General features: G+C 66.7%; 98 protein-coding genes, 1 tRNA gene and 5 pseudogenes (2 of these 104 running past the window's edge). 64 read left to right on the forward strand and 40 right to left on the reverse strand.

Going from position 1 to position 113,416, the window contains the following annotated elements; genetic code table 11:
• Together SI859A1_RS08805 and SI859A1_RS08810 are read right to left on the reverse strand one after the other, a co-directional pair.
• Nucleotides 1-1,026, reverse strand: partial view of an FAD-dependent monooxygenase gene (locus SI859A1_RS08805; protein ID WP_338024750.1) — the 5' portion only. The gene continues 132 nt to the left of window position 1, outside the view; 1,026 of the gene's 1,158 nt are visible here — the first part of the coding sequence; it begins with the start codon at nt 1,024-1,026; the stop codon falls past the left edge of the window.
• Nucleotide 1,027: 1 nt separating this feature from the next.
• On the reverse strand, nt 1,028-1,273 hold the full coding sequence (locus SI859A1_RS08810; protein ID WP_024350562.1) for a zinc-finger domain-containing protein: 246 nt from the start codon (nt 1,271-1,273) through the stop codon (nt 1,028-1,030).
• Between the two features lie 140 nt (nt 1,274-1,413).
• Here SI859A1_RS08810 and SI859A1_RS08815 point away from each other — a divergent pair, with 140 nt between their 5' ends.
• The 4 genes from SI859A1_RS08815 (at nt 1,414) to SI859A1_RS08830 (ending at nt 4,291) form a co-directional block, all read left to right on the forward strand.
• Nucleotides 1,414-2,172, forward strand: coding sequence for an alpha/beta fold hydrolase (locus SI859A1_RS08815; RefSeq protein ID WP_040326413.1), 759 nt, complete (start codon nt 1,414-1,416; stop codon nt 2,170-2,172).
• On the forward strand, nt 2,169-3,044 hold the full coding sequence (locus tag SI859A1_RS08820) for an alpha/beta fold hydrolase (protein ID WP_244400954.1): 876 nt from the start codon (nt 2,169-2,171) through the stop codon (nt 3,042-3,044). The genes SI859A1_RS08815 and SI859A1_RS08820 overlap by 4 nt, the downstream gene beginning before the upstream one ends.
• Before the next feature lie 141 nt (nt 3,045-3,185).
• A complete protein-coding gene (cysE, locus tag SI859A1_RS08825; RefSeq protein ID WP_009209446.1) occupies nt 3,186-4,010 on the forward strand; it encodes a serine O-acetyltransferase in 825 nt (274 codons plus the stop codon).
• Nucleotides 4,011-4,081: 71 nt separating this feature from the next.
• A complete protein-coding gene (locus tag SI859A1_RS08830) occupies nt 4,082-4,291 on the forward strand; it encodes a DUF3126 family protein (RefSeq protein ID WP_024350566.1) in 210 nt (69 codons plus the stop codon).
• A 92-nt stretch (nt 4,292-4,383) separates the two neighbouring features.
• Here SI859A1_RS08830 and SI859A1_RS08835 read toward each other — a convergent pair whose 3' ends face one another.
• From SI859A1_RS08835 to SI859A1_RS08845, 3 genes and pseudogenes are all read right to left on the reverse strand, one after another.
• A complete protein-coding gene (locus SI859A1_RS08835; protein ID WP_009209447.1) occupies nt 4,384-4,986 on the reverse strand; it encodes a transglutaminase-like cysteine peptidase in 603 nt (200 codons plus the stop codon).
• A gap of 611 nt (nt 4,987-5,597) precedes the next feature.
• Nucleotides 5,598-6,275: pseudogene (locus tag SI859A1_RS22085) on the reverse strand (apolipoprotein A-IV repeat region-like domain-containing protein); the annotation flags it as partial.
• 878 nt (nt 6,276-7,153) lie between these two features.
• Nucleotides 7,154-13,630, reverse strand: a pseudogene (locus tag SI859A1_RS08845) (apolipoprotein A-IV repeat region-like domain-containing protein); the annotation flags it as partial.
• Between the two features lie 417 nt (nt 13,631-14,047).
• On the opposite strand from SI859A1_RS08845, the gene SI859A1_RS08850 reads away from it, so the two are divergent.
• Together SI859A1_RS08850 and SI859A1_RS08855 are read left to right on the forward strand one after the other, a co-directional pair.
• Nucleotides 14,048-14,431: an Hpt domain-containing protein gene (locus tag SI859A1_RS08850; RefSeq protein ID WP_040325602.1), complete on the forward strand. Its 384-nt coding sequence runs from the start codon at nt 14,048-14,050 to the stop codon at nt 14,429-14,431.
• Between the two features lie 168 nt (nt 14,432-14,599).
• The gene (locus tag SI859A1_RS08855; protein ID WP_009209451.1) at nt 14,600-14,920 is read left to right on the forward strand and encodes a 2Fe-2S iron-sulfur cluster-binding protein; all 321 of its coding nucleotides are present in this window, start codon (nt 14,600-14,602) and stop codon (nt 14,918-14,920) included.
• Between the two features lie 135 nt (nt 14,921-15,055).
• Here SI859A1_RS08855 and SI859A1_RS08860 read toward each other — a convergent pair whose 3' ends face one another.
• A complete protein-coding gene (locus tag SI859A1_RS08860; protein WP_040325603.1) occupies nt 15,056-15,661 on the reverse strand; it encodes a DUF922 domain-containing Zn-dependent protease in 606 nt (201 codons plus the stop codon).
• A gap of 424 nt (nt 15,662-16,085) precedes the next feature.
• Between SI859A1_RS08860 and dnaE the strand changes: the two genes are divergently transcribed.
• Nucleotides 16,086-19,547 (forward strand): DNA polymerase III subunit alpha, encoded by a 3,462-nt coding sequence (gene dnaE / locus SI859A1_RS08865; protein WP_009209453.1) that lies wholly within the window; start codon nt 16,086-16,088, stop codon nt 19,545-19,547.
• A gap of 151 nt (nt 19,548-19,698) precedes the next feature.
• On the opposite strand, the gene SI859A1_RS08870 is transcribed toward dnaE, so the two are convergent.
• Together SI859A1_RS08870 and SI859A1_RS08875 are read right to left on the reverse strand one after the other, a co-directional pair.
• Complete coding sequence (locus SI859A1_RS08870) at nt 19,699-20,361, reverse strand: hypothetical protein (RefSeq protein WP_050767489.1); 663 nt, start codon at nt 20,359-20,361, stop codon at nt 19,699-19,701.
• Complete coding sequence (locus SI859A1_RS08875) at nt 20,358-20,633, reverse strand: DUF3572 domain-containing protein (protein ID WP_040325604.1); 276 nt, start codon at nt 20,631-20,633, stop codon at nt 20,358-20,360. Before SI859A1_RS08875 ends, SI859A1_RS08870 begins: the two co-directional genes overlap by 4 nt.
• Nucleotides 20,634-20,779: 146 nt before the next feature.
• Between SI859A1_RS08875 and SI859A1_RS08880 the strand changes: the two genes are divergently transcribed.
• Complete coding sequence (locus SI859A1_RS08880) at nt 20,780-21,151, forward strand: response regulator (protein ID WP_024350574.1); 372 nt, start codon at nt 20,780-20,782, stop codon at nt 21,149-21,151.
• Nucleotides 21,152-21,160: 9 nt separating this feature from the next.
• The gene (locus SI859A1_RS08885; RefSeq protein ID WP_009209456.1) at nt 21,161-22,525 is read left to right on the forward strand and encodes a PleD family two-component system response regulator; all 1,365 of its coding nucleotides are present in this window, start codon (nt 21,161-21,163) and stop codon (nt 22,523-22,525) included.
• Between the two features lie 398 nt (nt 22,526-22,923).
• Here SI859A1_RS08885 and SI859A1_RS08890 read toward each other — a convergent pair whose 3' ends face one another.
• The 3 genes from SI859A1_RS08890 to SI859A1_RS08900 form a co-directional block, all read right to left on the reverse strand.
• Nucleotides 22,924-23,835 (reverse strand): sensor domain-containing diguanylate cyclase, encoded by a 912-nt coding sequence (locus SI859A1_RS08890; RefSeq protein WP_202797862.1) that lies wholly within the window; start codon nt 23,833-23,835, stop codon nt 22,924-22,926.
• 383 nt (nt 23,836-24,218) lie between these two features.
• Complete coding sequence (locus SI859A1_RS08895; protein ID WP_009209458.1) at nt 24,219-24,671, reverse strand: YaiI/YqxD family protein; 453 nt, start codon at nt 24,669-24,671, stop codon at nt 24,219-24,221.
• A 73-nt stretch (nt 24,672-24,744) separates the two neighbouring features.
• Nucleotides 24,745-25,101: a helix-turn-helix domain-containing protein gene (locus SI859A1_RS08900; protein ID WP_040325606.1), complete on the reverse strand. Its 357-nt coding sequence runs from the start codon at nt 25,099-25,101 to the stop codon at nt 24,745-24,747.
• A 173-nt stretch (nt 25,102-25,274) separates the two neighbouring features.
• Between SI859A1_RS08900 and SI859A1_RS08905 the strand changes: the two genes are divergently transcribed.
• Together SI859A1_RS08905 and SI859A1_RS08910 are read left to right on the forward strand one after the other, a co-directional pair.
• On the forward strand, nt 25,275-27,290 hold the full coding sequence (locus SI859A1_RS08905; RefSeq protein ID WP_009209460.1) for an acetyl-CoA carboxylase biotin carboxylase subunit: 2,016 nt from the start codon (nt 25,275-25,277) through the stop codon (nt 27,288-27,290).
• A 54-nt stretch (nt 27,291-27,344) separates the two neighbouring features.
• Nucleotides 27,345-27,620: an acylphosphatase gene (locus SI859A1_RS08910; RefSeq protein WP_040325607.1), complete on the forward strand. Its 276-nt coding sequence runs from the start codon at nt 27,345-27,347 to the stop codon at nt 27,618-27,620.
• A 126-nt stretch (nt 27,621-27,746) separates the two neighbouring features.
• Here the strand turns inward: SI859A1_RS08910 and lipB are convergent, their stop codons facing one another.
• Nucleotides 27,747-28,499, reverse strand: a complete 753-nt coding sequence (gene lipB, locus SI859A1_RS08915) for a lipoyl(octanoyl) transferase LipB (RefSeq protein ID WP_009209461.1) — start codon at nt 28,497-28,499, stop codon at nt 27,747-27,749.
• A 168-nt stretch (nt 28,500-28,667) separates the two neighbouring features.
• Between lipB and SI859A1_RS08920 the strand changes: the two genes are divergently transcribed.
• The 3 genes from SI859A1_RS08920 to SI859A1_RS08930 all read left to right on the forward strand — a co-directional run bounded on the left by SI859A1_RS08920 (nt 28,668) and on the right by SI859A1_RS08930 (nt 30,887).
• Nucleotides 28,668-28,752, forward strand: a tRNA-Leu gene (locus SI859A1_RS08920).
• 206 nt (nt 28,753-28,958) lie between these two features.
• Nucleotides 28,959-30,371 carry a magnesium transporter gene (mgtE, locus tag SI859A1_RS08925; protein ID WP_009209462.1) on the forward strand — a complete coding sequence of 471 codons (1,413 nt, stop codon included), beginning with the start codon at nt 28,959-28,961 and terminating at the stop codon, nt 30,369-30,371.
• A 114-nt stretch (nt 30,372-30,485) separates the two neighbouring features.
• Nucleotides 30,486-30,887 (forward strand): MerR family transcriptional regulator, encoded by a 402-nt coding sequence (locus SI859A1_RS08930; protein WP_009209463.1) that lies wholly within the window; start codon nt 30,486-30,488, stop codon nt 30,885-30,887.
• 12 nt (nt 30,888-30,899) lie between these two features.
• Here the strand turns inward: SI859A1_RS08930 and SI859A1_RS08935 are convergent, their stop codons facing one another.
• Nucleotides 30,900-31,862 carry a heparan-alpha-glucosaminide N-acetyltransferase gene (locus SI859A1_RS08935; RefSeq protein ID WP_009209464.1) on the reverse strand — a complete coding sequence of 321 codons (963 nt, stop codon included), beginning with the start codon at nt 31,860-31,862 and terminating at the stop codon, nt 30,900-30,902.
• A 93-nt stretch (nt 31,863-31,955) separates the two neighbouring features.
• On the opposite strand from SI859A1_RS08935, the gene SI859A1_RS08940 reads away from it, so the two are divergent.
• The 3 genes from SI859A1_RS08940 to SI859A1_RS08950 are packed head-to-tail and all read left to right on the forward strand — an operon-like array spanning nt 31,956 to nt 34,938.
• The gene (locus tag SI859A1_RS08940) at nt 31,956-32,786 is read left to right on the forward strand and encodes an aldo/keto reductase (RefSeq protein ID WP_009209465.1); all 831 of its coding nucleotides are present in this window, start codon (nt 31,956-31,958) and stop codon (nt 32,784-32,786) included.
• Nucleotides 32,786-34,129 (forward strand): mechanosensitive ion channel family protein, encoded by a 1,344-nt coding sequence (locus SI859A1_RS08945; protein WP_009209466.1) that lies wholly within the window; start codon nt 32,786-32,788, stop codon nt 34,127-34,129. Before SI859A1_RS08940 ends, SI859A1_RS08945 begins: the two co-directional genes overlap by 1 nt.
• A gap of 17 nt (nt 34,130-34,146) precedes the next feature.
• On the forward strand, nt 34,147-34,938 hold the full coding sequence (locus SI859A1_RS08950) for a YdcF family protein (protein ID WP_009209467.1): 792 nt from the start codon (nt 34,147-34,149) through the stop codon (nt 34,936-34,938).
• A gap of 16 nt (nt 34,939-34,954) precedes the next feature.
• Here SI859A1_RS08950 and SI859A1_RS08955 read toward each other — a convergent pair whose 3' ends face one another.
• Nucleotides 34,955-35,638 carry a DUF599 domain-containing protein gene (locus SI859A1_RS08955; protein WP_148233784.1) on the reverse strand — a complete coding sequence of 228 codons (684 nt, stop codon included), beginning with the start codon at nt 35,636-35,638 and terminating at the stop codon, nt 34,955-34,957.
• Nucleotides 35,639-35,903: 265 nt separating this feature from the next.
• On the opposite strand from SI859A1_RS08955, the gene SI859A1_RS22280 reads away from it, so the two are divergent.
• Both SI859A1_RS22280 and SI859A1_RS08960 read left to right on the forward strand, forming a co-directional pair.
• Nucleotides 35,904-36,029, forward strand: coding sequence for a hypothetical protein (locus tag SI859A1_RS22280; protein ID WP_266102132.1), 126 nt, complete (start codon nt 35,904-35,906; stop codon nt 36,027-36,029).
• Between the two features lie 243 nt (nt 36,030-36,272).
• Nucleotides 36,273-36,710, forward strand: coding sequence for a DUF1489 family protein (locus SI859A1_RS08960; RefSeq protein ID WP_009209470.1), 438 nt, complete (start codon nt 36,273-36,275; stop codon nt 36,708-36,710).
• 47 nt (nt 36,711-36,757) lie between these two features.
• On the opposite strand, the gene SI859A1_RS21420 is transcribed toward SI859A1_RS08960, so the two are convergent.
• Nucleotides 36,758-37,027: a hypothetical protein gene (locus tag SI859A1_RS21420; protein ID WP_050767491.1), complete on the reverse strand. Its 270-nt coding sequence runs from the start codon at nt 37,025-37,027 to the stop codon at nt 36,758-36,760.
• A 115-nt stretch (nt 37,028-37,142) separates the two neighbouring features.
• Nucleotides 37,143-38,540: a D-alanyl-D-alanine carboxypeptidase gene (locus SI859A1_RS08970; protein WP_148233785.1), complete on the reverse strand. Its 1,398-nt coding sequence runs from the start codon at nt 38,538-38,540 to the stop codon at nt 37,143-37,145.
• Here SI859A1_RS08970 and SI859A1_RS21425 point away from each other — a divergent pair.
• The 4 genes from SI859A1_RS21425 to clpA all read left to right on the forward strand — a co-directional run bounded on the left by SI859A1_RS21425 (nt 38,517) and on the right by clpA (nt 42,445).
• Nucleotides 38,517-39,008 carry a hypothetical protein gene (locus SI859A1_RS21425; protein WP_148233786.1) on the forward strand — a complete coding sequence of 164 codons (492 nt, stop codon included), beginning with the start codon at nt 38,517-38,519 and terminating at the stop codon, nt 39,006-39,008. The two genes, SI859A1_RS08970 and SI859A1_RS21425, sit on opposite strands and share 24 nt — an antisense overlap.
• Nucleotides 38,995-39,390, forward strand: a complete 396-nt coding sequence (locus SI859A1_RS08975; RefSeq protein WP_040325611.1) for a phasin family protein — start codon at nt 38,995-38,997, stop codon at nt 39,388-39,390. Before SI859A1_RS21425 ends, SI859A1_RS08975 begins: the two co-directional genes overlap by 14 nt.
• A gap of 215 nt (nt 39,391-39,605) precedes the next feature.
• Nucleotides 39,606-39,974, forward strand: a complete 369-nt coding sequence (gene clpS, locus SI859A1_RS08980; RefSeq protein ID WP_009209473.1) for an ATP-dependent Clp protease adapter ClpS — start codon at nt 39,606-39,608, stop codon at nt 39,972-39,974.
• An 8-nt stretch (nt 39,975-39,982) separates the two neighbouring features.
• Entirely contained in the window at nt 39,983-42,445 is a 2,463-nt protein-coding gene (clpA, locus tag SI859A1_RS08985; RefSeq protein ID WP_009209474.1) for an ATP-dependent Clp protease ATP-binding subunit ClpA, read from the forward strand.
• Nucleotides 42,446-42,523: 78 nt separating this feature from the next.
• Here the strand turns inward: clpA and SI859A1_RS08990 are convergent, their stop codons facing one another.
• From SI859A1_RS08990 to SI859A1_RS09005, 4 genes are all read right to left on the reverse strand, one after another.
• A complete protein-coding gene (locus SI859A1_RS08990; protein ID WP_009209475.1) occupies nt 42,524-42,946 on the reverse strand; it encodes an HIT family protein in 423 nt (140 codons plus the stop codon).
• A 76-nt stretch (nt 42,947-43,022) separates the two neighbouring features.
• Nucleotides 43,023-44,252, reverse strand: a complete 1,230-nt coding sequence (locus SI859A1_RS08995; RefSeq protein WP_009209476.1) for a GNAT family N-acetyltransferase — start codon at nt 44,250-44,252, stop codon at nt 43,023-43,025.
• Between the two features lie 38 nt (nt 44,253-44,290).
• Nucleotides 44,291-45,019 (reverse strand): glycerophosphodiester phosphodiesterase family protein, encoded by a 729-nt coding sequence (locus SI859A1_RS09000; RefSeq protein ID WP_009209477.1) that lies wholly within the window; start codon nt 45,017-45,019, stop codon nt 44,291-44,293.
• Between the two features lies 1 nt (nt 45,020).
• The gene (locus SI859A1_RS09005) at nt 45,021-45,488 is read right to left on the reverse strand and encodes a RidA family protein (protein ID WP_009209478.1); all 468 of its coding nucleotides are present in this window, start codon (nt 45,486-45,488) and stop codon (nt 45,021-45,023) included.
• A 138-nt stretch (nt 45,489-45,626) separates the two neighbouring features.
• Here SI859A1_RS09005 and SI859A1_RS20320 point away from each other — a divergent pair, with 138 nt between their 5' ends.
• The 14 genes from SI859A1_RS20320 to lpxB all read left to right on the forward strand — a co-directional run bounded on the left by SI859A1_RS20320 (nt 45,627) and on the right by lpxB (nt 60,326).
• Nucleotides 45,627-46,553: an EipB family protein gene (locus SI859A1_RS20320; protein WP_050767492.1), complete on the forward strand. Its 927-nt coding sequence runs from the start codon at nt 45,627-45,629 to the stop codon at nt 46,551-46,553.
• A gap of 210 nt (nt 46,554-46,763) precedes the next feature.
• Nucleotides 46,764-47,618, forward strand: coding sequence for a 30S ribosomal protein S2 (gene rpsB, locus SI859A1_RS09015; protein ID WP_009209480.1), 855 nt, complete (start codon nt 46,764-46,766; stop codon nt 47,616-47,618).
• A gap of 141 nt (nt 47,619-47,759) precedes the next feature.
• Complete coding sequence (gene tsf, locus SI859A1_RS09020) at nt 47,760-48,686, forward strand: translation elongation factor Ts (protein ID WP_009209481.1); 927 nt, start codon at nt 47,760-47,762, stop codon at nt 48,684-48,686.
• Between the two features lie 254 nt (nt 48,687-48,940).
• A complete protein-coding gene (gene pyrH / locus SI859A1_RS09025) occupies nt 48,941-49,660 on the forward strand; it encodes a UMP kinase (RefSeq protein WP_009209482.1) in 720 nt (239 codons plus the stop codon).
• A gap of 37 nt (nt 49,661-49,697) precedes the next feature.
• Nucleotides 49,698-50,255: a ribosome recycling factor gene (gene frr, locus SI859A1_RS09030; protein WP_009209483.1), complete on the forward strand. Its 558-nt coding sequence runs from the start codon at nt 49,698-49,700 to the stop codon at nt 50,253-50,255.
• 35 nt (nt 50,256-50,290) lie between these two features.
• The gene (locus SI859A1_RS09035; RefSeq protein ID WP_024350601.1) at nt 50,291-51,031 is read left to right on the forward strand and encodes an isoprenyl transferase; all 741 of its coding nucleotides are present in this window, start codon (nt 50,291-50,293) and stop codon (nt 51,029-51,031) included.
• 4 nt (nt 51,032-51,035) lie between these two features.
• On the forward strand, nt 51,036-51,887 hold the full coding sequence (locus SI859A1_RS09040; RefSeq protein ID WP_009209485.1) for a phosphatidate cytidylyltransferase: 852 nt from the start codon (nt 51,036-51,038) through the stop codon (nt 51,885-51,887).
• A 194-nt stretch (nt 51,888-52,081) separates the two neighbouring features.
• Complete coding sequence (gene rseP, locus SI859A1_RS09045; protein WP_009209486.1) at nt 52,082-53,221, forward strand: RIP metalloprotease RseP; 1,140 nt, start codon at nt 52,082-52,084, stop codon at nt 53,219-53,221.
• 204 nt (nt 53,222-53,425) lie between these two features.
• Nucleotides 53,426-55,882 (forward strand): outer membrane protein assembly factor BamA, encoded by a 2,457-nt coding sequence (bamA, locus tag SI859A1_RS09050; RefSeq protein ID WP_009209487.1) that lies wholly within the window; start codon nt 53,426-53,428, stop codon nt 55,880-55,882.
• Between the two features lie 42 nt (nt 55,883-55,924).
• Complete coding sequence (gene lpxD, locus SI859A1_RS09055) at nt 55,925-56,983, forward strand: UDP-3-O-(3-hydroxymyristoyl)glucosamine N-acyltransferase (protein ID WP_009209488.1); 1,059 nt, start codon at nt 55,925-55,927, stop codon at nt 56,981-56,983.
• Nucleotides 56,976-57,443: a 3-hydroxyacyl-ACP dehydratase FabZ gene (fabZ, locus tag SI859A1_RS09060; protein ID WP_040325615.1), complete on the forward strand. Its 468-nt coding sequence runs from the start codon at nt 56,976-56,978 to the stop codon at nt 57,441-57,443. Before lpxD ends, fabZ begins: the two co-directional genes overlap by 8 nt.
• 2 nt (nt 57,444-57,445) lie before the next feature.
• Nucleotides 57,446-58,252, forward strand: a complete 807-nt coding sequence (gene lpxA / locus SI859A1_RS09065) for an acyl-ACP--UDP-N-acetylglucosamine O-acyltransferase (RefSeq protein WP_009209490.1) — start codon at nt 57,446-57,448, stop codon at nt 58,250-58,252.
• Between the two features lie 2 nt (nt 58,253-58,254).
• The gene (locus SI859A1_RS09070) at nt 58,255-59,154 is read left to right on the forward strand and encodes an LpxI family protein (RefSeq protein WP_009209491.1); all 900 of its coding nucleotides are present in this window, start codon (nt 58,255-58,257) and stop codon (nt 59,152-59,154) included.
• Nucleotides 59,151-60,326: a lipid-A-disaccharide synthase gene (gene lpxB, locus SI859A1_RS09075; protein WP_009209492.1), complete on the forward strand. Its 1,176-nt coding sequence runs from the start codon at nt 59,151-59,153 to the stop codon at nt 60,324-60,326. Before SI859A1_RS09070 ends, lpxB begins: the two co-directional genes overlap by 4 nt.
• A gap of 53 nt (nt 60,327-60,379) precedes the next feature.
• Here the strand turns inward: lpxB and gltA are convergent, their stop codons facing one another.
• On the reverse strand, nt 60,380-61,672 hold the full coding sequence (gene gltA, locus SI859A1_RS09080) for a citrate synthase (protein WP_009209493.1): 1,293 nt from the start codon (nt 61,670-61,672) through the stop codon (nt 60,380-60,382).
• Between the two features lie 144 nt (nt 61,673-61,816).
• Complete coding sequence (gene gltX / locus SI859A1_RS09085) at nt 61,817-63,238, reverse strand: glutamate--tRNA ligase (RefSeq protein WP_009209494.1); 1,422 nt, start codon at nt 63,236-63,238, stop codon at nt 61,817-61,819.
• A 113-nt stretch (nt 63,239-63,351) separates the two neighbouring features.
• On the opposite strand from gltX, the gene SI859A1_RS09090 reads away from it, so the two are divergent.
• On the forward strand, nt 63,352-65,727 hold the full coding sequence (locus SI859A1_RS09090; RefSeq protein ID WP_009209495.1) for a ComEC/Rec2 family competence protein: 2,376 nt from the start codon (nt 63,352-63,354) through the stop codon (nt 65,725-65,727).
• Nucleotides 65,728-65,823: 96 nt separating this feature from the next.
• On the opposite strand, the gene lexA is transcribed toward SI859A1_RS09090, so the two are convergent.
• The 6 genes from lexA to SI859A1_RS09120 are packed head-to-tail and all read right to left on the reverse strand — an operon-like array spanning nt 65,824 to nt 72,051.
• The gene (gene lexA, locus SI859A1_RS09095) at nt 65,824-66,543 is read right to left on the reverse strand and encodes a transcriptional repressor LexA (RefSeq protein ID WP_009209496.1); all 720 of its coding nucleotides are present in this window, start codon (nt 66,541-66,543) and stop codon (nt 65,824-65,826) included.
• A 43-nt stretch (nt 66,544-66,586) separates the two neighbouring features.
• On the reverse strand, nt 66,587-67,828 hold the full coding sequence (locus SI859A1_RS09100) for a molybdopterin molybdotransferase MoeA (RefSeq protein ID WP_009209497.1): 1,242 nt from the start codon (nt 67,826-67,828) through the stop codon (nt 66,587-66,589).
• Nucleotides 67,825-68,325, reverse strand: coding sequence for a cyclic pyranopterin monophosphate synthase MoaC (moaC, locus tag SI859A1_RS09105; RefSeq protein WP_009209498.1), 501 nt, complete (start codon nt 68,323-68,325; stop codon nt 67,825-67,827). The genes SI859A1_RS09100 and moaC overlap by 4 nt, the downstream gene beginning before the upstream one ends.
• Nucleotides 68,322-69,137, reverse strand: coding sequence for an indole-3-glycerol phosphate synthase TrpC (trpC, locus tag SI859A1_RS09110; protein WP_009209499.1), 816 nt, complete (start codon nt 69,135-69,137; stop codon nt 68,322-68,324). The genes moaC and trpC overlap by 4 nt, the downstream gene beginning before the upstream one ends.
• On the reverse strand, nt 69,134-70,165 hold the full coding sequence (gene trpD / locus SI859A1_RS09115) for an anthranilate phosphoribosyltransferase (protein WP_009209500.1): 1,032 nt from the start codon (nt 70,163-70,165) through the stop codon (nt 69,134-69,136). The genes trpC and trpD overlap by 4 nt, the downstream gene beginning before the upstream one ends.
• A complete protein-coding gene (locus SI859A1_RS09120; RefSeq protein ID WP_009209501.1) occupies nt 70,162-72,051 on the reverse strand; it encodes a peptidyl-prolyl cis-trans isomerase in 1,890 nt (629 codons plus the stop codon). The genes trpD and SI859A1_RS09120 overlap by 4 nt, the downstream gene beginning before the upstream one ends.
• Before the next feature lie 182 nt (nt 72,052-72,233).
• On the opposite strand from SI859A1_RS09120, the gene tpiA reads away from it, so the two are divergent.
• From tpiA to eno, 6 genes and pseudogenes are all read left to right on the forward strand, one after another.
• Entirely contained in the window at nt 72,234-72,989 is a 756-nt protein-coding gene (tpiA, locus tag SI859A1_RS09125) for a triose-phosphate isomerase (RefSeq protein WP_009209502.1), read from the forward strand.
• A gap of 116 nt (nt 72,990-73,105) precedes the next feature.
• Nucleotides 73,106-73,600: pseudogene (secG, locus tag SI859A1_RS20325) on the forward strand (preprotein translocase subunit SecG); the annotation flags it as partial.
• Between the two features lie 287 nt (nt 73,601-73,887).
• A complete protein-coding gene (locus SI859A1_RS09135; RefSeq protein WP_009209504.1) occupies nt 73,888-75,516 on the forward strand; it encodes a CTP synthase in 1,629 nt (542 codons plus the stop codon).
• Nucleotides 75,517-75,674: 158 nt separating this feature from the next.
• Nucleotides 75,675-76,541: a VOC family protein gene (locus SI859A1_RS09145; RefSeq protein ID WP_050767494.1), complete on the forward strand. Its 867-nt coding sequence runs from the start codon at nt 75,675-75,677 to the stop codon at nt 76,539-76,541.
• Nucleotides 76,538-77,374 carry a 3-deoxy-8-phosphooctulonate synthase gene (kdsA, locus tag SI859A1_RS09150; protein WP_009209506.1) on the forward strand — a complete coding sequence of 279 codons (837 nt, stop codon included), beginning with the start codon at nt 76,538-76,540 and terminating at the stop codon, nt 77,372-77,374. The genes SI859A1_RS09145 and kdsA overlap by 4 nt, the downstream gene beginning before the upstream one ends.
• Before the next feature lie 126 nt (nt 77,375-77,500).
• Nucleotides 77,501-78,781, forward strand: a complete 1,281-nt coding sequence (gene eno / locus SI859A1_RS09155) for a phosphopyruvate hydratase (protein WP_009209507.1) — start codon at nt 77,501-77,503, stop codon at nt 78,779-78,781.
• A gap of 81 nt (nt 78,782-78,862) precedes the next feature.
• Here eno and SI859A1_RS09160 read toward each other — a convergent pair whose 3' ends face one another.
• Together SI859A1_RS09160 and SI859A1_RS09165 are read right to left on the reverse strand one after the other, a co-directional pair.
• Nucleotides 78,863-79,771 carry a formate/nitrite transporter family protein gene (locus SI859A1_RS09160; RefSeq protein WP_009209508.1) on the reverse strand — a complete coding sequence of 303 codons (909 nt, stop codon included), beginning with the start codon at nt 79,769-79,771 and terminating at the stop codon, nt 78,863-78,865.
• A gap of 113 nt (nt 79,772-79,884) precedes the next feature.
• Nucleotides 79,885-80,862: a formate/nitrite transporter family protein gene (locus SI859A1_RS09165; RefSeq protein ID WP_148233788.1), complete on the reverse strand. Its 978-nt coding sequence runs from the start codon at nt 80,860-80,862 to the stop codon at nt 79,885-79,887.
• Between the two features lie 190 nt (nt 80,863-81,052).
• On the opposite strand from SI859A1_RS09165, the gene SI859A1_RS09170 reads away from it, so the two are divergent.
• The 10 genes from SI859A1_RS09170 to SI859A1_RS09215 all read left to right on the forward strand — a co-directional run bounded on the left by SI859A1_RS09170 (nt 81,053) and on the right by SI859A1_RS09215 (nt 90,243).
• Nucleotides 81,053-81,361, forward strand: coding sequence for an FtsB family cell division protein (locus SI859A1_RS09170; RefSeq protein ID WP_040325618.1), 309 nt, complete (start codon nt 81,053-81,055; stop codon nt 81,359-81,361).
• A 287-nt stretch (nt 81,362-81,648) separates the two neighbouring features.
• Entirely contained in the window at nt 81,649-82,767 is a 1,119-nt protein-coding gene (pdhA, locus tag SI859A1_RS09175; RefSeq protein WP_040325619.1) for a pyruvate dehydrogenase (acetyl-transferring) E1 component subunit alpha, read from the forward strand.
• A gap of 11 nt (nt 82,768-82,778) precedes the next feature.
• Nucleotides 82,779-84,230, forward strand: coding sequence for a pyruvate dehydrogenase complex E1 component subunit beta (locus SI859A1_RS09180; RefSeq protein WP_009209512.1), 1,452 nt, complete (start codon nt 82,779-82,781; stop codon nt 84,228-84,230).
• 4 nt (nt 84,231-84,234) lie between these two features.
• Complete coding sequence (locus tag SI859A1_RS09185) at nt 84,235-84,717, forward strand: SRPBCC family protein (RefSeq protein ID WP_040325620.1); 483 nt, start codon at nt 84,235-84,237, stop codon at nt 84,715-84,717.
• A gap of 13 nt (nt 84,718-84,730) precedes the next feature.
• Nucleotides 84,731-86,134 (forward strand): pyruvate dehydrogenase complex dihydrolipoamide acetyltransferase, encoded by a 1,404-nt coding sequence (locus SI859A1_RS09190; RefSeq protein ID WP_009209513.1) that lies wholly within the window; start codon nt 84,731-84,733, stop codon nt 86,132-86,134.
• Nucleotides 86,135-86,143: 9 nt separating this feature from the next.
• Nucleotides 86,144-86,791 carry an SGNH/GDSL hydrolase family protein gene (locus SI859A1_RS09195; RefSeq protein ID WP_009209514.1) on the forward strand — a complete coding sequence of 216 codons (648 nt, stop codon included), beginning with the start codon at nt 86,144-86,146 and terminating at the stop codon, nt 86,789-86,791.
• Between the two features lie 126 nt (nt 86,792-86,917).
• Nucleotides 86,918-88,372 carry a dihydrolipoyl dehydrogenase gene (lpdA, locus tag SI859A1_RS09200; RefSeq protein ID WP_009209515.1) on the forward strand — a complete coding sequence of 485 codons (1,455 nt, stop codon included), beginning with the start codon at nt 86,918-86,920 and terminating at the stop codon, nt 88,370-88,372.
• Nucleotides 88,373-88,454: 82 nt separating this feature from the next.
• The gene (locus tag SI859A1_RS09205; RefSeq protein ID WP_024350632.1) at nt 88,455-88,709 is read left to right on the forward strand and encodes a GlsB/YeaQ/YmgE family stress response membrane protein; all 255 of its coding nucleotides are present in this window, start codon (nt 88,455-88,457) and stop codon (nt 88,707-88,709) included.
• A 71-nt stretch (nt 88,710-88,780) separates the two neighbouring features.
• Nucleotides 88,781-89,755: a lipoyl synthase gene (gene lipA / locus SI859A1_RS09210; RefSeq protein ID WP_009209517.1), complete on the forward strand. Its 975-nt coding sequence runs from the start codon at nt 88,781-88,783 to the stop codon at nt 89,753-89,755.
• Nucleotides 89,756-89,766: 11 nt separating this feature from the next.
• Nucleotides 89,767-90,243, forward strand: a complete 477-nt coding sequence (locus tag SI859A1_RS09215; RefSeq protein WP_009209518.1) for a type II toxin-antitoxin system RatA family toxin — start codon at nt 89,767-89,769, stop codon at nt 90,241-90,243.
• Here the strand turns inward: SI859A1_RS09215 and SI859A1_RS09220 are convergent.
• Nucleotides 90,228-90,737: a CinA family protein gene (locus tag SI859A1_RS09220; RefSeq protein WP_040325621.1), complete on the reverse strand. Its 510-nt coding sequence runs from the start codon at nt 90,735-90,737 to the stop codon at nt 90,228-90,230. The genes SI859A1_RS09215 and SI859A1_RS09220 overlap by 16 nt on opposite strands.
• Nucleotides 90,734-91,924, reverse strand: a complete 1,191-nt coding sequence (locus SI859A1_RS09225) for a bifunctional 2-C-methyl-D-erythritol 4-phosphate cytidylyltransferase/2-C-methyl-D-erythritol 2,4-cyclodiphosphate synthase (RefSeq protein WP_009209520.1) — start codon at nt 91,922-91,924, stop codon at nt 90,734-90,736. The genes SI859A1_RS09220 and SI859A1_RS09225 overlap by 4 nt, the downstream gene beginning before the upstream one ends.
• Before the next feature lie 181 nt (nt 91,925-92,105).
• Here SI859A1_RS09225 and dusB point away from each other — a divergent pair, with 181 nt between their 5' ends.
• From dusB to hflX, 8 genes are all read left to right on the forward strand, one after another.
• Nucleotides 92,106-93,131, forward strand: a complete 1,026-nt coding sequence (gene dusB / locus SI859A1_RS09230) for a tRNA dihydrouridine synthase DusB (RefSeq protein ID WP_009209521.1) — start codon at nt 92,106-92,108, stop codon at nt 93,129-93,131.
• 3 nt (nt 93,132-93,134) lie between these two features.
• The gene (locus SI859A1_RS09235; protein ID WP_009209522.1) at nt 93,135-94,277 is read left to right on the forward strand and encodes a two-component system sensor histidine kinase NtrB; all 1,143 of its coding nucleotides are present in this window, start codon (nt 93,135-93,137) and stop codon (nt 94,275-94,277) included.
• Between the two features lie 9 nt (nt 94,278-94,286).
• Complete coding sequence (gene ntrC / locus SI859A1_RS09240) at nt 94,287-95,732, forward strand: nitrogen regulation protein NR(I) (RefSeq protein ID WP_009209523.1); 1,446 nt, start codon at nt 94,287-94,289, stop codon at nt 95,730-95,732.
• Between the two features lie 79 nt (nt 95,733-95,811).
• Nucleotides 95,812-98,031: a sensor histidine kinase NtrY-like gene (locus tag SI859A1_RS09245; protein ID WP_009209524.1), complete on the forward strand. Its 2,220-nt coding sequence runs from the start codon at nt 95,812-95,814 to the stop codon at nt 98,029-98,031.
• A gap of 19 nt (nt 98,032-98,050) precedes the next feature.
• Nucleotides 98,051-99,415 (forward strand): nitrogen assimilation response regulator NtrX, encoded by a 1,365-nt coding sequence (ntrX, locus tag SI859A1_RS09250; protein WP_009209525.1) that lies wholly within the window; start codon nt 98,051-98,053, stop codon nt 99,413-99,415.
• A gap of 143 nt (nt 99,416-99,558) precedes the next feature.
• Nucleotides 99,559-100,935: a Trk system potassium transporter TrkA gene (gene trkA, locus SI859A1_RS09255; RefSeq protein WP_009209526.1), complete on the forward strand. Its 1,377-nt coding sequence runs from the start codon at nt 99,559-99,561 to the stop codon at nt 100,933-100,935.
• A 307-nt stretch (nt 100,936-101,242) separates the two neighbouring features.
• Entirely contained in the window at nt 101,243-101,491 is a 249-nt protein-coding gene (hfq, locus tag SI859A1_RS09260; RefSeq protein WP_024350643.1) for an RNA chaperone Hfq, read from the forward strand.
• Nucleotides 101,492-102,880 carry a GTPase HflX gene (gene hflX / locus SI859A1_RS09265; RefSeq protein ID WP_050767495.1) on the forward strand — a complete coding sequence of 463 codons (1,389 nt, stop codon included), beginning with the start codon at nt 101,492-101,494 and terminating at the stop codon, nt 102,878-102,880.
• 21 nt (nt 102,881-102,901) lie between these two features.
• On the opposite strand, the pseudogene SI859A1_RS09270 reads toward hflX, so the two are convergent.
• Nucleotides 102,902-104,517: pseudogene (locus SI859A1_RS09270) on the reverse strand (DEAD/DEAH box helicase).
• Nucleotides 104,518-104,568: 51 nt separating this feature from the next.
• Between SI859A1_RS09270 and SI859A1_RS09275 the strand changes: the two are divergent.
• Nucleotides 104,569-105,309, forward strand: a complete 741-nt coding sequence (locus SI859A1_RS09275) for an alpha/beta fold hydrolase (protein WP_081451359.1) — start codon at nt 104,569-104,571, stop codon at nt 105,307-105,309.
• 9 nt (nt 105,310-105,318) lie between these two features.
• Here the strand turns inward: SI859A1_RS09275 and SI859A1_RS09280 are convergent, their stop codons facing one another.
• The 5 genes from SI859A1_RS09280 to SI859A1_RS21630 all read right to left on the reverse strand — a co-directional run bounded on the left by SI859A1_RS09280 (nt 105,319) and on the right by SI859A1_RS21630 (nt 110,286).
• Nucleotides 105,319-105,903, reverse strand: a complete 585-nt coding sequence (locus SI859A1_RS09280; protein WP_040325623.1) for a hypothetical protein — start codon at nt 105,901-105,903, stop codon at nt 105,319-105,321.
• A 50-nt stretch (nt 105,904-105,953) separates the two neighbouring features.
• The gene (gene parE / locus SI859A1_RS09285; RefSeq protein WP_040325624.1) at nt 105,954-107,978 is read right to left on the reverse strand and encodes a DNA topoisomerase IV subunit B; all 2,025 of its coding nucleotides are present in this window, start codon (nt 107,976-107,978) and stop codon (nt 105,954-105,956) included.
• A gap of 349 nt (nt 107,979-108,327) precedes the next feature.
• Entirely contained in the window at nt 108,328-109,737 is a 1,410-nt protein-coding gene (gene glnA, locus SI859A1_RS09290; protein ID WP_009209532.1) for a type I glutamate--ammonia ligase, read from the reverse strand.
• 52 nt (nt 109,738-109,789) lie between these two features.
• Complete coding sequence (locus tag SI859A1_RS09295) at nt 109,790-110,128, reverse strand: P-II family nitrogen regulator (RefSeq protein WP_024350649.1); 339 nt, start codon at nt 110,126-110,128, stop codon at nt 109,790-109,792.
• Nucleotides 110,125-110,286, reverse strand: coding sequence for a hypothetical protein (locus tag SI859A1_RS21630; RefSeq protein WP_154653364.1), 162 nt, complete (start codon nt 110,284-110,286; stop codon nt 110,125-110,127). Before SI859A1_RS21630 ends, SI859A1_RS09295 begins: the two co-directional genes overlap by 4 nt.
• Before the next feature lie 133 nt (nt 110,287-110,419).
• Between SI859A1_RS21630 and SI859A1_RS09300 the strand changes: the two genes are divergently transcribed.
• The gene (locus SI859A1_RS09300; RefSeq protein ID WP_009209534.1) at nt 110,420-111,949 is read left to right on the forward strand and encodes a bifunctional ADP-dependent NAD(P)H-hydrate dehydratase/NAD(P)H-hydrate epimerase; all 1,530 of its coding nucleotides are present in this window, start codon (nt 110,420-110,422) and stop codon (nt 111,947-111,949) included.
• Nucleotides 111,950-112,003: 54 nt separating this feature from the next.
• On the opposite strand, the gene SI859A1_RS09305 is transcribed toward SI859A1_RS09300, so the two are convergent.
• Together SI859A1_RS09305 and uvrA are read right to left on the reverse strand one after the other, a co-directional pair.
• Complete coding sequence (locus SI859A1_RS09305; protein WP_040325625.1) at nt 112,004-112,810, reverse strand: DUF72 domain-containing protein; 807 nt, start codon at nt 112,808-112,810, stop codon at nt 112,004-112,006.
• A 61-nt stretch (nt 112,811-112,871) separates the two neighbouring features.
• Nucleotides 112,872-113,416: pseudogene (gene uvrA, locus SI859A1_RS09310) on the reverse strand (excinuclease ABC subunit UvrA); its annotated part runs 2,302 nt beyond the window's last position; the annotation flags it as partial.

Raw genomic sequence — 113,416 nt, forward strand, 5'->3', positions numbered from 1 at the left:
ACCGACCCGCGACCGGACCTTGTCGATCCGTGGCCGCCGCTCTGTCTCGTAGGCCCGCAATGCATTGCTCAAGTCGGCGGCGCGATCGAGATGGTTGGCCAGCACCGCCGCATCCTCGATTGCCATGGCCGCGCCCTGCGCCGCATAGGGCAGCATGGCGTGCGCCGCATCGCCGATCAGGATCAGGCGGTCGCCCAGATGCCGCCAGGGCCGCGCGCCGGGCACGGCTTTCAGCGGCCAGGCGGTGAAGGCGCCCACCGCCGCGATCATCGCGCCGAGCCGTCGGTCCCACTTCGAAAAGCGCGCCGGAAGGTCTGCCGGGTCCACCGAACCGCTCGCAGGCTCGATGAGGACGAGATTCGTCTCCCTTCCGCCGGCGATGGGGTAGGCGACCGCATGACGCCGCGGGCCCAGCCAGGCTTCGATACCGCCAGCCGGCATGGGGCCGCCGGTGACGCGGCCGCGCCAGGCAAGGGCGCCCGTCGCCGCCGGTCCTTCCAGGCCAAGCCGTTGGGCCGTGGGCGAGTTCACGCCGTCCGCGGCAATGACGAGCGTCGTCTGCAGGATCTCGGTGCCGTCAGGGCTGATGGCTTCGACGCGCAGATCGCCGCCGTCCCGTGCGACGACGCCGATGTCCCGGCCGAGCCGAAGATCGATCCGGCTTGAGGCCGCGGCGGTACGTGCGAGCCAGGACTGGAGATCGGCCCGGTGAATGGAGAGGTAGGGCGTTCCGTCGGCCGAACTGACCGGCACCGATGCGATCGGACGGCCGGTCCGGGCGGCATGCAGGGTCACCGTTTCGGCGACCGTGCCGCGGGCCTTCAGATCGTTCAGATCGCCGAGACGGGCGAGAACGCGCAACGCGTTGGGCGACAATTGCAGGCCGGCCCCGACCTCTTCCAGCCGGGGCGCGCGCTCGACGACGATGCAGGGACGATCGCGGCGCGCCAGTTCCAGCGCCATCGTCAGGCCGGCCATGCCGGCGCCGATGATGACGACCGGCCGCGTCCGGTCGATGGCGCCTATGTCAGGCGGCCTTCTCTTCGAACTGGCAGCCGGGAGGAATCGTGTCCCAGCCCTTCAGCGAGGAATTGTAGCGGTAGAGGGTCGAGCAGTAGCTGCAGACCATCTCGCCCTCGTCGCCCATGTCGAGATAGACATGCGGATGGTCGTGCGGCGGGTTGGCGCCGCAGCACATGAATTCGTTGACGCCGACCTCGATCAGATCATGTCCGGCATCGTTCTGGAAATGGGGGATCGTGTGCCCGGCCATTGCGGCTCGCCCTCGGCTCGGTTGCGCTATGGCGCGGACCATAATGGCGCCGGTCGCGAATGAACAGGGGGTGGCGAAACCTCCGTCATGGCTCTAATGCGCCTGTGACGTCTGATCGGAAAAGCACGGGAATGGCAGCCATGGACACCTTCACCAGCGACGGTCTGCAACTGGCCTTCACCGATACCGGCGAGCGCGACCGGCCCGCCGTGCTGCTCGTCCACGGCTTCGCCTCGTCGATGCGGGTGAACTGGATCGACACGGGCTGGGTGAAGACGCTCAACGAGGCCGGCTACCGCGTCGTCGCCTTCGACCATCGCGGCCATGGCCAGAGTGCCAAGCCGCAGGACGAGGCGGCCTACACGCCGCAGAAGATGGCCGGCGACGTGGTCAATCTGCTCGATCATCTCGAGATCGGCGAGACCGTGATCTTCGGCTATTCCATGGGCGCGCGCGTATCGGCCTTCACCGCACTGGCGGCGCCGGGGCGGATCTCGAGGATCGTCTTCGGCGGTCTCGGCATCGGCCTCGTCGAGGGCGTCGGCGATTGGGACCCGATCGCCGCGGCGCTGCTGGCACCGTCGCTCGACGACGTGACGGATCCGCGCGGCCGCATGTTCCGGGCCTTTGCCGACCGCACCCGCAGCGACCGGCATGCGCTGGCCGCCTGCATCTCGACCTCGCGGCAGGAACTGACCGAGGCGGAGGTTGGGCGGATCGCCCAGCCGACATTGATCGGCGTCGGCACTACCGACGACATCGCCGGTTCGCCCGACGCGCTCGCTGCACTGATGCCGAATGCCCGGGTCTTCGCGATAGAGGGTCGGGACCACATGCTTTCGGTCGGCGACCGCACCTTCAAGGCGGAGGTCCTGCGCTTCCTGGGCGAGGCCGCGTGACCACGCGCCCTGTGGAATGGATGGGGGCCGGCGGACATCGTCTCGTCGCCGACCGTCCGGTAGCGGACGGTCATCCGGTGCTGCTGCTGCATGGCGGCGGGCAGACACGGCAGGCCTGGTCGCATGTCGCCGGCCGGATGGCCGGGCGCGGCCTGTCGCCGATCGCCGTCGATCAGCGCGGCCATGGCGACAGCGAATGGATCGCCGGCGGCGGCTACAGCTTCTTCGATTTCGGCGCGGATGCCGGCGCGCTGGCGGATGCGATCGCCCTGGAGTCCGGGGCGAAGCCCGTGGCGGTCGGTGCTTCGCTGGGCGGCATCGCCAGCCTGCTGGCGCAGGGCGAGGCTGACCGCTTCGCCGCGCTGATCCTCGTCGACGTGACGCCGAGTCTCAACGAGGACGGTGTCGCCCGTGTCCATCGCTTCATGACCGACCGGCTGGCCGACGGCTTCGCCAGCCTCGAGGAAGCGGCGGAGGCGGTTGCCGCCTATCTGCCCAACCGGCGACCTTCGGGATCGTCGAAGGGCCTGGCCAAGAACCTGCGCCGTTCCGCCGATGGCCGCTATCGCTGGCACTGGGACCCGGCATTCATCGACGGGCCGAACAGCGTCGCCATGCGCCGGGACGCGGCGCGCACGGCAATGATCACTGCCGCGCAGGCCTTGACCATTCCGACGCTTCTGGTGCGCGGTGGCCGCTCGGACATGGTCACGAGTGCCGAGATCGACGAATTCCGCGTCCTCGTCCCTGCGGCCGAGTTCGTCGACATCGCCGGTGCGGGGCATATGGTTGCGGGCGACCGCAACGACGTTTTCGGCGATGCGATCCTCGAATTTCTCGCCCGGCACGGATTTGCAACGCTTGCTGGCTGAGGCGCGCACCGAACCTCGCGCGGGCCGATCGCGGCGGCGGAACGCAGCGTTCCGCCGCCGCGGCTTCCCCTGATGGCCTCGCGCGCCTATCTTTGACAGTGAGCAGGCGCCGTTTCGGCGCATCCCGACCGGGAGACTTCCATGAGCAGCATGAGCTCGCATTCCCACGAGACCCTTCAGGCCGTCGATCCGATATGGGCCCAGGTCCGGCTGGAGGCAGAGGACGTCGCGGCGCGTGAACCGGTTCTGTCCGGCTTCGTCTATCCGACGATCATCAACCAGCGCAGCCTGGAAGCGGCGCTGATTCATCGCGTGTCGCAGCGGTTGGACCATCCGGATCTGCCGGCGGTCACCATCGCCCAGGCCTTCGCCGACTTGCTGGATGCCGACGACAGCTTCCGTGCGACGCTGCGCACCGACATTCAGGCGGTCTATGACCGCGACCCGGCGTGCGAGCGCTATCTGGAGCCGCTGCTTTACTTCAAGGGCTTCCACGCCATCCAGACGCACCGGCTGGCCCACTGGCTGTGGAACGCCGGGCGGCGCGACTTCGCACTCTATCTGCAGGCGCGCTCCTCGGTGGTCTTCCAGACCGACATCCACCCGGCCTCGCGCATGGGACGCGGGATCTTCCTCGATCACGCGACGGGGCTGGTCGTCGGCTTCACCGCCGTGATAGGCGACAACGTCTCGATTCTTCAGGACGTCACGCTCGGTGGCACCGGCAAGGAATTCGGCGACCGCCATCCGAAGATCGGCAGCGGCGTCCTGATCGGGGCAGGTGCGAAGATCCTCGGCAATATCCGCGTCGGCGAATGCTCGAAGATCGCGTCGGGTTCGGTGGTGCTGAAGGAAGTGCCGCCGCATACCACCGTGGCCGGCATTCCCGCGCGGGTCATCGGATCGGCCGGCGATTGCGACGAGCCGGCCCGGGCGATGGACCAGTGCTTCGAACGGAACGACTGAGCGGCGTCCGAGGATTGAAACGAGTGACCGGCGCCTAGCTACAGGCGCCCCAGACGATCCAGGAGAATGCTGTGAAGCCCGACGAAATCCGCAAGCTCGAAGCCTACCTCAGGAGCAGCTTCAAGACCGCCGACATCAAGGTCCGCGCGCTGCCGAAGAGTGCCGACTCGGCGGAAGTCTATCTCAACGACGAGTTTGTCGGACTGCTCGCGAAGGATACCGAGGAGGGCGAATTGTCCTACCACCTCACCATGACGATCCTGGACATCGACCTCGAGTAGACGCACCGACGATTCGACCCGGCAAACAAAAGAGCCGGCCGTGAAAACGGCCGGCTCTTTTTGTGTCTGCCTGATCCTTCGACCGGCTCGCCTTAGCGAACGCTGCCGACCAGGAGGTTGCGGTCGTCGGCGATGGCCATCCACTTGCCGGCGTTCCGCTCGGACTGGCGCTTGAGATACTGGTAGTCGGTGTCGGTCCACGCCAGGACGCGGTCGTCGAGGTTGTCGAGAACGTAGTCGCCCTGGTCGGTGCGCACCGTCAGCACGGCATGACCTTCGCCGTTCGGCTGGCGCACCACGGTGATCAGCACTGCCGAGGCCGGAATGCCGGCCCGCTCCAGCATGTACTGCTTGAGCAGAACGAAGTCCTCGCAATCGCCCTGGACGGTCGGATATGACCAGAGCTCCGGCACGCCGTGCATCTCCGCGTCGGTGCGCGGGAAGATGTTGGTGTTGACCGCCGTGTTGATCTCGACGATCTGAGCCCAGACTTCGCGGGTCAGCTTGACCACGGCGACCGAGGCGTTGCGGGTACAGGTGCTGGGGTAGCTCTTGCAGAACTCGTAATGACCGACCGGCTGGGAGGTCTGGCTGGTCGTGGCCATGGCAGGGGCCGCCGCGGCGCTCGTCGTCCCCGCGCCCATGGCGAGGAGGAACCCTGCTGCGATCGCGACCTGCTTGATGACGTTCTGCATGTGCTTTCTCCTCGTTCGTGAGGAGACAATGCGCGTTCCATTTTACTTTGAAGCGAAATGTAGTCACCGCATTTGCATCGAATTTTAGGCGGTTTGTTACCAGCTATACTTTCGCGATGTTGAAGGCGTCCGGCCAAATTGCAGCGTCGTCGTTTGCCTTTCGGCAACCACGCTGGCGGGGCCGGCAATTCGCGAGGGTGGCCGAGAGGTATCGGACAGCGCTGTGACGGCGCCCGGGACGGGCAGCCAGGCGCCGGCTCCGTCGGGGCTTTCGATCGTGGGATCTGCACGGGAAAGCCAGTATCCGAGGGGATTGCGGGCGGAGCAGCACTGGCCGCGAGCTGCCACGCCGACGCCGCGCTGTGGGTGACGGCAGGGCCGCCGGACGTGGTCACCGCGCCGGTGCGTGCCTGTTCGCGACGACCCTGAAGCGGAGGCAGCAGGCCGTTCGCTGGCGCCTCGGTGCCTTCGAGCGCGGTCTCAGCTCTTAACGGAGCGCGGCATGGCGCCTTCGCCCCGCCAAAAAACTTCGGCCACGGACGAAAAAAATCGTCCGTGGCCGAGGATGTGCCGGGAGCAGCCGCCGGATGGCGGCCGCCTGTTCGCCTGGATCAGGCGTCGAAGCGGCCCGAGGCATGGGCCAGCATCGTGTAGACCTTGCCGGTGTCCGAGGTGAGGTAGGTCCGGCTGCGGGCATTGTCCGGGTCGCTCTTGGCGATGTCGGCCAGAAGCGTCTCGAAATCGCCGATATAGCGATCGACCGCGGCACGGAACTCGGTGTCCCGCTGATATTTGCGCCGGATCTCGTCGAAGGTCTGCTGCCCCTTCATCGTGTAGAGGCGGCGGGTGAAGACGTTGCGCTCACCCTTGCGATAGCGCTCCCACAATTCGATCGACGCCTTGTGGTCGATCGCCCGGGCGATATCCACCGACAGCGAGTTCAGGGATTCCACCACATGGTCCGGCGAACGGCCTTCCGGCGCCGTCGGGTTGCGGCCCTGGCCCGCGGCAGGCGCCGCCGGCTGGACGGGAGCGTTGTCGTCCTCATCCTGCGACGCGCGACGCAGGAGGTCGGAGACCCAGCCGCCCGGCTCGCTGGTTCCGCGATCGGCGGCCGGCTCGCTGCGCGCAGCGCTCGGTGCCGATGCGGCGGGACGGGCCGGAGCACGCAGCGGTGCCGTGGGCGTGCGCTGCTGCGCCGATGCCGGTGCAGGACGGGCCGGGGCCTCGCTCCGCGGCGCGGCGGCCGGGGCCTGTGCACGGCGGCCGGCCGTGTCGTAGTTCGAGCCACGCAGATCATGCGCCAGATGCCGTCGGTCATGAAGGACGCTGCGATCTGGTCCTCCACATCTGTTCTCTCGGCGGTGAACACCGGCGTCTCGGGCTGGGGCGCCACGGCGGCCGCTGCCGACTGCCGCGGTGCGGACTGCGTGTAGCTCGGCGCCGCGGTCCGGGCCTGCGGCTCGGCGGGTGCCTGGCTCCGCTCGGGGCCACGGCTCGACACGTCGAAAGCACGGCCCGAATGCGAGACGACATCCGACAGGTCGCGCAGGGCGCGGATCTGGTCGGCGACGGCACGGCGCATGGCCTCGGTGCTCTCGCGCGCCTCGTCCGGCAGCTCGAACACGCCGCGCTTGATGTCGGCGCGCGCCGTTTCCAGCTCCTGGCGGATTTCCTCGGCAGTGCGACGGATCTCCGCGGTCGCGCCGTCGAAGCGCGCGCTGGCGTCCTCGATGACCGACTGGATCGCCTGGCGCATCGCCTCGGCGGTGGCGCGCGAACGCTCCTCGGTGGTCTGCAGCTGACGGTCCGCCTCCACCAGCGTCTCGCCCATCTCGGTCGACAGACGCGAGGAGATGAGGCGCGAACGCTGTTCGGTGCGATCGAACAGGCCGCCCATCAGTTCCTCGAAGGAATGGAGCAGCGAGCCGATCTCCTCGGAGCGCTTGACCAGGCCTGCCGACAATTCCTCGATTCCGCCATGGCCGGCTTCCAGGGTCGCGCGGAGGTTGGCTTCGCCGGTCTCGATGAGGCGAACCGCCTCGCCGAGGACGGTTCCGTGATCCTGGAAGCGGTCGGCGATCGCCGAGACCTTGGAGAAGGCCGTCATGGACAGCTTGTCCAGGCGTTCGACATTGCTCTCCAGGAGGCGCGACGACAGCGAGATCGAGTTGGACGCTTCCTCCGTCTCCTGGCTGAAGCGGGCGCCGGATTCACGCAGCGTCTGATCGATCGCGCCGAGGTTCTCGACGGCCTCGTCGACCAGCCCGCGCAGCGAACCGCTGGTCTGGGACAGACGTCCGACCAGCGAACCGATCTCCTGCTGCAGGCTGTCGCGGATGTCGGACACGGCGCCGACGGCGCTGGCGGTCTTCTCCTCGAAGCTGCCGATGATGTCGCCGGACGAGCGGTTGAGGGTTTCCACGACTTCGCTTGCACGGCGGCCGAGGGCCGAGACCAGCGCCGCATTTTCGCTGCGCAGCTTGTCGGACGCGTCGCGCGTCGTCGTCTCGATCATCCGGGCGAGTTCGGTGCCGTTCTCGCCGAGGCGCTCGAACACCGGCCGGGCTTCCTCGTCGAGGATGCGGCTGATCTCGGCGCTGCGCGAGCTGAGCAGGGTCGCAAGGGTGCGGGTCCGCTCGTCGATATCCTCGCCCATGACCCGGGCCCGTGTCGCGATGATGCGGTCGGCTTCGCCCATGCGGGTCGACAGGTCCTGGCCCAGCGAGCCGGCACTGTCGAGAAGCTCCTGGCGGGCCCGCTCGGTCTCGAGCTGGATCGCGGCGGAGATCGACGCGAACTGGCTGGCCAGTTCACCGCCCTGGGCGAGCATCAGCTCGCGCGCGCTCTCGGCGTCGCGGCTGAGGGTCTGGGAGGCGTTGTCGACATCGCCGCGCAGCTGCGTGGCCACGGCGTAGACGCCGTCGCGCATCGACTGCGAGGCATTGGCTAGCTCGTCGCGGATGAGGCGGGTCGCCTCTTCGAGTTCGCCGCGCAGGGCGTTGCTTGCCAGCATCTCCGAGAGCTGTGTCGTGACGCCCCCAAGCTCCTCGCTGAAGCGCTCGGCACGCTCTTCCAGGGTCGCGGCGACCCGTTCGGTCTCGCCGCGGATCTGGTAGGAGGCGCCCGAGAGGCGACGGGTGAAGCCTTCGGTGTTCTCGCGCAGCGCGACTTCGGCCGCTTCGGTCATCTCACGCATGCGCGCCGTGGCGGCCTCGACCTGCTCGGCGATCGCGCTGGCATCGGAGACGAAGCGCTGGCGGCTTTCGTCGCCGGCCGAGCGGATCTGCTCACTGGCCTCGCCGAACTGGGCGGCGAAGTCGCGGGTGTTGCGCTCGAACTCGCTGGCGATGGTGGTGGTGATGCCGGAGAGGCTGTCGGCGAGTGCGACGCGCTGCCCGGCCAGGCTCTCGCGGACCTCTTCGGTCTCGCTGCGCAGGGTGCCCGAGATCTCGTTGATCGAGCGGGCGAGCTCCTCGGCCTCGGTGGCGAAGCGCGAACGCGACTGCTCCGACAGGGAGCGGATGACCTCGGCGGCGCCGCTGATGTTCTCGGCGATCCGGCCACCTTCGCCGACCAGCGTGGTGCTGGCCTCCGCTGCGCGGCCCGCAAGATCGTCGGCGAGCGACGCCAGCCGTTCGGCCAGACGATCAGCCTCGCCGGCGATGCGCAGACGGGCTTCCTCGCCGGAGGCCTGGAACAGGCGGTCGATGCCGGAGACGCTCTCGGCGATCTTCGCGGTCTCGCCTTCGAGGCCTTCGCGGGCCTGCCTGGCTTCGAGGCTCATGGCCGTGGTCGCCTCGGCGATCGCATGGCGCAGCGAGTCGGCGATCTTGGCCGTCGACGTGTTGAGGGTGCGCTCGACATTGCCGAGGCCGCGCTCCAGTGCCGACGAGATGGCGTCGGAGCGCTGATCGATGGCGCCGGTCAGGTTGCTGGAACCCGATTCCAGCGCGCTGAGCAGGTCGTCGCGGCGCGCTTCCAGCGAGGTCGAAACGTCGCCGACGCTCTGCTCGATGGCCCGGCGGACGTCGTCGGCGCGGTCGCCCAGGGTCGCGGAAGCCGAGCGTGCGGCCTCCTCGACGATCGAAGCGAGGCTGTCGCGCCGCTCTTCGAGGGCTGCCGACAGCCGCATGTCGGCTTCGAACAGCGCTTCGGTCATGCCGTTGACGCGCTCTTCGATCGCCGCGGCGATCGAGGTGCGGCCGGCTTCGAATTCCTGGCTGATCCGCGCGGTGCGCTCGTCGAGGCCGTCGAGAATCGAGTTCTGCGAGCCGTCGACCATGCCGTGGATGGCGGCCATCCGCTCGTCGAGCCCGTCGATGAGAACGGTGCGGGCTTCCTCCAGCAATCCGCGCATGGCGGCGGTGCGGGCATCGAGGCCCTCGGTGACGCGCATGACGCGCTCGTTGACTTCCTCGTTCAGCGTGGAGGTGCGGCCGTCGAGTTCGCCGATCAGGCTGTCGCGGCCCTCCTGCATGACGGTGCGGATCCGGTCGAAACGGCCGTCCAGGCTCTGGCCCAGCGACGCCTCGACGGATTCGGCCGCGCTGCGCAGATGGCTGGTGCGCTCTTCGAGCCCTTCCACGACCATGGACAGGGCGTTCTCGATCGCCACGAGCTGCGCGCCGGCATTGATGGCGATGTCGTCGCCGAAGGACTGGGTCCGATCGGCCATTTCCTGGCGCAGGCGCTCGGTCTGGCTGTCGACGTCGCCGACGATCGCGGAACGCGAATCCTCGACCACGCTGCGCAGGGCCTGAACCCGCTCCGACAGGTCGTCGGCGACCTGGCGGACGGCGTCGTCAAACCCGCCGGTGATACCCGCGATGCGCTCGTCGAGCGCCGAAAGCAGGGCGCTGTGGGTTTCCTCCGACAGCGAGCGCAGGACGCTGGTGCGCTCGTCGAGGGTGGTGCGGATGGCGGCGTGGCGGTCGTCGAGACCGGCAAGCAGGGCATCCTGTGCGCTGGCCATCTGGGTCTGGTTGGCAGCAATGCGATCGGCGAGGCCGGCGGTCAAATTGCCGGTCCGGGCGTCGATGTCGCCGATGAGGCGGCCGCCCTGTTCCTCCAGCCCGCTGATGAAGCGGACGGATTCCGATTGCAGCGACTGGTGGAAGCGGCCGACCCGGTCGGCCAGAAGGCTGGCGATGGCGTCGATGCGCTGGTCGAGCCCGTTGACCAGGCCGTCACGACTGTCGGCTACGAGGGTCTCAATGGCCTCGCGGCGCTCGTCGAGAAGACGGGCCATTTCGCGGGTTTTCTCGTCGACGCCCTCGGCCATGGCGCCCTGGGCGTTGCCGACGAGGCTTTCCAGCTTGGCGACGGTCGCCTCGATGGCCTGGGTGAGTGAGGCTCCGCGATCGTCCAGGCTGCCGATGAGGCTCTGCTGGGAGAAGGCGAAGGCGGCTTCGATGTCCTCGCTGTGGTCCGCGATGCTCTTCTCGATGGCGCCGACGCGCCCGTCGAGGGCGGCGCGCAGGCCTTCGGCGCTGCGTTCGACCATGGCCTCGATCTCTTCGCGGCGCTGCCCGAGCAGTTCTTCGAGGCGCGCGGCGGTCCGCTCGAGCGCGGCATCCATTTCGCCGGTCCGCGCCTGGATGTTCTCGACGCGGCTGTCGCTGGCGAGATCGAAGGCGAGAAGGCGATCGTCGAGCGTTCCGGCAAGCATGCCGGCGCGCTCGTCCATGATGGCTTTGAGGCCCGCAATGCGCTCGTCGAAGAGGGTGCGGAGATGGCCGGTGCGCTCCTCCAGCGCCGACTGGCTCAGCGTCACGGCGTCGCCGGCGCGCATCGTCAGTTCGGTATGGCCGCGCTCGAAGGCGTCCATGATCTCGCGCGAGCGCTCGGCGAGGGCGCCGGCAAACTCCTGCGAGCGTTCGGCCAGCACCTGCGACACGCGGTCGGTCGACCGGTCGACGGCCTCGGCCCGCGCCTCGATGGTGGCAACCAGCGAACCGCCGGTCTCGGTCAGCGTGTGATCGATCGCCGCCAAGCGGCTGTCGAGGTCGCCGAGAGTGCGGCTGGACGTGTCGGACAGCATCCGCGCGGCCTGTTCCGTGCGCTCGCCGAGGCTGGATTCCAAGGTCTGCAGGAAACGGCCGGATTCCTCTTCGAGTCGGTTGCGGCGGCTGTCGATGTCCTCGGTCAGGCTGGACAGGAAGAGACCGTTCTTCTCGCCGATCTCGCGCATGCGGGTCTCGAACGCCTCGTCGAGGCTCGACAGGAAGGTCTGGCTGTCCATCGCGAGACCGAGCGAACGGTCGTCGAGGATGCTGGTGAGATCGGCGAGGAACTTCTCGCTTTCGCCGGCAACCGCTTCGCCGCGGGCCTTGAGGAGGCCGCTGACCGCATCGCCCGAGGCGGAGAGGCGGGCAGTGATGTCGTTGCCGACGTCGGACAGGCGGCCGACGAAGCCGTTCGAGCGCTCGTCGATCTCGCGCAGGCGTTCCTCGAACGCGCCGTCGAGGCTCGACAGGAAGGTCTCGCCGTTCATGGCGATGCCGATGGCGCGGTCGTCGAGAACGCCGGTGAGGTCGGCGAGGAACTTTTCGCTCTCGCCGGCGACCGCGTCGCCCTGCGCCTTGAGGAGGCCGGTGACCGCATCGCCCGATGCGGACAGGCGGGCGGTGATGTCGTAACCGACGTCGGACAGGCGACCGACGAAGCCGTTCGAGCGCTCGTCGATCTCGCGCAGGCGTTCCTCGAATGCGCCGTCGAGGCTGGACAGGAAGGTCTCGCCATTCATGGCGATGCCGATGGCGCGATCATCGAGAACACCGGTGAGGTCGGCGAGGAACTTCTCGCTCTCGCCGGCGACCGCTTCGCCGCGCGCCTTGAGGAGGCCGGTGACCGCGTCGCCGGATGCGGACAGGCGGGCGGTGATGTCGTTACCGACGTCGGACAGACGGCCGACGAAGCCGTTCGAGCGCTCGTCGATCTCGCGCAGGCGTTCCTCGAACGCTCCGTCGAGGCTGGACAGGAAGGTCTCGCCATTCATGGCGATGCCGATGGCACGGTCGTCGAGAACGCCGGTCAGGTCGGTGAGGAATTTCTCGCTGTCGCCGGCCAGCGTCTCGCCGCGCGTCTGCAGCAGGCCGGAGATCGCTTCGCCTGCGACGGAGATGCGCTCGATCAGATTGCGGCTGCGGTCGTCAAGATCGGCCGTGCGCAGTTCGATCAGCCGGGCGACTTCGTCGCCGCTCTCGCTCAGGCGGCTGGTCGCGTCGTCGGCACTCTTGGCGATGCGCGCGATCAGGCTGTCGCTGTCCTTCGCCAGGCTCTCGCGTGCATTGCGGGTGTGCTCGTCCACCAGGCTGACGAACTCGTCGCTGCGCCGGGTGTAGTCGCGGGCGAGGGCGTCGCCGCGCTCGTCGAGCAGCGTGGTGAAGCGCCGGGAGGCGTCCTCGATCCGCGACAGGATGTGATCGGAAGCGCCGTCGACATCCTCGACCAGACGCTGATGCGAGCCGACGACGGCCGAGCGCAGGCGCTCGGCATGGGACAGCATCGCGTCGCGCTCGGCGCCGAGATCGTTGACGAGGCCGCGGATCTTGGCCTCGTTGTCGGCATAGGCGCGCTCCAGCGAGCTCACCTCGTTGTGGACGACATTCTCCAGTTCGGCGGTGCGCGCCAAAGCGCGCTCGACGCCTTCGCCGAGGGCGGCGACCTCGCGGCGCACCGCCTGGCCGACGCTCATGACGCGCTCGGTGGCGATGGATTCCGGCTCGGCCAGTCGCAGGGCGACTTCCGCCATGGACCGGCTCATCAGGCGCATGTCGGCCGACCGGCGGACCATGACGGCGAAGGCCATGATCAGCAGCACCGGGATGACCAGCACGGCGGCCATGATCGCCAGTTCCGACTGGCGGAACGGGTCGGCAATGCCATCCGAAAGGATCGCGATGTCCGAGCCGAGGAGATCGTAGCTGATATAGCCGACGATGCCGACCCAGGCGGCCGAGACGGCGGCACCGATCCAGATCGGCAGCATCGACGCGCGACGGCTGAGGAGGGCGTCCGCCATCACCGAGGTGCGGCGTTCCTCGTCATTGGCCGCGGGCTGGGAATAGGCGCGGGGCGCTTCGCTCGTCTCGGCGCGACGTTCGGTCGATTCCGTGCGCGGCGCGGCCTGCGCGGCCGGACGTTCACGGGCGGGAGCGGAAGCGGAAGCTGCAGAAGGTGATGGCGACGGCGCTGCCTTCTGGCGCGGCACGTCGGCGGCAGGCTGGCGGGCCGGGCGCGATGCGGCCGGCGGTGCCTGGCGGGGCGTGGGGGCAGGGTTGCGCCGGGGCGCCGGACGGGCCGTATGCGGCTCGTACTCGGTCTCGGTGCGCGGCGCCTGCTCCTCGGTCGGCGTGTCGAAGGCGACGAAATCGGCCAGCGAGGCGCGGCGCACACCCGTCGCGGGCCTGGCCTCGGCGCTCTCGGTCCTCAGTTCGCCCGCGGTCTCGCTGATCTGCCGTTCGAAATCATCGAAGGAGAACTCGACATCGGTGCGGTCGGCGGCGGAGGGGTGGTCGAGCTGTCCCGAAGCGACTGTCGCGCCATCGTCGGAGCCGGCCTCGAAATCCTCACGCAGCGCTTCCTCGATCTCGTTGACCGTGTCGTCTGAAAGCTGGTCGATGGATTTGGTCTGGGACATTTCCGTCGCGCCTCAATACTCGTTACTCTGGACCCGCTCGGCATATGGGCCACCGAAGCGGCGACAGGTTTTCAGGCCTCGCCGAATTCGGACGCAGTCAACCGTCAACACCCGGCCAGAGGCCATCGGACAGTTTCGCACGATTGATGCTAGTTAGCGACCGCATCGAAAGAAACCGTAAAAGGGCCCGATCCCTACAAGTTTAAACATAAGGTTAACGATAAACCGAAATTCGCGCCGGGCCCGCTGGAGTCCAATTCTAGGCCGACATGGCACATCTGCAACGCTTTGGGGCAGGTTCCGGTCAGCGCGCTTAACGCTTCCTCCATTCCGGCGGCGGATGATCGAAGCTGCGTCCAGGACGGAGCTCAATGTTACGGGTTCCGGACCGCATCGCTCGATTGTTCGGATGGTCCCATGGTCTCGCTTGCGCATTCACTTCCCGACGATGCTTTCCCCCCGGCAGGCGAGGGCGCTCTGCGTTCACCCTCCGGTCAGCGCCCGATCGATCTGGTGCATCTCGCCCGGCAGACGGCCGGCGACCGCAGCCTAGAGCGTGAGGTGCTCGGGCTGTTCGTGCGGCACCTGCAGCTGGTCGGCGTCCGGCTGGAGACCGCCGGCGGGCTGGAGCTGCGGCAGATCGCCCATACGCTGAAAGGGGCGTGCCGCAATGTCGGGGCGTTTCCGCTGGCGGACGCCGCCGAGGCGAGCGAGCGATCGGGCTTCGACGCCGCCAGTCTGGCGGCGCTTCGGGCCGAAGTGGACGAGACGCTCGGCTTCGTCACGCGCCTCGCACGATAGGTCGCCAACGCCTCTTCGAGAGGCGCAGCGGCACCGGGACCGGTTGACTTCCGACCCGTGCGAACTCTAACCAAGCGCGACCATCAGCGGCGGCGCTGGCCATGCCCGTTCGGCCCTTGCCACCACGGCCCGCCGCCGACCCGACCCCGCAAGCCGAAAGCCTCATTCATGCCCAAGCTCGTTTTCCTCACCCCCGAGGGTGAACGCTTCGAGATCGATGCGCCGAACGGCACGACCGCCATGGAGAACGCGGTCAAGCACGACGTGCCCGGCATTGAGGCGGAATGCGGCGGTGCCTGCGCCTGTGCCACCTGCCATGTCTATGTCGACGAGGCCTGGACGGCGAAGACCGGCGAGCCGGAGCCAATGGAAGAAGACATGCTGGACTTCGCCTACGAACCGCAGCCGAATTCCCGTCTCTCCTGCCAGATCAAGATGCGCGACGATCTGGACGGTCTCGTCCTGACGGTCCCGGCACAGCAGGCCTGATCAAGATTTTCACCGCACGTGTGGTGGGCTCGCCAGACGCGGCCGCACGTCCAGACTCGATAAGGGCTCGCGGCTTCGTGGTCGCGGGCACTCTCGGTGACCGCCTGTCTATACCCGGTTGAGTCTGGCGAGCGATCAGCGCCGGTAGTCGGACACGGCCCGGCTGAGCGCCCGGCGCAGGCGGAAATTGACCTCGCGCCCCTCGATGGTGTCAAACTCGACCTGGGCCCGCTCGTGGCCGGCCAGATAGCGCTGGGTCACCTGGTTGACCAGCGCCTCCATCCGGGCGCAGCTCGGCTCGGGTCGCAGGTTGCGCAGCGCCATCTCCATGCGTTTCAGCCAGCTCTTGGCGATGTCCGCATGATGCTTCTCATGGCGCTCGATATCCGATTCCAGCGTTTGCCAGATCAGGATCGTCTCCGGCGCGACACCGCGGGGCGGCGCCCATTTCGGCAGAAGCATGTTGAGCGTCAACTTCACATTGGCCATGTCGACGGCGCAGCCTTCCGCGACCCGCTTGTAGGTGACGTGCCCGTCGAACTTCACCTCCGTCGCGCCGGGATGGCGTAGTCCGGTTTCAGCGACGAAGGGACCGCGGCGATTGAGATCGCGGTCGAGCTCAGCCAGCGTCGTGCCGCGGATGGCGAAGTAGCGCGTCGTCTCGTCCAGCGTCTCGGCCGTTGCCGACGCGCCCGCAAGGACGGCGAGGCCGGCCAGCAGCAAGATTGCCCTACGCGTCATCTCTTCCTCACCATGTCGAAGGTCGCCGTTCGTCCACGCTAACCGTTTGGCGCGGCGACACAAGTCTCCTGCCTGAAGGAGGGGCGCGACGGATGCACGCCCGTCGTTCCGTCCGGAAGGTTGACAATCTGGAACAAACGAGAACATATAAGGAACACAGAACATAGGAGGAACATCATGCTCAATATCGCCAAGGACCTGTTGTCGCTCGCCGTCGTCTCCGGTTTCGTGTTCAGCCTCAGCCTTCTCGTTCACGTGGTGTAGACACCGCTTTCCTGTGCACCGTTGCGGGTCGGCGGTTCCCTCCGGCGGCCACTCGGCCTAGTCGTTGGGATGCCTTGACGGGGGGCGGCCCGATGGCCCTGCGCCGGGAGGCGGAGCCGGCCGCGGTGGATGGCCGGCTCGGGAATGATGGAGCAGCAGCATGGCGTCGGATACCAAACCTAAATTCGTCCATCTGCGGGTCCACAGCGCCTTCTCACTGCTCGAAGGCGCGCTGAAGCTCGACCAGATCATCAAGTTCGCGAAGGGCGACGACGCGCCGGCGATCGGCATCTGCGATACCAACAATCTGTTCGGCGCCCTGGAGTTTTCCGAGAAGGCGTCGAAGGCCGGCATCCAGCCGATCACCGGCTGCCAGATCGACGTCGAGTTCTCCGATTGCGAGGAGAGCCGGGGCGGGCGCCGCGAACGAAGCCTGTCCTCGATCGCGCCGCTGGTGCTGATCGCGGCGACGGAAGCCGGATACGCCAATCTCGTGGAGATCGTCTCGCTCGCCTATCTCGGGCATGCCGACAATCCGCGCCCGCATGTGCTGTTCGAATGGCTGGAAACGCGGTCCGAGGGAATCATCGCCCTGACCGGCGGGCCGCTCGGTCCGATCGGCTCGGCGATCGCGGCGGATCGGTCCGATCTCGCCCGCAGCCGCATGGAGCGGATGGCGCCGGTCTTCGGCGACCGGCTCTATGTCGAACTGCAACGCCACGAGGGACGCAGCCGCAAGGTCGAGGCCGACACGCTGCAACTCGCCTACGACATGGCGCTGCCGCTGGTGGCGACGAACGAGCCGTTCTTCCTGAAGGCCGATGATTTCGAAGCCCATGACGCCCTGATTGCCGTCGCCGGTAACCGTCTGGTCAGCCAGGAGGATCGGCGCCGGCTGTCGCGCGACCACAGCCTGAAGTCCCAGAACGAGATGTCGGTCCTGTTCGCCGACCTTCCCGAAGCCCTGCACAACACGGTCGAGATCGCCCAGCGCTGCAGCTACCGGCCACGGACCCGCGCGCCGATCCTGCCGCGCTTTGCCGGCGCCGATGCGGACGCGGCGGAAGCCGAGGCGGCTGAGGTCGCCGAATTGCGGCGCCAGGCCATCGAGGGGCTGGAGGCGCGGCTTGCCGCGCATGGACTGGCACCCGGCGAAACCGCCGAAAGCTATCGTGAGCGGCTCGAATTCGAGCTGTCGATCATCGAGCGGATGAAGTTCCCGGGCTACTTCCTGATCGTTGCCGACTTCATCAAATGGGCCAAGGCGCAGGGCATTCCCGTCGGTCCCGGCCGTGGTTCGGGCGCGGGCTCGCTGGTCGCCTATGCGCTGACGGTCACCGACCTCGACCCGCTGCGCTTCTCGCTGCTGTTCGAGCGCTTCCTCAATCCCGAACGCGTGTCGATGCCCGACTTCGACATCGATTTCTGCCAGGACCGGCGCGAGGAGGTGATCCGCTACGTCCAGGAGAAATACGGGCGCGAGCAGGTCGGCCAGATCATCACCTTCGGAACGCTGCAGGCGCGCGCCGTGCTGCGCGACGTCGGCCGCGTCCTCGAAATGTCCTACGGCCAGGTCGACAAGCTCTGCAAGCTGGTGCCGCAGAACCCGGCCAATCCGGTGACGCTGGCGCAGGCCCTGGTGGAAGAGCCGCGTCTTCAGGAGGCGCGCGAGAAGGAAGAGATCGTCGACCGGCTGATCTCGATCGCGCTGAAGCTCGAGGGGCTCTACCGCCACGCCTCGACCCATGCGGCGGGTATCGTGATCGGCGACCGGCCGCTGTCGCAACTCGTGCCGATGTACCGCGATCCGCGCTCGGACATGCCGGTCACCCAGTTCAACATGAAATGGGTCGAACCGGCCGGTCTGGTGAAGTTCGACTTCCTTGGCCTGAAGACCCTGACCGTGTTGCAGAAGGCGGTCGAACTGATCGCCCGCACCGGGCCGACCATCGATCTGTCGGCCATCCCGCTGGATGATGCCAGGACCTACGAGATGATGACCCGCGGCGAGACCGTGGGCGTGTTCCAGGTGGAATCGGTCGGCATGCGCAAGGCGCTGATCGGCATGCGCCCGGACCGGTTCGAGGACATCATCGCGCTGGTGGCGCTCTATCGGCCGGGCCCGATGGAGAACATTCCGACCTACAATGCGCGCAAGCACGGCGAGGAAGAGCCGGACTTCATCCACGACAAGATCGCGCCGATCCTGAAGGAGACCCAGGGCGTCATCATCTATCAGGAACAGGTGATGCAGATCGCCCAGGTCCTGTCGGGATACTCGCTCGGCGAAGCCGATCTCCTGCGCCGCGCCATGGGCAAGAAGATCCGCGCCGAGATGGACAAGCAGCGGGTCCGCTTCGTCGAGGGCGCGGTCGCCAACGGCCTCGACAAGACCCAGTCGAACATGATCTTCGACCTTCTGGCGAAGTTCGCCGACTACGGCTTCAACAAGAGCCACGCGGCCGCCTATGCGCTGGTCGCCTACCAGACGGCCTATCTGAAGGCGAACCACCCGGTCGAGTTCCTCGCCGCGTCGATGACGCTGGACGCGGGCAATACCGAAAAGCTCAACGATTTCCGCATGGACGCCATGCGGCTGGGCATCAAGATCGTGCCGCCGTCGGTGCAGACCTCGTTCCGGCAGTTCGAGGTCGGCGAGAACAAGATCTTCTACGCGCTGGCCGCCATCAAGGGCGTCGGCGAGCAGGCGGTCGACCACATCGTGGCGACGCGGGGCGATGGCAGCTTCCAGTCGCTTGAGGATTTCTGCGCCCGCATCGACCCGAAGATCGTCAACAAGCGGACACTCGAATTCCTCATCGCCGCCGGCGCGCTGGACTGTTTCGGCCACGAGCGGGCGCTGCTGTGCGCCAATATCGACCTGATGGCGTCCTATGCCCTGCGGGTGCACGAAGGCCGCGCATCCGGCCAGCACGACATGTTCGGCGGGGCCGGCAGCGAGCCCGAGCCGCTGCATCTCAATCCCGCGCAACTCTGGACCTCGTCCGAAAAGCTGCTGCGCGAATTCCAGGCGATCGGCTTCTATCTCTCGGCGCATCCGCTCGACGAGTACAAGACGACGCTGAAGCGTCTGCGGGTACAGACCCATGCTGAGGTGATCCATGCGGTCAAGCGCGGCGCCACCGCCGGCAAGCTGGCCGGGACGGTGACCTCGCGCCAGGAGCGCAAGACCCGCAGCGGCGGCAAGCTCGGTATCATCCAGTTGTCCGATCCGAGCGGCCAGTACGAGGTCGTCTTGTTCTCCGAAGCGCTCTATGCCTTTCGCGACCAGCTCGAGCCGGGCTCCTCGGTGATCGTCGGCGTGTCGGCCGAGGAGCGACCGGAAGGGGTCTCGTTCCGCGTCCAGTCGGTGCAGTCGCTGGAGGACGAGGCCGTGCGCATGCAGAAGGCGCTGCGGGTGTTCATGCGGGACGCCAACCCGCTGCAGGCCTTCAGAAGCCAGTTGCGCGCCGACGGCGACAGCGAGATTTCGCTGGTTCTGGTCCGCGACGGCGGCGAACGGGAGGTGGAGATCACGCTGCCAGGCCGCTACCGGGTCTCGCCGCAGATGGCGAGTGTGGTGAAGGCGGCGCCCGGCGTCCTCGACGTCGAGCTTCTATAGGCGAGAGCGCGGATGCGGGCACCGCCTGCCGCGGCCTCGGCGCTTGGAAATGGCCGGGGGAACGACGCGGATCGCGATCGTCGGGGATCGCGACGGTCAGTGCGCGCAGTGGCGTTCCGTTCCCACGCGGTGGACTGAGCCGGGCGGAAGCTCAGACGGCGGCGCCGAGAATTTCGTCGATGATGCCGCTCGCCTCCTGCCAATTGGTCGCGGCGCGGGCGCCGGTCGGCAGGGCCGGCAGATGCTGGCGGAAGACGTCGTTGGCCATGAGGTGGAGGAGATGGGTATCGGGCGCACTCTTGCGGACCGAGGCGAGATTGGGCGGCAGATCGTCGACGAAGATGCTGGTGCCGCGCCAGCGCTGGCGCAGTTCGGCGACGACGGCGCCCTTGGAGCGCTCGGTGGCGATCATCGGATAGGCAAGGCCCTCCCGATCGAGAAGGGCGCGGCGCACATCATAGTAGCTCGGTGTCATGGCCGTCAGGAACAGGATGTCGGTGCGGCGAGCCAGTTGGCGCAGCGTGTCGGACACGCCGGCGACGGGACGCTGGCGGGTTTCCTGCTCTTCGTAGAGCCGGACGGTCAGCTGGTCGAGTTCGTGGCCGGTGAGTGCGGTCCCGGTCGAGATCGAGCGCACATTGCCGGTCAGCTTGAAGCTCTCCGGGTGGAGACGCGCGCCGTGTTCCTCCAGCAGGGCCCCGAAGGGCGCGATGAACTCCAGCACCACCTCGTCGATGTCGAGGATCAGCAGCGAATCGCTTCGCTGCTCGAGACTGGCGATGGCCGGACCTGCGGTAACGAGGGGGCGGCTCATTCGGTCGGCTCGCCCGGACCGGCGAGCGCCTGCCGCGCGGCCACGACCCGGGCCGGATCGATCTCGGCATCCTCGGCGAAGGCGATGAGCGTCGGCTCGTGGCCGAGAATGAAGTCGAAGACGCCGAGCAGGAAGCCGGGGGAGGCGGCCACCTGGCGAATCGCGCCGATCTCGATGCCGGTCAGAGCAAGGAACCGGTCGAAGAGTTTCGGGTCGGCGGCAAGGAACGAGAGGGCCGTGACGGCGAGCGTCTCGGCCGCCGCCCGGTCCATTGCAGGCGCTCGCGCGCCGGTCCGCAACCATTTGTTATCGTTAAGAGATGGCAACCTGTCCATTCCCACTTCTTAAATCAAATCCGAGTAGAAGAGGCCATCGATAGCCGAAGCATGAGGGCTGGTCGAGGCAAGGAGTGCCGTCAATGGCGAAAACCGTGATGATCGTCGAGGACAACGAGCTGAACATGAAGCTCTTCCGCGATCTGGTCGAGGCGCACGGCTATCGGACGGTCCAGACCCGTAGCGGGCTGACCGCCACGGAGCTGGCCCGCGAACATCGACCCGACCTGATCCTGATGGACATCCAGCTGCCGGAGATTTCCGGGCTGGACGTGACCCGTCAGCTCAAGGAGGACCCCGAGCTGTTTCGCATCCCCGTGATCGCCGTCACCGCCTTCGCGATGAAGGGCGACGAGGAACGGATCCGCCAGGGGGGCTGCGAAGCCTATATTTCCAAGCCGATCTCCGTGACCAAGTTCATCGAGACGATCCGCTCGTTTCTCGGCGACGCCTGAGGAGTTGTCATGACCGCACGGATCCTGATCGTCGACGACCTCGAGATCAATCTCCGGGTCCTGGAAGCGCGCCTGACGGCCGAATATTACGACGTGGTGACCGCCACCAGCGGGGCCGCCGCGCTGGAGATCTGCCGCAACCAGAGCATCGACCTCGTTCTTCTTGACGTGATGATGCCGGAGATGGACGGTTTCGAGGTATGCCGGCTGATGAAGAACGATCCGGAGATGATGCATCTTCCGATCGTCCTGATCACGGCGCTGGACCAGCCGTCCGACCGTGTGGCGGGGCTGGAAGCCGGCGCCGATGATTTTCTGACCAAGCCCGTTCGGGATCTGCCGCTGTTTTCGCGCGTGCGCAGCCTGACGCGGCTGAAGCTGACCACTGACGAACTGCGCCGGCGCGCCGAGACCGCGGCCAGCCTGGTGAGCCGGGACGATGGGGGCGGCGGCGTCTTTCCGCCATCGACGCGGCTGGCCCTCTTCGCCGACAGTGCCGACGAGGTGCGTCGCCTGCAGAAGCATCTCAAGGGAATCGCGACCGTCGAGGTCACCGACGACGCAGCGGCCATGCTGGCGGCTGCCACCGCCGGCCAGGTGGACGTCATCCTCGTCGATCTGGCGGCCAGCGCGGGCGATCCGCTGCGTCTCGTCTCGCAGTTCCGATCCAATGCGGCGACCCGCCATCTGCCGGTCATCGGCATTGCGGCCGCCGGCGACGATGTCGGCGCGGCCAAGGCCCTGGAACTCGGCGCCAACGACTATCTGCAGCGGCCGCTCGACCGCAACGAGCTGGTCGCGCGCATCCGCACGCAGCTCCGCCGCCGTCGCTACGACGATTGCCTGCGGCGCTCCGTCGAGGAGACGCTCGCCATGGCGCTGTCCGATCCGCTGACGGGGCTGCACAACCGGCGTTTCATGGAAACGCATCTGGACAAGGCGGTGGTGCGGGCGCGCGAGACCGGGGTCGGCTTTTCCGTGCTGATGGCGGATATCGACCATTTCAAGCGCATCAATGACGGCTGGGGCCATGGGGCCGGGGACCTGGTGCTCAAGGACTTCGCCCGGCGGCTCAGCGGCTCCCTGCGGGCCAGCGATCTCGCCTGTCGGTTCGGCGGCGAGGAATTCGCCGTGCTGATGATCGGCGCCGACGAGACCACCGCAATGGCGGTGGCCGACCGGATCCGACGGAGCGTGTGCGACCTGCCGTTCCAGATTGCCGGCGAACTTCTGACGGTGACGGTCAGCGAAGGGCTCGCGGTCTTCGACGCGAGGCGTGACAATGCCGCCACGCTGATCGAACGGGCCGACCAGGCGCTGTACGAAGCCAAGCGCGATGGGCGGAACCGGGTCGGGCTGGCGAAAGCGGCCTGAGTCGGGCTACGCGACGCTTTGCGGCGGGCACGGCCTCCACGAAGCGCAGCGGCGCAGGCGTCTTAACCAATGTTTAAAACTTCATGCGCGGTGAGCATGTGATGTCGTTGCATTTGGCGAGGTTCTGGGCGAACCTGCGTTTACACCGAAGGTCAAGGGGTTAGCCCGGCATCTTCGCAGTTACCCCATGGAATGCTCAGGTCCGCCGCATCTCCTGGGTCCCGTGGGGCGGTCGGTCGGTCAAGTGCAATGGCGGTTTCCTCGTACCGTCGCACGAAGACCGGCCGGCCACTTTCGTGTCTGGTCAGGGACCGTCTCTCTTCATCTGGAAATCTTTTGTCATGCGATTTGCGCGATGCGGTCGCGCGGGTCGATGATGCTCGCAGACTGTCTCGGCCTCAGGCGGCGATCTCGGTTTCGCCGATGATGATTCGGTCGCGGCCGAGCTGCTTGGCGCGGTAGAGCGAGGCGTCGGCGGCGGCGATGAGCGCGTCGGGCGTGACGGAGCGATCGCTGCGGCAGGCCGCGCCGATGCTCAGCGAGACCAAGGGCGGGCAGGACGGGCACGGATGCTCGATCGCCGCCCGCTTCAGGGCCGCGAGGATCCGCCGGGCAACCGCAAGGGCGATCTGCATATCGGCATGGGGCAGGATCACCGCGAATTCCTCGCCGCCGTATCGGGCCACCAGATCACATTCCTGCCGGGTCTCCGAGACGATGAGATCGGCGATGCGCCGCAGGCATTCGTCGCCGCGCTGATGGCCGAGGGCATCGTTGTAGGGCTTGAAGTGATCGATATCGATCATCAGCAGCGACAGATGCGCCGGGTGCTGCCATTCGGCGGCCAGCCGCTGGTCGAACATGCGGCGATTGGCGACGCCGGTGAGCCCGTCCTGGCTGGCGAGAGTCTCGAGCGCGGTCTGGGCTTCCTTCTGGGAGGTGATGTCGCGCAGGGTTTCGACGACGGCGATCAGAGAGCCGCTCGGCGAATAGATCGGGCCTGCGTCGATCGCCAGATAGCGGCGGGCGCCGCATTGCGGCAGGACGCACCAGTTCTCCGCGGACAGCGCGCCATGCTGGTAGGTTTCGCTGCGATTGGCCAGATAGAGTTTGTCGACCAGATCGTCCTCGCCATTGAGGACGAGATCGGCGAGGCACGGACGGGCGCTCTCGTAGAAGCCGCTCCAGTGCAGCTTGGTCCCGATCACCTCCGCGGCGCGGACTCCGGTCAGCCGCTCACAGGCGCGATTCCAGATCGTGACATGTCCGCTGGCATCCAGGACGAAGGTGGGAACAACCAGGTGTTCCATCAACTGGACGGCGAACCCTTGCTCGCGATACTCCAACATTATGATCTACACCAATTTTTCGTGCCCCTGAAACTTCCGTAAAGGGAAGATAGTGGCCCTTTCCTAACGAGCGGTAACCAACTTGTTCGAATATAAAGATTCCTGACGAATTAATTGTTCTGCACAATACTTTTGCAATGCAGCAAGTCTGCGGCCTGCCACGTTGCAGGCAGAATGCGCCCTTGTCTCGCCATCCGCTTGAGTTTGAAGCAAATTTGAAAGAAACGCCGCCGGTTTTCGTGGCTATTCTCATTGCCAGGCCGGGGATGGTTGGCGTTGCCGCAACCCGTTGACAGGGCAGGCGGTTCGCACGCGGAACTTGCGGGCGCGATTGTCGCTTCGCGTCAGTTGCGGACGGGCGGCCGTCGCAGGATCTGGTCGAGGCTCTGCAGAAAGCGGGAGCGGTCGGCGTTGGTGAAGGAGGCGTTGTAGCCCTTGCTCTCGCCGGTCTCGCGCAGATGCTGCTTGAAGGCGCGCATCGACAGCGCCGTGCCGATCGACTCGGGCGTGAATTCGCGGCCGGTGGGCCCGAGGGCGGCGGCGCTCTTCTCCAGGGCGCGCGCCGCGAGCGGAATGTCGGCGGTGACAACAACGTCGCCGGCCTCGATCGCCTCAACGATCCAGTCGTCCGCGGCGTCGGGGCCCTCGGGCACCGTCACGATCCGCGCGTCGGGATAGCGGGACGGGCGCATGCCGCCATTCGACACCAGCACGGCTTCGGCGCCGTAGCGCCCGGCGACCTCGATGGCTTCGTCCTTGACCGGACAGGCGTCGGCGTCGATCAGCACCTTGATCATCGGGACAGGGATCCGCGGGAGGACATCTGCGCGGCGCCGCAGGGGGTCGCTCGTTGCGACGGGGAGACGGCCGTCATGCGGATGCGCCCGCCATGGCGGCTTCCAGCCGGGCGATCTCACGATCGAGCACATCGCGCCGGGCGCGCAGATTGTCCAGCCGGGCGGCCATGCCGTTCTCGTCGAGATCGACGGTGTCGGGAACCTCGCCATAGCCGCCGAGCAGCCAGGCCGGGCTGACGCCGAGGATGCCGGAGAGAGTGATCAGGCGGTTGGCCCGCGGCTCGGACCGGTCGCGCTCCCAGCCGCGCATGGTCTCCGGCTTCACGCCGAGACGCGCCGCGAGTTCGGCGGTGGTGATGCCCAGCGATTCGCGGCCGCGCTGTATGCGCCCGCCCATCGTGTCGCCATCCATCTGCATGATATCCGTCATCGGGCCCTTGCTTCCTTCCTGGCGCGGTTCGCATCCGGACCCGTCGCAGCGCTGCCGCCCGCAGGCGAGGTCCGCGGCGCGGACGGGGCCATGCGGCTTGCAGTCGGACGGCCCAGAGGTCAAAACGGACGCGATTGCAGGATGCACGATCTGTTCCGGAGTAGCACCCCATCATGTTCAAGAAGATTCTGGTCGCCAATCGCGGTGAGATCGCCTGCCGGGTCATCAAGACGGCGCGGGCGATGAACATCGCCACCGTGGCGGTCTATTCCGATGCGGATCGCCGTGCGGTCCATGTGGGGATGGCCGACGAGGCCGTGCATGTGGGCCCGTCGCCGGCCGGCGAGAGCTATCTCGTCGCCGAGAAAATCCTGGAGGCCTGCCGCGCCACCGGCGCCGAAGCGGTGCATCCGGGCTACGGCTTCCTGTCCGAGCGGGCCAGCTTCTGCGAACTCCTCGAGGAGAACGGCATCGTCTTCATCGGCCCCAAGCCGAAGGCGATCCGGGCGATGGGCGACAAGATCGAATCGAAGCTCTTCGCCGAGAAGGCCGGCGTGAACATCGTCCCCGGCCATATGGGGATCATCGAGGATCCGGCCGAGGCGGTGCGGATTGCCGGCGAGATCGGCTACCCGGTGATGATCAAGGCGTCTGCCGGTGGCGGCGGCAAGGGCATGCGGATCGCCTGGAACGACGCCGAATGCCGCGACGGTTTCGACCGGGCGCGATCGGAGGCAAGCTCCTCGTTCGGCGACGACCGCGTCTTCATCGAGAAGTTCATCGTCGATCCGCGCCATATCGAGATCCAGGTGCTGGCTGATTCCCATGGCAACGCGATCCATCTGGGCGAGCGGGAATGCTCGATCCAGCGGCGCAACCAGAAGGTCGTGGAGGAGGCGCCGTCGCCCTATCTCGACGCCGAGACGCGGCGCGCCATGGGCGAGCAGGCGGTCGCACTGGCCCAGGCCGTCGATTACCAGAGCGCCGGCACGGTGGAGTTCATCGTCGATGCGGAGCGCAATTTCTACTTCCTCGAAATGAACACCCGGCTGCAGGTCGAGCATCCGGTAACCGAACTCGTCACCGGGATCGACCTCGTCGAGCAGATGATCCGCGTTGCGGCGGGCGAGACGCTGCAGATCGCGCAGGACGCGGTGCGGCTGGAGGGCTGGGCCGTCGAGAGTCGGATCTACGCGGAAGACCCGTTCCGCGGCTTCCTGCCGTCGATCGGGCGTCTGGCCCGCTACCGGCCGCCGCAGGAGGGGCCGCTCGGCGACGCCACCGTGCGCAACGACACCGGCGTCACCGAGGGCTCCGAGATCGCCATGTTCTACGATCCGATGATCGCCAAGCTCTGTACCCACGCGGCGACGCGCGAGGCGGCGATCGACGCGATGAGCGTCGCGCTGTCGCGTTTCGAGATCGAGGGCATCGAACACAACATTCCGTTCCTCGCTGCGCTGATGGAGCATCCGCGCTGGCGCGAGGGCCGGTTGTCGACGGCGTTCATCGCCGAGGAATATCCCGACGGCTTCGCGCGGCCGACCCCTTCGGCGGAAACGCTTCGCCGGGCAGCGCTGGTGGCCACCACCATCGAGATGGCGCGCAAGGCCCGGCTCGACAGGCACATTGATCGTCTGCGGGTCCATTCCGGTGCCATCCAGCGCGACTGGGTTGCCAAGATCGACGGCGAATATCTGGCGGTGACCGTCGTGCCGGAGGCCGGTACCGCGGGTGGACCGGTGCAGTACCGCATGAGCGTCGATGGCGCCGAATGGGTGCTCGCGACCGACTACGAGCCGGGCCAGTCGCCCTGGATCGGGACGCTCGACGGTGTGGAACTCGCCGCACAGGTGCGTTCGCGCGAGAACGTGACGGCGATCTTCGTCGACGGGTTGTGGGTCGAGGCCAAGGTCCTGTCGCCGGCCATTGCCGAGCTCGACCGGCTGATGCCGGAGAAGACGCCGCCGGACACCTCGAAGATGCTGCTCTGCCCGATGCCGGGCCTCGTCGTCTCGATCGCCGTCTCGGAGGGGCAGGAGGTCAAGGCCGGCGAGACGCTGGCCGTCGTCGAGGCGATGAAGATGGAGAACATCCTGCGCGCCGAGCGCGACGCGACGGTGACCAGGCTGAACGCCAAGCCAGGCGACAGCCTCGCCGTCGACGCGGTCATCATGGAGTTCGAGTAGGGCCGGTTTTTCGGCCGGAGATTGCCCTGATCCGCAAGCACTGACGAGGCGCCCATGACATCCGTTCACGTAACCGTCGTCGGCGGGGTCCAGGGCGTCGGCTACCGCGCCTGGTGCCGGGACGAGGCGGTGCGGCGTGGCCTGTCCGGCTGGGTCCGCAACCGCCCGTCGGGCGACGTCGAAGCCGTCATTGCCGGCGAGCCCGCGATCGTCGACGACATGCTGGCGGCTCTGTGGACGGGGCCGTCCAGCGCATCCGTGTCATCGATCGATGTTGCGGAGAGCGATGAGGCGCCGGACGGAGAATTCACTGTGCGCGCGACGGCGTAGGGCAGGGGCGTTCGAACGTATTCCGGTGGTCCGGCAGGATGTCGTCACGTTGCCGCGTTGGTCGTGGCGGTGGCTGTGGCTGTGGTTTGGCATGGGTCCTCGGAAGCGCGCCAGACGCCCCAATGCCTAGCGCTGCGCGTTCGCCGTGTCCCCGAACACCGCATCGAACTGCGCGCGCAGCATCGTGTCGACCTCCGGCATGGAGACGAGAATGCCGAGATCGGCGAGGCTGGTGATGCCGTGGCCGCGAATGCCGCAAGGCACGATGCCGGTGAAGTGGTCGAGGTCGGGGTCGACGTTCAGCGAAATGCCGTGGAAGGTCACCCAGCGGCGCACCCGGATGCCGATGGCGGCGATCTTGTCCTCGGCGATTGTGCCATCGGCAGCGGGCGGGCGCTCCGGCCGTTGCACCCAGACGCCGACGCGGTCCTCGCGGCGCTCGCCGCGGACCTGGAAACCGTCGAGCGTGCCGATGATCCAGGCTTCCAGCGCGGCGACGAAGGCGCGGACATCCTCGCGGCGGCGCTTCAGGTCGAGCAGCACATAGGCCACACGTTGGCCGGGGCCGTGATAGGTGTATTCGCCGCCGCGCCCGGCCTTGAACACGGGAAACCGCCGGGCATCGACGAGATCGTCATCATGGGCGCCGGTGCCGGCGGTATAAAGCGGCGGATGTTCGACCAGGAGCACGGTCTCGGGCGCCGTGCCTGCCGCGATCTCGGCAACCCGGCGTTCCATCATCTCCAGCGCGTCCGGATAGGGTAGAAGACCGTCGACGACGCGCCATTCGACCGGGCCCGATCCGGGCCGGGCGGCAAATCGGCGGGTCGTGGTGGCAAGGCGGGGGATCGCCGGCGGGGCTTCGGAAGAGGTCGTCATGGCTGCTATGTAGCGGCTCGGAGAGGGCGCGAAAAGCAGGCCCGGGGCGGCGACCTGCGACGATCCGACAAATGCCGGTGTCGCGATAGGAAAAGCCCTTGTGCGGGTCCGCGACTCTTGTTACATGCCCGCCACCGACGGCATTACCGGCCCTCGGTTACACGGCGTGCGGTCGTGGCGGAATTGGTAGACGCGCAGCGTTGAGGTCGCTGTGGGGCAACCCGTGGAAGTTCGAGTCTTCTCGACCGCACCAGCCTTCTCTCGACAATCGGACAGTCATGCGGCTTCGCCGCCCCGGTCTGCGACGCCCTCGGTCGCGACCTGACGACTGGTTTCGTTTGCGGCACTCGTCGGAATGCCTGCCGCTGGCGGCTTCCGAATGACGGACATTTCCTCTAGACGCGTCTCGACCGTCCCTGCCGACGGGTTTCTCTGGTAACCCCAAGAATCGGAGGGTGCATGGCTGACACACAGCTCACAAGCGATGTGCCCGAGGCCGTGGCACCGTCGGGCGTCTACGATGCGGATGGTTTCGTCGACGGGGCGTTTCTCGAACGCGTCGAAGCGGCCATCGAGGGCGAGAACCCCGCCTATCTGCGCGAGGAAGTCGGCCGGCTGCACGAATCCGAGCTCGGCGACCTCCTCGAAGCGCTCGACAACGACGCCCGGCAGTCGCTCGTCCGGCTCATGGGCGACGAGTTCGACTACACCGCGCTCACCGAGGTGGACGAGGCGATCCGCCTGTCCATCGTCGACGCGATGCCGAACGCCCAGGTGGCCGAGGCGCTGCGCGAGCTGGATTCCGACGACGCCGTCTACATCCTGGAGGATCTGGACGAGGAGGACCGCAAGGAAATCCTCGACCGGCTGCCGTTTCGCGAACGCATCCGGCTGCGGCGCTCGCTGGAATACCCCGAGGAATCGGCCGGCCGGCGCATGCAGACGGAATTCGTCGCGGTGCCGCCGTTCTGGACCGTCGGCCAGACCATCGACTACATGCGCGACGAGGAGGAGCTTCCCGAATCCTTCGCGCAGATCTTCGTCATCGATCCCAGCTTCAAGCTGCAGGGCGCCGTCGATCTCGACCGCATCCTGCGGGCCAAGCGGCCGGAGAAGATCGAAGACATCATGCACGAGACGCGGCATGCGATCCCGGCCGAGATGGACCAGGAAGAAGCCGCCCAGATCATCGAGCAGTACGATCTCCTGTCGGCCGCGGTCGTCGACGAGAACGAGCGTCTCGTCGGCATCCTGACCATCGACGACGTCATCGACATCCTGCAGCAGGAAGCCGACGAGGACATCAAGCGCCTCGGCGGTGTCGGCGACGAAGAGATTTCCGATACGGTGCTGACGGCGGCACGGTCGCGCTTCTCCTGGCTGCTGATCAACCTGGCGACGGCAATCCTGGCGTCCTGCGTCATCGGCCTGTTCGACGCCACGATCGAGCAGATGGTGGCCTTGGCGATCCTGATGCCCATCGTCGCCTCGATGGGCGGCAATGCCGGCACCCAGACCATGACGGTCGCGGTGCGCGCGCTCGCGGCACGCGACATCGACCTCTACAATGCCGGCCGGATCATCCGACGCGAGGCGTTGGTGGGGCTCCTCAACGGTGTGCTCTTCGCCCTGATCATCGGGCTCGTCGCCGCCGTCTGGTTCGAAAGCGCCGGGCTCGGCGGGGTGATCGCGGTCGCCATGGTGGTCAACATGATGGCCGCCGCGCTCGCCGGTATTCTGATTCCGTTGGTTCTCGACCGGTTCGGCGCCGATCCGGCGATCGCGTCGGGTACCTTCGTGACCACCGTCACAGACGTGGTGGGATTTTTCGCCTTTCTTGGGCTGGCCGCCTTCTGGTTCGGCCTCGGCTGACGTCAGAGATGCCCCAGGTCAGGTAACCATGGGGCAGTTCCCGGATTGACTTTTACGTAAATCTGGCGGCATGCATCACCCTGGGGGCGCCGACCGAGGGATACGGAACGTCGAATGCGAGACTATTACACGATCACGGAGCTCACCCGTGAGTTCGGCATTTCGACGCGGACGATCCGCTTCTACGAGGACGAGGGGCTGCTGGCGCCGATCCGTCGCGGGCGTACCCGGCTCTTCCGGCATTCCGACCGCCAGCTCCTGAAGAACATCCTGCGCGGCAAGCGCCTCGGCTTCTCAATCGCGGAAATCCGCGAAATCATGAGCATGTACAAGAGCCCGCCCGGTGAGGCGGGCCAGCTCAAGGCGATCATCGGGCGGGTCAGCGACAAGCGGCGCGAGCTCGAGCAGAAGCGCCGCGACATCGAGGACCTGCTGCGCGAGCTCGACGCCGCCGAGGAAGCCTGCCTTACCCGCATGGCCGAGCTGGGCGTCGGCCAGAGCGTGCGAACCGGCTGATTGTGCCTCCGGTCACTCCGACCGGAACGAACACTCGCGGGTCACGTCGCGGATGGCCGTCATCTGCGTCTCGCTCGGATCGCCGCCCATCAACACATCGAACAGGTCCCGACGCTGCAATTCGCGTTCGGCGCAGCCGCAATAGCGTTCGCAAAAGGCCGCGTCGCGCTCGGCGATGCAGGAGCGCTGGCAGTCGGCACGGAAGACCGCGGTGCGATCGGCCGGCGCGATCTGGGCGAAGACGAAGACCAGCCCGAACAGGATCGGCTGGTGCAAGAGGTAGAACAGCAGCGAGTGGCGTCCGATCGCAGCCAGCGGCGAAAACGGCGCCAGACCCGGATTCCACGTGCGCATGCGCGCCACCCAACCGTGGTCGACGGCCAGCCGCGCGGCGGCGATCCCGGCGAGCACCGCACCGAAGAACGGGAACATCGGCACGAAGTCGTTGGAGAGCGGCGGGGTCTGGAACAGGCCGATCCAGTTGAGCCATTTCGGATCGAGCAGCGGCGTCGCGACGAAGCTGCGCAGGGCAACGACCGCGATGGCCAGCGCCGCCGTGACGAACCAGGGCAACCGCAGGAAAAGCAGGCCCAGCACGCTGGCGACCGCGATGTGGTGCAGGATGCCGAAATAGACGAAGCTGTTGGGTGTCGCGAAGTACGTTGCCACGGTGATGGCGAGCGCGCCGGCCACGACCTGCAGCAGGCGCTTGCCGACGGGCTGCCAGCGAATGCCGCGGCCATTGGCCAGCACCAGGCTGACGCCGACCAGGAACAGGAAGGACGATGCGATGGCGCGCGCGAAGATGCGCCAGCCGCCATGGCCCGTCAGCCCGCGCTCGACATAATTGAAGAACTCCAGATCCCAGGTGAAGTGGTAGATCACCATCGCGAACAGCGCGACGGCGCGTGCGATGTCGATGATGTCGATGCGCCCGCGGCTGACGGGCGGGTTGTCTATCTGGCTCACGCGCATTCCTTGACGCTGGACACACTAGCCGTCCGCCTATCTTTCAGGACGGACAGCGGCCGGAGCGACCCGGCACGCCGCAATCCGGAAAGGCAGTTCATGAAGATCATCGAGGCAGGCGGAGCCCGCATCCCCGCAATCGGATTTGGCACATTTACACTCGAAGGCCAGACTTGCGTCGATATGGTGGCAAAGGCCATCGATGCCGGTTACCGCCATATCGATACCGCCCGCATGTACGGGAACGAAAAGGAGGTCGGCGCCGGCATCGCGGCCAGCGGGATCGCCCGCGAGGAGCTGTTTGTGACCTCCAAGATCTGGTGGACGGATATCGCCGAGGACAAGCTGATGGACAGCGCCCGGGCGGCGGTGGACGCGATCGGTCAGGGTCCGGTCGACCTCCTGCTGATTCATTGGCCCAACACCGACGTGCCGCTGGAAGAATCGATCGGTGCGCTGAACGCGACGATCGGCGAGGGGCTCACTCGCCATATCGGCGTCGCCAATTTCACCAGCGCGATGGTGGACGAGGCGGCCGCCATGTCCTCGGCGCCGCTGGTCTGCAATCAGGTGGAGTATCATCCCTATCTCAGCCAGGAGAACATCCTCGCGGCCTGCCGCCGCCACGACATGGCGATGATCGCCTATTCGCCGATCGGCAAGGGCGGCGAACTGCTGGCCGATCCGGTCATCACCGAAGCGGCAAAGGCCCACGGCAAGAGCCCCGCACAGATCGTCTTGCGCTGGGAGGTCGAGCAGGACATCGTCGGCGCGATCCCGCGCACGAGCACGCCGGAGCGGCTCAGCGAGAATCTCGACATCTTCGATTTCGAGCTGACCGAGACCGAGCGGACGGCGCTGAACCAGCTGACCCTGCAGCGCAAACGCCTGATCGATCCCTCCTTCGCACCCCACTGGGACCGCGCCTGATGGATGAGGCGGCGCTGCGGCGGACTGGCGCGTCGCTCGCCGACTGGGCGGGCGATGCGCTCGGCTTCTTCTACGAGCCGTCATCGCTGTTCCAGATCGCCGTCGTCGTCGCCTGCCTCGGCCTTGCCTGGGTGCTTGATCGCCTGACCCGCGAACCGATCGAGGTTCAAGCCCGCAGGATCAAGGGCGCGCCCCGGATTCTGCGGCTGGTCGCCGCCGTGCGCCGCCGCATGGGGTTGATCTTCTTCGTGCTGCTTCTGTGGCTGGCCACCCGGATCGATATGGCGGCCGGCGGGCCGCGCTCGCAGATCATCGCCGTCATCTTCGACCTGTCGCTGGCCTATCTGGTGATCGCCGTCGCCTCGCGCATCGTGCGCAACCGGCTCCTGGCCCGGCTGATCACCATTGTCGCCTCGATACTCGCCGGGCTCTCGATCCTCGACCTTCTGGAACCTGTGGCCACTGTCCTGGAGGATTCGGCGATCACCGTCGGCCAGAGCCGGATCTCGGCGCTGCTGGTGATCAAGGCGATCGCGGTGATCGGCATCACGCTGTGGCTCGCCTCGGTCGCCGGCAACTTTCTCGACACCCGCGTCCAGCGCAATCAGGAATTGACGCCGACCCTCAGGGTGCTGATCGGCAAGTTCCTGAAGATCGGCCTCATCCTGGTGGCGCTGGCCATCGCGCTTGCCTCGATCGGCGTCGACCTGACAGCGCTGACCGTTCTGTCGGGTGCCATCGGCGTCGGGCTTGGCTTCGGCCTGCAGAAGGTCGTCTCGAACTTCATCTCGGGAATCATCATTCTCCTCGATCGCTCGATCAAGCCGGGCGATACGATCTCGCTGGACGATACCTTCGGCTGGATCCGCGAATTGCGGGCGCGCTTCGTCTCGGTGGTGACCCGCGACGGCCGCGAATATCTGATCCCGAACGAGGACTTCATCACCAACCAGGTGATCAACTGGTCGTTTTCGAACGACCTGGTGCGGATCGATGTGGAGTTCGGCGTCGCCTATGACAGCGATCCGCATGCGGTGATCCAGATCGCCAAGGAGGCCGCGGAGAGCTGCAATCGCGTGGTGTCCCACAAGCCGGCGGTCTGCTGGATGACCGGCTTCGGGGCGTCGTCGATCGACTTCGTCGTGCGGTTCTGGATCCGCGATCCGCAGGCCGGCCTCACCAATGTCAGGGGTGACGTGCTGCTGGCGCTGTGGGATGCCTTCAAGGCGAACGGCATCGCCATCCCGTTTCCGCATCGAGAGATCCTCATGCGCACGCCGGTCGTCGTGCAGACGGAGCCGCCCGAGGACGCGCCGGTGCCCGCGCGCCAGGATCAGAGCTGACCGGAGAGGGCCCGCCATTGTTCTTCTATGCCGCCAAGATCGGCTGGTTCGTGCTGCAGCCGCTGGCGGCCATCCTGCTTGTCGCCATTCTCGGGCTTTTGGCCGGCTGGCTCGGCCGGCCACGAATCGCGGCAGGTCTGTTTGTGCTGGCGACAGCGACGCTGGCGGTGTGCAGCCTGACGCCGCTGGGCCTCGTGATGACGGCGGTGCTGGAGGACCGGTTTCCCCGTCCCGACCTGCCGCCGGCGATCGACGGGATCATCGTCCTCGGCGGAGCCTTCGACACGCGGGTGGCGCGCACGCGGGGCATGAACGAGCTGAATGACGCTGCCGACCGGGTTACGGCGGGCATGGAACTGGCACAGCGCTATCCGAAGGCGAAGCTGCTGTTCAGCGGCGGCGTCGCGGCGCTTCTGGAAGAGGACATTCCCGAGACCGAGGCCGCCGAGGCGCTCTACAGGGGGCTGGGGCTCGCGCCGGACCGCCTACTTCTCGACGGGCGGGCGCGCGACACCTTCGAGAACGCCGTCTTCGCCAAGGAGCTTGCGCAGCCGAAGCCGGGCGAGGTGTGGGTGCTGGTCACCTCGGCGTCGCACATGCCGCGTGCCGTCGGCTGCTTCCGCGTCGCCGGCTTCGACATCGTCCCCTATCCGGTCGATTACCGCACGCCGTCGGGGCCGGCGCTGTGGCGACCCTCCAGCACGACGACCCGCAACCTGGAAAAGGTCCACTTCGCCATTCGCGAATATCTGGGGCTCGTCGCCTACCGCCTGAGCGGACGCACCGACGCGCTGTTTCCGGCGCCCTGAGGCGGCAGCGGTCCGCTTAATCCAACAACGCCCGGCGGGCGTTCGACATGAACTGCCGGTGGGCGAGAATCACCACGACAAGGATCGTCGCGGCGACGAGAGCCGTCGGGCCGAGAAACCAGCCGAGATAGGCGATGGCGAAGAAGACCGCGCGCAGTCCGGAGTTGAAGTGCTTGCCGGCGAGCTGGTTCAGCCGCGTGGCCTTGGCGAGGGCCCGCTCCGCGGCGTCCGGGTCGAGATCGGCTTCCGCGCGCATGGGAATCGCGCCGATCAGGATCGAGCAATAGTTGAACAGCCGGTAGGCCCAGCCGAACTTGAAGAAGGCATAGGCGAAGATCGTCACGAGGCCGAGCAGCTTGATCTCCACCAGCGCACGGTCGAGCCGGGCATGGAAGGGCAGTTCGGCGGAGATGGTGGCAATCTGGTCGGCCGAGCTGAACAGGGCGAAGCAACCGCCGATGGCGAAGATGCAGGCGGAGGCGAAGAAGGCGGTGCCCTGCTGGAGCCCGGCCATGATCGCCGTATCGATCATCCGCAGATCGCGCAGCAGCATCACCTGCATCCAGCATTCGCGCTGCCGGTTCATCGCCTGGGACAGGCCGCGGGCCGCCAGCGGCCCGTGCTCCGTCACGATATTGTAGACGAGCCACACCGCCAGAAAGAATGCGAGTGCGGCGCCGTCCCCCGTATCGATTGTCACAATGCCTCGCCCCGCTTGGCCCTCCGCGGTTAGGGCCGGATTTCCATGAGGTTTTCATAGCGCGGCAACGGGACGCAGGCCAGATGGCGCGCCACACGCCGGCTTCAGTCCGGGACAAGGTTGCCGTGGAACATAGCAGCCATGAGGAAATATGCATCGCACCCGCCTTGTGGCGTCATCGCTTAACGGATATTTAAGAGCTGCAGCCGCTGGACGGGGGTCATGACCGGTTCGCAAGCCATCTCGATTCAGGATATTCAGTTACATGGATGACAGCGTGCGCAAGTCGTGCTGGGGCGTGACCGTATGGACGGTCGCGATCTTCTCTACGCTCCTCGTTCTCGGTTTCCTCTTCACGGTTCCCGAGACCGTCGCCATCGCCGCCAGCTGACCGAACCGGTCGGCGCCAGGCGCCCACCGACGCAGACCTTTTCCCGACAGATCCGTTCCGCTTCGCTTCGGCACGTCAGTGCCGGGCCGTCTTTGGCCTTGCCGACGCTTTCGTTCGGCACCGCCGGGCGGGGTGTGGCGTGTCGGCGTCTCGCCCGGAATCCGTCCCGCGGCGGCCCGAGGTCGCAGGTGTGGACGCCCGATCCGGCTTGACGCGGTGGGCCGTTTGCTTCGAGAAGCACCCATGCCTTTGCATCTGATCAAGCTGTGCGTCGGAATCGGCAGCGTCGAGGAACTCGAGGAGCATGTCGCCGCGCGTCTCGATGCGGCGCGTCTTCAGGGGCGGCCTGCCGAACAGGCGCATGTGACGCGCATGGTTCCCAAGCGGGTGGACGAACTGCTCGATGGCGGGTCGCTCTACTGGGTGATCAAGGGCCAGATCCAGGTCCGGCAGCCGCTCGTCGCCGTCACACCGTTCAAGGATGCCGAAGGCGTCGGGCGTTGCCGGCTCGTTCTGGAGCCGACTTTCGTGCGGACCGCCCGCCAGCCGCGCCGCCCGTTTCAGGGCTGGCGCTACCTGACGCCCGACGACGTGCCCCGGGACATCGGAACCGGAGATGCGGCCGAGGGCGATCTGCCGGTGGACATGCAGCGCGAGCTCATCGAGCTCGGACTGTTCTGAGGCGCCCCCGAAACCGAGCTGTCGCCTGATGCTCCGATCGTCCGTCTTCAGCCGAAGCGCATGTGGATCGCCGTGTGCCCCTCGGGCGCGATGGTCCTGATCCGCGTGTAGGCGATCGGCTGGGAGGCCCGCCAGGCGCGGGCGCCATGGGACAGAAGCAGCCCCACGAGATCCTTTGCCTTCAGCCGCGAACGGCCGTCGCGGGCTTCGCCGAGGCGCAGTGCGGCCTGCTGCAGCGGGTGGGGATTGGCGGCCCGCGCGCTGCCGGCGAAGGCGAGCGTGTTGGCGAAGCTGGCTGCCTGGTGCTCGGTCGTCATGCTGGAACCCTTCCTACGCGATACATCTTAGGGTCCGTCTGAACGGACGGGCTGGTCGGTCGCACGGCGGCGACAAGGAGGTCGGCGGCCCGGAACAAGGGCCGCCGGACCGGTGTCAGTTGGCGACGGCGTAGCAGCTGTACGAGCTGCGCTTGAGCGCGGCACAGGCCGACCAGGCCTGGTCCTTGCTGGCAAATCCGGCGAAGCGGGCGCGGTAGAGCGTCTGCGAACCGCTCTTCACCGTCTCGGTGAAGGGCTCGGCATCCGCCAGCTCGCCGCCGACCTTGCGCTTGGCGGTGGCCAGCATCTCCATGGCGGCATCGGCTTCCGGCGTGGCGGCGATTTGGACCACCCAGGGGGAGGTCGGCGTGCGAACGGTCTGCGAGACGCTGGCAACCTTTATTGCACCGGTCGTCGAGGGATCGAGATCGCGGCCACCCGGGACGGCTGCCGGCGGCAGGCGGACGCCGGCGCTGGGCACGCGGCTGGCGGCCGGGATCGGCATGCGCACAGACGGACGCTCGGCGACGAGAGCCGCCTTCAGGGCGTCACGGCCGACGATCGGACGCGACTGCGGCTGGACCATGCGGGCCACGGCCGGGGCGGCCTCGGAGCCGTAGGCCATTGCGATGCGCTGGTCGATCTCGGTCATGGCCGGGCGGGAATCGGGAACCGGGCCCTGCTTGGGAAGCGCGGCGACGATGGCCGGGCTGGCCGAGCGGGCGGCGAGCAACATGCCGGCATCGCGGGTGCTGGCCTTCGGCAGATAGCGCGTAAGCAACTCGACCATGTGATCGTCGCGCGAACGACCGGAGCGACCGCCCATGACCACGGCGACGAGGCTCTTGCCGTCCCGTTCGATCGAGGTGACGAGGTTGAAGCCAGAGGCGTTGATGTAGCCGGTCTTGATGCCGTCGACGCCCTTCACCCGGCCCAGGACCCGGTTGTGGTTGCCGAGCCGGCGGCCACGGAAGCTGTAGGAGCGGGTCGAGAAGATCTTGTAATATTCCGGAAAATGCTCGCGCAGGGCGATGCCGAGGGTCGCCATGTCCCGGGCCGTGGTCTTCTGCTCGGAATCCGGCAGGCCGTTGGCATTGCGGAAGGTGGTCTTCGGCATGCCGATCTGACGCGCCTTGGCGGTCATGCGGGCGGCAAAGGCCGATTCGGAGCCGGCCTGGAACTCGCCCAGCACCACGGCCGCGTCATTGGCCGACTTGGTGACCAGCGAATAGACAGCCTCCTCGACGGTGAGGGTCGAGCCGGCCTTCAGGCCGATCTTCGACGGCGGACGCGCGGCCGCATAGGCCGAGACCGGCATTTTGTCGCTCATCGAGATCCGACCGCTCTTCAGCGCGTCGAAGGTCATGTAGAGCGTCATCATCTTGGTGAGCGACGCGGGGTAGCGGTACTCGTCGGCCCGGTCGTTGTAGAGGACCTGGCCATTGTTGGCGTCGATCACGAAGCCGGCATATTTGTCGTTGGCTTCGACATGACCGACCGCGGACAGCAGCATGCCGGCGCCGATGGCGACGACGCCTGCGAACCTGCTCAGCGTTCTGGCGGCGGTGGTGAGGCGGGGGAACGGGTTACGCACGCAGCAACTCTCTGGCTCGGGCAATGGGCGAGGAAGCCGGTCGATATCGTCGCAGCGCTTGGAAAGGCCGTGCAATATCAGCAGACAACTCCCTCGGGTGTCGATCCGCAGATTAATGCCGGCGGGCTTACCAATCGGTTTATGGTTGCCGGACCGTTCCCATCCCGGATCGAAATTTCTCGTACCCTGCCAATCGAAACGGGCAGGAGTGAGGTGAATTTCCGTATGGGAAGCGTGCGGCGCGGCATTCCGCTTGAATTTTATTGTGCAGTGCAATATCTTCGGGCGGGGCGCAGCTCAGGGCACCGGTCGAGCCGGCACTTCCTGCTGAATGGACGTCCTTCCAGAAGCCACCAATCCGAGGGAAATCCAGATGAACGCATATGAAGATGCCAGCAAGTTCTCGAAGGACGCGATGGACAGCGCGCTGAAGTCGGTGTCGGCCATGACCAGGGGATTCCAGCAGGTCGCGTCGGAAACGTCCGAATTCGCCAAGCGCGCCTATGAGCAGCAGACCGAGTTCATGGAGAAGCTCTTCCAGGTGCGTTCGCCGGACAAGGCCATCGCGCTCCAGAGCGAATACGCCAAGACCGCCTATCAGGGCTGGGTCAGCCAGGCGACGCGCATGGGCGAAATCTGCACCGACGTCGCCAAGGAGACCTACAAGCCGTTCGAGCAGTCGCTCGCGACGCTGTCGGCCGCCGGGACGTCCGTGGCAACCAAGCCGGCCGCTGCCGCCAAGCAGGCCGCCGAGACCAAGGCTGCCTGATCAGCGCCTCGGTTGTCCCGCGGCCACGGGTACCACATATTCGGTACGAGGAAAAGCCCGGCTCTCCCGCCGGGCTTTTTCATGTCCGGGCCGTGCCTAGGGGCGGGCAGGGACGAGACGCCGCACGATGATGCTTTGTCATGCCCGCGTTGCGTCTTAAAATCCGTGCCACGGCACATACATACAGAGCGATGACGAAGGTGGTTGAATTGAGCATGCACGCGTTTCCCGGCAACGGCGCTCCTGCCGTGCGGTCCCAGGCCGGGAAGGACGACGATCAGGTCCCCGATCGCGGGACCGAGGTCATCACGCGAACGAAACCCAAAACCCAGAAGCCGAGCCTTTACAGAGTGCTCCTTCTGAACGACGATTACACTCCGATGGAGTTCGTCATCCACGTCCTCGAGCGGTTCTTCCAGAAGGACCGCGAGGCAGCCACCAGAATCATGTTGCATGTGCACAACCACGGCGTTGGCGAATGCGGAGTGTTCACCTACGAGGTCGCCGAGACCAAGGTGACCCAGGTCATGGACTTCGCCCGCCAGCACCAGCATCCGCTGCAATGCGTGATGGAAAAGAACTGAGGTGAAGCTTGCCGACATTTTCGCAAAGCCTTGAGAAGTCGCTGCACTCTGCCCTGACGCTCGCAAACGACCGGCAACAGGAATTTGCGACGCTGGAGCATCTGCTGCTGGCGCTTCTCGACGACAAGGACGCGGCGGCGGTGATGCAGGGATGCAGTGTCGACCTCGACATCCTGCGCCGCAATCTGACGACCTACATCGACAGCGAACTCTCAAACCTCGTCACCGGACATGACGAGGATTCCAAGCCGACGGCCGGATTCCACCGGGTGATCCAGCGCGCGGTGATCCATGTCCAGTCGTCGGGCCGCGAAGAGGTGACCGGCGCCAACGTGCTCGTGGCGATCTTCGCCGAGCGCGAGAGCCATGCTGCTTATTTCCTGCAGGAGCAGGAGATGACGCGCTACGATGCGGTGAACTTCATATCGCACGGAATCTCCAAGCGCCCCGGCGCCTCCGAGACCAGACCGCTGCGCGGCGCCGAGGATGAGCAGTCGACAGTGGGACAGGATGACGAGGGCAAGCGCAAGAACGCCCCTGATGCGCTCACGGCCTATTGCAGCAATCTCAACGAGAAGGCGCGCAACGGGAAGATCGATCCGCTGATCGGGCGGGCCGAGGAGATCAACCGCACGATCCAGGTGCTGTGTCGCCGGTCCAAGAACAACCCGCTCTATGTGGGTGATCCGGGCGTCGGCAAGACGGCGATCGCGGAAGGGCTCGCCAAGCGCGTCGTCGAAGGCGACGTGCCCGACGTCCTGGCCGACGCGACGATCTTCGCGCTCGACATGGGCACGCTGCTCGCCGGCACCCGCTATCGCGGCGATTTCGAAGAGCGGCTGAAGCAGGTGATGAAGGAGCTCGAGGAATATCCGGGCGCCGTCCTGTTCATCGACGAGATCCACACGGTGATCGGCGCAGGCGCCACCTCGGGCGGCGCGATGGACGCGTCGAACCTGTTGAAGCCGGCGCTGTCCTCCGGGGCGATCCGCTGCATCGGCTCGACCACCTACAAGGAGTACCGGCAGTTCTTCGAGAAGGACCGGGCGCTGGTGCGCCGGTTCCAGAAGATCGACGTCAAGGAGCCGTCCATCGACGACGCCGTGTCGATCCTGAAGGGCCTGAAGCCCTATTTCGAGGATTTCCACCGGGTCAAATACACCAACGAGGCGATCAAGTCGGCAGTCGAGTTGTCGGCCCGCTTCATCAACGACCGCAAGCTGCCGGACAAGGCGATCGACGTGATCGACGAGACCGGTGCGTCGCAGATGCTGCTGGCGGCCGGCAAGCGGAAGAAGCAGATCGGCGTCAAGGAGATCGAGGCGACCATCGCCACCATGGCGCGGATTCCGCCCAAGGCCGTCTCCAAGGACGATGCCGAGGTGCTGGAGCATCTCGACGCCCAGCTCAAGCGGGTCGTCTACGGCCAGGATGCCGCTATCGGCAGCCTTGCCTCGGCGATCAAGCTGGCCCGTGCCGGCCTGCGCGAGCCGGACAAGCCGATCGGCTCCTACCTGTTCTCCGGCCCGACCGGCGTCGGCAAGACCGAGGTGGCCCGCCAGCTTGCGGCGGCCCTCGGGGTCGAGCTGCTCCGCTTCGACATGTCGGAATACATGGAGCGGCACACCGTCTCGCGGCTGATCGGCGCGCCTCCGGGCTATGTCGGCTTCGACCAGGGCGGCCTGCTGACCGATGGCGTCGACCAGCATCCGCATTGCGTGCTGCTGCTGGACGAGGTCGAGAAGGCGCATCCGGATCTGTTCAACATCCTCCTGCAGGTGATGGACCACGGCAAGCTGACCGATCACAACGGCAAGCAGATCGATTTCCGGAATGTCATCCTGATCATGACGACCAATGCCGGTGCGTCGGAGATGGCCAAGGCGACGATCGGCTTCGGTCACTCCAAGCGCACCGGGGCCGACGAGGAGGCGATCAACCGCCTGTTCACGCCGGAATTCCGCAACCGTCTCGATGCGACGATCCCGTTCGGCCCGCTGCCGACGCCGGTCATCCACCAGGTGGTGCAGAAGTTCGTCATGCAGCTCGAGGCGCAGCTGTCCGAACGCGGCGTGACCTTCGAACTGTCGGAGGACGCGATCACGTGGCTCGCCGACAAGGGCTACGACGAGGCGATGGGCGCGCGGCCCCTGGGCCGGGTGATCCAGGAGCACATCAAGAAGCCGCTGGCCGACGAGGTGCTCTTCGGCAAGCTGAAGCACGGTGGCACGGTGAAGGTGTCCGTCGTCGATGGCGAGGATGGCGCCAGGGCGCTGCATCTGGAAGCCCTTGCCGACGAACTGCCGCCGAAGCCCAAGAAGCCCGCAGCCAGGAAGCGTGCCAAGGTGGCGCCGGACGGCTCGGACATCGAGGACGACGAGCCGGCGGGCGTTGCGCCTGAGGCAGGCTCCACGGGGTCTGCCGCAAAGCGGGCAGGCACCGTTCCCAAGGTCCCGCGCAAGTCGCGCTGATCGAAACAGAAAGGGCCGTCCCTCGGGGCGGCCCTATTTCGTTCTACCACGTTGTGCCGCGGGGCCCGGCGGCCGAACTCAGTCGAGGGCGGCGCGGATCAGGGCCGCGTGCTCGGCCAGCATGTCCGGATCGGCCATGCCGTCGGAGTGCTTTTTCAGCGGCACGCCGGCATAGACCGGCAGCACATGGAAATGCAGGTGAAACACGGTCTGCCCGCCGGCGGTTTCGTTGAACTGGGCGATGCGGACGCCATCGGCATCGAAGGCTTTCTTCACCGCACGCGCCAGCTTGGCGACCACCGGCATGACCGCGCCGAGCGTCTCGTCCGCCGCATCGAGAATGTTGCGCGAGGGCGCCTTCGGAATGACGAGGCAATGGCCTTTCGATTCCGGCATCACGTCCATGATCGCCAGCGCCGTGTCGTCCTCGTAGAGTTTCTGGCTCGGGATCTCGCCACGCAGGATCTTGGCGAAGATGTTGCCGTCGTCGTAGCCGCTCATGGTGTCCGGTCCTTCACAATCAGAATCAGACCGGACGATAGGCAGATTGCCGCGATTGTCGACGGCTGAGCCGCCGTCAGCCGCCCTTCTTGTAGGGCGTATGCTCGGACAGAACGTCGCTGACATGGGCGATTTCGGCGCGTTCGGCGTCCAGGTAATCGTCGACGGCACGGCGCAGGCCCGGATGCGCGATCCAGTGCGCCGAATGTGTGGTCACAGGTTCGTAGCCGCGGGCCAGCTTGTGCTGTCCCTGCGCACCCGCCTCGACGAGGCCGAGGCCACGGGCGATCGCGAAGTCGATGGCCTGGTGGTAGCAGACCTCGAAATGCAGGAAGGGATGGTCCTCGATACAACCCCAGTTGCGCCCGAAGATCGTGTCGGCGCCGATGAAGTTCAGCGCCCCGGCGATGTAGCGACCGTTTCGCGACGCCATGACAAGCAGCGTCTGGTCGGCCATGCGCTCGCCGATCAGGCTGAAGAACGCGCGATTGAGATAGGGCCGGCCCCATTTGCGGCTGCCGGTGTCCATGTAGAACTCGTAGAAGGCGTCCCAGGCCGCCTCTGTAAGGTCGCTGCCGGTCAGCCAGGAAATGGAGATGTCGTTGGCCAGCGCCTCGCGGCGCTCCTTGCGCAAAGCCTTGCGCTTGCGCGACGCCAGCGTCTCCAGAAACTCCTCGTAGGTCGCATAGCCGCGATTGCGGAAATGGAACTGCTGGTCGGTGCGGTGCAGCCAGCCTGCCTCGGTCAGGACGTCGCGGTCCGCGGGCTTGAGGAAGGTGGCGTGGACCGAGGAGACGCCGGTCTGGGCCGCATAGGTCCTGGCGCCCTCGGCCAGCGCCTGCCGCCGGATCGTCGCGCCGGGTGCGGTTCCTACCAGGAGCCGCGGCCCGGTGGCCGGGGTGAAGGGCACCGACATCTGCAGCTTCGGATAATAGCGCCCGCCGGCGCGCTCGAAGGCGTCCGCCCAGCCCTGGTCGAAGACATACTCGCCCTGGCTGTGGCCCTTCAGATAGGCCGGGGCGGCTGCGATCGCCGCGCCCTGCGGATCTTCCAGTACCAGGTGCTGGGGCAGCCAGCCGGTCGCTTCGCCGACGCAGCCGCTATCCTCCAGCGCGGAGAGAAAGTCGTGCGATACGAAGGGGTTGGCGACGCCCGATGGAGTCGCGGTGGAGGCGGGCGACGCCGGCGCGGGCTCCACGGCCAGCGCGTCCCAGCGCGCGGCGTCGATCGCGCTGAGCCCATCGACCACCCGGATCGTGAAGCTCTCTTCGCTGGTGGTCGGGGCGGCGGCGGATTCGCGTGTCATGCGATGAATTTATGCCGGTCCTGCGGCAGCGCAAGGCGTCATTGCTGCGGCGCAATGCCTTCGAAGGTCATCTGATCGCAATGGTCCCGGCTGATGCGGATCTGCGCCTCGGTGCGCACGGTCCAGGAGATCAACGGTGCGCCCTTGCCGCGGACCCATTCGGTGAACGGGTTCGGCACATGGTGGATGTCATAGGACGAGAAATCGCAGCCGCGTTCGAACACCTGCCGATGGGCGGCGAAGGCGTCCGGCGTGTGTCCCGTCGCGGTCAGCCCGATGGGACGGCCGGGGCGGGCCGCCAGCATCTGGTCGATAAGCCAGGGATCGAATGACATCAGGGCCAGCTCGCCGCGGTAGGATTCGAGAACCGGCTGCAGACGGGCGAAATAGTCCGCATCGACGTCCGGGGCGATGCCCTTCAGTTCCATGACCACCGGCACGCGCCCGGCGACCGTCGCAAGAAAGTCCGCGACGGTCGGGATGACGGCCTTTGTGCCGGCAAGCCGCAGGCCGGCAATCGCTTCATCGCCAAGCGCGCGAAAGTCCGCCTCGCGGCCGGTCAGCCGTTCCAGCGTGTGATCATGGAAGATGAAGGGCGTGCCGTCGGCCGAAAGCTGCACGTCGCATTCGATCGCGTAGCCGGCGGCGATCGCTGCTTCGGCGGCGGGAATCGAGTTCTCCGCCACCGTCTTGTTGCCGTCATGGAGCCCGCGATGGGCGATCGGGTTCGCGGTCAGCCAGCCGAGCGCGCCATCGAAGGCCGCCATGTCAGGCGACCTCGAACAGGGCTTCGATCTCGACGGCGGCATCCATCGGCAGCGCCGGTACGCCGACCGCCGAACGGGAATGGCGGCCGTTCTCGCCGAGGATCTCGACCAGGAAATCCGACGCGCCGTTGGCGACCTTGTGCTGCTCGGTGAAGCCGGCGTCGCTGGCGACGAAGACGGTGAGCTTCAGAAGGCGGCCGAGGCGGCTCCAGTCGCCGGAGACGGCCGATTTCGCCTGGGCGAGGATGTTGATGGCGCACAGCCGCGCGGCCTTCTGGCCGTCTTCCAGCGAGACGCCGGCGCCGAGCTTGCCGGACACGGCCAGCTTGCCGCCGTCGAGCGGCAACTGGCCCGAGGTCTGCAGCAGCCCGCCATAGCTGACGCTCGGCACGTAGTTGGCGGCGGGCGCCGCCGCTTCGGGGAGGGTGACGCCGGCGGCTTCGAGGCGGCTTGCGATGGTATCGGCCATGTTGTTGTCTTCCTTTAGCTCGACGGATAGGAGCGCCGGGGAGGGGCTGTGCCAGCCAGATGGCCGCAAGCCCGTTCCGGACGCGCCGTTCCGCAGAGGCGTAGCCCATCCGCAGACCCAGTGAAAGATCGTCCCGCCATGCGCGCCAGCCTCGTAGCCCCTCTCGCGATCGGCCTTGTCGCCGGACCGGCTCTTGCGGCCGCCGCGACGATCGCACCGCATCGCGCCTCCTACGAACTGGCGATGGACGGCAGTGGTGATCTGGTCGACGCCCAGGCGCGGATCGCCGTCGAGATCACGCGGCCGGACTGCGACAGCTACGACATCGACTACCGCTTCGTGGCCCGGTTCCAACAGGAGCAGGAACTGGTGGTCACCGACCAGCAGACCCAGACGCTGGAAAACCTCGCGGACGGAACGCTCGCCTTCAAAACGCGGACGCTGGTCGACGGCACAGAGCAACAGGTCGTGCGGGGCACCGCCGTCAATACGGGGGAGGAGACGCATGTCGCCTTCGTCGAACCGGAGAGCCGCTCGGTGAGCGTGCCGCTGGCGGCCTTTCCGATGCAGCATACGCTGGCATTGATCGAGAAGGCGGAGGCCGGCGAGCGGATCGTGCAGTCGCCGCTCTATGACGGCGACCCGGCACCGGAAAAGGGCCTGTCCACGACCGCGATCATCGGGCCGGCGCCGGACAACCGGGCAGAGCCCGAGGATGCGGAGGAAGGCGCGCCGCTCGCGGATGAAACGTCACCGGCGGCGGACATGCGATCAGAGACCGCCGAGGGCGACACGCGCGACGACGACGACGACCGCGGCGAAGCCGAAGACCCGATGGCAGCCGATATGTCCCCGGCCAGCCAGCTGTCGGGTCTGCGCTCCTGGCGGATCAGCGAATCCTTCTATGACAGCGACAGCGATGCCGACGGCATGCCGGTCTTCGAGACGGCCTATACGCTCTACGAGAACGGCATCTCGGACGATATGGTGCTCAGCTTCGACGGCTACCGCCTGGCCGGCGGCCTTGCGAGCCTCGATCTTCTGGACGTGCCCACCTGTCCCTGACGGGGCTGGTACCGTGCGCCCCCGATCCCCATATCGACCCTGAACGCCGCCGCCATGTTGCCTCGCGCGGGCTTTTGGTGTATCGGCGCTTCCATTCCACACACGGAACTCGGGTTTCGACGTTCGGGCTTGTCCCGACGCCGCGATCCACCGGTGGCGGCATTCGGCCGCTTCTTTTCCGTGGAGGCTCAACCGGTAAAGGAAAAAACCATGGCATTGCCAGACTATTCCATGCGCCAGCTGCTCGAGGCAGGCGTGCATTTCGGTCACCAGACGCATCGCTGGAACCCGAAAATGTCATCCTACATCTTCGGGGCGCGCAACAACATCCACATCCTCGACCTCGGCCAGACCGTGCCGCTGCTGCATCGTGCGCTGCAGGCCGTCTCCGACACCGTGGCCCGTGGCGGCCGTGTGCTGTTCGTCGGCACCAAGCGCCAGGCATCCGACATCGTCGCTGATGCGGCGAACCGTTCGGCCCAGTACTACGTCAACGCCCGCTGGCTCGGCGGCATGCTGACCAACTGGAAGACCATCTCCAACTCGATCCAGCGCCTGCGCAAGCTCGACGAGATGCTGGCCGGCGAAGCCCAGGGCTTCACCAAGAAGGAGCGCCTGACGCTGCAGCGCGAGCGCGACAAGCTCGACCGCGCCCTCGGCGGCATCAAGGACATGGGCGGCGTGCCGGACATGATCTTCATCATCGACACCAACAAGGAGTCGATCGCGATCGAGGAAGCCAAGCGCCTGCACATCCCGATCGTCGCCGTCGTCGATTCGAACTGCGATCCCGCACCGATCGACTACCCGATCCCGGGCAATGACGACGCAGCTCGCGCCATCACCCTGTACTGCGACCTGATCGCCCGCGCCGCCGTCGACGGCATCGCGCGCCAGCAGGGCGATTCCGGCATGGATATCGGTGCGATGGAAGAAGCGCCGGTGGAAGAGGCCGTCGAGGCCGAGCCGGTCGCCGAGGAAGCACCGGCTGCCGAAGCCGAGGCTCCGGCCGCGGAAGCTCCGGCTGCCGAGGCTCCGGCCGAGAACGCAACGCCCGCCGCCTGAGGCGAGGCGGCGAACGGCGCGGTCGGGCTGGTGTCCGACCGCCGCCCGCGCCCGTCTCCGGCGCCGTAATCACGGCGTCACAATTCTGGCGCACCCGTTCCATCCGAGCCGGTGCGCCCAATCATTTCTGAAGAGGCAAAAATGGCAATTACCGCTTCGATGGTGAAGGAACTGCGCGACAAGACCGGCGCAGGCATGATGGACTGCAAGACCGCGCTGTCCGAGACCGACGGCAACATGGAAGAGGCCATCGACTGGCTGCGCGCCAAGGGCATTGCCAAGGCCGACAAGAAGTCCGGCCGTACCGCGGCCGAGGGTCTCGTCGGTTCGGCGTCCGAGGGCACTAAGGCCGTCGTCGTCGAGGTCAATTCCGAGACTGACTTCGTCGCCCGCAACGATGCCTTCCAGGGCCTCGTGCGCGACGTCGCATCGGTCGCTCTGACCACCGACGGCAGCGTCGAGGCGGTCGGCAGCGCTGCCTATCCGGGCGGCACCAAGAGCGTCAACGACACGATCAAGGACACGATCGGCACCATCGGCGAGAACCTGACCCTGCGCCGTTCGGCCATGCTGAGCGTCAATGACGGCGTCGTGGCGTCCTACATCCACAATCAGGTCGTGGACGGCCTCGGCAAGCTCGGCGTGCTCGTCGCGATCGAATCTTCCGGCGACAAGGCTGCGCTGGCGCAGTTCGGCCGCCAGGTCGCCATGCACATCGCCGCGACCAACCCGCTGGCGCTGACCGCCGAGGAAGTCGACGCGGCCACCGTCGAGCGCGAGAAGGCGATCTTCAGCGATTCGGCACGCCAGTCGGGCAAGCCGGAGAACATCATCGAGAAGATGGTCGAGGGCCGCCTGCGCAAGTTCTACGAGGAAGTCGTTCTTCTGAAGCAGAACTTCGTCATCAATCCCGACCTGACCGTCGAGAAGGCGCTGGCCGAGGCCGAAGGCAGCTTCGGCGCGCCGGCCAAGATCACCGGCTTCGTGCGCTTCGCCCTCGGCGAAGGCGTCGAGAAGGAAGAGAGCGACTTCGCAGCCGAAGTCGCCGCAGCCGCCGGCAAGAAGTAAGTTCCGCGCGCCGGACGCCTGTCCGGCGGCGACACGACAGACCGATCGAGGGCGTCCGCTTCACAAGCGGGCGCCCTTATTGTATCGCATCCCCAAGCGCGGCAGGCATTTGCGAGAGCGACTTGCTGCCGGATTTCCACATGCGCCCGCCGGTTCGGCGTGGCGTCGTCCGAAGACGCCCTCCCGGCAGCACGGCTTCGTCGCCGTCGCCGCTGCCTTGACGGGCGGGCCGCCGGACGCAGGCAAGGTGAGCAATGGCCTCCGAGATTCGATACCCGCGGGTGCTTCTGAAGGTATCCGGTGAAGCTTTGATGGGGTCGCAGGGCTTCGGGATCGACGTCGCGGTGGCCGATCGCATCGCCTCCGACATCGCCGAGGCGCACCGGCTGGGCGTCCAGGTCTCGGTCGTCGTCGGCGGCGGCAACATCTTCCGCGGCGTGGCGGTGGCCTCCAAGGGGGGCGACCGCGTCACCGGCGACCACATGGGCATGCTCGGCACCGTCATCAACGCGCTGGCCCTGCGCACCTCGCTGATCAAGATGGGCGTCGACACCATCGTCCTGTCGGCGATCGCGATGCCCGAAATCTGCGAGAGCTTCTCCCAGCGCAGCGCGCTGGCGCATCAGGCTGCGGGCCGGGTGGTGATCTTCGCCGGCGGGACCGGCAATCCGTTCTTCACCACCGATTCCGCCGGCGCGCTGCGCGCAGCCGAGATGGGGGCGGCGGCCCTGTTCAAGGGCACCCAGGTCGACGGCATCTATTCCGCCGATCCCAAGAAGCACCCCGACGCGGTGCGCTACGACACGCTGACCCACGACGAGGTTCTGCAGAAGGGCCTGGCCGTTATGGACGTGGCGGCCGTTGCGCTGTCGCGCGAGAACGACATCCCGATCGTCGTCTTCTCGATCCACGAGAAGGGCGAGTTCGCCAAGATCCTGTCCGGCGGCGGCCGGGCGACGATCGTCACCGAATAACTGCGTCCGCGCAGTCGAGAGCCGAAAAGAGGACATCATGGCCGACATGGATCTGAACGAACTGAAGCGCCGCATGGATGGCGCGATCACCAGCCTGAAGAGCGACCTGACGGGCCTTCGCACCGGCCGCGCCTCGCCGAGCCTGCTCGATCCGATCTATGTCGACGCCTACGGCTCGAAGATGCCGCTCAACCAGGTGGCCAACGTCTCGGTGCCGGAGCCGCGCATGGTCACCGTCACCGTCTGGGACAAGCAGATGGTGGGCAAGGTCGAGCGCGCGATCCGCGAGAGCAATCTCGGCCTGAACCCGATCACCGACGGCGCGACGCTGCGCATTCCGTTGCCGGAGCTGAACGAGCAGCGCCGCAAGGAGCTGGTCAAGGTGGCGCACCAGTATGCCGAGGGTGCCAAGGTCGCGGTTCGCCATGTCCGGCGCGACGGCATGGAAACCTTGAAAAAGCTGGAAAAGGACGGCGATATCGGTCAGGACGAGAGCCGTCAGCAGTCGGACCGCGTCCAGAAGATGACCGACGAGACGATCTCCGAGATCGACTCGGCGCTTGCCGTCAAGGAAGCGGAAATCATGCAGGTCTAGCCTGCCTTGGGCGTCGACCTCGTCGTCGCGGCGGAATGATCGAGGGAAGGGCTGATACGGTGCGGGATCTCCAACACGTCGCCATCATCATGGACGGCAATGGTCGCTGGGCGAATGCCCGCGGCCTGCCGCGCAGCATGGGGCACCGTCGGGGCGTCGAGGCCGTGCGCGAGGCGGTCCGCGCGGCGGGCGAGCTTGGCATCCAGTATCTGACCCTGTTCGCCTTCTCCTCGGAGAACTGGCGCCGTCCCGAGGCCGAGGTCGAGGAGCTGATGGGGCTGTTGAAGCACTTCATCCGCCGCGACCTCGCCGAACTGCACAAGGAGGGCGTGCGCGTCCGGGTGATCGGCGAGCGCGAGAACCTGTCGTCGGACATCCGCGCGCTGCTCGAGGAAGCCGAGAACCTGACGCGCGACAACCAGCGCCAGACCCTGGTGGTCGCCTTCAATTACGGAGCCCGCGACGAGGTCGCCCGGGCCATGCGCCGCGTCGCCGCCAAGTACGCGGCGGGCGAGGTCGAGCTCGAAGGGCTGACTGCCGAGTATCTCGACGAGCATCTCGACACGGCCGGCATTCCCGATCCCGATCTGATCATCCGCACCAGCGGCGAGCTGCGGCTGTCCAATTTCCTGCTCTGGCAGGCGGCCTATTCCGAATTCGTCTTCCTGCCCTGCCTGTGGCCCGATTTCGACCGCAAGGCGTTCGAGGAGGCCATCGCCGATTATTTCAGCCGGGATCGTCGCTACGGCGGATTGTCGCGCGAAATCGCTTCCTGATCCGATGGGCCTGGAACTTCGACGGTTCTTTCTCGCCGGCAGCTGGTCCGACCTGAAGTCGCGCGTCATCTCCGCGCTGATCCTCGGCGTCATCGTCATCGCCCTGACCGCCATCGGCGGCTGGCCGTTCCGGGTGCTCTGCGCGCTCACCGGCATCATCGTCTTCGACGAATGGGCCCGCATGACACGCGCCAAGCGGGTCCGGCCGATCTATGATTTCGCCCGTGGCGCCCTGATCGTCGCCGTCGTCGCGCTGGTCTTCGATCTCGGCCTGCTGGCTGTGGCGATCGTTGGTGCGGCGATGGTCTTCATCGCCGCGACGGATCGCGACGAGCGCAGCGCGCGTTGGGTGCATTGGGGCTTGTTCTACGCGGGCGCCGCGGCGCTGGCCCCCGGCATGCTGCGCGGCTCCGATCCCGCTGGCCTCACGACGCTCGGCTTCATCATCGTCGTCGTGTGGTCGACGGACATCTTCGCCTATTTCACCGGTCGCACGCTCGGCGGGCCGAAGCTGCTGCCGGCGGTGTCACCGAAGAAGACGCTGTCGGGAGCGGCCGGGGGGCTCCTGGCCGGGACGATCCTCGGTGCGGTCTACGCCCATCTCGTCAGCGGCGAGGTCGGCGCCTTCATCATCATCCTGGCGGCGATCCTGTCGGTGGTCGGGCAGGCGGGCGACCTGTTCGAATCCTGGATCAAGCGGCGTTTCGGCGTGAAGGATTCGGGCCGTCTCATCCCCGGCCATGGCGGGCTGATGGACCGTATCGACGCGCTCGTCGTGGCGATGGCCGTGACCTGGGCGGTCGGCGTGGCGATCGCCGGATTCGGCGAACCGGCCCGTGGCATATTTGCCCTCTGAGCGCATCGATTTCAGCGCGGGCGCCGTCATCATTGCGACTTGTTCGTCAACTGCTATGGAAGAGATCCCCGCGGCGCCGCTCGAAGCGCGCAGCCACGGGCATTGTCTGATCATTTGAATGCGGCATCGTCTCGACCGGATGTCGATGCCGGTCCGGAACCAGCGGTCCGGGATGGAACGCGAAAGGGTGCGGAATGGAATCGCCTGTCGGGCTCTCCCAGATCTGGAGCGGAGGCCTCATCTACATCGTCCCGTTCCTCTTCGTCCTGACGATCATCGTCTTCTTCCATGAGCTCGGGCATTTCCTCGTCGGCCGCTGGTGCGGCATCAAGGCGCTGGTCTTCTCGGTCGGCTTCGGGCCGGAACTGATCGGCTTCAACGACCGGCGCGGCACGCGCTGGAAGCTCGCGGCCGTGCCGCTGGGTGGCTACGTCAAATTCCTCGGGGACGAGAACGCGGCTTCGGTGCCGGACCGTGCCGCGATGGACGCAATGTCGGACGCCGAGCGCAGCGGGGCGTTTCCGGCCAAGAGCGTCGGCCGCCGCGCCGCCACGGTGGCTGCGGGCCCCATCGCCAACTTCATCCTGGCGATCGTGATCTTCGCCGGCGTCGCCTATGTCGAGGGACGCGTCGTCGGCGACCCGGTCGTGGCCGAGGTGAGGGACGGTTCGCCTGCCGCGGCCGCCGGCTTCAAGGCGGGCGACAAGGTGCTGTCCGCCGACGGCGAGACGATCCGCTATTTCTCCGACCTGCAACGCTATGTGTCCTCGCGGGCCGACACGCCGATCCGCATGACGGTGGAGCGCAACGGCTCGCCCGTCGAACTGACGGTGACGCCGCGCAGCGAGGTTCAGACGGACGGGTTCGGCAACGAGTTCAACGTGCCGGTCGTCGGACTGGTGGCCAACAATGACGGCTCGTCGTTCCGGGTGGAGAGCCTGTCGCCGGTGGAGGCCGTGGCCTACGGCGTCTCGCAGACCTGGTTCGTGACGACGCGGACCGTGGACTTCATGGGCGAGGTGATCACCGGTCGCCAGAACGCCGACCAGATCGGCGGCCCGATCCGAATCGCGCAAGTGTCGAGTCAGGTTTCGACGATAGGACTGGGCGCGCTGCTCAATCTGGCGGCGCTGCTGTCGGTCTCCATCGGGTTGCTCAACCTTCTGCCGATTCCGATGCTGGACGGCGGGCATCTGCTGTTCTACGCATTCGAGGCGATCCGTGGCCGACCCCTGAGCGAACAGGTGCAGGAAGTCGGCTTCCGAATTGGGCTCGCACTGGTGATGCTGCTTATGGTATTCGCCTTCTGGAACGATATTTCGGGACTCGTCTGATGAGTCCCGCCGGGTCGGGGGACTTGGGGGCTTGCAAACTGTTAACCAAAGCGACGATGTCCGTGACAACGTTGCAACGGCTTTTCCGATTCCTAAAGGGACTCGGGCCAGTTTGCTTGAACGGACACGGAAAGCCGGTACAAGGCAACGATGCGCATTGCTCCCACTGCGTCTCGATACAATGATGAAAAGGTGGCTGGGCCAATGAGGGCTGGAACGAATATCATGCGCGCGGTCTCCGCTGTCGCGCTCTCCTCGACGGTTCTTGCAGCTGCGACCCTCGGGGCCCAGCTTGCCGCTGTCACGGTCGCCGAGGCGGCTGTCGTCAATCGCATCGACGTTCGCGGCAACAGCCGGGTGGAAGCGGACACGGTCCGCGGCTTCATGCAGATCTCGGCCGGGCAGAACGTCACCGAAGCCGATCAGGATCAGGCGGTCCGTCGCCTGTTCTCCACCGGCCTCTTCTCGGATGTGCGCATCAGCCAGTCCGGCGGCACGCTGATCGTGCAGGTCGACGAGAACCAGATCGTCAACCAGGTGCTCTTCCAGGGCAATTCCAAGGTGAAGGACGAGCAGCTTATCGCCGCCGTCCAGACGCAGCCGCGCGCCGCCTATTCGAGCGCGACCACGCAGGCCGACGTCGAAGCCATTCAGGCCGCCTACACCAGCATCGGCCGCAGCGACGCCATCGTCTCCGTACGCACGCAGGAGATCGGCGAGAACCGCGTCAATGTCATCTACGACATCCAGGAAGGCGACCGCACCAAGATCGAAAGCATCAGCTTCGTCGGCAACAACGCCTTCGGCGACAGCCGGCTGAAGCAGGTCATCGCGCTGCGCGAGAGCGGCATCCTCAGCTTCATTCAGCGCAACGACATCTACGATCCGGAGCGCCTGCGCACCGACGAAGAGACGCTGCGCCGCTTCTACTACAATCGCGGTTATGCGGATTTCCGCATCGTGTCCTCGGTGGCCGAGCTCGACGAGAGCCAGAACAGCTATTTCATCACGATCACCGTCGACGAGGGTGAGCGCTACAGCTTCGGCAACGTGACGATCGACAGCACCGTTGCCGGCGTCGACACCGAGTCGCTCTATGGCGAGATCGAGACCCAGACGGGTGAGGTCTACAGCGCCAAGGATGTCGAGGACACGCTGGTCAACCTGACCAACAGCCTTGCCAATGCCGGCTTCGCCTTCGCGCAGGTCACCCCGCGCGGCGATCGCGACTTCGCCAGCCGCACGATCGCCATCGACTACGTCATCGACCAGGGTCCGCGGGCTTATGTCGAGCGTCTGGAGATCCGCGGCAACACCAAGACCCGCGACTATGTCATTCGCCGCGAGTTCGACGTGTCCGAAGGCGACGCCTTCAACCAGGTGCTGGTGCAGCGCGCCAAGCAGCGCCTCGAGGACCTGAAGTATTTCGATAAGGTCTCGGTCTCGACAGCGCCCGGCGCGGAGCCGGACCGCGTCATCGTGATCGTCGACGTGGTCGAGAAGGCCACCGGTGAGCTGTCGCTGGGCGGTGGCTACACGACTGGTGGCGAAAGCTCCGGCCCGGTCGCCGAGATTGGCGTCACCGAGCGCAACTTCCTCGGCCGCGGCCAGTTCATCAAGGTCTCTGCCGGATTCGGTGCCGACACCCGGAACTACAGCCTGTCCTTCACCGAGCCCTATTTCCTCGGGCGGCGTCTGGCGGCTGGCTTCGACGTCTATCGCAGCGAGAGCAGCTCGGGCGATTACGACTCCGAGCGCACCGGCGGCGACATTCGTATTGCGGCGCCGATCACCGAGGATCTGACGGCCCAGATCGCCTACAACATCAAGCAGGAAAAGTTCGGCGACGATAACGGCACGACCTACAACCAGTTCAGCAATTCGCAGCTGGTCGACGGAAGCGGCAATGTCTTCGAAAGCACCTGCGGCAATCCTGACCCGAATAACAATATCGTCGATCCAAACGGCAGACCGGCCGTCGCGCCGCCCTATACGGACTCGCCGATCATCAACCAGGCGATCTGCGAAAGCCCGTACCTGACGTCGTCGGTGTCCTACGCGCTGACCTACAACACGCTCGACAACACCAACGATCCGCGCAACGGCTTCTTCATCCAGGCCGGGCAGGAGTTCGCCGGTGTCGGCGGCGATGCGAACTTCGTCAAGACGACCGGCAAGGCCAGCTACTTCCACCTCCTGAACGAGGAATACGACGTGATCGGCTCGCTCAATGCGGGCGGCGGCAACGTCACCTCGTTCGGCGGCGACGGCCTGCGGGTGTTCGACAACTTCTTCAAGGGCCAGGACATCGTTCGCGGCTTCGACTACAAGGGCATCGGCCCGCGCCAGAACGGTGTGTCGATTGGCGGCAACAACTATGCCAACGCCTCGGCGGAAGCGACCTTCCCGCTGCCGGGTATCTCACGTGATCTCGGGTTCCGTGGTGCGGTCTTCGCGGATGCCGGTTCGCTCTGGGGCAGCGAGTACGAGAACGACCCGGGTGTGATCGGCGTCGATGCCTCGCTGCGCGCTTCGGCGGGCGTCGGCCTGATCTGGGCGTCGCCCTTCGGTCCGCTGCGGGTGAACTACGCCCATCCGCTGGCCAAGGAAGATTTCGACGAGCTGCAGGAATTCTCCTTCGGATTCTCGTCCCGCTTCTGATCGACAATGTGGGGGCCGGCTTGTCCGGCCCAGACCGTCCCGATGCATGAATTGACTTTCTTCCCGCGCGGCGACGGTCTCACCCTTGCGGAGCTGGCAAGCCTGACGGGCGCCAGCCTGGGCGAAGGGGCCGACCCGGCTCTGCGGATCGCAGGCATCGCTGCCCTGTCCGAGGCAGGGCCGCAGGACCTGTCCTTCTTCGACAGCAAGCGCTACAGCGCCGAGCTCTCGGCAACGCGGGCCGGCTGCGTTCTCGTCTCTCCCAAGAATGTCGGGCTGTTGCCGTCGGGCATGCCGGCACTGGTGACCGCCAGTGCCGCGATCGCCTTCACCGAGGCGGGCCGGGCGCTGTTTCCCGGCGCCGTCCTGCCGACGCCGGCCACCGGATCGCACGGTGTCTCACTCAAGGCCGACATCCACCGCGAAGCCCGGCTTGAAGACGGCGTGACGGTGGAAGCGTTCGCGTCGATCGGTCCCGGCGTCGAGATCGGCCGCGGAACGATCGTGGGTGCGGGCGCCGTCATCGGCGCCGGCTGCCGCATCGGCCGCAATTGCCGGATCGGTTCGAACGTGACCTTGACCCATGCGCTGGTCGGCGATCGGGTGATCCTGCACCCCGGCGTACGGATCGGGCAGGACGGCTTCGGCTACACGGCGGGACCCGCGGGCCTCGTCAAGGCGGTGCAGATCGGCCGTGTCATCATCCAGGACGATGTCGAGATCGGCGCGAACACGACCGTCGATCGGGGCGGCGTTCGCGATACGGTGATCGGCGAAGGAACCAAAATCGACAACCAGGTCCAGATTGCCCACAATGTGCGGATCGGGCGGCACTGCGTAATCGTCGCGCAGGTCGGCATTTCCGGCAGCACGACACTCGGCGACGGCGTGATGATCGGCGGTCAGACCGGCATCAACGGCCATCTGACGATTGCGGACGGCGCCCAGATCGCGGCCGTGTCGTCGGTTGCCGGCGACGTGCCGAAGGGCGCGCGCTGGGGCGGCACGCCCGCAAAACCCGTTCGGGACTGGTTTCGTGAGCTCATGACGTTATCTGAGCTTGCGCAACGGGGACGTTCTCCAAGGAAGACAGATGAGTGACGACGCGATGGTACTCGAAAGCGCCGATATCCTGGAGATCATGGAGCTTCTACCCCACCGCTATCCGTTCCTGCTGGTCGATCGCATCATCGACATCGACGGGGACCGCAGCGCGATCGGGATCAAGAACGTCACCGCGAACGAGCCGCATTTCCAGGGACATTTCCCGACGGCTCCGGTGATGCCGGGTGTGCTCATTCTCGAGGGCATGGCCCAGACCGCCGGCGCGATCTGCACCCGGGCGACCGGCGGTGGCACGCCGCAACTCGTCTATCTGATGACCATCGACGGCGCCAAGTTCCGCAAGCCGGTGGTTCCGGGTGACCGGATCGAATACCACGTGACCCAGTCCAAGAAGCGCGGCAGCATCTGGAAGTTCGACTGCGTTGCGCAGGTCGACGGGGTCAAGGTGGCCGAGGCGGTCGTCAGCGCAATGTTGTCGCCCCGCGGCCCGAGCTGACCATGGCCGAGACGACCATTCATCCGAGCGCCGTCATCGAGGACGGCGCGGTGATCGGTGACGGCTGCGAGATCGGCCCGTTCTGCCATGTCGGGCCGCAGGTGCAGCTCGGGGCCAACAGCCGCCTGCGCTCGCATGTGGCGCTGTGGGGCAATACGGTGATCGGCGAGAACGCGCAGATCTGGCCGTTCGCCTCGCTTGGCCATGCGCCGCAGCATCTGAAATATCGCGGCGAGGACACCAGGCTGGTGATCGGTCGCGACTGCCTGATCCGCGAACATGTGACGATGAACCCCGGCACCGTGCAGGGACGCTCCGAGACGACGATCGGCGACAATTGCGCCTTCTTCACCGGTGCCCATGTCGCCCATGACTGCATCGTCGGGCGCAATGTCACGGTGATCAACAACGTCATGCTCGCCGGTCACTGCACGATCGGCGACTATGCCACGATCGCCGGCGGCTCGGGCATTCACCAGTTCACCCGGATCGGCCACCATGCCTATGTGGGGGGCCTGGCGGCGGTCGAGGGGGACGTCATCCCCTTCGGCATGGTGCTGGGCAACCGTGCCTATCTGTCGAGCCTCAACGTCATCGGCATGAAGCGGGCCGGCTTCGATCGCGAAGCCATCCGCAATGTGCGCCGCGCCTACCGGATGCTGTTTTCCTTCGATCTGACATTCAAGGAGAACATGGACGAGGTGCAGAGCGAGTTCCCCAACGATCCCCTCGTTCAGGATCTCCTCGGGTTCATCCGCTCGGGGGGCGATCGCGCTTTGTGCTTTCCGCGCCATCCCCAGCTGAGCTGACAATGCCCGGACTGGCTCCCGATCGGCCGGGCGACGCTCTCGGTCTGGTAGCGGGAGGCGGATCGCTGCCGCGACTGGTGGCCGAAGCGGCCCGCGCATCGGGCTGGCGGGTGGTCGTGGTGCGGATCGGCGACGGCATGGCCGACGACTGGTCGGGTTACGAAGGGGGCGCCTATCCCTGGGGCCGTACGGGCGATGCGATCGCCTACATGAAGTCCTGCGGTGTCCAGCGGATGGTGTTCTGCGGCACCGTCAGCCACCGTCCCGATTTCCGCTCGCTCATTCCCAGTTTCCAGACCCTGATCCGGCTGCCGGCGGCGCTGAAGATCGTGCGCGGCGGCGACGACCGGCTGTTGCGTGCCCTGTCTCGCTACATGGAGCGTCAGGGTTTCGAGATGCTGGCGGTACAGGACATCGTTCCGCAGCTCCTGACCCCCGGGGGCACGCTGACCCGTCGCATGCCCGACGCCGACGAAGAGCAGGCGCTGGTGCTCGCCGCCCGGGCCGCGGGACGGCTGGGCGAGCTCGATATCGGACAGGCCGTCGTCGCGTCCCGGGACCGGGTGATCGCGCTGGAAGGGATCGAGGGTACGCGGGAGATGCTGCAAAGGGTCGCCGATCTGAAGAGTCGCGGCCGCATCGGACGTTCCGAGCGCTGCGTGCTGGTGAAGAGCGTCAAGCCGACCCAGGACGAACGCTTCGACCTGCCGAGCATCGGCGGCGCCACCATCGAGGAGGCTGCCGTTGCCGGCATCACGGTGATCGGGGCCACGGCCGGGCGCAGTCTGGTCCTCGGGATCGACGACGTGCTCGAGGCCGCCGAAGCCGCGGGCATCGCCATTGTCGGGCTCGAACCGGACCCCGGCACCGCAAACGGCGACCACGGCGGAGACCGACCATGACGACCATCGCCTTCGTGGTGGGGGAAGCGTCAGGGGACCGGATCGGTGCCGATCTCATCCGCGCTCTTCGACCGAAACTCGGCGACGAGTTGCAACTGGTGGGGCTCGGCGGCGAGGCGATGCAAGCCGAGGGCCTCGACAGCCTCTTCGATATCGATGAATTGTCGATCATCGGGATCGGCGCGATCCTGGCGCGACTGCCGCAGCTGATGCGACGACTGTCGCAAGTGGCCGATGCGGTGATCGCCGCGCGTCCCGATATCCTCGTCATCATCGACAGCCCGACCTTCTCCCACCGGGTGGCGAAGCGGGTGCGCGACAAGCTGCCCGACGTGCCGATCGTCAATTACGTGCCGCCGACGGTCTGGGCCTGGCGCGAGGAGCGGGCACAGAAGATGCGGGCCTATGTGGACCACGCCATCTGTATCCTGCCCTTCGAGCCCGCGACCATGAAACGGCTGGCTGGACCGCCGTCGACCTATGTGGGCCATCCGCTGATGCGGGTGCCGGCGCTGGCGCAGATGATTGCGGACCCTGCGCGCACCGCGCCGGAGCGTACTCCGGCAGCGCCGCCGCGTCTCCTGATCCTGCCGGGGTCGCGCCGCGGCGAGATCAACCGGCTGATCGACGATTTCGGCCGCACCTTCGATGTCCTGCGCGGGCGTATGCCGGGCGTCACGGCCGTCATTCCGGCGCTCGAACGGCATCGTCCTCTGATTGAACAGAAGATTGCCGGTTGGGAGGTGAAGCCTAAGATCGTCACCGGTGAGGCGGCAAAGTGGGCGGCCTTCGCCGAAGCCGACGCGGCGCTGGCGGCCTCCGGCACGGTATCGCTGGAGCTGGCGCTCGCTGACGTGCCGATGGCGCTGGCCTACCGGCTCGACCCGGTCGCCTACCAGTTCCGCCATCTGATCTCGGCATGGACGGCGGCGATGCCGAATTTCATCGTCGGGCACGCGCTGGTGCCGGAACATTTCCACGAATTCGTGCGGCCGGAAATGCTGGCCCGCCGGCTCGAGCGGCTGATGACGCCGACGCCGGAGCGTGCGGCGCAGCGCGCCGGCTTTGCCGACATTCGCGAGATGATGCGGATCGATGTGGCGCCGGGCGAGGCGGCCGCCGCGATCGTCGTCGATTGCATCGCGCGCGGCAGGACGTTCACCCAGACATAGAAACGGGCGCCGCAGCGCCCGTTGTTTTCGTTGATCTCGAAGCCGGATACGCCTCAGCCGCGCTCGTCGACGGCGACGTAGTCGCGCATCTCGGCGCCCGTATAGAGCTGGCGGGGACGGCCGATCCGCTGATGCGGGTCCTCGATCATCTCCTTCCACTGGGCGATCCAGCCGACCGTGCGCGCCACGGCGAAGAGCACCGTGAACATGGTGGTCGGGAAGCCGAGTGCCTTCAGGGTGATGCCCGAGTAGAAGTCGACATTCGGGTAGAGCTTCTTCTCGATGAAATACTCGTCGGTCAGCGCGATGCGCTCGAGCTCCATCGCCACTTCGAGCAGCGGATCGTCCTTGATGCCGAGCTCGTCGAGGACCTCGTGGCAGGTCTGCTGCATGATCTTGGCGCGCGGATCGTAGTTCTTGTAGACCCGGTGGCCGAAGCCCATCAGGCGGAACGGATCGTTCTTGTCCTTGGCCCGCGCGATGAACTCGGGGATGCGGTCCTTGGTGCCGATCTCCATCAGCATGTTGAGCGCGGCCTCGTTGGCGCCGCCATGGGCCGGGCCCCAGAGGCAGGCGATGCCGGCGGCGACGCAGGCAAACGGGTTGGCGCCCGAGGAGCCGGCGAGGCGGACCGTCGAGGTCGAGGCGTTCTGCTCGTGATCGGCGTGGAGGATGAAGATCCGGTCCATGGCCCGCGCCAGCACCGGGTTGATCCGGTAGGGCTCGCACGGCACCGCGAAGCACATGTGCAGGAAGTTCTCGGCATAGGCGAGATCGTTGCGCGGATACACGAAGGGCTGGCCGATATGGTACTTGTAAGCCATCGCCGCGATGGTCGGCATCTTGGCGACCATGCGCAGGCTCGCCACCATCCGCTGGTGCGGATCGGCGATATCGGTCGAGTCGTGGTAGAAGGCCGACAGGGCGCCGACCGATCCGACCATGACGGCCATCGGATGCGCGTCACGGCGGAAGCCCGTGTAGAACCGGCTCATCTGCTCGTGGACCATGGTGTGCCGGGTCACGCGGTAGACGAAATCGTCCTTCTCGCGGGTCGTCGGCAGTTCGCCGTAGAGCAGCAGGTAGCAGGTCTCGAGGAAGTCACCACGCTCGGCGAGCTGGTCGATCGGGTAGCCGCGATGCAGCAGCACGCCTTCGTCGCCGTCGATATAGGTGATCTTGGATTCGCAGGACGCCGTCGAGGAGAAGCCCGGGTCGTAGGTGAAGAGACCGGTCTGCTTGTACAGCGCGGTGACGTCGACGACGTCCGGTCCGATGCTGCCGCTGCGAACGGCCAGATCCGCATCTTTCTGACCCAATGTGAGCTTCGCCGACTGTTCTGTCATGCGTTTTCCCTTCGATGATAGCCGCTCAGGTATCGACCTCTCGCAGCGCACACAGATTGTTCAGATGCCTGACTACTCCAAACCCGGGAGTGCGACAAGTTTCCGATCACGCAATGTGTTGCGCCGCAACAGTCCTGTCCCTGGTCAGGCCGACTGGTCGCCCAGCCGTGCCAGCGATTCGTCCCGGCCGAGCACGGCCAGTACATCGAACACGCCCGGGGAGGTGGTGCGGCCGGTGAGGGCCGCCCGCAGGGGCTGTGCCGCCTTGCCCAGCTTCAGACCGTTCTCCTCGGCATAGGCGCGTACTATGGCCTCCAGCTCCGCCGCAGACCAGTCCGGGGCTGCCTCGAAGCGCTTGGCGAGCGCGCCGACGATCTGGCGGCCGCCATCGTCGAGAATCGCCGCCGCCTTGTCCTCGAACGACAACGGCCGGTCGGCGAAAAGATAGGCGGTGCTCTCGGTGAGCTCGAGGAGGGTCTTGGCGCGTTCCTTCAGACCTGGCATGGCCGCGGTCAGCTTGCATCGGATCTCGTCGTCGGAGCGGGCCTTCAGGATACCGCCATTGGGCAGCACGTCGCGCTCGGCCATCAGCATGTCGACCAGATCGGCGTCGTCGCTGCGCCGGATCCAGTGGCCGTTGAGGGCTTCCAGCTTGGCGAAGTCGAAGCGCGCGGCGCCCTTGTTGATCTCGCCGAGATCGAACCATTCGATCATCTCCTCGGTGGAGATGATCTCGGAATCGCCATGGCTCCAGCCGAGCCGCACGAGGTAGTTGCGCAGCGCCACCGGCAGATAGCCCATGGCCTGATAGGCCTCGATGCCCAGTGCGCCGTGGCGCTTCGACAGCTTGGCGCCGTCGGCGCCATGGATCAGCGGGATGTGCGCCATGACGGGCACGTCCCAGCCCATCGCCTTGTAGATCAGCGTCTGGCGCCCGGCATTGGTCAGGTGGTCGTCGCCGCGGATGATGTGAGTGACGCCCATGTCGTGGTCGTCAACGACCACGGCGAGCATGTAGGTCGGGCTGCCGTCGGAGCGCAGCAGCACCAGATCGTCGAGGTCCTTGTTGGGGAAGCGGACGTCGCCCTGCACCTTGTCGTGGACGATCGTCTCGCCCTCCAGCGGTGCCCGCAGGCGGATCACCGGCTTGACGCCTTCGGGGGCCTCTGAGGGATCGCGGTCGCGCCAGCGGCCGTCATAGCGCGGCGGACGCTTCTCGGCGCGTGCGGTCTCGCGCATCTCTTCCAGTTCGGCCTGGCTGGCATAGCAGCGATACGCCTCGCCCTTGGCCAGCATCTCCTCGACCACCTCGCGGTGACGCGCGGCGCGCTCATACTGCGACACCGGCGGCTCGTCGGCGGTCAGACCCATCCAGTCGAGGCCGTCGATGATGGCCTTCACCGCCGGCTCGGTCGAGCGGGCGCGGTCGGTGTCCTCGATCCGCAGCAGCATCTTGCCGCCCGTCGCCCTGGCGTAGAGCCAGTTGAACAGCGCCGTGCGCGCGCCACCGATATGCAGGAAGCCCGTCGGCGAGGGGGCAAAGCGGGTCACGACGGCGTCCGTCATGGTCTCTCCGATATAGATACGCTGAGTAATGGGAGCGATCGGCATGGATCGCTTTCGCATGGCGGCTGTGTACCATAGGCGAGGGGAGAGACAAGCCGACGGGACCGGACGGCATGGACAGCGCCAGCGACCGCAACGAACGCGCAGGCGCGGCCTTCGGGCGGCGCGACGCCGTTCGGGCAGCGTTCCGGCGCTGGCGAGCGGCGATCGCGCTGCCGCCGCGTGCCCGCTGGCGCCATCTCGGCCGGGAATGGCTTGCCGACCAGCTTGCCGCCGAGACCCGCAACCGGACGGGTTTTCTCCTGGTTCCGCTTGGCCTGATGATCGGCGTAGCGCTCGTCCACGCCGCCGGCTGGGCCCCGAATATCTGGCTGACCGTCTTTGCCGCCATCGCCAGCCTCGGCCTCGCGCTGCGCAGGATGGGGCGCCCCGTTCTGCACCCGATGCTGATCCTGGCCGGCTTCGCCCTGATCGGCGCCGCCCTTGCGATCGGCGAGATCCAGCGCACCGAAACGACGATCCTGTCGGGCCAGGCGACGGTGCGCATTGCCGGTCCCGTCGTCTCGCGGGAGCGGACGGAGGACGGACGCTATCGCTATGTGATCGCGGTCGCCGAGACGGAGCGACCGATCCTGTCGCGACCGCCCGAACGGGTGCGTATCGTCGTCGGTAGCCGGCATGAGCCGATCGCGCCCGGTGGCCTGTATCGCGGCCTCGTCCGGCTCGGACCACCGTCCGGTCCGGCCTTTCCCGGCAGCTACGATTTTGCCATGGCGCCGTTCTTTGCGGGGATCGGCGCCTATGGCTATTCGCTCGGCGCGCCGGAGGCCGAGCCGATGCCGGCCCCGACGACCGGCGAGGGGGGCGGCCTTCTGGCCGACCTGCGGCATGTGCAGACCGAGACGCGCCTCGTCCTGACCGAGCGCATCAGCACGGTGATCGGCGGCCGCGAGGGCGCCATCGCCGCGGCCCTCATCACCGGCGAGCGCGCCGGTATCCCCGACGATGCCCGCGAGTGGCTGCGCGGCACCGGGCTCGCCCATGTCCTGTCAATCTCGGGCCTGCACATGGCGATCGTCGCCGGCTTCGCCATGCTGGCCGTTCGGTCGTCGCTGTCCCTCGTGCCGGCCATCTCGCTGCGCCTGCCGGCCAAGAAGATCGCCGCCCTCGTCGCGCTCGTCGTCGCGGCGATCTACCTGGCGATCTCGGGCGCCAATGTCGCGACCCAGCGCTCCTTCGTGATGCTGGCGATCATGCTCGGAGCGGTGCTGATCGACCGACCCGCCTTGACCCTTCGCAACGTGGCGATCGCCGCCATCGTCGTCATCCTCGTCGCGCCGCATGCGGTGATGACCGCCAGCTTCCAGATGAGCTTTGCGGCAACCGTGGCGCTGATCGGCGGTTATGCGGTCTTGTCGCAGTGGCGGGCGCGGCGAAAACGTGGCCGCGAGACGGACAGGGGCGTCGCCGGCAAGATCATCGTCGCACTCTCCGCGATCATGGTCACCTCGATCCTCGCGGGATCCGCGACGGCGCCCTATGCCGCCTATCATTTCCACCGGCTGGCGACCTTCGGCTTCGTCGCCAACCTCCTGACCATGCCGCTGTTCACGCTCTGGATCATGCCCCTGGCATTGGTCGGAACGCTGCTGATTCCGTTCGGGCTCGATGCCTGGCCGTACCAGGCGATGGGCGCCGGCCTCTGGCTGGTCCTCGAGATCGCCCGCAACGTCTATGCCTGGCTGCCCGACCAGGCGATCGGACGCATGACCGCATCGGGGCTTCTGCTGCTGACGGCGGCGATCCTTACAGCGTCCTGCCTCGCGAGCCGGCTGCGTTGGCTTGGCCTGCCGCTGGCACTGGCCGGACTCGTCGCCGCGCCCGACAGGACGGCTCCACCGGAGCTCCTGGTCTTCGAGGATGGCAAGGAGGTTGCGACGCTCGCGGCAGACGGCCAGCTTGCCTTCCTGCGTCCACGGCCCAGCAGTTTCATCGCGGAACAATGGGAACGGGCTTTCGAGGCGCGGGCGCCGCGGGGCGCGGACACCGAACGGATCCGGGCGACCATTTCCGCGGAGTGCGCGGCCAAATACTGCCGCTTCACCACGCGCGGCGGCCTGCGTGTGATCTGGACGGAGGATTATGCCCGCACGGGCGATGCCTGCGACGAGGCAGACGTCGCCATCGTTTCGCGCGCGATCCGGCTTGCCGAATGCCGATCCGGCGCCGTTCTGGTAACGCTGCGCACGCTGCGGCGGACCGGCTCGCTGGCGATCAGCCGGGAGGCGGCGACGGGCCGGCCCCGTATCGTGAAGGCGGTCCGCGATCCGCCCGAACGCTGGAACGTCCACCGGCTGGCGCCCTGGCCGGAATATTGGCGTAAGCCCGCCGTGTCGGAACCACCGGTACCCGTCACGCAACCGGCGTCGGCGACCGCCACCAACGGAGCCGAAGTCAGCGCAGGTCGAACCGTGTCGGCTGCGCCCTGAACGAGGACGGGCCGGTTTCGGACTTCGTCGCCTTGGGCCGCGAGTCGCGAGGGGCCTCTTGCTGGTCCTGCGCCGACCGCGTTCCGTTGGAAGCGGTCAGTAGCGGCGGATCAGGCCGATCAGCTTGCCCTGGACCTTGACCCGGTCCGAGCCGAAGATCCGGGTTTCGTAGGCCGGGTTGGCCGCCTCCAGCGCGATGGTATCGCCGCGACGGCGGAAGCGCTTCAGGGTCGCTTCTTCGTCGTCGACGAGCGCGACCACGATCTCGCCCGGCGTCGCCGTGTCGCCCCGGCGGATGACCACGGTGTCACCGTCGAGAATGCCCGCCTCGATCATTGAATCGCCCTTCACTTCGAGGGCGTAGTGCTCGCCGCTGCCCAGCATGTCCGGCGGAACGACGATGGAATGGGTGTTGTGCTGGATGGCCGAGATCGGCACGCCGGCGGCGATGCGCCCCATGACCGGAATGGCCGTCGAGGCGGACGCCTTGGCCGGCGACGGCTGCGACGCAGGGGCTGGACGGGCGGTGTCGCGACTGCCTTCGATCACACTCGGCTTGAAGCCGGTGCGCCCGACGGGGGCCGGGCGGTTGCCCTGGATCGATTCAGGAAGTTTCAGGATTTCCAGTGCGCGGGCACGATTGGGCAGGCGGCGGATGAAGCCCCGTTCCTCGAGCGCGGTGATCAGGCGGTGAATGCCGGACTTGGACCGCAGATCCAGCGCGTCCTTCATTTCATCGAAGGACGGGGGCACACCAGTCTCGCGCACCCGATCGTTCACGAAGACCAGAAGATCGTGCTGCTTGCGCGTCAGCATCCGGGCGACTCCTCAAAACAAAACCTGAACAAACCTATCTGTTCTAGTTGTGTTCCGCAAGTGGCTCCAGCGTCGTCAGGGGGACGTAATCGCAGGGATCGCCCGCTTCGGCCGGTGCGGCTGCGACCGGGCGCACGAGCAGCGCATCGGCCGCGGCATAGATCGACAGCAGCGAGGAATCCTGTCTCGACAACGGCACGATGCGGGGCAGGCCGGCGCCGTCCGGCTCGATCCGTGCACGCACGAAATCCGTGCGGTCGCCATTGTCCGGCATCGGCGCGGCGAGAACGCCCCGGCGGTAGAGCGGACGCGCGGGACGGCCCGCGAGGCGCCGGACCAGCGGGCCGAGGAACAGGGTCGCGGCGACCATGGAGGAGGCCGGATTGCCCGGCAGGCCGACGACCCGCATGTCGCCCAGCCTGCCAGCCATCAGCGGCTTGCCGGGACGCATCGCCACCTTCCAGAAGTCGAGGGAGACGCCATGGGCGGCGAACACCTTGCCGACGAGATCGTGGTCGCCGACCGATGCGCCGCCGATGGTGACGAAGATGTCGGCGCCCTCAGTGATCGCCTGCGTCAGCTGGGCATCGATGGCGGCTTCCCGGTCGGGCGCGATCCCGCAATTCAGCGGCAGGCCGCCGGCCTCGCGCACCAGCGCGGCGACACCGAAGGTGTTGGAAGCGACAATCTGCGAGGGGCCGATGGCCTCTCCGGGCAGGACGAGTTCGTCGCCGGTCGCCAGGATCGCCACACGGGGCCGGCTGCGAACCGGGATCGCCGGATGGCCGCCACTGGCGGCGAGCGCGATGGCGCCCGGGGTGAGCACGGTGCCGGCGGTCAGAAGCGGCGTGCCCGCCGCAAAATCGATTCCCGCCGGACGGATGTGCTGGCCGACGGCGACCGGCGCCGTCGCCGTGACGGTGCCGTCCCGGCGGTCGGCATTCTCCTGGATCAGGATGGCGTCGGCGCCAGTGGGAACCGGCGCCCCGGTGGAGATGCGGATGGTCTCGCCCGGCTGCAGCGTGCCTTCAAAGGCGTGGCCGGCGGCCGATTCGCCGACGAGCCGCAGCGAGGGGAAGGGCGCTTTGTCCCCAAGGTCGGCGGCGCGGACCGCGTAGCCGTCCATGGCGGAGGCGTCGAAGGCCGGCTGGGTGCGCAGCGAGGCAAGGTTCGCAGCCAGAATGCGGCCCGAGGCGTCGCGCAGGGGCAGAGTCTCGGTTCGGGCAAGGGGGCGGGCGTCCTCGACGAGGAGACGATAGGCCTCCTCGACGGGGATGAGACTCACGACGCGGCGTCCGCCGACCAGTCGCCGGAGCGGCCGCCGGATTTCGCCAGAAGGCGGATGCCGCTGATGGTCATGGAGCGGTCGACCGCCTTGGCCATGTCGTAGATGGTGAGGCAGGCGACCGAAACGGCCATCAGCGCTTCCATTTCCACGCCGGTCTTGCCGCCGACGCGCGCCGTCGCCGTGACCCGCAGGCCGGGCAATGCGGGCTCGGCGGCGATCTCGACACCGATCTTCTCCAGCATCAGCGGATGGCAGAGCGGGATCAGCTCGTGGGTCTTTTTGGCGCCCATGATGCCGGCGATGCGGGCAATGCCGATGACGTCGCCCTTCTTGGCCTCGCCGGCCAGGATCAGGTCAAGCGTTGCCGGCTCCATCATCACGAAGCCTTCGGCCTCGGCGACGCGGCGCGTGCGGTCCTTGTCGCCGACATCAACCATCGACGCGGCGCCGGTGGCGTCGAGATGCGTCAGCGTGGCATCGCGCGGATTGCTCATGCGGGCACCGTGACGGCAGGATCGCCGCCGATCAGCGCCCGCGTCGCCGCCTCGACATCGTCCTGACGCATCAGGCTCTCGCCGACGAGGAAGGTGCGGATGCCGTGTCCGGCGAGGCGCTGGCAGTCGGCATGGGTGAAGATGCCGCTTTCACCGACCAGGACGCGATCGTCGGGCACGAGGGCGGCGAGCCGCTCGGCGGTGTCCAGCGAAGTCTCGAAGGTGCGCAGATTGCGGTTGTTGATGCCCAGAAGCGGCGAGGCGAGGGCAAGCGCCCGCTCGGTCTCGGCCTCGTCATGCACCTCGACCAGCACATCCAGGCCATAGGCGACGGCCGCGGCTTCGAGGTCGCGGGCGAGCGCGTCGTCGACAGCGGCCATGATGATCAGGATGGCGTCGGCGCCCCAGGCCCGGGCCTCGGTCACCTGATAGGTGTCGTAGAGAAAATCCTTGCGTAGCGCGGGCAGGCTCGTCGCCGCGCGCGCCGCCGTCAGGAAGGACGGATCGCCCTGAAAGGACGGCGCATCGGTGAGGACGCTGAGACAGGCGGCGCCGCCGCGTTCATAGGCGGCAGCGAGGGCGGGCGGATCGAAATCCTCGCGGATCAGGCCCTTGGACGGACTTGCCTTCTTCACTTCGGCGATGAGCGCAAACTCGCCTGCGCTATGACGCGCGCCGAGCGCCGCCGCAAAGCCGCGCGGCGGCTCGACGGACGCGAACTGCCCTTCGAGATCCGCCTGCGAGATCCGCCCCTTGGCGGCGGCGATCTCCTCGCGCTTGTAAGCTTCGATCCGCTGCAGGATGTCGCTCATTTGGTTTCCCCCGCAATTGCCTGGGTGACCGCCGCAAGCCGCTCCAGCGCGGCGCGGGCGCGGCCGCTGTCGATGGCGTCGGCCGCCTTGGCGATGCCTTCGCGCAGATCGGCCGAATGGCCCGACATGACCAGTGCGCCGGCCGCGTTGAGGAGGACGATCTCGCGATAGGCGTTGTCGGACCCGTCGAGAACGCCGCGCAAGGCGGTCGCGTTGGTCGCGGCGTCGCCGCCTTTGATGTCGGCCAGCGGCCAGCGGCGCAGGCCGACATCCTCCGGCTCGATGGCGAACTGGCGGATCTCGCCATTCTCGAGCGCCGCGACTTCGGTCGTGCCGCAGACCGTCATCTCGTCCAGACCCTCGCCATGGACGAGCCAGGCGGATTCGGTGCCGAGCGCGCGCAGCGTCTCGGCCATCGGCACCAGCCATTCACGCGAGAACGAGCCCAACAGCAGCTTGCCGACACCGGCCGGGTTGGACATCGGTCCGAGCAGGTTGAAGATCGTGCGGGTGCCGAGCTCGACGCGGCTCGGCCCGACGAACCGCATGGCGGCGTGGTGGGTCGGCGCGAACATGAAACAGATGCCGGCGTCCGCGAGGGCCCGCGAAATGGCGTCCGGCTTCAGGTCGACATTGACCCCGAGCGCCATCAGGACATCGGCCGCGCCGGATTTCGACGACAGGGCGCGGTTGCCGTGCTTGGCGACGACGAGGCCGCAGCCGGCCAGAACGAAGGCCGAGCAGGTGGACACGTTCAGCGTGCCAGCGTGATCGCCGCCGGTGCCGACGATGTCGACGGCCCCCGCCGGCGCCTCGACCCGCAACATGTTGGCGCGCATGACATCCACCGCGCCGGCCATCTCGTCGACGGTTTCGCCGCGCACGCGCAGCGCCATCAGGAAGCCGCCGATCTGCGACGGCGTCGCTTCGCCGGACATCATGACCGAAAAGGCCTCGCCGGCCTCGGCACGGTCCAGCGTCTCGCCCGCCGCGACCTTGGCGATGAAGGGTTTCAGGCTCTGGCTCAACGGATCAGGGCCTTCGCCCGCTCGATGCCCGCCGGGTGAACGGCGATGGCGGTGTCGTTCTGGAGCAGCGACACATAGGTCTCCAGAATGTCGTTCTCGAGCATGCCGGTCATCTGGCTGCGCTCGTTGGCGGCGACGTTGGCCGCCGGGTCCGCCGGGGGCGCAACCTCGACGACGCGCAGGACGATCTGCGAGCCGGCCTCGCGACCGGCCGCCGTGGCGACCGTGCCGGTTCCGCCGGAGAACGCCGCGTTCACGCCGGCCTGGCCGAGTTCCGACACGCCGGACTGGCGCGAGACCGCCGCTGCCGTGCGGGCTTCGGCGCCGGCCGCGGCCGCAGCATCCGCCATGCTCCGGCCGGCCTGCAGCTCGGTCTTCATCTGCTCGGCGCGCTCGGCGAGCTGCCTGTCCGTCTCGGCGGCCTTCCAGTCGGCCAGTACCCGGTCGCGCACCTCGTCGAGGGTACGGTCGCGGGCGGGGTCGATGCTGATCACGTCATAGAAGACGTAGCCGTTGGACTGGAAGTTGATCGGCACATTGTCGAGGCCGGGCTCGGTCTCGAAGACGCCGGGCAGGAATTCCTGCGCCGACGGCTGTTCGGCGACGGGCTGGCCGTCCGGACCGTTGCCCTCGCGGTCGACGGCCGGGATCGTCTGCACCGTCAGACCGGCACTCTGCGCCCCTTCGGCGAAGGTCGCGCCGCCGGCGCGGGCATCCTCGAAGGCGTTGTAGGCGCTGTTGGCCGTATCGCTGGCCGCCACGAGTGCCAGTGCGGAGCGAATCTCGTCGGAGACCTCTTCCAGCGTCTGCACGGTTTCCGGCTGGATTTCGGTAACCTGCAGGAGCACCGGGCCGAAGGCGCCGCTGACCACGTCCGACACGTCGCCCTCGGCGAGGGAGAAGGCCGCCTCGGCGACCGTCGCATCGGGGATCTGCGACCGGGTGACGAGGCCGAGGTCGATATCGGTCGGGCTGCGGCCGGCCTCGCTCGCGACATCGGCAAAGCTGGTGCCCGCTTCGAGCTTGGCCTTGCCAGCTTGCGCAGCCGCCTCGTCGGGGAAGGCGATCTGCTGCACCCGGCGCTGCTCGGCAGTGGTGTAGCGCTCCTTGTACTGCTCGTAATCCGCCGCGACCGCCTCGTCGGTGATCGTCGTCGGGTCCGCCATCGCCTCGGGCGTCAGCACCGCGTAGGCCACCGAGCGATATTCCGGCGCGGCGTAGGTCTCGATATTTTCCTGGAAATAGGTCGTCAGAACCTCGTCCGACGGGTCGGCGACGGGAGGAATGGTGGCGGGGGTCAGCGTCACATACTCGATCGTGCGCCGCTCGCCATTGTAGAGACCGAGCGCCGTGGAGAAGGCGTCGGGAATGGCGATGCCTTCGGAGACCGCGTCGACGATCTGGCTGCGCACCGCCTGGTTCTCCTGGCCGCGAATGTAATCGGTCTCGCTGATCCGGGCGTTGTAGAGCGCATTCTGGAACTGGGCGCGGGAGAAATTGCCCGAGGCATCCTGGAAGGTCGGGTCCTCGGCGATGACCTGGGCAAGGCGGTCCTGCGACAGGCCGAGATCGATGCGACGTCCCTGTTCGTCGAGGACGGCGCCGGCGACGAGTTGGCTGATGACGGACTGGCCGACGCCAAACATCTCGGCTTCCTCGGCGGTGGGCCGGCGGCCGATCTGCTGGGCGAGGCGGGATTGAGCCCGGTTGTACGCCAGTGCATAGTCCTGCAGCGACACTTCGGTCTCGCCAGCGGTCAGCACGGCATTCGCCACCCCGCCGCGAAAGACGTCGCCGATGCCCCAGACGGCAAAGCTGAGCACGAGAAGGCCGAGCAGGATCTTGGCCGTCCAGCCGGAAATGCTGCCGCGGAGCGTGTTGAGCATGATGGTCTCCCGTTCGCCCGACAAGGATCGCCGCGCGAGAGGCGATCCTGGGCATTCTGTTCCGTGCCTTTTAGGAAACCGGGCCCGTCGGACGCAAGCGACCCGCACGATTGATTTACGCCCTTCGATGCGTAAGGTCCGCGCCGGGCCCTGGGCGCCTGACAAAGAGCTGAGGAAACACGATGGCACCGACGCCGCTGATTGCCGGAAACTGGAAGATGAACGGGCTCCTGAAGGAGCTGGGTGAGCTGCAGACGCTGGCCGAAGCCGCCGGCGCGGGTCTCAACCAGGGCCGCGACATCCTGATCTGCCCGCCGGCCACGATGCTGTCGGCGAGCTTCGGCATTCTCGGCAATCATGTCGCCGTGGGCGGGCAGGATTGCCATTCGGCCGAAAGCGGCGCCCATACCGGCGACATTTCCGCCGCCATGCTGAAGGATGTCGGCGCGCGTTACGTGATCGTCGGCCATTCCGAGCGCCGCGCCGATCACGGCGAGAGCGACGAACTGGTCCGCGCCAAGGCCGAGGCGGCGATGGCCGCCGGCCTGATCGCGGTGATCTGCATCGGCGAGACCGAAGCGGAACGCGATGCCGACGCGACGATCGACGTCCTAGCGCGGCAACTGGCCAGCTCGCTGCCGGACGACATGGACGGCAACCGGGTCGTCGTCGCTTACGAGCCGGTCTGGGCGATCGGCACCGGCAAGACGCCGACGGCAGACGATGTGCGGCACATCCACGACTTCATCCGCCGGACGCTGGTCGAGCGTTTCGGCGACGCCGGAAACGGCGTCCGCATCCTGTATGGCGGGTCGGTGAAACCTGGCAATGCGGCCGAACTCCTGGCGATCGACAATGTCGACGGAGCCCTTGTCGGCGGAGCCAGCTTGAAGGCGTCGGACTTCATCGCGATATGTCAGGCGTCGCCGACAGCCTGACCGGAACGACACGGGCCGCGCGCCCAATCGCCCGCAAATGCCGAATACGGTTGGAAAGCGGGCGTCGCTTCTGTAGAAGGCGCGCAATTATCGAATAGACGCGTTGCGAAAGTTCCATGGAAACCATTCTTATCATCATCCACTTGATGATCGTCGTGACGCTCGTCGTCGTCGTTCTGTTGCAGCGCTCCGAAGGCGGTGCGCTTGGCATCGGTGGCGGTGGCGGCGGCATGATGTCAGCCCGCGGTGCCGCCAATGCGCTGACCCGCACGACCGGCATCCTGGCGGCGGCGTTCTTCGTCACCTCGCTGTCCCTCGGCATCCTGGCCCGCTACGGCGCCCAGCCGACCGACATCCTGGACCGCCTGCCGGCCAATCAGAGCGACCAGAGCGCGCCGGCCGGTGACGGCAGCGATCAGGGCGGCAGCCTCCTGGATCAGCTGGGCGGTCTTCCCGAGCAGCCGCAGGCTCCCGCTGGCGGCGCCGCGACCGAGACGGCACCGGTCGCCGCCGACGCACCGAGCGCGGCTCCGTCGCTGCCCGACGAGGCACCGGCGGCCCCGACCGGCGAGACCACCGCGGCTCCGGCGCAGCCGGCACCGGCGGCCGAGGAAGTTCCCGCACCGGCCACCGAGGCAGCACCTGTCGAGGAAATTCCTACCAACCCGGCCGAGGATGCACCGGGCGTCGAAGACGCGCCGACCGTTCCGCCCGTCGAGGAGCCGGCCGCAGGCACGACGCGACCGTCCGACGAGCCGGCCGCGCCGCAGAACGGCCAGTAGCGCTTCGTTCGCCCATTGAACGTCATCGGCGGGGCACCTTCGGGTGCCCCGCTGGTTTTTCGCATGTGTAAAAAGTGACTGGCGGAATCATCTCCGCCGCGATATCGGGAAGGCCCATGGCGCGATATATCTTCATCACCGGCGGCGTGGTCTCTTCTCTCGGCAAGGGCATTGCATCGGCCGCACTCGGTGCACTCCTGCAGGCACGCGGTTATCGCGTGCGGCTGCGGAAGCTCGACCCCTATCTCAACGTCGATCCGGGCACGATGAGCCCGACGCAGCACGGCGAGGTGTTCGTCACTGACGACGGTGCCGAGACCGATCTGGATCTCGGCCATTACGAGCGCTTCACCGGCCGCTCGGCCAACCGGATGGACAACATCACCACCGGGCGGATCTATCAGGAGATCATCGCGAAGGAGCGCCGCGGCGACTATCTCGGCGCAACGGTTCAGGTCATCCCGCACGTCACCGACGCCATCAAGGAATTCGTTCTCGACGGGAACGAGGATTTCGATTTCGTCCTCTGCGAGATCGGCGGCACGGTCGGCGACATCGAGGCGCTGCCGTTCTTCGAGGCGATCCGCCAGCTTGGCAACGACCTGCCGCGGGGCGGCGCGATCTACGTCCATCTGACGCTGATGCCGTACATTCCGACGGCCGGCGAACTGAAGACCAAGCCCACGCAGCATTCGGTGCGCGAACTGCGCGCCATCGGCATTCAGCCGGACATCCTGCTGGTGCGCGCCGACCGGCAGGTGCCGGCGGAAGAGCGCCGCAAGATGAGCCTGTTCTGCAATGTCCGGGAAACGGCGGTCATCCAGGCGCTGGACGTCGCGACGATCTACGATGTGCCGATCGCCTATCATCATGAAGGTCTCGACACCGAGGTGCTGGCCGCCTTCGGCATCGATCCGGCGCCCAAGCCGCAGCTCCAGCTCTGGCACCAGGTGACGGACGGCATTCGCCATCCCGAGGGCGAGGTGACCATCGCCATCGTCGGCAAATATACCGGCCTCAAGGACGCCTACAAATCGCTGATCGAGGCGCTGCAGCATGGCGGCATCGCCAACAAGGTGCGCGTCAAGCTCGACTGGATCGAATCGGAGGTCTTCGAGCAGGAGGACCCGACGCCGTATCTGGAGCGGGTGAACGGCATTCTGGTGCCCGGCGGCTTCGGTGAGCGCGGCTCGGAGGGCAAGATCCTCGCGGCCAAGTTCGCGCGTGAGCGCAACGTGCCGTATTTCGGCATCTGCTTCGGCATGCAGATGGCGGTGATCGAGGCGGCCCGTTCGCTGGCCGGCATCGAGAAGGCCGGCTCGACTGAATTCGGCGATCCCGAGGAAGCCGTCGTCGGCTTGATGACCGAATGGCTGAAGGGCAACGAGTTGGAGCAGCGCGCCAAGAAGGGCGACCTCGGCGGCACCATGCGCCTCGGCGCCTATGCGGCGAGCCTCAAGGAAGGCTCGAAGATCGCCGAGATCTATGGCGACACCACCATCGAGGAGCGCCATCGCCACCGCTACGAGGTCAACCGCGCCTATCGCGAGCCGCTGGAGGCCGTCGGCATGAGCTTTGCGGGCATGTCGCCGGACGGCCTTCTGCCGGAGACGGTCGAACTGGCCGACCATCCTTGGTTCATCGGGGTGCAGTACCATCCGGAGCTGAAGTCGCGCCCGTTCGAGCCGCATCCGCTGTTCGCCAGCTTCATCGCCGCCGCCGTCGAGCGTTCGCGGCTGGTCTAGGCCTCTGCAGCCGTGCCGGCCCGGTGCGGCTGCGTCCCCGTGATGAGCAAGCCGCCCTTCGGGGAATGCCGGTCGCTGGCGATGTCCGGCATGCGGGCCCGGCCAGGCTGGGCGCCGCGCATCTGGAAATGCCGGGGGAGATCGAATAGGCCGTGACCATGCGCGCGATCGATCATCTCGTCCTGTCCTTCGATGACCTCGTCACGGCCCGTGAACGGCTGGGCGCGCTCCGCTTCACCGTCGCACCGGATGCTGTCCATCCCTTCGGCACCGGCAATGCCTGCGTGTTTCTCGCCGACGGCGTCTATCTCGAACCGCTGGCGGTCGTGGACGCGGCGGCACAGGCCGAAGCGCTGGCGGCCGGGAATTTCTTCGTCGCGCGGGATGCTGCGTTCCGGGCTGAACAGGACCTGCCGGGCTTTTCCGGCCTCGCATTCCGGTCGGCGGATGCGCTGGGCGATCGCGACGCGCTGACGGCGCAGGATCTCGGCGAACCGGCGACCGTCGATTTCTCCCGTACGTTCCGACAAAGCGACGGTGCCGGGGCGACCTTGTCGTTTCGCCTGGCCTTCGCCCGCCTGCTGCCCGGATTCGTCGCGTCGCTGTTCTTCTGCGAGGCTCGCCACAGCGTCGCTCCGGATCGCTCGGCGCTGGCACGCCATGCCAATGGGGCCAAGGGTCTCCTGCGCATCGTCCTCGTCGGGACGGTCGATGAGGAGACGCGCCGGCTTCTGGAGACGATTACTGGATCGGCGCTGACAAGCGACGGCAGTGGCGGCGCGACACTGGCCTCGGCGAATGTCGTTCTGGAGTTCCTGACGCCCTCCCTTGCGCAGGCCCGGTATGGCGCTGCGGCCGTTGACGATCGGCTGCGGCTCGCCGGGATGGTCCTGGCGGTTACGGATCTCGATCAAGCCCGCGCCGCACTTGCGCCGGATGGCGTGACGGAGCGGGACGGACGGATCGTCGCCACGCTCGGTTCCGCCAGCACACCCTTCATCGCCTTCGAGGAGAGACCATCATGACAGCGCCCAACGGCACCGTCGCGGCTCGCAACACCGTGTTCGACAATTACCGGCCCTTCGCGCTGATCGCCGGCCCATGCCAGATGGAGAGCCGCGACCACGCGATGATGATCGCGGAGAAGATGAAGCGGATCACCGACGATCTGGGCATCGGCTACGTCTTCAAGGCGAGCTTCGACAAGGCGAATCGCACCAGCCTGCAGGGCCGGCGCGGCATCGGGCTGGCCGACGCGCTGCCGGTCTTCGAGGAAGTGGCGCGGACCTTCGACCTGCCGGTGCTGACCGACGTCCACACCGAGGAACAGTGCCGCGAAGCGGGAACGGTCTGCGACATCCTGCAGATTCCGGCGTTTCTTTGCCGGCAGACCGACCTTCTGATCGCGGCGGCGGGCACAGGCCGGGTGGTCAACATCAAGAAGGGCCAGTTCCTGGCGCCCTGGGACATGAGCAACGTGCTCGCCAAGGTCACCGAGAGCGGCAATCCCAACGTGCTCCTGACCGAACGCGGCGCGTCCTTCGGCTACAACACGCTGGTTTCCGATTTCCGCGCCCTGCCGATCATGGCCGGGATGGGCGCGCCGGTTGTCTTCGACGCCACCCACTCCGTGCAGCAGCCGGGCGGACAGGGCGGGTCGTCGGGCGGCGAGCGCCGCTTCGTCGAGACGCTGTCGCGGGCCGCCGTCGCGGTCGGCGTCGCCGGCCTGTTCATCGAGACCCACGAGGACCCGGACAACGCGCCGTCGGACGGCCCCAACATGGTGCCGCTGGACCGCATGCCGGAACTCCTGAAGCGCCTGCAGGCGCTGGATGCGGTTGCCAAGGGCTTCGACTGAACCAATGCATGCCGGAGCGTCGGCAGGGCCGTCAGCGCCATCGCCGCCGACCGCGGCCAGAATCAGTTCAATCCGTCACATGCCTGGTCTAGAAGGCTGGCAGAACCACACTTGGAGGCACCCCGCATGACCGCGATCATCGACATCATCGGACGCGAAATTCTCGACAGCCGGGGCAATCCCACGGTCGAGGTTGACGTCATCCTGGAAGACGGCACGCTGGCCCGCGCGGCGGTGCCGTCCGGTGCCTCGACGGGCGCGCATGAGGCGGTCGAGCTGCGCGACGGCGGCAGCCGCTACATGGGCAAGGGCGTCCAGAAGGCGGTCGACGCGGTCAATGGCGAGATCCTCGAGGCGATCGGCGGCTACGAGGCCGAGGACCAGATCCGCATCGACGCCGCCATGCGCGAGCTCGACGGCACCCCGAACAAGAGCCGCCTCGGCGCCAACGCGATCCTCGGCGTGTCGCTGGCGGTGGCCAAGGCCGCGGCCGATGCAGCAGCTCTGCCGCTCTACCGCTATGTCGGCGGCGCCTCGGCGCATGTGCTGCCCGTGCCGATGATGAACATCATCAATGGCGGCGCCCATGCCGACAACCCGATCGACTTCCAGGAATTCATGATCATGCCGGTCGGCGCCGAGCGCTTCTCGGATGCGCTGCGGATGGGCGCGGAAGTCTTCCACACGCTGAAGAAGATGCTGAAGGACGCCGGCCACAACACCAATGTCGGCGACGAGGGCGGCTTCGCGCCGGGTCTGGCATCGGCTAAGGACGGCCTCGACTTCGTCATGCGGGCGATCGAGAAGGCCGGCTACAAGCCCGGCGAGGACATGTTCCTGGCGCTCGACTGCGCCTCTACCGAGTTCTTCAAGAACGACGTCTACGATCTGGAAGGCGAGGGGCGGAAGCTGTCGCCGGACGACATGGCCGGCTATCTGGCCGAGCTCGCCGGCGCCTATCCGATCATCTCGATCGAGGACGGCATGGCCGAGGACGACTGGGCCGGCTGGAAGACGCTGACCGAGAAGACCGGTGCCACCGTGCAACTCGTCGGCGACGATCTCTTCGTGACCAATTCGGAGCGCCTGCGCGACGGCATCGCCAAGGGCGTCGCCAACTCCATCCTCGTCAAGGTCAACCAGATCGGCACGCTCACCGAGACGCTGGACGCGGTCAGTGTCGCGCATCGGGCCGGCTACACCGCCGTGATGTCGCACCGCTCGGGCGAGACCGAGGATTCAACCATCGCCGATCTCGCCGTCGCGACCAATTGTGGGCAGATCAAGACCGGTTCGCTGGCCCGTTCGGACAGGCTCGCCAAGTACAACCAGCTTCTGCGGATCGAAGAGGAACTGGGCGACCAGGCAGTCTATGCCGGTCGCTCGATCCTGCGCACGCGCGGCTGACAAGCCTGCCGCTTCGGCGGCGCACGGAACGAACCAGAAAGGGCGCCGGCGAAAGCCGGCGCCCTTTTTCGTGTCCGGTCGTCAGTTGCCGCGCTGATCGAGCTCGTTGACGACCTGGCCGTAGCTGATCAGCGAGAACAGGGCAGACCCGCCGAGAACGTTGCCGAGCAGGGCCGGCAGGTAGAAGCCGACAAGCGCGTCCTGAACCGCCATCCGGCCCGCGAACATCAGCGCCATCGCCTCCACCGAACCGGCGACCACATGGGCGAGGTGGAAGAGGGCGATCAGATAGGTCAGGAGCGCGATGACCAGGAATCCCGACCGGTCCGCCGAGGGCAGCAGCCAGACGACCGTAGCCATCAGCCAGCCCGCCGCGATGCCGCGCAGCAGCATGTAGTGGAAGGCCGGCTCCATCGCCTCGGCGGAGAGGGCCAGCGCCGCCTCGCGGATCTCCGGCGCATTGAGGACATCGTAGGCGATGCCTGCCCCGAACACCGCCGTTCCGACCATGTTGGCGGCCAGAACCACCGCCCACAGCCGTACCAGGGCCACGACGCCCTTCCAGCGTCGCCGCGCCAGGACGGGCAGGGTGGCGCTGAGGGTGATCTCGGTGAAGAGCTGCTGGCGGCCGAGAATGACGATCAGGAAGCCGACCGTGTACCCCCAGGATTCCAGCAGCGACCGCCAGGGCGCATCGGGCAGATACGCCCTGAGCGCCGCCATCGTGTAGACCGAAAAGCCGATCGACAGCCCTGCCGCAAGGCCCGACCACCAGAGACTGGCGGTCGGCCGGGTCAGTTCGTCCTCGCCCTCCTGGCGGACGATCTCGTAGACCGCCAGCGGACGCAGCTTCAGCCGGTCGTCGATCTGGTGCAGTTCGCCCTCGGTGAGGGTGGAGCCTTCCTTCTCGATCCGCTGTTCGGTGACGTCGTTCGAATGTCGGCGCTTGCCGGCATCATGGACGGCTTTCGCCGATGTCTGTTCATCCATGTCATCTTCGCGTTCGGTGATGCCGCCGCGGGACGGCCATTCTCCCCAACATGGGGCCGAGCGCCCGGGACGACAGAGCCGGGCGGTGAACAGCGGGTCACCGCCCCTTTGCGTCAGCTCACCTTGGGACGCTCCCCGGGCGGCCGTCCCCTGGCGCCCAGCATCCATTCGCGCCAGGACAGGCGCTCGCCATAACGCTCGAACAGGGCCGAATCTTCGTGGGCGGCGAACTGGGAGTAGTTCAGGACGGCCACGAAGGTGACGCCGCCGATCGTGTTGCCGAGCAGGACCGGCAGCACGAACATCGGGAACAGCGGCAGGAACGCGACTTCCTCCAGCCGGAAGCTGAGGAAGAACACCTCCACCGACGAGGTGATGACGTGGAAGAAGCCGCCGACGCCGACGAAATACATCAGCAGCCAGACGAACAGGATCTTCGACACCGTATCGCGGCCGCCATGGACCAGCCAGACCATGGCCGCGACGATCCAGCCGGCGATGACGCCCTTGGAAAACAGCGAGAACCAGCGGGTCTCGTAGGCCTCGTGCCCCATCTCAAGGGCTCTTTCCAGTCGCTCCGGCGTCATAACGTCGAAATATGCGAGCAGCCCGGCGGCACCGACGGCGCCGATCATGTTGGCGACCAGAACCACACCCCACAGGCGCAGAAGGTTTCGCAGGCTGGCGAGCTTGGTGAGGACGAGGACGACCGGCGTCAGCGTGTTCTCGGTGAAGAGCTGGTAGCGGCCGAGCACGATGATCAGGAAGCCGACCGGGTAGAGCAAATTGCCCAACAGGCCGGGTGTCGCCTCGCCAGCAGCGTCGGTGAAGACGACGCGGGCGAGGAAGGTCAGGCCGAGAGCGCCGCCGGCGCCGATCCCGCTCCAGAAGAGATAGCGGTTGTTGGCATCGAGTTCGTCATCGGCGGTGGACAGCACCCGCGCAAAGATCTCCTCGAAGGCGAAGAAGTCCGACAGAGTCTCGCCCTCGGACGGCGCGTTGTCGAGCGAATCCTCAGGATCGGCCCGGCGCATCGCCTCCTCTTCTTCCTTGTGGCGGCGTGCCTTCGGGTCGTCCTCTTCGTGAGCCATGCATGTATCCTCGCGTGGGTCGCGGCGGATGGGCGCCGGTGCGGCTCATCTAGCGCCGTCGCGCGTTTGCGGAAGATCGCCGTTCGATATCGGCGCCCGATTCCTCCCGGACGCGCGGATTGCACCGCGCGTGCCGTGGTTTACGCGGCCTTAAGCGGAACATGCGAAGGGTCGGGAAAAGGAGGGCCCGATGCGCACCATCCAGAAACGTCAAAGCCGGATCGGCGGCCTCATCGTGCCGGCGATCACCGTCAGCTTTCTCGCCTATTTCGCGATCCACGCCCATAGCGGCAAATACGGCATCGAGGCGAAGGCCGAGCTGACACGCGACCTCGCAGTGAAGAGTGCGCGGCTCGACGAACTCGAGGACCGCCGCGAACGTCTCGAACGCCGGGTGCAGCTGCTGCATGACGGGACGCTGGAACGCGACATGATCGACGAGCGGGCGCGGCGCGCGCTCAACGTGACGACGCCCGAAGAGATCGTCATCCTGCGATAGGCAGGCAGCCGTTCGATATTGCACCTGCACAGCGATGACCGGTCTGCGCCGCAACAGTGCCGCCTAACGGCGTATTCTGGGCCGGATTCACGCATCTGACGACCGCCTGCGCGCACGAAAACGACCCATCATAGACTTAAACGCAATCTCGGTTGAATTTGCTGCGATGCAGCAAGTAAACCGGAATCCGATTAAAGCGCGTGGCGTCGCTTGATGGGCGGTGCGGAGCATCTATACTCGGGGTGAATTGTAGCCGCGAATTGGCGGATCAAGACCCGGAGGCAGCATTGGCGGCCAGGCAGAGCAAGACACCCGCATCCAAGAAGGCCGCAGGCCCCTCGGGCGACGGCGCGGTTTCCATGGCGGATTCGTCCGCGGAGATCGTCAAGACGCTGGAGCATTTCGACGCGCCCGCGCCCGCAACGTTTTCCAAGGACGAGGAGATTCGCGCCTATCGCGACATGCTCCTCATCCGGCGCTTCGAGGAAAAGGCCGGCCAGCTTTACGGCATGGGCTTCATCGGCGGCTTCTGCCACCTCTATATCGGTCAGGAAGCAGTCGTCGTCGGCATGCAGATGGCGATGAAGGAGGGCGACGAGGTCGTCACCGGCTATCGCGATCACGGCCACATGCTGGCCACCGGCATGGAAGCACGGGGCGTGATGGCCGAGCTCACCGGCCGCCGCTCGGGGTATTCCAAGGGCAAGGGCGGCTCGATGCACATGTTCTCGAAGGAGAAGAAATTCTTCGGCGGGCACGGCATCGTCGGCGCGCAGGTGCCGATCGGCACCGGCCTCGCCTTCTCCAATCGCTACAAGGGCAATGATTCGATCTCGATCACCTATTTCGGTGACGGCGCGGCCAACCAGGGCCAGGTCTATGAGAGCTTCAACATGGCCTCGCTGTGGAAGCTGCCCGTCGTCTACGTGATCGAGAACAACCGCTATGCCATGGGCACCTCGGTGAACCGGGCTTCGGCGGAGACGAATTTCGCCCATCGCGGCCTGTCGTTCAAGATTCCGGGCATCCAGGTCGACGGCATGGATGTGCGGGCGGTCAAGGCCGCCGGCGATCTGGCCGCCGAGCATTGCCGCTCGGGTGAGGGGCCGATCATCCTCGAGATGATGACCTATCGCTATCGCGGACATTCCATGTCCGATCCGGCCAAGTATCGCAGCCGCGACGAGGTCCAGAAGATGCGGTCGGAATCCGATCCGATCGAACAGGTCAAGCGCCGGCTCATGGAAGAGCAGGGCATGTCCGAGGACGACGTCAAGGACATCGACAAGAAGGTCCGCGAGATCGTCGCCGACTCCGCCGATTTCGCCCAGAATGATCCCGAGCCGGACGTCTCCGAGCTGTGGACCGACATCTATGCGGACGTGCTTCCGCAGGCGGCCGAGTAGGGGAACCGACCATGCCGATTCAGATTCTGATGCCCGCCCTGTCCCCGACCATGGAGGAGGGCAACCTCTCCAAGTGGATCAAGCAGGAAGGCGACACCGTATCGCCCGGCGACGTGATCGCCGAGATCGAGACCGACAAGGCGACGATGGAAGTCGAGGCCGTCGAGGAAGGCACGCTGGGCAAGATCCTGGTCCCGGCCGGTACCGAAGGCGTGCGGGTGAACGCCCCGATCGCCCTGCTGCTGGCCGAGGGCGAGGACGAAAGCGCACTGGAAGACGGCGCCGCGACCGCGGCGAAGTCCGCGCACGACGAGTCCGCGAAGAGCGACGAGGCGCCGGCTGCCGCCGAAACGTCCGCGTCTTCTGGCGGCTCTGGCGGTGACATGGAGGCGCGCCGGGTGCCCGCCGAGGGCAAGGTTCACCCCGAGCCCGAGGACGAGGTCGGCGCGTTCGGCCAGGAGATCCCCGAGGGCACCGAGATGGTGTCGACCACGGTCCGCGAGGCGCTGCGCAGCGCCATGGCCGAGGAACTGCGCCGTGACGACGACGTCTTCGTCATGGGCGAGGAGGTCGCCGAGTACGAGGGCGCCTACAAGATCACCCAGGGCCTGCTGGCCGAATTCGGTGCGCGCCGCATCGTCGACACGCCGATCACCGAGCATGGCTTTGCCGGTCTGGGCGTCGGCGCGGCCTTCGGTGGCCTGAAGCCGATCGTCGAGTTCATGACCTTCAACTTCGCCATGCAGGCGATCGACCAGATCATCAATTCGGCGGCCAAGACGCTGTACATGGCCGGCGGCCAGATGGGCTGCCCGATCGTGTTCCGCGGCCCGAACGGCGCCGCGGCGCGCGTTGCGGCCCAGCACAGCCAGGACTACGCGGCGTGGTACAGCCACATTCCGGGTCTGAAGGTGGTGCAGCCCTATACGGCGGCCGACGCCAAGGGCCTGCTGAAGTCGGCGATCCGTGACCCGAACCCGGTCATCTTCCTCGAGAACGAGATCCTCTACGGCCAGAGCTTCGAGGTTCCGGCGATCGATGACTGGACCGTTCCGATCGGCAAGGCCCGCATCCACCGTAAGGGCAAGGACGTCACCATCGTCTCCTTCGGCATCGGCATGACCTATGCGGTCAAGGCAGCCGAGGAACTGGCGGCCGAGGGCATCGACGCGGAGGTCATCGACCTGCGCACGATCCGTCCGATGGACATCGACAGCGTCGTGCGGTCGGTCAAGAAGACCAATCGCTGCGTCACCGTCGAGGAAGGCTGGCCGCAGGGTTCGGTCGGCGAGCATATCGCCTCCGAACTGATGGTCCGCGCCTTCGATCATCTCGACGCGCCGGTCCTCAAGGTCTGCGGCAAGGACGTGCCGATGCCCTACGCGGCCAATCTCGAGAAGCTGGCGCTGCCGTCGGTGAAGGACGTGATCGATGCGGTCAAGGCCGTGACCTATCGGGACTGATGCCATGGCGAGCGGTTCGGCTCATTCCGGTGCGGCAGGCGACGATGTGGGCCTTGTCCTGGTTCAGGATATCGACGCGTCGCCGGCAGCCGTCTGGGAATGCCTGACCGAACCCGCCTGTTTCAGGAGCTGGTGGCGCGAGACCGTGGAGTTCGAGCCGCGGCTCGGCGGCCATCTGCTGGAGCCGTGGACGGATGCCGACGGCGTCGAGCATCTGACCCGGGCCGAAGTCACCGCCTACCACCCGCCGCACGGACTGGTGATGGTCTGGGCCGACGCGGACTGGGGCTTCGACACCGTCGTATCGGTGTCGCTGGAACCTCTGGCGGACGGCGCGCGGGTGACGATCGAACATCAGGGCTGGCAGGCTGCGCCCGAAGCGGATTGCGCGGCCCTTCTGCTCGACCACAGGAATGGCTGGTCGCATCACCTGTCCAGGCTGACCGACCACGCACACGAACATGATGCCCGGCGCAAGGGCCATTGAGGAGACGTTCCGGATGCCCATCAATGTGACGATGCCCGCGCTCTCGCCGACGATGGAGGAGGGCAACCTCGCCAAGTGGCTGGTGGCCGAGGGCGACACGGTTTCGGCCGGTGACATCATCGCCGAGATCGAGACCGACAAGGCGACCATGGAAGTGGAGGCCGTCGACGAGGGCAAGGTTGCCAAGATCGTCGTCGCCGCCGGCACCGAGGGCGTGAAGGTCAACGCCGTCATCGCCATTCTGGCCGCCGACGGCGAGAACATCGAGGACGCCGCCAAGGGCGGCGGTTCGGCTGAGGGGTCGGACGACAAGGGCGGCGCAATGGTCGCCGATCCGAAGGCGGACGCTGCCGTGACCGGTTCGGAAGCCGACGCGAGGGATGCGGAAAAGCGTGGCGACAGCCGCCCAACGGCCGATGCCAAGAGCGGGTCGTCCGGGCACGGCGGTTCGGGCGATCGCGTCTTCGCGTCGCCGCTGGCGCGCCGGCTGGCCAAGGATGCCGGGCTCGATCTCGGCGCGGTGCAGGGCTCCGGTCCGCACGGGCGGATCGTCAAGGCCGACATCGAGAGCGCGAAGGCATCGGGCGGCGCCCGCAAGGCCGCCGATGCGCCCGCGGCGAAGAGTGAGGCCGCATCGGCCCCGGCAGCGGCGCCTGTCGCCAGGGGCACCAGCGACGAGGCCGTTCTCAAGCTGTTCGAAGAGGGCTCCTACGAGAAGATCCCGCATGACGGCATGCGCAAGACCATCGCCAAGCGCCTGGTCGAGGCCAAATCCACGGTCCCGCATTTCTACCTGACGCTCGACTGCGAGCTCGACGCGCTGCTGGCGCTGCGCAAGCAGCTCAACGAGGCGGCGCCGATGATCAAGACCGATGCGGGCGACAAGCCGGCCTACAAGCTGTCGGTCAACGACATGATCATCAAGGCGATGGCACTGGCGCTGAAGGCGGTGCCGACGGCCAACGTGTCCTGGACCGAATCGGCCATGCTGCAGCACAAGCACGCGGATGTCGGCGTGGCCGTGTCGATCGAGGGCGGCCTGATCACCCCGATCATCCGGCGCGCCGAGGAGAAGACGCTGTCGGCGGTCTCCAACGAGATGAAGGACCTTGCCAAGCGTGCCCGGGCCCGCAAGCTGAAACCCGAGGAATATCAGGGCGGCACCACGGCCGTGTCCAATCTCGGCATGTTCGGCATCAAGGACTTCGCCGCGGTGATCAACCCGCCCCATGCAACGATCCTGGCGGTCGGCGCGGGCGAGCAGCGCGCGGTGGTCAAGAACGGCGCCGTGACGGTCGCCACCATGATGAGCGTGACCCTGTCGACCGACCACCGGGCCGTGGACGGCGCGCTGGGCGCCGAACTGGCGGTGGCGTTCAAGCAGCTGATCGAAAACCCGATGTCGATGCTGGTCTAGGGCGAGGCGATGAGAACCGTCCTATGCTACGGCGACTCGCTGACCTGGGGCTACAACCCCGAGACCGGACTGCGCCACGATTACGACAGCCGCTGGCCGAACGTGCTGGCCAGGGCGCTGGGCGAGGACGTGGTCGTCATCACCGACGCGCTGAACGGGCGGACCACCGTCTTCGACGACCAGATGGTGATGGCCGAGCGCAACGGGGTGAAGACCCTGCCGACGGCACTCGGCGCGCACCAGCCGCTCGACCTCGTCGTCCTGATGCTCGGCACCAACGATCTGAAGCGGCACACCGGCGGCGGCCGGGTCTTCGAGTCGCGTCAGGGAATGGAGCGGCTGGTCGAGATCATCCTGACCTTCCCCTACCAGCGCGGCTACGACGCACCGAAGATCCTGATCGTCGCGCCGCCGATGTTCTGCGCGACCACCGAGCCGGACTTCACGCTGCTGTTCGGGCATGCGCTTGAAGAATCCCAGCATTTCCGCTCGGCCTGCACGAAGGTCGCGGAGGAATATGGATGCGCCATGTTCGACGCGTCCGAGGTCTGCGAGACGACGCCGCTCGACGGCATCCATCTGTCGGCGGAGCATACCCGCGCGCTCGGCGAAGCGCTGATCGCGCCGGTCAAGGCATTGCTCGACGAAACGGCATGAGCCGGCCGCCGCTGCCTCGCCTTCGGCGCAGCGCAGCATTCGCGGCCGCACCCATCCGGCCGGGTGACACACGGTTTGCGCCCGCACACCCGGCCCACGAAGTTCCGGCGTCCCAGGAGAGCACCCATGGCTGACACCTACGACATCCTCATCATCGGCGGCGGCCCCGGCGGCTATGTCGCGGCGATCCGTGCCGCCCAACTCGGCTTCAAGACCGCGGTCGTGGAACGCGAGCATCTCGGCGGCATCTGTCTCAACTGGGGTTGCATCCCGACCAAGGCGCTGCTGCGCTCGGCCGAGATCTTCCACTATGCCGAGAACGCGACGGCTTACGGCCTGAAGATCGCCAAGCCGGATTTCGACATGGAAGCGGTGGTCAAGCGTTCGCGCGGCGTCTCGGCGCAGCTCAACGGCGGCGTCGGCTACCTGATGAAGAAGAACAAGATCGACGTTATCTGGGGAGAGGCCAAGATCACCAAGGCCGGCAAGGGCGGCCCGGTCGAGGTCTCGGTCGGCAAGATGAAGAAGCCCGTGGTCGAGCCGCAGAACCCGGTTCCGAAGGGCGTTCTGGGCGAGGGCAGCTACAAGGCCAAGCATGTGATCGTCGCCACCGGCGCGCGCCCGCGGGTGCTGCCGGGGATCGAGCCGGACGGCGACCGGATCTGGACCTACTTCGAGGCGATGAAGCCGAAGGCGATGCCCAAGAGCCTCATCGTCATGGGCTCCGGCGCCATCGGCATCGAGTTCGCCTCCTTCTACCGCACCATGGGCGCCGACGTTACGGTGGTCGAACTGCTGCCGCAGATCATGCCGGTCGAGGATGCCGAGATCGCTGCCGTCGCTCGCAAGCAGTTCGAGAAGCAGGGCCTGAAGATCCTCACCGACGCCAAGGTCGCGAAGGTGGAGAAGGGCGGTGACGGGGTTTCCGTGACCGTCGAGACCAAGGACGGCAAGTCGCAGGTCCTGAAGGCCGAGCGGCTGATCTCGGCCGTCGGCGTGCAGGGCAACACCGAAGGGCTGGGCCTCGAGGATGTCGGCGTCGCCATCGAGCGCGGCATCGTCAAGATCGACGGCTACGGCAAGACGAATGTCGAGGGCGTCTACGCCATCGGCGACGTCGCCGGCCCGCCGATGCTGGCCCACAAGGCCGAGCACGAGGGCACGATCTGCGTCGAGAAGATAAAGGGTCTCGACGTCCATCCGATGAAGAAGACCGAGATTCCCGGCTGCACCTATTGCCAGCCGCAGGTCGCCAGCGTCGGCCTGACGGAGGCCAAGGCCAAGGAAGCCGGGCACGCGGTCAAGGTCGGCCGGTTCAACTTCAAGGGCAACGGCAAGGCGATCGCGCTCGGCGAGCCGGAGGGGCTGGTGAAGACCGTCTTCGACGCCAAGACCGGCGAGCTCCTCGGCGCTCACATGGTCGGGGCGGAAGTCACCGAGCTGATCCAGGGCTTCGTCATCGCCATGGGGCTGGAAACGACGGAGGAAGAGCTCATGCACACGGTCTTCCCGCATCCGACCCTGTCGGAAATGATGCATGAAAGCGTTCTCGACGCCTATGGCCGCGTCATTCACATGTAGATTCCGCCCGCCGCCCTCTTGCCTCGTTTTCCCCTGCGCTAGCTACCGTCCGAGAAGTCAAACGCGACAAGGAGTCTCAGGAATGATCGGTAGTTTTCTCGCAGCCATTATCGTTGGCGGCATTGCAGGTTGGCTGGCAGAAAAAGTCATGAAGAGCGACATGGGCGTTCTCATGAACATCATCCTCGGCGTGGTCGGCGCCATCGTGCTGAGCCTCATCCTGCGTCTGACAGGGCTGGGCTCCGGCGCGAGCGCCTCCTTCTCCTGGGAATACCTCATCGTCGGATTCGTGGGCGCCTGCCTGCTGATCTTCATCGTGCGTCTGTTCCGGCGCTAATCACCGGTCCCGCACGAATGACTGCGCCGCGGTGGATTGCACCGGGGCGCCCGGGAGCTTAATTGAGGCCCATGGTCACCGTGCTCGATAACCGCCTTGCGGTCGAGGCCAAGCCTCGACCGCGGCATCCCGAAAAAGCCCATCGTCCGGATCAGGCGACGACCCTGCGCAAGCCGGACTGGTTACGCGTCAAGGCGCCGGTCTCGAAGGGCTACCAGGAAACGCGCGAGATCGCGCGCTCCAACAACCTCATCACCGTGTGTGAAGAGGCCGGCTGTCCCAATATTGGCGGCTGCTGGGAGAAGAAGCACGCGACCTTCATGATCATGGGCGGGATCTGCACCCGCGCCTGCGCCTTCTGCAACGTGGCGACCGGCATGCCGAAGCCGCTCGACGAGAGCGAGCCGGAGAGCGTCGGCCGGGCCGTCGCAGCCATGGGGCTAAACCATGTCGTCATCACCTCGGTCGATCGTGACGATCTGGCCGATGGCGGCGCCCAGCACTTCGTCGAAACGATCCGCGCCATCCGCGCGGCGGCGCCCGGCACCACCATCGAGATCCTGACGCCTGACTTCCTGCGCAAGCCGGGCGCGCTCGAGGCCGTGGTTGCGGCCCGGCCCGACGTCTTCAACCACAATCTGGAAACCGTGCCGTCGAAATATCTGACGGTGCGCCCGGGCGCCCGCTACTTCCACTCGATCCGGCTGCTGCAGCGGGTGAAGGAACTCGATCCGACGATCTTCACCAAGTCCGGCATCATGGTCGGGCTTGGCGAGGAACGGAACGAGGTGCTGCAGCTCATGGACGATCTGCGCTCGGCCGACGTCGACTTCCTGACCATCGGCCAGTACCTGCAGCCGACCAAGAAGCACCATGCGGTGATGCGGTTCGTCACGCCCGAAGAGTTCCAGTCCTTCGAGACCGTGGCGCTGTCGAAGGGCTTCCTGGTCGTGTCGGCCAGCCCGCTGACCCGTTCGTCGCATCACGCCGGCGAGGATTTCGAACGGCTGAAGGCGGCGCGTCTCGCCCGTCGCGCGGCCGCCTGACAGCGACGATCATGGCTCATTTCCAGACCACCCGGCGCGTGCACCACTCCGCCGACGAGATGTTCGCGCTTGTCGCCGACGTGGAGAAATACCCGGAGTTCCTGCCGCTCTGCCAGCAGCTCAACGTGCGCTCGCGTCGCGAACGCGACGGCAAGACGCTGCTGGTGGCCGACATGACCGTCGCCTACAAGATGGTCCGCGAGACCTTCTCGACGCAGGTGCTTCTGAAGCCGGACGAGCGCCGCATCGACGTGAAATATGTCGAAGGGCCGTTCCGCTATCTCGACAATCGCTGGGATTTCGTGCCGGTCGGCGAGGGTGCCTGCGACGTCAAGTTCGACATCGAATACGAGTTCAAGAGCCGCACGCTGGGGCTGTTGATGGGCTCGATGTTCGACTACGCTTTCCGGCGCTTCGCAGAGGCCTTCGAGGCGCGCGCGGACGTCATCTATGGCGACGGTGCCCGGAGTGCTCAGAACGCCGGCTGATCCGCGAGCGCATCGAGCAGCATGTCCAGCGCGACACCGACGCTGGCGCTCCTGATGTCCGCCCGATCGAGCGGGCCGAAGCGGCATTCCCGATGACGGGTGGTCCCCGGGCTGGCGCAGGCGAAGTGCACGAGGCCCACCGGCTTTTCTGCCGAGCCGCCGCCTGGCCCGGCGATCCCCGTGACGGAGATTGCGACGCCCGCACCGGAGGCGCGGCGCGCCCCCTCGGCCATCTCGCACGCCACCGGTTCGGACACTGCACCGTGTTCCGCCAGGGTCGCGGCATCGACGCCGATCATCTCGACCTTCGCGGCGTTGGAATAGGTGACATAGCCCCGCTCGAGCACGGCGGACGAGCCGGCAATGTCGGTGAGGGCCGCCGCTATCAGTCCGCCGGTGCAGGACTCTGCCGTCGCAATGGTCAGCCCCGCTTTCGCGTAGGCCTCAATGACGCCGCGTGCCTTTGCCCGGATCACCGCCGCATCGGCGCTCACCGGGTCTCTCCGTAGGAGACGCTGGCCGTCGCGATCGCGGCGATGCCCTCGCGGCGGCCGACGAAGCCGATGGTCTCGTTGGTCGTGGCCTTCACCGAGACCCGTTCCGCGTCGAGCCCGGTCATCGCGGCGATCGCCGCACACATGGCGGCGCGATGCGGGGCGATCTTCGGCGCCTCGCAGATCAGCGAGATATCCGCATTCATGATCCGTCCGCCCTTGGCCCGGACGATCTCCACTGCCTTCTCCACGAAGATGCGCGACGGCGCGCCGCGCCATTGCGGATCGCTGGGCGGGAAATGGTCGCCGATATCGCCAGCGCCGCAGGTCGCGAGCAAGGCGTCGGTCAGGGCATGCAGGCCCACATCGGCGTCGGAATGGCCGTCCAGTGTCTGGTCGTGCGGAATGGCGATCCCGCAAAGGGTGACGTGGTCGCCCGCGACGAGCCGGTGCACGTCGTAGCCATTGCCTGTCCTGACATCGATCATCGGCCGTATTCCCCGCATCCGTTCGTCGGCCAGCGCGATATCACGGGCCGTCGTCAGTTTCACGTTCTCGGCCAGCCCTTCGACAAGACGGACGGGAAGGCCGGCCCATTCGGCAATGGACGCGTCGTCGGTGAAATCGTCGCGCCCGGATGTGGCGGCAGCCTCGTGGGCAGCGCAGATGGCCGCAAAGGGAAAGCCCTGCGGCGTCTGCGCCGCGTACAGGTCGCGCCGGTCGACCGTGGCGACGATCTGCCCGTCGGGGCCAGCCTTCTTCAGCGTGTCGGGCACGGCGATGGCCGGTATGGCTCCTTCGGTGTCGCCAATGGCGGCAAGCGTGCGGTCGATCAGGGCGGCGTCGACGAAGGGTCGGACGGCGTCGTGAATCAGCACAACATCGGGGGCAAGGTCCGCGAGCGCTGTCAGGCCGCGGCGCACCGATTCCTGGCGAGTCGCGCCGCCGAGGGTGACTCGGACGCGGTCGAGATGTGTTTCGAGAGCCGCGGCGAGCAGCGCGCGATCATCCCTGTGGATGACGATCACGACGCGTTCGATGCCGGGATGGTCGAGAAAGACGCGGACGGTATGCGCGATCACGGCCTGTGAGGCCAGCGAACGGTACTGCTTGGGGCCTTCCACCGACTGGCCCGCGCGTTCGCCGCGCCCGGCCGCCACGATGACCGCAGCCACGCTCCGCTTCATCGTTCGATCCCCGTCACATTTGCCTCGCCCGCGTGAACCATAGAGGGAAGCAGCTATGCAAGGCGCGTGCTTGTCTTTTGTGCATGCCCGGATAAGTTACAGTCAAATGGCGAAAGAAGCGACACATTCAGTAGGCGCCCAAACATTGGGCGATTTCGGCCCGGACCAGTCCCGTGTCCGGATGCCGCTGCATGTCGGCGGCCACGGGCTGGCGAACCGCGCGTTCCTCGCACCGCTGTCGGGGATTTCCGACGTGCCGTTCCGGCGGCTGGCGCGGCGCTTCGGCGCCGGCATGGTGGTGTCCGAGATGGTCGCCAGCGGCGAGTTCGTGAAAGGCTGCGAGGAGAGCGCGCTCAGGGCCATGCGCGACGGGCCGGGACTGCACGTCGTGCAGCTCGCCGGGCGCGATCCCGCCTGGATGCAGCGCGCCGCGGCCCAACTGGCCGACAACGGCACGGATATCATCGACATCAACATGGGCTGCCCCGCCAAGAAGGTTGTGGGCGGGCTGTCGGGTTCGGCGCTGATGCGCGAGCCGGAATTGGCCCTGCGGATCGTCGAGGCGACCGTGGCCGGGGCCGGCGGCGTGCCGGTGACCCTGAAAATGCGGCTCGGCTGGGACCGCGAGTCGATCAATGCGCCCGAACTGGCCGCCGCGGCCGAGGCCGCCGGTGTCGCCATGATCACGGTTCACGGGCGCACCCGCAGCGACTTCTACGACGGCCAGGCGGACTGGCCCGCCATTGCGGCCGTACGGGCCGCCGTGTCGGTGCCGCTGGTCGCCAATGGCGATCTCGTCTCACCGGAACAGATCACGGCAATGCTCGCTCAGAGCGGCGCCGACGCGGTGATGGTCGGCCGCGGGTCGCAGGGGCGTCCGTGGCTGCCGGGCCTGTTGGCAGGGGCGATCGGGGAGGACGAGTTGGCCCGGTTGCCGCTCGGCGATCTCGTGGCCGAGCACTATGCGGCGATGCTCGATCATTACGGCGCGCGGGTCGGCGTGCGCCATGCCCGCAAGCATCTGGGCTGGTATCTCGACCGCTTCATCGCCACCACCGGACCCGTGCCGGAAGCCGACCGGATGGCGGTCGTGGCCGGCCATGACCCGCAGGCCGTGCTGAGCGTTCTGCGCCACCTTTTCGCCGAGACCCGCCTTCTGGACGTCGAGCCGAGCCTCGCGCCCTCCGCCATGCAGGAAGCAGCCTGAACCATGAACGATGAAGCGGCCCCCATGGATCTGGCGGCGACACAGACACGCATTCTCAACGCCCTGCCGCACCCGGTGGTGGTCATCGACCGCAGCGGCCGGTTCCGCTTCGCCAATTCCGATGCCGAGCAGTTCTTCTCCGCCGGCATGTCGTATCTCGCCAAGCGGCGCCTGCAGGATTTCGTGCCGGCCGACAGCCCACTCTTTGCGCTGATCGACCAGGTGCGCGAGCAGCAGGGGCGGATCAGCGAGTACCGGGTGGACGTGTCGTCGCCGCGGCTGGGCGGTGAGCGGCTGGTGGATCTCTACGTTTCGAACCTGCCGGACGATCCCGATCTCGTGGTGGTGATGATCCAGCTGCGCTCCATTGCCGAGAAGATGGATCGCCAGCTGACCCATCGCTCGGCGGCGCGCTCGGTCACCGGGCTTGCCGCGATGCTGGCCCACGAGATCCGCAATCCGCTGTCGGGGATCAAGGGCGCGGCGCAATTGCTGGCGACGTCGGCCAGCGACGAGGATCGCAGCCTGACGCGGCTGATCCAGGAAGAGAGTGACCGGATCGTCAAGCTCGTCGACCGGATGGAGGTGTTCTCGGACCAGCGACCGATCGAGCGTTCGGCGGTGAACATCCATTCGGTCCTCGAACATGTGAAGACTCTGGCGCGCTCGGGCGTCGCCCGCAAGATCAAGATCACCGAGCTCTACGACCCATCGCTGCCGCCGGTCTTCGCCAATCGCGACCAGCTGGTGCAGATCTTCCTGAACCTCGTGAAGAACGCCGCCGAGGCGGTGGGCGACCGCGAGGGTGGCGAAATCCGGTTGATCACTGCCTTCAAGCCGGGTGTGCGCCTGTCGGTACCCGGCACCCGCGATCGCGTGACGCTGCCGCTGGAGTTCACCGTCGAGGACAATGGCGCCGGCATCCCCGACGACATCCGCGAGCACATCTTCGACCCCTTCGTGACCACCAAGCCGAGCGGCTCGGGACTGGGCCTTGCGCTCGTCGCCAAGATCGTCGGCGACCATGGCGGCGTCATCGAGTGCGAGTCACACGAGGGGCATACGAGCTTCCGCATCCTCATGCCGGCCTGGCGCGAGATCGCGGAAGCGACGACGGACGCGCCCCATCCGGCATCGGAAGTCTGAGGAATTGGAATGAGCATGCAGATTCTCGTTGCCGACGACGACTCCGCCATCCGCACGGTTGTCTCACAGGCCTTGATGCGGGCGGGCTTCGAAGTCCGGGTCACCTCGAACATCGCGACGCTGTGGCGCTGGATCGCGGCGGGCGAGGGCGATCTCGTCATTACCGACGTGCTGATGCCCGACGGCAATGCCTTCGACACGCTGCCGAAGATCAAGAACTCGCGGCCCGATCTGCCGGTCATCGTGATGAGCGCGCAGAACACGTTCATGACCGCCATCAAGGCGTCGGAGAAGGGCGCCTACGACTACATTCCCAAGCCCTTCGACCTGACCGAGCTCGTCGCCATCGTCCGTCGGGCACTGTCGGAGCCGAAGGAAAGCCGGCGCCAGGACGCGCCGGACGAACTGCATGATTCCATGCCGCTGGTCGGTCGCTCGCCGGCCATGCAGGATATCTACCGGGCGCTGGCCCGGATGATGCAGACCGACCTGACGGTGACCATCACCGGCGAATCCGGCACCGGCAAGGAGCTGGTCGCCCGGGCGCTGCACGATTACGGCCGTCGGCGCAAAGGCCCGTTCGTGGCCATCAACATGGCGGCGATCCCCCGCGAGCTGATCGAGTCCGAGCTCTTCGGCCATGAAAAGGGCGCCTTCACCGGCGCACAGGCCCGCACCAGCGGCCGCTTCGAACAGGCCGAAGGCGGCACGCTGTTCCTGGACGAGATCGGCGACATGCCGATGGAAGCCCAGACCCGGCTGCTGCGGGTGCTGCAGCAGGGCGAATACACCGTCGTCGGCGGGCGCACGCCCATCGCCACCGACGTGCGCATCGTCGCGGCGACCAACAAGGATCTGCGCCAGCTCATCGCCCGCGGCCTGTTCCGGGAGGATCTGTTCTATCGTCTGAACGTGGTGCCGCTGCGCCTGCCGCCGCTGCGTGAACGGATCGAGGATCTGGCCGATCTCGCGCGCCACTTCTTCACCGAGGCCGAGAAGCAGGGGCTGCCGCGCAAGGTGCTGAGCCAGGGCGCGCTGGACGTGATGCGGCGCTATCCGTGGCCGGGCAATGTCCGCGAACTGGAAAACCTCATCCGGCGTCTGTCGGCGCTCTATCCGCAGGACGAAATTTCCGCCGAGCTGGTCGAGCACGAGCTGTCGAACGACGTGGCCAAGACACCGGGTCTCGACGGCGACGGCGGCAAGCCGATAGACCTGAGTGCCGCGGTCGAGCGCTATCTGTCCGACTATTTCGCTTCCTTCGGCGACGATCTGCCGCCGCCCGGGCTGCACGGGCGCATCCTGCGCGAGGTCGAATATCCGCTAATCGCGGCGGCGCTGGCGGCCACGCGCGGCAATCAGGTGAAGGCGGCCGATCTCCTGGGGGTCAACCGCAACACCCTGCGCAAGAAGATCCGCGATCTCGACATCTCGGTGATCCGCGCGATCCGCTGAGCGGCATTTTTCCAGCCTCGTTGCACTTTGGCCACATTCCGTTGCATTGTAGCAACGTGATGACCGGTTGCAGTGATTCATGAGCCTGACACCCCAACAGAGCGCGCCTGAGGTTCCGTTCCTCATGGAGCGCCGTCGCTTCATGCTGGTCCCGGGGCTGATCGCCGTGGTCGGCGCGCTGATCACCGGCGCGATCTCCTTCGTCGTCCTGATGGGACTGACGCCGATCGCGCCGACCGACACGATCGTCACCATCGCCACCATCGTCAACGGCGCCTTCGTCGTGCTGCTCTGCGTGCTGATCGGGCGCGAGGTGCTGCGCATGGTTCGGGCCCGCCGCCAGGGCAGGGCTGCCTCCCGCCTGCATGTGCGCATCGTTGCGCTGTTCTCGATCGTCGCGGCCCTGCCGGCGCTGCTGGTGGCGATCGTCGCCGGTGTGACGCTCGACCTCGGGCTGGATCGCTGGTTCGAGATTCGCACGCGCACCATCGTGGAATCGTCGATCAGCGTCGCCCGCGCCTATGTGAACGAAAACGCCCGCAATCTGCAGGGTTCGACGCTGTCGATGGCCTACGATCTCGACCAGCAGCGGCGGCTGTTCGATCTCGACCAGAACGGCTTCGAGAACCTGATGACCGATCAGGCCAAGGGCCGCTCGCTGCTCGGCGCGCAGATTCTGCGGGCCGACGGAACGCCGTTCCTGCGCGCCGACGTGGCGGTCGAGCGGCCGCTGCCGGTCCCGCCGGAGGACGCGCTGCAGCGCGCGGCGGACGGCAATCTGGTGTTCATCCCGCCCGGCGTGACCAATCTCGTCGGTGCGATCATCAAGCTGCGGCAACTGCCCAACAGCTATCTCTACACGGTGCGGGCCGTCGATCCGGAAGTGCTCGACGCGCTGCGGCTGATGGAGGAGCGCTCGGCCGAATATTCCAGCCTCCAGGCCAATCGTCTGGGGCTGCAGGTGGCCTTCGCGCTGCTCTATCTCGGCATCATGCTGATCGTGCTTTTGTCGGCCATCTGGACCGGCATCGGCGTCGCCGACCGGCTGGTGCGGCCGATCCGGCTGCTGATGGGCGCCGCGGACGAGGTTTCGAGCGGCAACCTCGCCGTCTCGGTGCCGGTGCGGACCTCGGACGGCGATGTCGGCTCCCTGTCCAACACCTTCAACAACATGATCCTGCAGTTGCGCAGCCAGCGCTCCGAACTGGTCCATGCCAAGGACGTCATCGATGAACGTCGCCGTTTCACCGAGGCGGTGCTGTCCGGCGTCACGGTGGGCGTCATCGGTGTCGAGCGCGACGGCTCTGTGTCGATGCTGAACCCCTCCGCCGAGCGGATCCTGCATGTCGACGCCGGGGCCGTCGTCGGCCGGTCGCTGATCGAGACGTTCCCGACGATCGGCCAGGTCTTCGAAACCGCGACCGCCTCGTCGCGCCCCGAATTCCAGGAGCAGGTGAAGCTGCGCATCCGCGATCGCGAGCGCGTGCTGGCCATCCGGATCACTTCGTCCGAGGAGAGCGAGGGCGCACGCTCCAGCGTCGTGACGATCGACGACATCACCGATCTCGTGGATGCGCAGCGATCCTCCGCCTGGGCCGACGTCGCAAGGCGCATCGCGCATGAGATCAAGAACCCGCTGACCCCGATCCAGCTTTCGGCCGAGCGCATCCGGCGGCGCTACGGCAAGCGCATCGAGGACGACCGCGAGGTCTTCGACCGGTGCATCGAGACGATCATCCGGCAGGTCTCCGACATCGGCCGGATGGTGGACGAATTCTCCACTTTCGCCCGCATGCCGAAGCCGCGCATGGAACCAAAGGACCTGCGCGAAGCGTTGCGGGAAGCGGTGTTCATGCGGGAAATGGGGGATCACGGTATTTCGTTCGTTGCCGAGATCCCCGATGAGCCGCTGCTGGGCTCCTTCGACATTCGCCTGCTCTCCCAGGCCTTCGGAAATCTCGTCAAGAATGCGGTGGAATCGCTCGAGACCGCCGAGGTCGCCGACGGCCAGATCCGCATCCGGGCCGTGCCGGGCAGGGAGCGGCATCTGGTCGAGATCAGCGACAATGGCCGGGGATTTCCCCGGGAGGATCGAGATCGGCTTCTGGAGCCCTACATGACCACGCGCGAGAAGGGGACCGGACTGGGCCTCGCCATCGTGCGGAAGATCATCGAGGAACACGGCGGGACGATCGAACTCGACGACGCGCCCGATCAGTCGCAGGGGGCGATGGTCCGCATCACCCTGCCGGCGGATGGCTTTGCAGACGCGGACATCCGGGAGAATGCCGGGACATGAGAAAGGATTGGTGAGATCGATGGCATCGGACATCCTGATCGTCGACGACGAAGCCGACATCCGCGAACTGGTGGCGGGGATCCTCGAGGACGAGGGGCACGAGACCCGGACCGCGGGGGGATCGGACGCCGCGTTGCAGTCGATCGCCGAGCGCGTGCCGCGCCTGGTCTTCCTCGACATCTGGCTGCAGGGCAGCCGCCTCGACGGCCTCGACCTGCTCGATGCCATCAAGGCGCAGCATCCCGAAGTCCCGGTGGTGATGATCTCCGGTCACGGCAATATCGAGACCGCCGTGTCGGCGATCCGGCGCGGTGCCTATGACTACATCGAGAAGCCGTTCAAGGCCGATCGCCTGATCCTGGTGGCCGAGCGAGCGCTGGAAAACTCCAAGCTCAAGCGTGAAGTCTCCGAACTGCGCCGGCGCTCGTCCGACTTCGCCGAGCTGATCGGCAAGTCGCATCCGATGAACCAGCTGCGCACGCTGATCGAGCGCGTCGCGCCGACCAACAGCCGCGTGATGATCCTCGGCGCGTCGGGGTCCGGCAAGGAAATGGTCGCGCGGGCGATCCATGCCGGGTCGGCCCGCGCGGATGCGCCCTTCGTGGCGCTGAACGCCGCCGCGATCACGCCCGACCGCATGGAGGTCGAGCTCTTCGGCACCGAGGCGCCTCCCGGCGTCGAGCGCAAGGTCGGCGCGCTGGAGGAGGCCCATGGCGGCGTCCTGTTCCTCGACGAGGTCGGGGACATGCCGCGCGAAACCCAGAACAAGATCCTGCGCGTGCTGACCGAACAGACCTTTGAGCGGGTCGGCGGATCGAAGCGCGTGAAGGTCGATGTCCGCATCGTCTCGTCGACGGCCCAGAATCTGGAATCGATGATCGCCGAGGGCGCCTTCCGCGAGGATCTGTACCATCGCCTCGCCGTGGTCCCGGTCCAGGTTCCGCCGCTTGCCGAACGGCGCCAGGACATCCCGCTGCTGATCGAAGCCTTCATGACCCAGATCAGCGAACAGACCGGCATCAAGCCGCGGGCGATCAGCCCCGAGGCGATGGCGGTGCTGCAATCCAGCGAATGGCCGGGCAACGTCCGCCAGCTCCGCAACAATGTCGAGCGGCTGATGATCCTGTCGCGCGAGGGCGATGCCGACACGACGATTTCGGCCGACATGCTGCCGCGCGAGGTCGGCGAGATGCTGCCGCAGACGCCGAGCCAGTCGGACGGGCAGATCCTGGCCCTGCCGCTGCGCGACGCTCGCGAGGTGTTCGAGAAGGAATATTTGGTGGCGCAGATCAATCGCTTCGGCGGCAACATTTCGCGCACCGCGGAATTCGTCGGCATGGAGCGCTCGGCATTGCATCGCAAGCTGAAGTCGCTCGGCATCTAGGCTCTCCGCTCCGGCGGTCCGCCCCGCGAGGCCCGTCAATGAGCGACGGCCTGCCAGGGGCGCGGCGAGGGACCTTTGCGCTTGTCCTCGGGAAGCTTTAGGAACGCGGCTCTGAAGAGTTCGGCGTTTGAAGGGCGGAACGGATGAGAGTCGTGATCTGTGGTGCAGGCCAGGTCGGGTACGGCATTGCCGAACGGCTGGCGTCCGAGCGCAACGACGTCTCGGTGATCGACACCTCCCGTTCGCTGGTCCAGAACATCCGCGACAATCTCGACGCACGGGGCTTCGTCGGCCACGGCGCCCATCCGGACGTGCTGGCCGAAGCGGGCGCGGAGCAGGCGGACATGATCATCGCCGTGACGCTGCACGACGAGGTGAACATGGTCGCCTGCCAGGTGGCCCACTCGCTGTTCAACGTGCCGACCAAGATCGCCCGCATCCGCTCGCAGAGCTATCTGCGGTCGCACTGGCAGGATCTGTTCTCGACCGACAACATGCCGATCGACGTGATCATTTCGCCCGAGGTCGAGGTCGGCGAGATGGCATTGCGCCGGATCGCGCTGCCGGGTGCCATGGATGTCGTGCGGTTCGCCGACGACACCATCGCCATGGTCGCCATCGAGTGCCGGGACGACTGTCCGGTGGTCGACACGCCGCTGGCCCAGCTCACCGATCTGTTTCCCGACCTGAAGGCGACCGTCGTCGGCATCCTGCGCGGCGACAAGCTGTTCGTCCCGGCCTCGTCGGACCAGATGGTGGCCGGCGACATCGCCTATGTCGTGGCGGAGCGCAGCCATGTGAAGCGCACGCTGGGCCTGTTCGGTCACGAGGAGCCGGAAGCCGGACGGATCGTCATTGTCGGCGGTGGCAATATTGGCTTCTACGTCGCCCAGCAGATGGAAAAGCGCAGCCTCGGCGCCAAGATCCGCGTGCTCGAGACCAAGCACGAGCGGGCGGTGACCATCGCCGACAGCCTGAAGCGCACCATCGTCCTGCATGGCAGCGGCCTCGACCAGACCATTCTCAACGAGGCCGACATCGCCGAGGCCGATCTCCTCGTCGCCCTGACCAATGACGACAAGGTGAACATCCTCTCCAGCGTCATGGCCAAGCGGCTCGGCTGCAAGGGCAATCTCGCCCTGCTGAACGATCCCGACTACCAGACCTTCACGCGCACGCTGGGCATCGACGCCTTCATCAATCCGCGCTCGGTGACGATCTCGCGGGTGCTGCAGCATGTGCGCCGCGGACGCATCCGCGCGGTGCACTCGATCCAGAACGGCTTAGCCGAAGCAATCGAGGCCGAAGCGCTGGAAACCTCGCCCCTGGTCGGCACGCCGCTGCGCGACCTGAACCTTCCGCATAATCTGCGGGTCGGCGCGATCTATCGCAACGGCCAGTTCGTGCGCCCGGACGGCCAGACCAAGATCAAGGCGAAAGACCGGGTGGTGATCTTCGCCGCCGCCGGTGCGGTGCGTCATGTCGAGCAGCTCTTCCGGGTCAGCCTCGAATTCTTCTGATCGGCGCGGGACGCCCCCTTTTTCGTGCGGCCATGCCGACATAAATGTCGGCGTGAGAGCCTGACTGCGCTTGATGTCCGGCCTGAGCCGGTGTCATGTCCGAAGAGAGTTCTCCTTGCGGCAGAGCCGACCATCGCCGGCTTGTCAGATTCTACGCAACGGAGAGGTGAGCATCCGCAGGTCCGGCGGCGAGACCTGCGGGAGACGACGAAGCCGTATTGCCCGGGTCGACGGGTGCAAGACAATGCGCGGAACGACCGGCGAAAACCGGTTCAGCCGACGCCAATAAGAACAGGACAAGGACCACATGGCCGAACGCACGCAGAACCTTCAGGATCTCTTTCTCAACACCGTCCGCAAGCAGAAGATTTCGCTGACGATCTTCCTGGTCAACGGCGTCAAGCTGACCGGCGTCGTCACCTCCTTCGACAATTTCTGCGTGCTTCTGCGCCGCGACGGGCATTCCCAGCTGGTCTACAAGCACGCGATCTCCACCATCATGCCGTCCCAGCCCGTGCACATGTACGATGGCAGCGACGAAGACAGGAAAGACTGATTGGCCGAACATAGAGAAGTGGGGCCGCGAGGCCCGATCGAACACAAGACCGTCCCGACCCGTGCGGCGGTCTACGTCCCCGTGTTCAAGCAGTATCCCGTGCAAGACGATGTGGCGGGTACGGCCGAAGCGCCGCGCCGGAGCCACGATGCGCGCCTGGCTGAGGCCATGGGCCTCGCCGCCGCCATCGGGCTCGACATCGTCGCCAGCGGTGTCGTCAGCGGCCAGCGGCCGCGTCCGGCGACGCTGATCGGCACCGGCAAGGTCGAGGAAATGAAGGGCGTGATCGCCGGCGAGGAGATCGGGCTGGTCGTGTTCGACCATCCGCTCACCCCGGTGCAGCAGCGCAACCTGGAACGGGAGTTGAACGTCAAGGTTCTCGACCGGACCGGTCTCATTCTCGAGATCTTCGGCGAGCGGGCGCGCACCAAGGAAGGCCGCCTGCAGGTCGAGCTCGCGCATCTGAACTACCAGCGCGGCCGCCTCGTGCGCAGCTGGACCCATCTGGAGCGTCAGCGCGGTGGTGCCGGCTTCCTCGGCGGTCCGGGCGAAACCCAGATCGAATCCGATCGGCGGCAGCTTCAGGAGAAGATCAAGCGGCTCGAAAAGGACCTGGAACAGGTCCGGCGGACGCGGCAGCTGCATCGCGCCCAGCGCAAGAAGGCGCCGCATCCGGTGGTCGCGCTCGTGGGCTATACCAATGCCGGCAAGTCGACGCTGTTCAACCGCCTGACGGGCGCCGAAGTGATGGCGAAGGATCTGCTCTTCGCCACGCTCGACCCGACCCTGCGCCGCACGACGCTGCCGCACGGCACCGAGATCCTGTTCTCGGACACGGTCGGCTTCGTGTCCGACCTGCCGACGCATCTGGTGGCGGCCTTCCGCGCGACGCTGGAAGAGGTGATCGAGGCCGACATCGTGCTGCATGTGCGCGACGTGGCCGATCCCGACACGCTGGCCCAGGCCGAGGACGTGCGCAAGATCCTGCGCGACCTCGACATCGACGTGGACGACAGCGACCACGTGGTCGAGATCTGGAACAAGGTGGACCTGCTCGACGAGGCCGGCCTCCAGCACCTGGCGACGATGCGCGAGAGCCTGCCGGATACCGATGCCGTGCACGTGGTGTCGGCGGTGACCGGCTTCGGCGTGGACACGCTGCTGGTGGATATCGAGCGACGGATCGGCGGCGGCACGGTGACGCTGACCGTGGACGTGGCGCCCGATGCCATGGGCTTCGTGCCATGGATTTACGAGAATGCCACGGTGACGGCGCGCGACGACCGCGAGGACGGCGCCGTGTCGCTGACCATGGACATCACAAAGCAGGCCCGGACAGAATTACGCCGGATGAGCGAGCACGCATCCGGCGTTTCGTTTCAGCGCTGAGAGCGGGTCAGGCCGGCACCGTCAGGTGCCGGTCCCGATCAGCATGAAGGCTGGGATATCGTCCCCGAAACCAACCGGCGACTTGCCGTTGTCGTCGTTGCGGCCGCCCCGCGGCGCCGGCTTCGCACCGCGGGGTCGCGACGACGATGCGGCGGGACGCGCCCGATCGCTGGAGGCTGCACGGCTGCGGCTGGGCTTCTGCACCGGTGCCACATTCTCTTCGACGGATTCGACCGGAGCATCGCGCGTGATTGCCTCGACGGGCACATCCAGTTCGCCGGCTTCGGCGCGCACCACGGCCGGTTCAGCTTCGATCGCCTGTTCCGGTGCTGCCTCGATCGCCGGCTCCGCTGCGGCAGCTCCACCGCGACGACGTGTCGAGGACCCCGAGCGACGGCCACTACCGCTGCGACGAGCCGGCTTGTCGCTGGTCTCCTCGTCGCTGACGGCGGCGACCGGCTCACCGAGCCACTCGATCTCGTTGCCGATCAGCTTCTCGATGGCATCGAGATGCTTCTTGTCGGCCTTGGTCGCCAGGGTGAAGGCAGCGCCCGAGCGTCCGGCCCGACCGGTGCGGCCGATGCGATGGACATAGTCCTCGGCATGGATCGGCACGTCGAAATTGAAGACGTGGCTGACGGCCGGGATGTCGAGGCCGCGCGCGGCCACGTCGGAGGCGACCAGCAACTGGATCTTGTGTCACGGAAGCCCTGCAGCATCGCGGTGCGCGAACGCTGGTCCATGTCGCCATGCAGGGCGCCGGCGGAAAAGCCGTGGCGCTCCAGCGAACGGAACAGCGTCGCCACGTCCCGCTTGCGGTTGCAGAAGATGATGGCGTTGGTCAGTTCGGTCTGGTCGCGGATGACCCGGCGCAACGTATCGCGCTTCTCGAAGTCGTCCTTCTTCGTGGCGACCAGTCGCTGGGTCACGGTCAGCGCGGCCGAGGCCGGCTTGGCGACTTCGACGCGAACCGGGTTCTGCAGGAACTGCTCGGTCAGGCGCGTGATCTCCGGCGGCATGGTAGCCGAGAAGAACAGGGTCTGACGCGAGACCGGTAGCAGCTTGCAGATCCGCTCGATGTCCGGGATGAAGCCCATGTCCAGCATGCGGTCGGCTTCGTCGATGACGAGCACTTCCACCGCGGTCATCAGCAGCTTGCCGCGCTCGAAATGGTCAAGCAGGCGGCCCGGCGTGGCGATCAGGACGTCGGCGCCGCGGTCGATCTTGCGATCCTGATCCGCGAAGGAGACGCCACCGATCAGCAGCGCGACGTTGAGCTTCTGGTCGAGACCGTAGCGGGTAAAGGATTCGGCGACCTGTGCGGCGAGTTCGCGCGTCGGCTCGATGATCAGGGTGCGGGGCATGCGAGCCCGGGCGCGACCCTGTTCGAGCATGGTCAGCATCGGCAGAACGAAGGACGCGGTCTTGCCGGTTCCCGTCTGCGCAATTCCCAGGACATCGCGGCGCTCAAGCGCGTGCGGAATGGCCTGTTCCTGAATCGGCGTCGGTTCATTGTATCCGGCGGCGTGTACGGCTGCCAGAACCTTGGCGCTCAGGCCGAGTTCGGAAAAGAGTTTCAAGCTAGCTGTTCTCTTGGGTAAATGGGAGGTTGCGTTCGGTAGCGTTTGAAAGCCCATCTCATGGGGCGATAGGGCGAGCGCAAGCGCGAGTCAACCGATACGCCCCAAATGGGGCTTTTCACCGGGATTTACAGGGCAGGAATAGTGAATTTGGTACCGATTGTCATGATTCCGGGCTTGTTGTGCACCGACGACCTGTATCGCGATCAGATCGCGGCCCTTGCCGGGCACCCGATCCGGATTGCCGATACCACGAGCGATGCGTCGGTCACCGCCATGGCGGAGCGGCTCCTGGCCGATGCGCCCGAGAGCTTCGCGCTCTGCGGCCTCTCCATGGGCGGCTACGTGGCACTGGAGGTGCTGCGACTGGCGCCAGAGCGGGTGCTTGCGGCGGTGCTGATGGCGACGAGCCACCGGGCAGACATCCCCGAGCAGACCGCCATGCGTCACCAGCTCATCGCGACGGCACGGGAAGAGGGGATCGAGGCCGTGGCGCGTCTACTGTGTGAGCGCCTCGTCGCGCCGGAGACGGCGAGTGCGACGCTCAATCAGCGCATCGTCGAGATGGCCGCAGCAATTGGGGTCGAGGGTTTCGTTCGTCAGCAGCAGGCCATCATCGATCGGCCGGACCAGAGCGACCGGCTTTCCACGATCAATGTTCCGGTGACGATCGTCGCCGGAGAGGCGGACGCGATCATCCCGCCGGAGCGGGCGCGCGAAATGGCCGCAGCGATCCCGGGCGCGCGCCTGGAGATGCTGCCGGCGACCGGGCACATGGTGACGATGGAGCGGCCGGGCCGCACCAGCGCGATCCTGCGACGCAGTCTCACCGAGGCCGCCGCAGGCTGAGCAGTGGGCTCAGTTGGTCGCCGGGCCGAACATGTAGGGCTGGTCCGGGAAGAAGTGCAGCTCGTAGGTCTCTGCGATTTCGCCGTCCGAGGGCAGGAGATCGAAGAACAGCGACAGGCTGTTGGGCTCGGTCTCGCTCGGTTCGTCGGCGCGGTAGCCGACGACGGCGCCCTCGATCTGGTTGAGTTCCCGGATCTCGGTGCTGGAGCGCAGCGTCAGATTGGTGCCGCTGCCTTCGAGCTGCTGGACGAAGAAATGATAGTCCGTCTCGTCGGCCGGGGACTGCACCATGATCGTGCGCCAGACGCCCTGGACGTCGCCGTCCGACCACGGGCCGACGATCTGCACGTCCTCGATCAACGGCGAGAGCGCTTCGGCGGCGGCCGCCGGATCGCCGGCGCCGGCCGGTGCAGCGGCCGGGCTCGCCGAGGGTGCGGCTTCGCTCGCAGCTGCCGGTGCGGCCGGAGCCGCCTGTTCGGTAGCCGGGTCTGCGGCGGGAGCGGCGTCGGTTGCCTGCGCCAGAGCCGCGTTCTGGACCATCATGAGGGCCGCCAGGCTGACGCCGGCGAAGGTGCTTACGGAACGAATGACCATCTTCGGACTCCCTGTGCCGGATCTGGTCGCTCTCTTACGGGGCGTGCCCGTCAGATGTCCAGATCCTCGACGAAGGCGGCGCGGTCCTGCAGGAATCGGAAGCGCGCCTCGGGCTTGTTGCCCATCAGCGCACTGACCGCACCGGAGGTGCCGGCTTCGGGCGTTTCATCCATGTGGACGCGCAGCAGCGTGCGCTTGCGCGGGTCCATGGTGGTTTCCTTGAGCTGCGCAGGCAGCATCTCGCCGAGCCCCTTGAAGCGCGAAATCTCCACCTTGCCGCGGCCCTTGAAGTCACGGGCGATCAGGCGTTCACGGTCGGCGTCGTCGCGGGCATAGGCGGTCTTGCCGCCCTGGGTCAGCTTGTAGAGCGGCGGCACGGCGAGGAAGAGATGACCGCCGCGGATCAGCTCCGGCATCTCCTGGTAGAAGAAGGTGATCAGCAGCGAGGCGATATGGGCGCCGTCGACGTCGGCGTCGGTCATGATGATCACGCGCTCGTAGCGCAGATCCTCTTCGCGGTATTTCGACCGCGTGCCGCAGCCCAAAGCCTGGATCAGGTCGGCGAGCTGCTGGTTGGCGCCGAACTTCTCGCGTCCGGCCGAGGCGACGTTGAGAATTTTGCCGCGCAGCGGCAGGATCGCCTGCACCTTGCGGTCACGCGCCTGCTTGGCCGATCCGCCGGCGGAATCGCCCTCGACGATGAAGATCTCGGCATTGACCGAACCGCTCTGCGAGCAATCGGCCAGCTTGCCGGGCAGGCGCAGCTTGCGCGTTGCGCTCTTGCGGCTGACTTCCTTTTCCTGGCGGCGGCGCAGCCGCTCGTCGGCGCGCTCGACCACCCAGTCGATCAACCGCGCGGCGTCCTGCGGCGAAGAGGCGAGCCAGATGTCGAAGGAATCGCGCATCGACTGCTCGACGATGCGCTGCGCCTCGGCCGTGGCCAGCCGGTCCTTGGTCTGCCCGACGAATTCCGGCTCGCGGATGAACACCGACAGCATTGCCGACGCCGTTAGCATGATGTCGTCGCCGGTGATCACGGCAGCACGCTTGTTGCCGGACACCTCGGCAAAGGCCTTGAGACCGCGCAGCAGCACCGAGCGCAGGCCAGCCTCGTGGGTGCCACCCTCCGGCGTCGGGATGGTGTTGCAATAGGAGCGGACGAAGCCGTCGTCGGCGGTCCAGCTCACCGCCCATTCGACCGCGCCGTGACCGGAGACCTTCTCGGTGCGACCGGCGAAGATCTGCGAGGTGACGCGACCCTGCTTGTCGAGCGTGCCGTCGAGATAGTCCTTCAGGCCGCCGGGGAAATGGAAGGTGTCGCGAGACGGCACGCTGCCGTCGGCGGGCAGCAGCGAGGGGTCGCAGGCCCAGCGAATCTCGACGCCGCCGAAGAGATAGGCCTTCGACCGCGCCATCGCGAGCAGCCGTTCGGGGCGGAAGCGGGCGCCGGCGCCGAAGATCTCCGGATCGGGCCGGAACCGGATCCGCGTGCCGCGACGGTTCTGGATGTCGCCGATCTCTTCCAGCCCGGTCTGGGCATGGCCGCGCGAATAGGTCTGGCGATAGAGCCTGCGGTTGCGGGCAACCTCGACCTCGAGCGTCTCGGACAGGGCGTTGACGACGGACACGCCGACGCCGTGCAGGCCGCCGGAGGTTTCGTAGACCTTGGAATCGAACTTACCCCCGGCATGCAGCGTCGTCATGATGACTTCGAGCGCCGACTTGTCGCGGTATTTGGGATGCGGATCGATGGGGATGCCGCGCCCGTTGTCGGCCACCGACAGGGTGCCGTCGGCTTCCAGCGCAACCTCGATGAAATTGGCGTGCCCCGCGGTCGCCTCGTCCATCGAATTGTCGATGACCTCGGCGAACAGGTGATGCAGCGCCTTCTCGTCGGTGCCACCGATATACATGCCGGGACGACGACGGACGGGCTCGAGCCCTTCGAGGACTTCGATGTCCGCCGCCGTGTATTCCGACGGTTCCTGCAGATTGGCGGCCGCACGCGGCTTCGCGCTGGGCTTCGGCGCTCGCGGCTGGCGTGCGGCGTTGCCGGAAAACAGATCGTCGCTCATCGCGCGGCGAACTCCCTGGCGGATCGCCACATGACGCGCGTCGTTGGGGTCGAGCGCTCGTAAACCATGCCGAGATGCCTATACTTTCACGAAATGTTCTTCAAGCGCCCGGCGCCGTGCGGTGCGGGGAAAGCGCCGATCGCAGGATTTATCCACGGTTTCCGCCCATGCGGGCGTTTGTGGCTGATCCCGTGCGCGGCAACAAGCCGTGCGTGACGCGCCAGGCGAAAGCGCGCCGCGATTGGCGATCTGTGTCGTGGCAAGGAAAAAGGGGGCGCCATAGGCACCCCCTTCCGTTCGGTCCGTGTAGACCCGATGGTCGCCGCCGGCAGCCGGCGACCGGCTCGGATCAGACCGAGTAGTACATGTCGAACTCGACCGGATGCGGGGTCATCTCGAAACGCAGGACCTCGGCCATCTTCAGGTCGATGAAGGCGTCGATCTGGTCGTCGTCGAAGACGCCGCCCGCCTTGAGGAAGTCGCGGTCGGTATCCAGCGCTTCCATCGCCTCGCGCAGCGAGCGGCAGACCGTCGGGATTTCCTTCAGCTCTTCCGGCGGCAGGTCGTAAAGATCCTTGTCCATCGCCGAGCCCGGATGGATCTTGTTCTTGATGCCGTCGAGGCCGGCCATCAGCATCGCCGCGAAGGCGAGATACGGATTGGCGGTCGGATCGGGGAAGCGGACCTCGACGCGCTTGGCCTTCGGCGACTGGCCGAACGGGATGCGGCAGGACGCCGAGCGGTTGCGTGCCGAATAGGCCAGCAGCACCGGAGCCTCGTAGCCCGGGACCAGACGCTTGAACGAGTTGGTCGACGGGTTGGTGAAGGCGTTCAGGGCCTTGGCATGCTTGATGATGCCGCCGATGTAGAACAGCGCGCTCTCCGACAGACCGGCATATTCGTCGCCCGCGAAGGTCGGCTTGCCGTTCTTCCAGATCGACTGGTGCACGTGCATGCCCGAGCCGTTGTCGCCGAAGACCGGCTTCGGCATGAAGGTCGCCGTCTTGCCGTAGGCGTTCGCGACCTGGTGGATGACGTATTTGTAGATCTGCATCTTGTCGGCGTTGCGGGTCAGCGTGTCGAACTTGATGCCAAGCTCGTGCTGGGCCGCGGCGACCTCGTGGTGGTGCTTCTCGACCGCGACGCCCATCTCGGCCATGACGGTGAGCATTTCCGAGCGCATGTCTTGGCAGGAATCGATCGGGGGCAGCGGGAAGTAGCCGCCCTTGATGCGCGGACGGTGGCCGAGATTGCCGGTCTCGTACTCGGCGTCGTCATTCGACGGCAGCTCGGTGGAGTCGAGCTTGAAGCCGGTGTTGTACGGGTCGGCCTTGTAGCGGACGTCATCGAAGATGAAGAACTCGGCTTCCGGGCCGAAGAACGCCGTGTCGCCGGTGCCCGACTGGGTCAGATAGGCCTCGGCCTTCTTGGCGGTCGAGCGCGGGTCGCGGTTGTAGGCCTCGCCGGAGACCGGGTCGAGGATGTCGCAGACGATCGCCATGGTCGACTGGGCGAAGAACGGGTCCATGTAGGCCGTCTCGGGATCCGGCATGAGGACCATGTCGGACTCGTTGATCGCCTTCCAGCCGGCGATCGACGAACCGTCGAACATCGTGCCCTCGGAGAACAGGTCCTCGTCGACCAGGGTGACGTCCATGGTCACGTGCTGGGACTTGCCCTTGGGGTCGGTGAAGCGCAGGTCGACGAATTTCACGTCGTTGTCCTTGACCTGCTTCAGGATGTCGTTGGCGCTCGTCATGGCGGTCCTTCCTATTATCGAACTCTGAGACTGTGTGTGGGAAGCTGCTGGATCAGATCGCGTCGGTGCCGGCTTCGCCGGTCCGGATGCGGATCGCTTCCTCGATGTTGGAGACGAAGATTTTGCCATCGCCGATGCGGCCGGTCTGGGCCGCCTTGCGGATGGCTTCCACGGCGGCAGCGACGGTCTCGTCCGCAAGGACGATCTCGACCTTCACCTTGGGGAGAAAATCGACGACGTATTCGGCCCCGCGGTAGAGTTCCGTATGACCCTTCTGCCGCCCGAATCCCTTGGCCTCTGTGACGGTGATGCCCTGAAGCCCCACTTCCTGCAGGGCCTCCTTCACCTCATCCAGCTTGAAGGGCTTGATGATGGCCTCAACCTTCTTCATCGACATTCCTTCTCGACGTTGTCCCCGTCACGGGCCGCCGGCCCGTCGAACCCGCTGTAGCAGGTCGCGTGCCAAAGACGACCTCCTACGGTGAACGCTTCGAAATAGTCCACCGGAACGATCGGGAAAGCGGAAATTTCGGTTACCGGCGCCTTCATGTCCTATGATCCACGGCGGATGGCCACAGGAGCGCCCATTGCTCCGTGCTCGGAATGGCTACACGAGGGCACCCGCCATGTCACCCAGACTGCACATCCGGTGATCAGAATGTCCATTTATTAGGCACACTCCATGACGAAAATTGCTGCACATGATCTGGCGCTGCTCGACCCGGTGCAGATGGCCGAAGCCGACCGCCTGACGATTGCCGGCGGGATGGCAGGGATCGCACTGATGGAGCGGGCGGCGACCGCGGTGGCGGGGACAATCCGCCGATCCTTCCCGAAGGCGCGGCGCATCGCGGTGCTGGCCGGCCCCGGCAACAATGGCGGCGATGCCTGGGCCGCCGCGCGGCTCTTGAGCGAGGCCGGCTGCGAGCCGACGGTCTACAGCTTCGTTGCGCCAGATATGCTGCGCGGCGATGCGGCTTTGGCGGCCGCCGGATATGGCGGCCCGTGGCAGGCGCTCGAGGCATTCGTGCCGGAAGCCGGTTTCGACCTCGTCGTCGACGGCCTGTTCGGCGCCGGGCTGGCGCGTCCCGTGGAGGGGGAAGCGGCGCGGGCCATCGCGGCAGTGAAGGGCGCGAAGACACCGGTCGTCGCCATCGATCTGCCGTCCGGCATTTCCGGTGCGAGCGGCGAGCCGCTGGGCACGGTGCTCCGGGCGGATCTCACGGTGACGTTCTTCCGGCGAAAGCCGGGCCATCTGCTGGAGCCGGGCCGAAGCGCCTGTGGCCGCGTAATCGTTGCCGACATCGGCATTTCCGACAGCGTCCTCGAGGCGATCTCGCCGCAGGTCTTCGCCAACGCGCCGGGCCTGTTCCGCAACCCGGCGACATCGCCGCGCGACGCGGGTCACAAATACGATCGCGGCCATGCCGTGGTGTTTTCCGGCGGCATGGCGCGGACTGGCGCGGCACGGCTGGCCGCCATGGCGGCGCTGCGCGGCGGGGCAGGGCTCGTCACCGTCTATGCGCCGGGCTCGGCGCTGATGGCCCATGCCGCGCATTTGACCGCGATCATGCTGGAGCGCTGCAACGACGCCGCGGATTTCGACGCACTCTTATGCGATGCGCGCACCAACGCCTTCGTGCTCGGACCCGGCTTCGGAATCGGCGAGGACGCACGCCGCTACGCCAGTGCGGTTCTCGCGGCGGGGCGGCGGCTGGTGCTCGATGCCGACGGGATCACGTCGTTCCAGGACGAACCGGAAACGCTGTTCGCTGCAGCAAAGGCGGCGACGAGCGACGACGGGGCGCCGCTGGTGCTGACGCCCCATGCCGGCGAGTTCAAGCGGCTGTTTCCCGACCTTGCGGGCGACGCGACACTGTCGAAGCTGGAGCGGACGCGGAGTGCGGCCCGGCGCGCCGGCGCCGTAGTCGTCCTGAAGGGGCGCGATACGGTGATCGCCGCACCGGACGGGCGCGCCGCGATCAATTCCAACGGGACGCCATGGCTGGCGACCGCCGGCAGCGGCGATGTTCTGTCGGGGATCGTCGCCGCGCAGCTGGCTCAGGGCGCGCCGAGCTTCGAGGCTGCCTGCGCCGGTGTCTGGATGCATGGCCGTGCCGCCGAACATTTCGGGTCCGGCCTGATCGCCGAGGATTTGGCGCCGATGCTGCCGCAGGTCCATACCGAACTGGCGGCGCTGCCGTCATCCTGAACGACCGGAGCGCGAGGCGCTCATGTCAACGAAAGTGGCGCAGGTCGCGATGGCTCAGTCGTCCAGGCGCTCCTGCAGCGCCATCGCAGCCTGCGGCGCACGGACTTTTCCCTCACGGATGAAATAGACGAAGACATCGCGCGGCGTCTCCGCCGCGTCCGTCTCAGGATCGTGCCGCGGCAGGTCGGCGGGCCGGCCGCCCGACGCCCATTGCCTGGCGCGCTCCGCCCAGGCGTCGAGCGCGTCGGCTGGATAGCCCGTTGTGATCCCGGCGTCGCCCTTCTGCAGCCGGGCATAGACGAAGTCGGCGGTGACGTCGGCGATCTCGGGGTAGTCAGCGCTCTCGGCATAGACGATGGCGACGCCGGCCTCGCGGCACATCTGCACGGCCTGCGGGCAGGCGAAGCTCTCGTGACGCAGTTCCACGACATTGCGCAGGGCAACGCCGCCGGCGCTGGCCGGCAGCAGCTTCAGGAAGGCGCCGAAATCGTCAGGGTCGAACTGCTTGGTGGCGGCCAGCTGCCACAGCAGCGGTCCCAGCTTGTCGCCGAGTTCGGCAATGCCGGAATCCACGAAGCGCTGGAGGGATTCGCCGCCTTCGGCGAGGACCTTGCGGTTCACCGCATAGCGCGGCGCCTTCAGCGAGAAGACGAAGCCCTCGGGTGCCTCGCTCGCCCATTTGGCGAAGGTCTCCGGCTTCTGGCTACGGTAGAAGGTGCCATTGACCTCGATCGTCCGCAACTTCGATGCGGCATATTCTAGCTGGCGCTTCTTCGGCAGGTCGTCCGGGTAGAAGCTTCCTTCCCAGGGCTCGAAGGTCCAGCCGCCGATGCCCGTGCGGATCATGCCGCGTCCTGCCATGTCGATTCCCTCTTCGCCGCAATCGCTATTCGGCCGCCTCGCGCTTGATGCCCGGCCGCCGCTCCAGCAGCTCGCGCAGGAAATGGCCGGTATAGGAGCGCTCGACCTTGACCACGTCCTCGGGCGTGCCGGTGGCGACGATCTCGCCGCCGCCATCGCCGCCCTCGGGGCCGATGTCGACGACCCAGTCGGCGGTCTTGATGACCTCGAGATTGTGCTCGATGACAACGATCGTGTTGCCGCGGTCGACCAGGTCGTGCAGCACTTCCAGAAGCTTGGCGACATCGTGGAAATGCAGACCGGTGGTCGGCTCGTCGAGGATATAGAGCGTGCGGCCGGTCGCCTTGCGCGACAGCTCCTTGGCCAGCTTGACGCGCTGCGCCTCGCCGCCCGACAGGGTGGTCGCCTGCTGGCCGACCTTGATGTAGCCGAGTCCAACCTCCTTCAGCGTCGCCAGCTTGTCGCGCACCACAGGAACGGCGGCGAAGAAGTCGACGCCTTCCTCGACCGTCATGTCGAGGACGTCGGCGATCGACTTCTCCTTGAAGGTGACCTCCAGCGTCTCGCGATTGTAGCGCTTGCCGTGGCAGACGTCGCAGGTGACGT

The sequence above is a fragment of the Aurantimonas manganoxydans SI85-9A1 genome (assembly GCF_000153465.1).
GTDB lineage: Bacteria > Pseudomonadota > Alphaproteobacteria > Rhizobiales > Rhizobiaceae > Aurantimonas > Aurantimonas manganoxydans.

Bases quoted from the DNA above. Each gene is read 5' to 3' on its own strand.
- kdsA (WP_009209506.1), top strand. From the start codon at position 76,538: ATGACAGCGCCCAACGGCACCGTCGCGGCTCGCAACACCGTGTTCGAC.
- SI859A1_RS08945 (WP_009209466.1), top strand. From the start codon at position 32,786: ATGGATGAGGCGGCGCTGCGGCGGACTGGCGCGTCGCTCGCCGACTGG.
- lexA (WP_009209496.1), bottom strand. From the start codon at position 66,543: ATGCTGACGCGCAAGCAGCACGATCTTCTGGTCTTCGTGAACGATCGG.
- SI859A1_RS09090 (WP_009209495.1), top strand. From the start codon at position 63,352: ATGGACAGCGCCAGCGACCGCAACGAACGCGCAGGCGCGGCCTTCGGG.
- SI859A1_RS09225 (WP_009209520.1), bottom strand. From the start codon at position 91,924: ATGAAGCGGAGCGTGGCTGCGGTCATCGTGGCGGCCGGGCGCGGCGAA.
- SI859A1_RS09160 (WP_009209508.1), bottom strand. From the start codon at position 79,771: ATGGATGAACAGACATCGGCGAAAGCCGTCCATGATGCCGGCAAGCGC.
- SI859A1_RS09070 (WP_009209491.1), top strand. From the start codon at position 58,255: ATGCCCGGACTGGCTCCCGATCGGCCGGGCGACGCTCTCGGTCTGGTA.
- trpC (WP_009209499.1), bottom strand. From the start codon at position 69,137: ATGAGCGACATCCTGCAGCGGATCGAAGCTTACAAGCGCGAGGAGATC.
- SI859A1_RS09300 (WP_009209534.1), top strand. From the start codon at position 110,420: ATGACGAAAATTGCTGCACATGATCTGGCGCTGCTCGACCCGGTGCAG.
- SI859A1_RS08860 (WP_040325603.1), bottom strand. From the start codon at position 15,661: ATGACGCGTAGGGCAATCTTGCTGCTGGCCGGCCTCGCCGTCCTTGCG.
- SI859A1_RS08990 (WP_009209475.1), bottom strand. From the start codon at position 42,946: ATGAGCGGCTACGACGACGGCAACATCTTCGCCAAGATCCTGCGTGGC.
- SI859A1_RS09000 (WP_009209477.1), bottom strand. From the start codon at position 45,019: ATGGCGGCCTTCGATGGCGCGCTCGGCTGGCTGACCGCGAACCCGATC.
- gltA (WP_009209493.1), bottom strand. From the start codon at position 61,672: ATGACAGAACAGTCGGCGAAGCTCACATTGGGTCAGAAAGATGCGGAT.
- lpxB (WP_009209492.1), top strand. From the start codon at position 59,151: ATGACGACCATCGCCTTCGTGGTGGGGGAAGCGTCAGGGGACCGGATC.
- SI859A1_RS22280 (WP_266102132.1), top strand. From the start codon at position 35,904: ATGGATGACAGCGTGCGCAAGTCGTGCTGGGGCGTGACCGTATGGACG.
- SI859A1_RS08910 (WP_040325607.1), top strand. From the start codon at position 27,345: ATGACATCCGTTCACGTAACCGTCGTCGGCGGGGTCCAGGGCGTCGGC.
- hfq (WP_024350643.1), top strand. From the start codon at position 101,243: ATGGCCGAACGCACGCAGAACCTTCAGGATCTCTTTCTCAACACCGTC.
- SI859A1_RS09135 (WP_009209504.1), top strand. From the start codon at position 73,888: ATGGCGCGATATATCTTCATCACCGGCGGCGTGGTCTCTTCTCTCGGC.
- SI859A1_RS09235 (WP_009209522.1), top strand. From the start codon at position 93,135: ATGAACGATGAAGCGGCCCCCATGGATCTGGCGGCGACACAGACACGC.
- SI859A1_RS08870 (WP_050767489.1), bottom strand. From the start codon at position 20,361: ATGAGCCGCCCCCTCGTTACCGCAGGTCCGGCCATCGCCAGTCTCGAG.
- trkA (WP_009209526.1), top strand. From the start codon at position 99,559: ATGAGAGTCGTGATCTGTGGTGCAGGCCAGGTCGGGTACGGCATTGCC.
- SI859A1_RS08855 (WP_009209451.1), top strand. From the start codon at position 14,600: ATGCCCAAGCTCGTTTTCCTCACCCCCGAGGGTGAACGCTTCGAGATC.
- SI859A1_RS08935 (WP_009209464.1), bottom strand. From the start codon at position 31,862: ATGCGCGTGAGCCAGATAGACAACCCGCCCGTCAGCCGCGGGCGCATC.
- ntrX (WP_009209525.1), top strand. From the start codon at position 98,051: ATGGCATCGGACATCCTGATCGTCGACGACGAAGCCGACATCCGCGAA.
- SI859A1_RS09245 (WP_009209524.1), top strand. From the start codon at position 95,812: ATGAGCCTGACACCCCAACAGAGCGCGCCTGAGGTTCCGTTCCTCATG.
- SI859A1_RS08905 (WP_009209460.1), top strand. From the start codon at position 25,275: ATGTTCAAGAAGATTCTGGTCGCCAATCGCGGTGAGATCGCCTGCCGG.
- SI859A1_RS08835 (WP_009209447.1), bottom strand. From the start codon at position 4,986: ATGCAGAACGTCATCAAGCAGGTCGCGATCGCAGCAGGGTTCCTCCTC.
- gltX (WP_009209494.1), bottom strand. From the start codon at position 63,238: ATGACGGACGCCGTCGTGACCCGCTTTGCCCCCTCGCCGACGGGCTTC.
- eno (WP_009209507.1), top strand. From the start codon at position 77,501: ATGACCGCGATCATCGACATCATCGGACGCGAAATTCTCGACAGCCGG.
- dnaE (WP_009209453.1), top strand. From the start codon at position 16,086: ATGGCGTCGGATACCAAACCTAAATTCGTCCATCTGCGGGTCCACAGC.
- SI859A1_RS09035 (WP_024350601.1), top strand. From the start codon at position 50,291: ATGATCGAGGGAAGGGCTGATACGGTGCGGGATCTCCAACACGTCGCC.
- SI859A1_RS09120 (WP_009209501.1), bottom strand. From the start codon at position 72,051: ATGCTCAACACGCTCCGCGGCAGCATTTCCGGCTGGACGGCCAAGATC.
- SI859A1_RS09170 (WP_040325618.1), top strand. From the start codon at position 81,053: ATGCGCACCATCCAGAAACGTCAAAGCCGGATCGGCGGCCTCATCGTG.
- SI859A1_RS21420 (WP_050767491.1), bottom strand. From the start codon at position 37,027: ATGACGACCGAGCACCAGGCAGCCAGCTTCGCCAACACGCTCGCCTTC.
- SI859A1_RS08850 (WP_040325602.1), top strand. From the start codon at position 14,048: ATGGTCTCGCTTGCGCATTCACTTCCCGACGATGCTTTCCCCCCGGCA.
- moaC (WP_009209498.1), bottom strand. From the start codon at position 68,325: ATGAGCAATCCGCGCGATGCCACGCTGACGCATCTCGACGCCACCGGC.
- rseP (WP_009209486.1), top strand. From the start codon at position 52,082: ATGGAATCGCCTGTCGGGCTCTCCCAGATCTGGAGCGGAGGCCTCATC.
- SI859A1_RS09305 (WP_040325625.1), bottom strand. From the start codon at position 112,810: ATGGCAGGACGCGGCATGATCCGCACGGGCATCGGCGGCTGGACCTTC.
- SI859A1_RS09295 (WP_024350649.1), bottom strand. From the start codon at position 110,128: ATGAAGAAGGTTGAGGCCATCATCAAGCCCTTCAAGCTGGATGAGGTG.
- SI859A1_RS08970 (WP_148233785.1), bottom strand. From the start codon at position 38,540: ATGCTGCTGTCCGCGGTCGGTCATGTCGAAGCCAACGACAAATATGCC.
- SI859A1_RS09185 (WP_040325620.1), top strand. From the start codon at position 84,235: ATGGCGAGCGGTTCGGCTCATTCCGGTGCGGCAGGCGACGATGTGGGC.
- cysE (WP_009209446.1), top strand. From the start codon at position 3,186: ATGAGCAGCATGAGCTCGCATTCCCACGAGACCCTTCAGGCCGTCGAT.
- SI859A1_RS09040 (WP_009209485.1), top strand. From the start codon at position 51,036: ATGGGCCTGGAACTTCGACGGTTCTTTCTCGCCGGCAGCTGGTCCGAC.
- SI859A1_RS09215 (WP_009209518.1), top strand. From the start codon at position 89,767: ATGGCTCATTTCCAGACCACCCGGCGCGTGCACCACTCCGCCGACGAG.
- SI859A1_RS08885 (WP_009209456.1), top strand. From the start codon at position 21,161: ATGACCGCACGGATCCTGATCGTCGACGACCTCGAGATCAATCTCCGG.
- rpsB (WP_009209480.1), top strand. From the start codon at position 46,764: ATGGCATTGCCAGACTATTCCATGCGCCAGCTGCTCGAGGCAGGCGTG.
- SI859A1_RS08960 (WP_009209470.1), top strand. From the start codon at position 36,273: ATGCCTTTGCATCTGATCAAGCTGTGCGTCGGAATCGGCAGCGTCGAG.
- frr (WP_009209483.1), top strand. From the start codon at position 49,698: ATGGCCGACATGGATCTGAACGAACTGAAGCGCCGCATGGATGGCGCG.
- bamA (WP_009209487.1), top strand. From the start codon at position 53,426: ATGAGGGCTGGAACGAATATCATGCGCGCGGTCTCCGCTGTCGCGCTC.
- SI859A1_RS08895 (WP_009209458.1), bottom strand. From the start codon at position 24,671: ATGATCAAGGTGCTGATCGACGCCGACGCCTGTCCGGTCAAGGACGAA.
- SI859A1_RS09190 (WP_009209513.1), top strand. From the start codon at position 84,731: ATGCCCATCAATGTGACGATGCCCGCGCTCTCGCCGACGATGGAGGAG.
- SI859A1_RS08900 (WP_040325606.1), bottom strand. From the start codon at position 25,101: ATGACGGATATCATGCAGATGGATGGCGACACGATGGGCGGGCGCATA.
- SI859A1_RS08880 (WP_024350574.1), top strand. From the start codon at position 20,780: ATGGCGAAAACCGTGATGATCGTCGAGGACAACGAGCTGAACATGAAG.
- tsf (WP_009209481.1), top strand. From the start codon at position 47,760: ATGGCAATTACCGCTTCGATGGTGAAGGAACTGCGCGACAAGACCGGC.
- lpxD (WP_009209488.1), top strand. From the start codon at position 55,925: ATGCATGAATTGACTTTCTTCCCGCGCGGCGACGGTCTCACCCTTGCG.
- lpxA (WP_009209490.1), top strand. From the start codon at position 57,446: ATGGCCGAGACGACCATTCATCCGAGCGCCGTCATCGAGGACGGCGCG.
- SI859A1_RS09145 (WP_050767494.1), top strand. From the start codon at position 75,675: ATGCGCGCGATCGATCATCTCGTCCTGTCCTTCGATGACCTCGTCACG.
- lpdA (WP_009209515.1), top strand. From the start codon at position 86,918: ATGGCTGACACCTACGACATCCTCATCATCGGCGGCGGCCCCGGCGGC.
- SI859A1_RS08815 (WP_040326413.1), top strand. From the start codon at position 1,414: ATGGACACCTTCACCAGCGACGGTCTGCAACTGGCCTTCACCGATACC.
- SI859A1_RS09205 (WP_024350632.1), top strand. From the start codon at position 88,455: ATGATCGGTAGTTTTCTCGCAGCCATTATCGTTGGCGGCATTGCAGGT.
- parE (WP_040325624.1), bottom strand. From the start codon at position 107,978: ATGAGCGACGATCTGTTTTCCGGCAACGCCGCACGCCAGCCGCGAGCG.
- SI859A1_RS09280 (WP_040325623.1), bottom strand. From the start codon at position 105,903: ATGGTCATTCGTTCCGTAAGCACCTTCGCCGGCGTCAGCCTGGCGGCC.
- clpS (WP_009209473.1), top strand. From the start codon at position 39,606: ATGCACGCGTTTCCCGGCAACGGCGCTCCTGCCGTGCGGTCCCAGGCC.
- lipA (WP_009209517.1), top strand. From the start codon at position 88,781: ATGGTCACCGTGCTCGATAACCGCCTTGCGGTCGAGGCCAAGCCTCGA.
- SI859A1_RS08940 (WP_009209465.1), top strand. From the start codon at position 31,956: ATGAAGATCATCGAGGCAGGCGGAGCCCGCATCCCCGCAATCGGATTT.
- ntrC (WP_009209523.1), top strand. From the start codon at position 94,287: ATGAGCATGCAGATTCTCGTTGCCGACGACGACTCCGCCATCCGCACG.
- fabZ (WP_040325615.1), top strand. From the start codon at position 56,976: ATGAGTGACGACGCGATGGTACTCGAAAGCGCCGATATCCTGGAGATC.
- SI859A1_RS09275 (WP_081451359.1), top strand. From the start codon at position 104,569: ATGGGGCTTTTCACCGGGATTTACAGGGCAGGAATAGTGAATTTGGTA.
- SI859A1_RS08975 (WP_040325611.1), top strand. From the start codon at position 38,995: ATGAACGCATATGAAGATGCCAGCAAGTTCTCGAAGGACGCGATGGAC.
- SI859A1_RS21425 (WP_148233786.1), top strand. From the start codon at position 38,517: ATGACCGACCGCGGACAGCAGCATGCCGGCGCCGATGGCGACGACGCC.
- SI859A1_RS08995 (WP_009209476.1), bottom strand. From the start codon at position 44,252: ATGACACGCGAATCCGCCGCCGCCCCGACCACCAGCGAAGAGAGCTTC.
- SI859A1_RS08930 (WP_009209463.1), top strand. From the start codon at position 30,486: ATGCGAGACTATTACACGATCACGGAGCTCACCCGTGAGTTCGGCATT.
- SI859A1_RS09165 (WP_148233788.1), bottom strand. From the start codon at position 80,862: ATGGCTCACGAAGAGGACGACCCGAAGGCACGCCGCCACAAGGAAGAA.
- SI859A1_RS20320 (WP_050767492.1), top strand. From the start codon at position 45,627: ATGCGCGCCAGCCTCGTAGCCCCTCTCGCGATCGGCCTTGTCGCCGGA.
- SI859A1_RS09180 (WP_009209512.1), top strand. From the start codon at position 82,779: ATGCCGATTCAGATTCTGATGCCCGCCCTGTCCCCGACCATGGAGGAG.
- lipB (WP_009209461.1), bottom strand. From the start codon at position 28,499: ATGACGACCTCTTCCGAAGCCCCGCCGGCGATCCCCCGCCTTGCCACC.
- SI859A1_RS08810 (WP_024350562.1), bottom strand. From the start codon at position 1,273: ATGGCCGGGCACACGATCCCCCATTTCCAGAACGATGCCGGACATGAT.
- tpiA (WP_009209502.1), top strand. From the start codon at position 72,234: ATGGCACCGACGCCGCTGATTGCCGGAAACTGGAAGATGAACGGGCTC.
- glnA (WP_009209532.1), bottom strand. From the start codon at position 109,737: ATGACGAGCGCCAACGACATCCTGAAGCAGGTCAAGGACAACGACGTG.
- SI859A1_RS21630 (WP_154653364.1), bottom strand. From the start codon at position 110,286: ATGAAGGCGCCGGTAACCGAAATTTCCGCTTTCCCGATCGTTCCGGTG.
- SI859A1_RS08875 (WP_040325604.1), bottom strand. From the start codon at position 20,633: ATGGACCGGGCGGCGGCCGAGACGCTCGCCGTCACGGCCCTCTCGTTC.
- SI859A1_RS09195 (WP_009209514.1), top strand. From the start codon at position 86,144: ATGAGAACCGTCCTATGCTACGGCGACTCGCTGACCTGGGGCTACAAC.
- SI859A1_RS09005 (WP_009209478.1), bottom strand. From the start codon at position 45,488: ATGGCCGATACCATCGCAAGCCGCCTCGAAGCCGCCGGCGTCACCCTC.
- mgtE (WP_009209462.1), top strand. From the start codon at position 28,959: ATGGCTGACACACAGCTCACAAGCGATGTGCCCGAGGCCGTGGCACCG.
- SI859A1_RS08890 (WP_202797862.1), bottom strand. From the start codon at position 23,835: ATGGAACACCTGGTTGTTCCCACCTTCGTCCTGGATGCCAGCGGACAT.
- dusB (WP_009209521.1), top strand. From the start codon at position 92,106: ATGCCGCTGCATGTCGGCGGCCACGGGCTGGCGAACCGCGCGTTCCTC.
- pyrH (WP_009209482.1), top strand. From the start codon at position 48,941: ATGGCCTCCGAGATTCGATACCCGCGGGTGCTTCTGAAGGTATCCGGT.